Annotated in this window: 107 protein-coding genes and 1 tRNA gene (2 of these 108 only partly in view); 52 read left to right on the top strand and 56 right to left on the bottom strand. The window is 62.9% G+C overall.

What is annotated here, in order from left to right:
* The 3 genes from K9B37_RS04235 to K9B37_RS25050 form a co-directional block, all read left to right on the top strand.
* Positions 1 to 1,725 carry the 3' portion of a YfhO family protein gene (locus K9B37_RS04235; protein ID WP_224311535.1) on the top strand. 729 nt of this gene lie to the left of the window's left edge, so 1,725 of the gene's 2,454 nt are visible here — the last part of the coding sequence; the start codon falls outside the window, past its left edge; its stop codon occupies positions 1,723 to 1,725.
* 66 nt (positions 1,726 to 1,791) lie between these two features.
* Positions 1,792 to 2,622 (top strand): RgsD C-terminal domain-containing protein, encoded by an 831-nt coding sequence (locus K9B37_RS04230; protein WP_224311600.1) that lies wholly within the window; start codon positions 1,792 to 1,794, stop codon positions 2,620 to 2,622.
* A gap of 111 nt (positions 2,623 to 2,733) precedes the next feature.
* Positions 2,734 to 4,074: a CBS domain-containing protein gene (locus tag K9B37_RS25050; protein ID WP_439651678.1), complete on the top strand. Its 1,341-nt coding sequence runs from the start codon at positions 2,734 to 2,736 to the stop codon at positions 4,072 to 4,074.
* Positions 4,075 to 4,242: 168 nt separating this feature from the next.
* Here the strand turns inward: K9B37_RS25050 and thrS are convergent, their stop codons facing one another.
* Positions 4,243 to 6,270: a threonine--tRNA ligase gene (gene thrS / locus K9B37_RS04215; RefSeq protein ID WP_224311534.1), complete on the bottom strand. Its 2,028-nt coding sequence runs from the start codon at positions 6,268 to 6,270 to the stop codon at positions 4,243 to 4,245.
* A 72-nt stretch (positions 6,271 to 6,342) separates the two neighbouring features.
* Complete coding sequence (gene yidD / locus K9B37_RS04210) at positions 6,343 to 6,672, bottom strand: membrane protein insertion efficiency factor YidD (RefSeq protein ID WP_500796456.1); 330 nt, start codon at positions 6,670 to 6,672, stop codon at positions 6,343 to 6,345.
* Positions 6,673 to 6,928: 256 nt separating this feature from the next.
* Here yidD and K9B37_RS04205 point away from each other — a divergent pair, with 256 nt between their 5' ends.
* Complete coding sequence (locus K9B37_RS04205; protein WP_224311533.1) at positions 6,929 to 7,966, top strand: radical SAM protein; 1,038 nt, start codon at positions 6,929 to 6,931, stop codon at positions 7,964 to 7,966.
* 15 nt (positions 7,967 to 7,981) lie between these two features.
* On the opposite strand, the gene K9B37_RS04200 is transcribed toward K9B37_RS04205, so the two are convergent.
* Positions 7,982 to 8,428: an iron-sulfur cluster assembly scaffold protein gene (locus K9B37_RS04200; RefSeq protein WP_224311597.1), complete on the bottom strand. Its 447-nt coding sequence runs from the start codon at positions 8,426 to 8,428 to the stop codon at positions 7,982 to 7,984.
* 149 nt (positions 8,429 to 8,577) lie between these two features.
* Here K9B37_RS04200 and folE point away from each other — a divergent pair, with 149 nt between their 5' ends.
* The 4 genes from folE (at position 8,578) to K9B37_RS04180 (ending at position 12,058) form a co-directional block, all read left to right on the top strand.
* On the top strand, positions 8,578 to 9,213 hold the full coding sequence (gene folE, locus K9B37_RS04195) for a GTP cyclohydrolase I FolE (protein WP_224311532.1): 636 nt from the start codon (positions 8,578 to 8,580) through the stop codon (positions 9,211 to 9,213).
* A gap of 72 nt (positions 9,214 to 9,285) precedes the next feature.
* On the top strand, positions 9,286 to 9,696 hold the full coding sequence (gene hisI, locus K9B37_RS04190; protein WP_224311531.1) for a phosphoribosyl-AMP cyclohydrolase: 411 nt from the start codon (positions 9,286 to 9,288) through the stop codon (positions 9,694 to 9,696).
* Positions 9,697 to 9,805: 109 nt separating this feature from the next.
* Positions 9,806 to 10,948 carry an MFS transporter gene (locus K9B37_RS04185; RefSeq protein ID WP_224311530.1) on the top strand — a complete coding sequence of 381 codons (1,143 nt, stop codon included), beginning with the start codon at positions 9,806 to 9,808 and terminating at the stop codon, positions 10,946 to 10,948.
* Between the two features lie 96 nt (positions 10,949 to 11,044).
* Positions 11,045 to 12,058, top strand: coding sequence for a patatin-like phospholipase family protein (locus tag K9B37_RS04180; RefSeq protein WP_224311529.1), 1,014 nt, complete (start codon positions 11,045 to 11,047; stop codon positions 12,056 to 12,058).
* An 8-nt stretch (positions 12,059 to 12,066) separates the two neighbouring features.
* Here the strand turns inward: K9B37_RS04180 and K9B37_RS04175 are convergent, their stop codons facing one another.
* A complete protein-coding gene (locus K9B37_RS04175) occupies positions 12,067 to 12,498 on the bottom strand; it encodes a CBS domain-containing protein (RefSeq protein WP_224311528.1) in 432 nt (143 codons plus the stop codon).
* 130 nt (positions 12,499 to 12,628) lie between these two features.
* Positions 12,629 to 13,438 carry a rhomboid family intramembrane serine protease gene (locus K9B37_RS04170; RefSeq protein ID WP_224311527.1) on the bottom strand — a complete coding sequence of 270 codons (810 nt, stop codon included), beginning with the start codon at positions 13,436 to 13,438 and terminating at the stop codon, positions 12,629 to 12,631.
* Positions 13,439 to 13,748: 310 nt separating this feature from the next.
* Here K9B37_RS04170 and K9B37_RS04165 point away from each other — a divergent pair, with 310 nt between their 5' ends.
* On the top strand, positions 13,749 to 14,426 hold the full coding sequence (locus K9B37_RS04165) for a transglutaminase-like cysteine peptidase (RefSeq protein ID WP_224311526.1): 678 nt from the start codon (positions 13,749 to 13,751) through the stop codon (positions 14,424 to 14,426).
* Between the two features lie 15 nt (positions 14,427 to 14,441).
* Here the strand turns inward: K9B37_RS04165 and K9B37_RS04160 are convergent, their stop codons facing one another.
* The 3 genes from K9B37_RS04160 to cysE all read right to left on the bottom strand — a co-directional run bounded on the left by K9B37_RS04160 (position 14,442) and on the right by cysE (position 16,200).
* The gene (locus K9B37_RS04160; RefSeq protein ID WP_224311525.1) at positions 14,442 to 14,972 is read right to left on the bottom strand and encodes a gamma carbonic anhydrase family protein; all 531 of its coding nucleotides are present in this window, start codon (positions 14,970 to 14,972) and stop codon (positions 14,442 to 14,444) included.
* An 85-nt stretch (positions 14,973 to 15,057) separates the two neighbouring features.
* The gene (locus K9B37_RS04155; protein ID WP_027315475.1) at positions 15,058 to 15,270 is read right to left on the bottom strand and encodes a DUF3126 family protein; all 213 of its coding nucleotides are present in this window, start codon (positions 15,268 to 15,270) and stop codon (positions 15,058 to 15,060) included.
* 93 nt (positions 15,271 to 15,363) lie between these two features.
* A complete protein-coding gene (cysE, locus tag K9B37_RS04150) occupies positions 15,364 to 16,200 on the bottom strand; it encodes a serine O-acetyltransferase (RefSeq protein ID WP_224311596.1) in 837 nt (278 codons plus the stop codon).
* 76 nt (positions 16,201 to 16,276) lie between these two features.
* Here cysE and K9B37_RS04145 point away from each other — a divergent pair, with 76 nt between their 5' ends.
* The gene (locus K9B37_RS04145) at positions 16,277 to 17,077 is read left to right on the top strand and encodes an enoyl-CoA hydratase (protein WP_224311524.1); all 801 of its coding nucleotides are present in this window, start codon (positions 16,277 to 16,279) and stop codon (positions 17,075 to 17,077) included.
* Here the strand turns inward: K9B37_RS04145 and K9B37_RS04140 are convergent.
* Positions 17,064 to 17,597: a class I SAM-dependent methyltransferase gene (locus K9B37_RS04140; RefSeq protein ID WP_224311523.1), complete on the bottom strand. Its 534-nt coding sequence runs from the start codon at positions 17,595 to 17,597 to the stop codon at positions 17,064 to 17,066. The genes K9B37_RS04145 and K9B37_RS04140 overlap by 14 nt on opposite strands.
* Positions 17,598 to 17,767: 170 nt before the next feature.
* On the bottom strand, positions 17,768 to 18,532 hold the full coding sequence (locus tag K9B37_RS04135; protein WP_224311594.1) for an alpha/beta fold hydrolase: 765 nt from the start codon (positions 18,530 to 18,532) through the stop codon (positions 17,768 to 17,770).
* 262 nt (positions 18,533 to 18,794) lie between these two features.
* Between K9B37_RS04135 and K9B37_RS04130 the strand changes: the two genes are divergently transcribed.
* The 5 genes from K9B37_RS04130 to K9B37_RS04110 all read left to right on the top strand — a co-directional run bounded on the left by K9B37_RS04130 (position 18,795) and on the right by K9B37_RS04110 (position 21,571).
* Positions 18,795 to 19,070, top strand: coding sequence for a zinc-finger domain-containing protein (locus K9B37_RS04130; RefSeq protein WP_224311522.1), 276 nt, complete (start codon positions 18,795 to 18,797; stop codon positions 19,068 to 19,070).
* The gene (locus K9B37_RS04125) at positions 19,067 to 20,248 is read left to right on the top strand and encodes an FAD-dependent monooxygenase (protein WP_224311521.1); all 1,182 of its coding nucleotides are present in this window, start codon (positions 19,067 to 19,069) and stop codon (positions 20,246 to 20,248) included. The genes K9B37_RS04130 and K9B37_RS04125 overlap by 4 nt, the downstream gene beginning before the upstream one ends.
* Before the next feature lie 114 nt (positions 20,249 to 20,362).
* A tRNA-Leu gene (locus tag K9B37_RS04120) sits at positions 20,363 to 20,448 on the top strand.
* 321 nt (positions 20,449 to 20,769) lie between these two features.
* Entirely contained in the window at positions 20,770 to 21,216 is a 447-nt protein-coding gene (locus K9B37_RS04115; RefSeq protein ID WP_224311520.1) for a GNAT family N-acetyltransferase, read from the top strand.
* A 106-nt stretch (positions 21,217 to 21,322) separates the two neighbouring features.
* Positions 21,323 to 21,571, top strand: a complete 249-nt coding sequence (locus K9B37_RS04110) for a hypothetical protein (RefSeq protein WP_224311519.1) — start codon at positions 21,323 to 21,325, stop codon at positions 21,569 to 21,571.
* 115 nt (positions 21,572 to 21,686) lie between these two features.
* On the opposite strand, the gene K9B37_RS04105 is transcribed toward K9B37_RS04110, so the two are convergent.
* The 5 genes from K9B37_RS04105 to K9B37_RS04085 form a co-directional block, all read right to left on the bottom strand.
* Positions 21,687 to 23,024: a porin gene (locus K9B37_RS04105; RefSeq protein WP_224311518.1), complete on the bottom strand. Its 1,338-nt coding sequence runs from the start codon at positions 23,022 to 23,024 to the stop codon at positions 21,687 to 21,689.
* A 293-nt stretch (positions 23,025 to 23,317) separates the two neighbouring features.
* Entirely contained in the window at positions 23,318 to 23,614 is a 297-nt protein-coding gene (locus K9B37_RS04100; protein WP_224311517.1) for a hypothetical protein, read from the bottom strand.
* A gap of 110 nt (positions 23,615 to 23,724) precedes the next feature.
* Positions 23,725 to 25,284, bottom strand: coding sequence for an AMP-binding protein (locus tag K9B37_RS04095; protein ID WP_224311516.1), 1,560 nt, complete (start codon positions 25,282 to 25,284; stop codon positions 23,725 to 23,727).
* Between the two features lie 24 nt (positions 25,285 to 25,308).
* On the bottom strand, positions 25,309 to 25,815 hold the full coding sequence (gpt, locus tag K9B37_RS04090; protein WP_224311515.1) for a xanthine phosphoribosyltransferase: 507 nt from the start codon (positions 25,813 to 25,815) through the stop codon (positions 25,309 to 25,311).
* 37 nt (positions 25,816 to 25,852) lie between these two features.
* Positions 25,853 to 26,599, bottom strand: coding sequence for a competence/damage-inducible protein A (locus K9B37_RS04085; RefSeq protein WP_224311514.1), 747 nt, complete (start codon positions 26,597 to 26,599; stop codon positions 25,853 to 25,855).
* 119 nt (positions 26,600 to 26,718) lie between these two features.
* Between K9B37_RS04085 and sfsA the strand changes: the two genes are divergently transcribed.
* Entirely contained in the window at positions 26,719 to 27,438 is a 720-nt protein-coding gene (gene sfsA, locus K9B37_RS04080) for a DNA/RNA nuclease SfsA (protein ID WP_224311513.1), read from the top strand.
* 99 nt (positions 27,439 to 27,537) lie between these two features.
* Here the strand turns inward: sfsA and K9B37_RS04075 are convergent, their stop codons facing one another.
* Positions 27,538 to 28,362 carry an FkbM family methyltransferase gene (locus tag K9B37_RS04075; RefSeq protein WP_224311512.1) on the bottom strand — a complete coding sequence of 275 codons (825 nt, stop codon included), beginning with the start codon at positions 28,360 to 28,362 and terminating at the stop codon, positions 27,538 to 27,540.
* Positions 28,363 to 28,510: 148 nt separating this feature from the next.
* Here K9B37_RS04075 and map point away from each other — a divergent pair, with 148 nt between their 5' ends.
* Positions 28,511 to 29,332 carry a type I methionyl aminopeptidase gene (gene map / locus K9B37_RS04070; protein ID WP_224311511.1) on the top strand — a complete coding sequence of 274 codons (822 nt, stop codon included), beginning with the start codon at positions 28,511 to 28,513 and terminating at the stop codon, positions 29,330 to 29,332.
* A gap of 27 nt (positions 29,333 to 29,359) precedes the next feature.
* Here map and K9B37_RS04065 read toward each other — a convergent pair whose 3' ends face one another.
* Positions 29,360 to 29,632: a hypothetical protein gene (locus K9B37_RS04065; protein ID WP_224311510.1), complete on the bottom strand. Its 273-nt coding sequence runs from the start codon at positions 29,630 to 29,632 to the stop codon at positions 29,360 to 29,362.
* Between the two features lie 143 nt (positions 29,633 to 29,775).
* Here K9B37_RS04065 and radC point away from each other — a divergent pair, with 143 nt between their 5' ends.
* Together radC and K9B37_RS04055 are read left to right on the top strand one after the other, a co-directional pair.
* Positions 29,776 to 30,465, top strand: coding sequence for a RadC family protein (radC, locus tag K9B37_RS04060; RefSeq protein ID WP_224311509.1), 690 nt, complete (start codon positions 29,776 to 29,778; stop codon positions 30,463 to 30,465).
* Positions 30,466 to 30,687: 222 nt separating this feature from the next.
* On the top strand, positions 30,688 to 31,029 hold the full coding sequence (locus K9B37_RS04055; RefSeq protein ID WP_224311508.1) for a hypothetical protein: 342 nt from the start codon (positions 30,688 to 30,690) through the stop codon (positions 31,027 to 31,029).
* Here the strand turns inward: K9B37_RS04055 and K9B37_RS04050 are convergent.
* On the bottom strand, positions 31,006 to 31,602 hold the full coding sequence (locus K9B37_RS04050) for an exopolysaccharide biosynthesis protein (protein ID WP_224311507.1): 597 nt from the start codon (positions 31,600 to 31,602) through the stop codon (positions 31,006 to 31,008). The genes K9B37_RS04055 and K9B37_RS04050 overlap by 24 nt on opposite strands.
* 134 nt (positions 31,603 to 31,736) lie before the next feature.
* On the bottom strand, positions 31,737 to 32,006 hold the full coding sequence (locus K9B37_RS04045; RefSeq protein ID WP_224311506.1) for an usg protein: 270 nt from the start codon (positions 32,004 to 32,006) through the stop codon (positions 31,737 to 31,739).
* Positions 32,007 to 32,259: 253 nt separating this feature from the next.
* Between K9B37_RS04045 and K9B37_RS04040 the strand changes: the two genes are divergently transcribed.
* The gene (locus K9B37_RS04040; RefSeq protein WP_224311505.1) at positions 32,260 to 33,714 is read left to right on the top strand and encodes a patatin-like phospholipase family protein; all 1,455 of its coding nucleotides are present in this window, start codon (positions 32,260 to 32,262) and stop codon (positions 33,712 to 33,714) included.
* A gap of 206 nt (positions 33,715 to 33,920) precedes the next feature.
* Positions 33,921 to 34,772, top strand: a complete 852-nt coding sequence (locus K9B37_RS04035) for a methionyl-tRNA formyltransferase (RefSeq protein WP_224311504.1) — start codon at positions 33,921 to 33,923, stop codon at positions 34,770 to 34,772.
* Between the two features lie 4 nt (positions 34,773 to 34,776).
* Here the strand turns inward: K9B37_RS04035 and K9B37_RS04030 are convergent, their stop codons facing one another.
* The gene (locus K9B37_RS04030) at positions 34,777 to 35,304 is read right to left on the bottom strand and encodes a flavin reductase (protein ID WP_224311503.1); all 528 of its coding nucleotides are present in this window, start codon (positions 35,302 to 35,304) and stop codon (positions 34,777 to 34,779) included.
* A 291-nt stretch (positions 35,305 to 35,595) separates the two neighbouring features.
* On the opposite strand from K9B37_RS04030, the gene K9B37_RS04025 reads away from it, so the two are divergent.
* The 9 genes from K9B37_RS04025 to K9B37_RS03985 all read left to right on the top strand — a co-directional run bounded on the left by K9B37_RS04025 (position 35,596) and on the right by K9B37_RS03985 (position 42,866).
* On the top strand, positions 35,596 to 36,516 hold the full coding sequence (locus K9B37_RS04025; protein ID WP_224311502.1) for a branched-chain amino acid ABC transporter permease: 921 nt from the start codon (positions 35,596 to 35,598) through the stop codon (positions 36,514 to 36,516).
* A 12-nt stretch (positions 36,517 to 36,528) separates the two neighbouring features.
* A complete protein-coding gene (gene livM / locus K9B37_RS04020) occupies positions 36,529 to 37,944 on the top strand; it encodes a high-affinity branched-chain amino acid ABC transporter permease LivM (protein WP_224311501.1) in 1,416 nt (471 codons plus the stop codon).
* Positions 37,944 to 38,786, top strand: coding sequence for an ABC transporter ATP-binding protein (locus K9B37_RS04015; protein ID WP_224311500.1), 843 nt, complete (start codon positions 37,944 to 37,946; stop codon positions 38,784 to 38,786). Before livM ends, K9B37_RS04015 begins: the two co-directional genes overlap by 1 nt.
* A complete protein-coding gene (locus K9B37_RS04010; RefSeq protein ID WP_224311499.1) occupies positions 38,783 to 39,556 on the top strand; it encodes an ABC transporter ATP-binding protein in 774 nt (257 codons plus the stop codon). Before K9B37_RS04015 ends, K9B37_RS04010 begins: the two co-directional genes overlap by 4 nt.
* Positions 39,556 to 39,918, top strand: a complete 363-nt coding sequence (locus tag K9B37_RS04005) for a DUF6867 family protein (protein ID WP_224311498.1) — start codon at positions 39,556 to 39,558, stop codon at positions 39,916 to 39,918. Before K9B37_RS04010 ends, K9B37_RS04005 begins: the two co-directional genes overlap by 1 nt.
* Positions 39,919 to 40,043: 125 nt before the next feature.
* Complete coding sequence (locus K9B37_RS04000; RefSeq protein WP_224311497.1) at positions 40,044 to 41,171, top strand: branched-chain amino acid ABC transporter substrate-binding protein; 1,128 nt, start codon at positions 40,044 to 40,046, stop codon at positions 41,169 to 41,171.
* A 77-nt stretch (positions 41,172 to 41,248) separates the two neighbouring features.
* Entirely contained in the window at positions 41,249 to 41,662 is a 414-nt protein-coding gene (locus tag K9B37_RS03995) for an ACT domain-containing protein (protein ID WP_224311496.1), read from the top strand.
* Positions 41,663 to 41,733: 71 nt separating this feature from the next.
* Positions 41,734 to 42,342, top strand: a complete 609-nt coding sequence (locus K9B37_RS03990; RefSeq protein ID WP_224311495.1) for a helix-turn-helix domain-containing protein — start codon at positions 41,734 to 41,736, stop codon at positions 42,340 to 42,342.
* A complete protein-coding gene (locus tag K9B37_RS03985) occupies positions 42,339 to 42,866 on the top strand; it encodes a GNAT family N-acetyltransferase (RefSeq protein WP_224311494.1) in 528 nt (175 codons plus the stop codon). The genes K9B37_RS03990 and K9B37_RS03985 overlap by 4 nt, the downstream gene beginning before the upstream one ends.
* Positions 42,867 to 42,873: 7 nt before the next feature.
* On the opposite strand, the gene K9B37_RS03980 is transcribed toward K9B37_RS03985, so the two are convergent.
* The gene (locus tag K9B37_RS03980) at positions 42,874 to 43,599 is read right to left on the bottom strand and encodes a cytochrome c biogenesis CcdA family protein (RefSeq protein ID WP_224311493.1); all 726 of its coding nucleotides are present in this window, start codon (positions 43,597 to 43,599) and stop codon (positions 42,874 to 42,876) included.
* Between the two features lie 186 nt (positions 43,600 to 43,785).
* On the opposite strand from K9B37_RS03980, the gene K9B37_RS03975 reads away from it, so the two are divergent.
* Positions 43,786 to 44,793, top strand: coding sequence for a P1 family peptidase (locus tag K9B37_RS03975; protein WP_224311592.1), 1,008 nt, complete (start codon positions 43,786 to 43,788; stop codon positions 44,791 to 44,793).
* 30 nt (positions 44,794 to 44,823) lie between these two features.
* On the opposite strand, the gene K9B37_RS03970 is transcribed toward K9B37_RS03975, so the two are convergent.
* Complete coding sequence (locus K9B37_RS03970; protein ID WP_224311492.1) at positions 44,824 to 45,453, bottom strand: glutathione S-transferase family protein; 630 nt, start codon at positions 45,451 to 45,453, stop codon at positions 44,824 to 44,826.
* 151 nt (positions 45,454 to 45,604) lie between these two features.
* Entirely contained in the window at positions 45,605 to 46,846 is a 1,242-nt protein-coding gene (locus K9B37_RS03965) for an NAD(P)/FAD-dependent oxidoreductase (RefSeq protein WP_224311491.1), read from the bottom strand.
* A 211-nt stretch (positions 46,847 to 47,057) separates the two neighbouring features.
* On the opposite strand from K9B37_RS03965, the gene rpe reads away from it, so the two are divergent.
* Positions 47,058 to 47,729 carry a ribulose-phosphate 3-epimerase gene (rpe, locus tag K9B37_RS03960; RefSeq protein ID WP_224311490.1) on the top strand — a complete coding sequence of 224 codons (672 nt, stop codon included), beginning with the start codon at positions 47,058 to 47,060 and terminating at the stop codon, positions 47,727 to 47,729.
* Here the strand turns inward: rpe and K9B37_RS03955 are convergent.
* Both K9B37_RS03955 and K9B37_RS03950 read right to left on the bottom strand, forming a co-directional pair.
* Complete coding sequence (locus tag K9B37_RS03955) at positions 47,726 to 48,373, bottom strand: TetR/AcrR family transcriptional regulator (RefSeq protein ID WP_224311489.1); 648 nt, start codon at positions 48,371 to 48,373, stop codon at positions 47,726 to 47,728. The genes rpe and K9B37_RS03955 overlap by 4 nt on opposite strands.
* Positions 48,370 to 48,987: a hypothetical protein gene (locus tag K9B37_RS03950; protein WP_224311488.1), complete on the bottom strand. Its 618-nt coding sequence runs from the start codon at positions 48,985 to 48,987 to the stop codon at positions 48,370 to 48,372. Before K9B37_RS03950 ends, K9B37_RS03955 begins: the two co-directional genes overlap by 4 nt.
* 299 nt (positions 48,988 to 49,286) lie before the next feature.
* Between K9B37_RS03950 and purB the strand changes: the two genes are divergently transcribed.
* From purB to K9B37_RS03925, 5 genes are all read left to right on the top strand, one after another.
* Entirely contained in the window at positions 49,287 to 50,600 is a 1,314-nt protein-coding gene (gene purB / locus K9B37_RS03945) for an adenylosuccinate lyase (protein ID WP_224311487.1), read from the top strand.
* A gap of 71 nt (positions 50,601 to 50,671) precedes the next feature.
* Complete coding sequence (locus tag K9B37_RS03940; protein ID WP_224311486.1) at positions 50,672 to 51,922, top strand: cyclopropane fatty acid synthase; 1,251 nt, start codon at positions 50,672 to 50,674, stop codon at positions 51,920 to 51,922.
* Between the two features lie 66 nt (positions 51,923 to 51,988).
* Entirely contained in the window at positions 51,989 to 52,648 is a 660-nt protein-coding gene (locus K9B37_RS03935) for a methyltransferase family protein (RefSeq protein ID WP_224311485.1), read from the top strand.
* Positions 52,649 to 52,703: 55 nt separating this feature from the next.
* Positions 52,704 to 53,255, top strand: coding sequence for an RBBP9/YdeN family alpha/beta hydrolase (locus K9B37_RS03930; protein ID WP_224311484.1), 552 nt, complete (start codon positions 52,704 to 52,706; stop codon positions 53,253 to 53,255).
* A 114-nt stretch (positions 53,256 to 53,369) separates the two neighbouring features.
* The gene (locus K9B37_RS03925; RefSeq protein ID WP_224311483.1) at positions 53,370 to 53,948 is read left to right on the top strand and encodes a Spy/CpxP family protein refolding chaperone; all 579 of its coding nucleotides are present in this window, start codon (positions 53,370 to 53,372) and stop codon (positions 53,946 to 53,948) included.
* A 151-nt stretch (positions 53,949 to 54,099) separates the two neighbouring features.
* On the opposite strand, the gene rpsD is transcribed toward K9B37_RS03925, so the two are convergent.
* The 3 genes from rpsD to K9B37_RS03910 form a co-directional block, all read right to left on the bottom strand.
* Positions 54,100 to 54,717, bottom strand: a complete 618-nt coding sequence (gene rpsD / locus K9B37_RS03920; protein ID WP_224311482.1) for a 30S ribosomal protein S4 — start codon at positions 54,715 to 54,717, stop codon at positions 54,100 to 54,102.
* Between the two features lie 200 nt (positions 54,718 to 54,917).
* Positions 54,918 to 55,304, bottom strand: a complete 387-nt coding sequence (locus tag K9B37_RS03915; RefSeq protein ID WP_224311481.1) for a DUF488 domain-containing protein — start codon at positions 55,302 to 55,304, stop codon at positions 54,918 to 54,920.
* Entirely contained in the window at positions 55,301 to 55,975 is a 675-nt protein-coding gene (locus tag K9B37_RS03910) for a winged helix-turn-helix transcriptional regulator (RefSeq protein WP_224311480.1), read from the bottom strand. The genes K9B37_RS03915 and K9B37_RS03910 overlap by 4 nt, the downstream gene beginning before the upstream one ends.
* Positions 55,976 to 56,129: 154 nt before the next feature.
* On the opposite strand from K9B37_RS03910, the gene K9B37_RS03905 reads away from it, so the two are divergent.
* The gene (locus K9B37_RS03905; protein WP_224311479.1) at positions 56,130 to 57,068 is read left to right on the top strand and encodes a PLP-dependent cysteine synthase family protein; all 939 of its coding nucleotides are present in this window, start codon (positions 56,130 to 56,132) and stop codon (positions 57,066 to 57,068) included.
* Between the two features lie 9 nt (positions 57,069 to 57,077).
* On the opposite strand, the gene K9B37_RS03900 is transcribed toward K9B37_RS03905, so the two are convergent.
* From K9B37_RS03900 to K9B37_RS03875, 6 genes are all read right to left on the bottom strand, one after another.
* Entirely contained in the window at positions 57,078 to 60,221 is a 3,144-nt protein-coding gene (locus K9B37_RS03900) for a multidrug efflux RND transporter permease subunit (protein ID WP_224311478.1), read from the bottom strand.
* Between the two features lies 1 nt (position 60,222).
* Complete coding sequence (locus tag K9B37_RS03895) at positions 60,223 to 61,416, bottom strand: efflux RND transporter periplasmic adaptor subunit (RefSeq protein WP_224311477.1); 1,194 nt, start codon at positions 61,414 to 61,416, stop codon at positions 60,223 to 60,225.
* A gap of 139 nt (positions 61,417 to 61,555) precedes the next feature.
* Positions 61,556 to 62,425, bottom strand: a complete 870-nt coding sequence (gene murI / locus K9B37_RS03890) for a glutamate racemase (RefSeq protein ID WP_224311476.1) — start codon at positions 62,423 to 62,425, stop codon at positions 61,556 to 61,558.
* A gap of 12 nt (positions 62,426 to 62,437) precedes the next feature.
* Positions 62,438 to 63,640, bottom strand: a complete 1,203-nt coding sequence (locus K9B37_RS03885; protein ID WP_369414203.1) for a dienelactone hydrolase family protein — start codon at positions 63,638 to 63,640, stop codon at positions 62,438 to 62,440.
* A gap of 59 nt (positions 63,641 to 63,699) precedes the next feature.
* Positions 63,700 to 64,434: an RNA methyltransferase gene (locus K9B37_RS03880; protein ID WP_224311475.1), complete on the bottom strand. Its 735-nt coding sequence runs from the start codon at positions 64,432 to 64,434 to the stop codon at positions 63,700 to 63,702.
* A 196-nt stretch (positions 64,435 to 64,630) separates the two neighbouring features.
* Positions 64,631 to 64,924: a hypothetical protein gene (locus tag K9B37_RS03875; protein WP_224311474.1), complete on the bottom strand. Its 294-nt coding sequence runs from the start codon at positions 64,922 to 64,924 to the stop codon at positions 64,631 to 64,633.
* A 251-nt stretch (positions 64,925 to 65,175) separates the two neighbouring features.
* Between K9B37_RS03875 and K9B37_RS03870 the strand changes: the two genes are divergently transcribed.
* The 3 genes from K9B37_RS03870 to K9B37_RS03860 all read left to right on the top strand — a co-directional run bounded on the left by K9B37_RS03870 (position 65,176) and on the right by K9B37_RS03860 (position 67,811).
* Positions 65,176 to 65,559, top strand: a complete 384-nt coding sequence (locus K9B37_RS03870; RefSeq protein ID WP_224311473.1) for a phospholipase A2 family protein — start codon at positions 65,176 to 65,178, stop codon at positions 65,557 to 65,559.
* A 112-nt stretch (positions 65,560 to 65,671) separates the two neighbouring features.
* On the top strand, positions 65,672 to 66,886 hold the full coding sequence (locus K9B37_RS03865) for an NADP-dependent isocitrate dehydrogenase (protein WP_224311472.1): 1,215 nt from the start codon (positions 65,672 to 65,674) through the stop codon (positions 66,884 to 66,886).
* A gap of 457 nt (positions 66,887 to 67,343) precedes the next feature.
* Positions 67,344 to 67,811, top strand: a complete 468-nt coding sequence (locus K9B37_RS03860; protein WP_224311471.1) for a GFA family protein — start codon at positions 67,344 to 67,346, stop codon at positions 67,809 to 67,811.
* Between the two features lie 18 nt (positions 67,812 to 67,829).
* Here K9B37_RS03860 and K9B37_RS03855 read toward each other — a convergent pair whose 3' ends face one another.
* From K9B37_RS03855 to cckA, 7 genes are all read right to left on the bottom strand, one after another.
* Positions 67,830 to 68,594, bottom strand: a complete 765-nt coding sequence (locus tag K9B37_RS03855; RefSeq protein ID WP_224311470.1) for an SDR family oxidoreductase — start codon at positions 68,592 to 68,594, stop codon at positions 67,830 to 67,832.
* Positions 68,595 to 68,779: 185 nt separating this feature from the next.
* The gene (locus tag K9B37_RS03850) at positions 68,780 to 70,756 is read right to left on the bottom strand and encodes a vWA domain-containing protein (RefSeq protein WP_224311469.1); all 1,977 of its coding nucleotides are present in this window, start codon (positions 70,754 to 70,756) and stop codon (positions 68,780 to 68,782) included.
* A gap of 84 nt (positions 70,757 to 70,840) precedes the next feature.
* Positions 70,841 to 72,007, bottom strand: coding sequence for a cyclic nucleotide-gated ion channel (locus K9B37_RS03845; protein WP_224311468.1), 1,167 nt, complete (start codon positions 72,005 to 72,007; stop codon positions 70,841 to 70,843).
* Between the two features lie 10 nt (positions 72,008 to 72,017).
* Positions 72,018 to 74,669, bottom strand: coding sequence for an alanine--tRNA ligase (alaS, locus tag K9B37_RS03840; protein WP_224311467.1), 2,652 nt, complete (start codon positions 74,667 to 74,669; stop codon positions 72,018 to 72,020).
* A gap of 425 nt (positions 74,670 to 75,094) precedes the next feature.
* A complete protein-coding gene (gene recA / locus K9B37_RS03835) occupies positions 75,095 to 76,186 on the bottom strand; it encodes a recombinase RecA (RefSeq protein WP_224311466.1) in 1,092 nt (363 codons plus the stop codon).
* Positions 76,187 to 76,342: 156 nt separating this feature from the next.
* A complete protein-coding gene (locus K9B37_RS03830) occupies positions 76,343 to 76,795 on the bottom strand; it encodes a hypothetical protein (RefSeq protein WP_224311465.1) in 453 nt (150 codons plus the stop codon).
* A 244-nt stretch (positions 76,796 to 77,039) separates the two neighbouring features.
* Positions 77,040 to 79,580 (bottom strand): cell cycle histidine kinase CckA, encoded by a 2,541-nt coding sequence (cckA, locus tag K9B37_RS03825; protein ID WP_224311464.1) that lies wholly within the window; start codon positions 79,578 to 79,580, stop codon positions 77,040 to 77,042.
* Between the two features lie 384 nt (positions 79,581 to 79,964).
* Between cckA and K9B37_RS03820 the strand changes: the two genes are divergently transcribed.
* Positions 79,965 to 81,230 (top strand): hypothetical protein, encoded by a 1,266-nt coding sequence (locus tag K9B37_RS03820; RefSeq protein ID WP_224311463.1) that lies wholly within the window; start codon positions 79,965 to 79,967, stop codon positions 81,228 to 81,230.
* A 63-nt stretch (positions 81,231 to 81,293) separates the two neighbouring features.
* On the opposite strand, the gene dksA is transcribed toward K9B37_RS03820, so the two are convergent.
* The 3 genes from dksA to K9B37_RS03805 all read right to left on the bottom strand — a co-directional run bounded on the left by dksA (position 81,294) and on the right by K9B37_RS03805 (position 84,270).
* Positions 81,294 to 81,713: an RNA polymerase-binding protein DksA gene (dksA, locus tag K9B37_RS03815; RefSeq protein WP_224311462.1), complete on the bottom strand. Its 420-nt coding sequence runs from the start codon at positions 81,711 to 81,713 to the stop codon at positions 81,294 to 81,296.
* Between the two features lie 171 nt (positions 81,714 to 81,884).
* Positions 81,885 to 82,922, bottom strand: coding sequence for a hypothetical protein (locus K9B37_RS03810; RefSeq protein WP_224311461.1), 1,038 nt, complete (start codon positions 82,920 to 82,922; stop codon positions 81,885 to 81,887).
* Entirely contained in the window at positions 82,897 to 84,270 is a 1,374-nt protein-coding gene (locus K9B37_RS03805; RefSeq protein WP_224311460.1) for an MBOAT family O-acyltransferase, read from the bottom strand. The genes K9B37_RS03810 and K9B37_RS03805 overlap by 26 nt, the downstream gene beginning before the upstream one ends.
* A 312-nt stretch (positions 84,271 to 84,582) precedes the next feature.
* Here K9B37_RS03805 and K9B37_RS03800 point away from each other — a divergent pair, with 312 nt between their 5' ends.
* A complete protein-coding gene (locus K9B37_RS03800) occupies positions 84,583 to 87,384 on the top strand; it encodes an autotransporter outer membrane beta-barrel domain-containing protein (RefSeq protein ID WP_224311459.1) in 2,802 nt (933 codons plus the stop codon).
* A gap of 23 nt (positions 87,385 to 87,407) precedes the next feature.
* On the opposite strand, the gene K9B37_RS03795 is transcribed toward K9B37_RS03800, so the two are convergent.
* The 6 genes from K9B37_RS03795 to K9B37_RS03770 form a co-directional block, all read right to left on the bottom strand.
* The gene (locus K9B37_RS03795; protein ID WP_224311458.1) at positions 87,408 to 88,394 is read right to left on the bottom strand and encodes a YcjF family protein; all 987 of its coding nucleotides are present in this window, start codon (positions 88,392 to 88,394) and stop codon (positions 87,408 to 87,410) included.
* Positions 88,391 to 89,839 (bottom strand): YcjX family GTP-binding protein, encoded by a 1,449-nt coding sequence (locus K9B37_RS03790; RefSeq protein WP_224311457.1) that lies wholly within the window; start codon positions 89,837 to 89,839, stop codon positions 88,391 to 88,393. The genes K9B37_RS03795 and K9B37_RS03790 overlap by 4 nt, the downstream gene beginning before the upstream one ends.
* A 172-nt stretch (positions 89,840 to 90,011) precedes the next feature.
* Complete coding sequence (locus K9B37_RS03785) at positions 90,012 to 93,560, bottom strand: hypothetical protein (RefSeq protein WP_224311456.1); 3,549 nt, start codon at positions 93,558 to 93,560, stop codon at positions 90,012 to 90,014.
* A 135-nt stretch (positions 93,561 to 93,695) separates the two neighbouring features.
* Positions 93,696 to 94,739, bottom strand: coding sequence for a hypothetical protein (locus tag K9B37_RS03780; protein WP_224311455.1), 1,044 nt, complete (start codon positions 94,737 to 94,739; stop codon positions 93,696 to 93,698).
* A 162-nt stretch (positions 94,740 to 94,901) separates the two neighbouring features.
* Entirely contained in the window at positions 94,902 to 95,426 is a 525-nt protein-coding gene (locus tag K9B37_RS03775) for a SixA phosphatase family protein (protein WP_224311454.1), read from the bottom strand.
* A 6-nt stretch (positions 95,427 to 95,432) separates the two neighbouring features.
* The gene (locus tag K9B37_RS03770; protein WP_224311453.1) at positions 95,433 to 96,278 is read right to left on the bottom strand and encodes an AAA family ATPase; all 846 of its coding nucleotides are present in this window, start codon (positions 96,276 to 96,278) and stop codon (positions 95,433 to 95,435) included.
* A gap of 136 nt (positions 96,279 to 96,414) precedes the next feature.
* Here K9B37_RS03770 and K9B37_RS03765 point away from each other — a divergent pair, with 136 nt between their 5' ends.
* From K9B37_RS03765 to K9B37_RS03745, 5 genes are all read left to right on the top strand, one after another.
* Positions 96,415 to 97,200 carry a COG3904 family protein gene (locus K9B37_RS03765; protein WP_224311452.1) on the top strand — a complete coding sequence of 262 codons (786 nt, stop codon included), beginning with the start codon at positions 96,415 to 96,417 and terminating at the stop codon, positions 97,198 to 97,200.
* 74 nt (positions 97,201 to 97,274) lie between these two features.
* The gene (locus K9B37_RS03760) at positions 97,275 to 98,564 is read left to right on the top strand and encodes a cystathionine gamma-synthase family protein (protein ID WP_224311451.1); all 1,290 of its coding nucleotides are present in this window, start codon (positions 97,275 to 97,277) and stop codon (positions 98,562 to 98,564) included.
* A gap of 255 nt (positions 98,565 to 98,819) precedes the next feature.
* Positions 98,820 to 100,679 (top strand): cation:proton antiporter domain-containing protein, encoded by a 1,860-nt coding sequence (locus K9B37_RS03755; protein WP_224311450.1) that lies wholly within the window; start codon positions 98,820 to 98,822, stop codon positions 100,677 to 100,679.
* A 48-nt stretch (positions 100,680 to 100,727) separates the two neighbouring features.
* Positions 100,728 to 101,906, top strand: a complete 1,179-nt coding sequence (locus K9B37_RS03750; RefSeq protein ID WP_224311449.1) for a vWA domain-containing protein — start codon at positions 100,728 to 100,730, stop codon at positions 101,904 to 101,906.
* A 4-nt stretch (positions 101,907 to 101,910) separates the two neighbouring features.
* Positions 101,911 to 102,480, top strand: coding sequence for a hypothetical protein (locus tag K9B37_RS03745; protein ID WP_224311448.1), 570 nt, complete (start codon positions 101,911 to 101,913; stop codon positions 102,478 to 102,480).
* A 5-nt stretch (positions 102,481 to 102,485) separates the two neighbouring features.
* Here K9B37_RS03745 and K9B37_RS03740 read toward each other — a convergent pair whose 3' ends face one another.
* Together K9B37_RS03740 and K9B37_RS03735 are read right to left on the bottom strand one after the other, a co-directional pair.
* Positions 102,486 to 102,911 carry a universal stress protein gene (locus K9B37_RS03740; protein WP_224311447.1) on the bottom strand — a complete coding sequence of 142 codons (426 nt, stop codon included), beginning with the start codon at positions 102,909 to 102,911 and terminating at the stop codon, positions 102,486 to 102,488.
* A gap of 118 nt (positions 102,912 to 103,029) precedes the next feature.
* On the bottom strand, positions 103,030 to 103,350 hold the full coding sequence (locus K9B37_RS03735; RefSeq protein WP_224311446.1) for a 2Fe-2S iron-sulfur cluster-binding protein: 321 nt from the start codon (positions 103,348 to 103,350) through the stop codon (positions 103,030 to 103,032).
* Positions 103,351 to 103,668: 318 nt separating this feature from the next.
* On the opposite strand from K9B37_RS03735, the gene K9B37_RS03730 reads away from it, so the two are divergent.
* The 3 genes from K9B37_RS03730 (at position 103,669) to K9B37_RS03720 (ending at position 109,327) form a co-directional block, all read left to right on the top strand.
* Positions 103,669 to 108,345 (top strand): apolipoprotein A-IV repeat region-like domain-containing protein, encoded by a 4,677-nt coding sequence (locus tag K9B37_RS03730; protein ID WP_224311445.1) that lies wholly within the window; start codon positions 103,669 to 103,671, stop codon positions 108,343 to 108,345.
* A gap of 172 nt (positions 108,346 to 108,517) precedes the next feature.
* Positions 108,518 to 108,892 carry a nuclear transport factor 2 family protein gene (locus K9B37_RS03725; protein WP_224311444.1) on the top strand — a complete coding sequence of 125 codons (375 nt, stop codon included), beginning with the start codon at positions 108,518 to 108,520 and terminating at the stop codon, positions 108,890 to 108,892.
* Positions 108,893 to 108,994: 102 nt separating this feature from the next.
* Complete coding sequence (locus tag K9B37_RS03720; RefSeq protein WP_224311443.1) at positions 108,995 to 109,327, top strand: DUF1330 domain-containing protein; 333 nt, start codon at positions 108,995 to 108,997, stop codon at positions 109,325 to 109,327.
* A 4-nt stretch (positions 109,328 to 109,331) separates the two neighbouring features.
* Here the strand turns inward: K9B37_RS03720 and K9B37_RS03715 are convergent, their stop codons facing one another.
* The 4 genes from K9B37_RS03715 to K9B37_RS03700 all read right to left on the bottom strand — a co-directional run bounded on the left by K9B37_RS03715 (position 109,332) and on the right by K9B37_RS03700 (position 113,415).
* A complete protein-coding gene (locus K9B37_RS03715; protein ID WP_224311442.1) occupies positions 109,332 to 109,982 on the bottom strand; it encodes an ABC-type transport auxiliary lipoprotein family protein in 651 nt (216 codons plus the stop codon).
* 142 nt (positions 109,983 to 110,124) lie between these two features.
* Positions 110,125 to 111,453, bottom strand: coding sequence for an MlaD family protein (locus tag K9B37_RS03710; protein WP_224311441.1), 1,329 nt, complete (start codon positions 111,451 to 111,453; stop codon positions 110,125 to 110,127).
* A gap of 8 nt (positions 111,454 to 111,461) precedes the next feature.
* The gene (locus K9B37_RS03705) at positions 111,462 to 112,262 is read right to left on the bottom strand and encodes an ABC transporter ATP-binding protein (protein ID WP_224311440.1); all 801 of its coding nucleotides are present in this window, start codon (positions 112,260 to 112,262) and stop codon (positions 111,462 to 111,464) included.
* 1 nt (position 112,263) lies between these two features.
* Complete coding sequence (locus K9B37_RS03700) at positions 112,264 to 113,415, bottom strand: MlaE family lipid ABC transporter permease subunit (protein WP_439651676.1); 1,152 nt, start codon at positions 113,413 to 113,415, stop codon at positions 112,264 to 112,266.
* Between the two features lie 78 nt (positions 113,416 to 113,493).
* Between K9B37_RS03700 and dgcA the strand changes: the two genes are divergently transcribed.
* A protein-coding gene (dgcA, locus tag K9B37_RS03695) for an N-acetyl-D-Glu racemase DgcA (protein WP_224311439.1) crosses the window boundary here: on the top strand, positions 113,494 to 113,704 show its start. It continues 773 nt past the right edge of the window; the window shows 211 of its 984 coding nt (coding positions 1-211); the start codon lies at positions 113,494 to 113,496; the stop codon falls past the right edge of the window.

Raw genomic sequence — 113,704 nt, 5'->3', positions numbered from 1 at the left:
GTCATCGGAGGCGCGCTCCTGGCGGTCCCCGTGGTCCTCACGATGCAGTTCCTGGCCACGTCGACCCGGCCCTCCTTCGGGTTCGGCGTCGCTGCCATGGGCTCGCTGCCACCGGAAAGCCTGGCGACGATCCTGTTCGGCAACGTCTTCGGCTCTCTTCGCTGGACCTACGATTACTGGGGCCCGGACTGGCACAGCCTGTCCGAAGGCACGTGGACGGACCGGGCCACCAATTACCTTTTCGTCGGCACGATTCCGGCTCTCTTCCTTCTCTGGCATGGCGTTGCCGGAGGACGGCTGCTGGCGCGGGAGTTTCGTTTCTTCCTGGTGGTCGGCCTGTTGGCCCTGCTCTATGCGCTGGGCCGCTATACGCCAGGCTTCGAAATGATCTTCGATCACATGCCCGGCGTCGACCTCTATCGCCGCCCGGCGGACGCAACCTTCCTCATCAACATCATGCTGGCCTTCGCAGCCGGCTACCTGATCCATCGCTACGTCGTGGACGGGCTCCCTAAATGGACAGCCAAGGCGCTTGGAAAGCTCCATCTCTTCTTGCCGATGCTGGCGCTCGCTCTCGTGATCGCGGCTGTTGCCAGCGCCATGGCGTTCTCCCTGCGCGCCGGACAGGGCGCCTCGGCCATGCGCGAGATCGGACTCGGGCTCGTAGCGGCCGCGCTCCTGATCGCGGCACTGTCGAAGGCAAGCCTCACACCGCGTTGGCGCGAGATTTCCGCGGCGGTGCTCATCGCCTTCACGGGCGGCGAGCTCGTGCTGCGGCATGCCGCCTCGCCGCTCAATGCGGAGCCTGCGGAGCGCTACGCCGTGTTTCGTCAGCTCCCGCCTGAGCAGCTCCAGGGACTCCAGATCCTCAAGCGCGAACTGGCCGACCGTCACGCCGAAGGCGATTACCCCAGGGTCGAGATCCTGGGTCTCGGCGGCCCGTGGCAGAACGCCTCGATGGTCCTGCAGCTCGAAGACATTATCGGCTATAACCCGCTCCGGCTCGCCGACTACGAGCGGGCGGTCGGCCCGGGAGAAAATGCCGAGGATCCCAACCTGCGGACATTTCCAGCGACATTCCGCGGCTACAAATGTCGCCTGGCGGGACTTCTGGGTCTCGAATATCTCGTCCTCGACCGTCCCATCGAGCGGATGCCGCGTCACTTCCCGCGCCTCACGGGAGCCGAGGTCGTCTATGGCACCGGCCGGATGTGGATCTATCGCCTGAATGGCGCGAGCCCGCGTGTCTACGTGGCCCACGAGGTCAGCCCGGTGGATTCAGAAAGCGCCCTCGACCAGGATGAGCTGCCCGAATTCAACCGCCAGAGCGAGGCTCTCATCGACGACGCCAGCATGCCGCTTCTCAAGGAGCGCTACGCATCCTCGGCCGAGGGCGCGAGCCCCAAGGACCTCCAGGACCATGTGAAGATCGTCAACTATCAGCGCAACTCCGTGAGCGTCGACGTCGAGACCGAAGAAGCTGGCGTCCTCGTTCTCCATGATGTCTATTATCCGGGCTGGGAAGTGACGGTGGATGGTGAGCGCAAACCGTTGCTCCGGGCCAATCTGCTGTTCCGGGGCGTTGAGATTCCGGCGGGGCAGCACCGGATCGAGTTCAATTTTCGCCCCATTTCCTATGAAAATCTGGTTGCGGCGGCCACTGACCTCGTAAAGAGCAAGAAGGTGGAGCCGATCCGGACTGCTGAAGTCCCACGCATCCGGTGAATGCGGTTCTCGTGGATGAATTTTGACGTGACATTGCGCCTGCCTCTCATTTTTCTCGTGACGGCCATGCTGGCAGGAACCGCCGAGGCACAGACCACTCCGGCCGTGCCCTCGCTGTCGCAGAAGCCGCCACCGGTCACGCTTGGCCAGGTTCTTCTCGCGCCGACCGCCGTTTTTCCGGACAATCAGCCGATCCGTTCAGGTCTCGTCTGGCGCGTCTACGAAGACAAGGGCGATACGACGCAGCCCACGATCATCGCACGCTCGACGAGCCCGACGCCGAGCTTCACGCTCACCCCTGGCAACTACATCGTCCATGTCGCGTACGGATTTGCCGGGGCTTCGAAGCGGTTCACGATCCAGTCCGGCAGCGTGTCGGACCGCCTTGTCATCAGTGCCGGCGCCCTCAAGCTGAAGGGCGCAGTCGGCGATGCGACGATCCCTGCCGGCAAGCTGACCTTTTCGGTGTACGTGCCGATCGGATCCAACTCGGAAGGCCGCCTCGTCATCGCCAATGCCCGTGCCGACGAGGTCATCCGCCTTCCAGAGGGGACATATCATGTGGTCTCCACCTATGGCGACGCAAACGCGATCATGCGCTCCGATCTGAAGGTCGAGACCGGGAAGGTCACGGAGGCGACGCTCAATCACCGGGCCGCCACCGTCACGCTCAAGCTCGTTGGTGCGGAAGGTGGCGAGGCCTTCGCAGGCACGGCCTTCAGCGTGCTGACGCCCGGCGGCGACGTGATCCGCGAGGCGATCGGCGCCTTCCCTTCCGTAACGCTGGCGGAGGGCGACTACGTGCTCATCGCTCGCCATGACGGCAAGGTTCATACGCGCGACTTCAAGGTCGAGAGCGGCCTCGACCGGGACGTCGAGATCGTCGCCAAGCCATAAGAACAGCTGAACCTTTCGAGCCCCCGCGGCATTGACCGGGCACGAATGCACGGCCGCCGGGGCTTCTTTTCTTTTCAGCCTTCATGGGCGGCCTCAATCGGGAGCAAGCTCATGAAGATTTCAGACGTCATGACCCGTAACGTGCGCGTCATCGCGCCGGACCGGACGATTCGCGACGCCGCTCGCCTGATGGACGAAATGAATGTCGGGTCGCTTCCGGTCTGCGATGGACGCCGGTTGAAGGGCATCATCACCGATCGCGACATCACGGTCCGTGCGACAGCCGCCGGCCTTGCGCCTGAGAATGCCCTCGTACGCGATGTGATGTCCGACAATGTCTGGTGGTGCTTCGATGATGACGATGTGGACCACATCGTCGAACTCATGAGCGATCATCAGATCAGGCGCCTTCCCGTGATCGATCACGCGAAGCATCTCGTCGGGATCGTCGCGCTGGGCGATCTGGCGACCGATGTCGAAGATCAAGCATCCAGGGCATTGCACCGGATCTCGACTCCATCGGAGCCCGACCGCTCCATCGCCGGTGGTCAGGAGCGCCCGCGGCGGGAGCGCTTGACTGACGACGAGCGGAGGGAACTCACCCGCCGCGCACGGAGCGACGACGAGAACGAAGCGCGCCGTCGTCGGCGTCCCGTTTCAGGTTGGCGCGAGCCACAACCTGGACACTTCCACTTCCGCAGGCAGGACGACGAGCGGGCCGCCTTCGGCATCGGAGGACCGCCCTTCGGAACCCGCGAGCGCAATCCGAAGATGCATGGTGGCTTCGGCGGCGAGGGCTATCGCAACTATGGCGAGGAATACGGCGCCTACGATGCCGGCCGTGGCGGAGGCGGCTACCGGCCGCGTCGGTTCGGCACGGCGACGGCGACCGGATGGTGGGAGCATCCCGGCGACGACAGCCGCGACGACGAGCGCCTCATGCAGGACCGGGAGAGGACCTGGAGCCTCGTCACGGAGCGCCGCGATCATAGCAACTACGGCAGCGGCCCCGGCAATACCCGCTTCGAGAACGACGCCACGGCGAGTCGTGGAGAAGTCCGGCGCGGCGAGCACAGAGGCAAGGGTCCCCGCAACTATCAGCGTTCTGACGATCGCATCCGCGAGGATATCCACGAGCGCTTGACGGACGATGCCCGCCTCGACGCATCCGAGATCGAGGTGATCGTGAGCAATCGGGAAGTGACGTTGAACGGCACGGTGCGCGACCGCAACGAGAAGCGGCGGGCAGAGGATCTGGCTGAGTCCGTGTCAGGGGCGGCTCATGTGCAGAACAACCTCCGGATCGGTCAGCACCAGCCCGGTCATGCCACGGGGACGGAAGTCGGCGATTCCGGCGTTGCGACGGGCAATCCCGGCAGCGGGACATCCGGCATTGCTGCGGGCTCGCCCTCCGGCGGCCGCACGACGGGACGCCAGCGGCAGACCGGTTAGCGAGGGCTCACCCCGCCCGAGTGGCGAGGATCTTACTGTCATTCCGGGACGCGCCTTCGGACGCGGACCCCATAGCCGCTGACGCCAGCGGACAAGGGGCAACGGCAATCCGGAATGACGCGGCATTGCGCCCTCGTCCCCAAATGGGGACGAGGGCAGTCGCTCAGATCACGCGATCGTCCGTGCGACCACGTGGTGGCCGTCGAGGGTCAAATGCTCGTCCGGCTCGGCGAGGGCCTTGGCCTCCCGCTTCCGATCCGGCGTGACCGCTTCGTCGGCGAGGGCCTTGAGGGCCTCGTCGAGCGTCATGGACTTCTGGTCGGAACTGCCGAGACGACGGATTGAAACCGTCCGCTCGGCGGCTTCCTTCTTGCCGACCACGAGAAGCACCGGAACCTTGGCGAGCGAATGCTCGCGCACCTTGTAGGTGATCTTCTCGTTGCGCAGGTCGGCCTCGACCCGAAGACCGGCCCTCTCTGCCGCGCGGATGACTTCTCTTGCGTAATCATCGCCGTCGGACGTGATGGTGGCGACTACGACCTGGATGGGCGCGAGCCAGAGCGGAAAATGCCCGGCGAAGTGCTCGATCAGGATGCCGGCGAAGCGCTCCATGGAGCCGCAGATCGCCCGGTGAACCATGACCGGCGTCTTCTTCTGCCCGTCCTGGTCCACAAAGAAGGCTCCGAACCGCTCCGGCAGGTTGAAGTCGACCTGCGTGGTTCCGCATTGCCAGTCGCGGCCGATGGCATCGCGCAGGACATATTCGAACTTCGGCCCGTAGAAGGCGCCCTCGCCCGGGTTGATGCTGGTCTTGATGCGCCCGCCGGACTGCTCCTCGATCTGCTTGAGCACGCGGGTCATGACCTCTTCGGCATGGTCCCACAGCTCGTCCGAGCCGACCCGCTTCTCGGGCCGGGTGGACAGCTTCACGACGATCTCCTCGAAGCCGAAATCGGCATAGGTGGAGAGGATCAGATCGTTGATCTTCAAGCACTCCGCGGCCATCTGGTCCTCGGTGCAGAAGATATGCGCGTCGTCCTGCGTGAAGCCGCGTACGCGCATCAGCCCGTGCAACGCGCCGGAAGGCTCGTAGCGGTGCACGGCGCCAAACTCAGCCAAGCGCAACGGCAGGTCGCGATACGACTTCAAGCCATGCTTGAAGATCTGCACGTGGCCGGGGCAGTTCATGGGCTTGAGAGCGAACAGGCGCTTGTCGTCGGTCTCCTCGCCCGCGGACTGCACGCCGAACATGTTCTCGCGATACCAGCCCCAGTGTCCCGAGGTCTCCCAGAGCGACGAGTCGAGAACCTGCGGTGCATTGACCTCCTGGTAGTCGGCCTTGAGGCGCCGGCGCATGTAGGAGATCAGCTCCTGGAACAGGGTCCAGCCCTTGGAATGCCAGAAGACGACGCCGGGGCCCTCCTCCTGGAAATGGAACAGGTCCATCTCGCGGCCGAGGCGGCGATGATCGCGCTTCTCTGCTTCCTCGAGCTGCTTCAGGTACGAATCGAGATCCTCCTGCGACGCCCAGGCTGTGCCGTAGAGGCGTGTCAGCATGGCGTTGTTGGAATCGCCGCGCCAATAAGCGCCCGCCACCTTCATGAGTTTGAAGGCATTGCCGATCTTGCCTGTCGAAGTCATGTGCGGACCACGGCAGAGATCGAACCAGTCGCCCTGGTAGTAGATCTTCAGGTCCTGCCCTTCGGGGATGGCATCGACAAGCTCGACCTTGTAGCTCTCGCCCTTGTCGGCGAAGACCTTCTTGGCCTTGTCGCGGCTCCAGACCTCCTTGGTGAAGGGTTTGTCCCGAGCAATGATCTCGCGCATCTTCGCTTCGATCGCGGCGAAGTCCTCGGGCGTGAAGGGCTCGTTACGGGCAAAATCGTAATAAAACCCGTTCTCGATCACCGGGCCGATGGTCACCTGCGTACCGGGGAAAAGCTCCTGCACCGCCTCGGCCAGCACGTGCGCGCAATCGTGCCGGATCAGCTCCAGTGCGCGCGGATCCTCGCGATTGAGGAATTCGATCTTGGCACTACGGGTGATCGGATCGGCGAGGTCGACGACGGTGCCGTCGAGAGCCATGGCAACCGTGCGCTTTGCAAGAGATTTGGCAATGCCTTCGACGATTTCGCGCCCGGTCGTTCCGGGTGCGTATTGCCGCTGAGCGCCATCGGGGAAAGTCAATGTAATCATCAGGTTCTCCTTGCTCACTCCTGCCAACGGAGCAGGTAAGCGGGGGCCGACGGATGGATGAGATGAAAAGCATCAGTCGCCGTCAGGTTCGACCGATTCACAGGTGATCGCCGGGGCGTTCACACCTCTCCAGCGACCATAGGACCAGGGCTTATACCACGCTGATCCATCGGGCAATGTTTCAGGAACCAGATCGAGGCCCGACGTGCCGAACGGGCCGCAACGGCAGATGCGGGCAAACCCCATCCATCCCCCAGCCCAGAAGCCGTGCCGCTGGATCGCCTCGTCCGTGTATTCGGAGCAGGATGGCAGATGCCGGCATTGGCGCCCGATCAGGCCGGACAGGGTGAGCTGGTAGCCCCGGATTGCCATGTGAGCGGCTCGGCGGAGGAAGTGCGTCACTGGTGTCTCCCGAGATCTGTCTTGCACGTCCAACCCTCAACTCGATCGTATATTACGTAATGTTGTTTCGATGCGATATCCAAACGACTCTACGGAAGCTCCATAGAAATACAACCTAAAGTGTAATCGTTATATCGTACATACATGGCAAGATTCAACTGTTACTTCGTGGCGTCCCTAGAGCTTATAAACGATACTTCATTTCGTTGATGTTTCCGCTCGCCGAGCCGCGAGGCGATCTTAAGGGGCAAGAACAATGGCCGTAAAAATCAGTAAGTTTATCTGGGATATCACCTATTCCTGTCCACTAAGATGCGGGCATTGCTATTCGGAATCCGGCCGCCGGCCGTCTCGTACGCTGGACCGGGACACGGCCATGCGCGTCATCGACGTGATGCTTGAGGCGCAGGCGACAGGCGTAATGTTCAGCGGCGGCGAGCCCTTATCCATTCGTTGGGCCGTCGAGGCCATGAAGCGTCTCCATGACGCAGGTGTGTCCGTCGCGCTGTTCACGACCGGCTGGTCGATGCAGGAGAGGACAGCCACCGCGCTCGCGGAGGCGGTGTCGAACGTGGCGGTGAGCATCGATGGCGCCGACGCTGCCCTTCACGATGCGATCCGTGGGCGCGCCGGCGCCTTCGAGCGCGGGATGAAGGCGCTCGATATCCTCAACCGGGTCAGGACCGAGCGCCAGGCCGCCGGACAGACATGCTTCACGTTCGGGATCGACTACACCCTGACACGTCCAGGCGCGAAGGAAGCGGACCTGGAGCGGTTCGTCGAAGCAGCTGTCGAACGGTTCCCGGGGCTCGATTTCATTCGCTTCGGCGCGGTCATTCCATCCGGCCTCGCGGCCGAGCGGGAGTTCGAGACCAACGGGCTTCTCACCATCGAGGAAATGCTCGACCTGATGGAAGTCGGTCGGCGCCTGGCCACTCGCCACGAGAATGGACCCCGCATTTCCGTGACCGACGTCCGGTACTTCCTGCCCCAGCCCGGAGCGAGCCTTGTTGATCTTGACCTCATGCAGATCGAGCCGGATGGCGGGCTCCGCGCGTTCCCGATTTACGAGGCGAAGGTCGGAAACGTGCTTGAAGAGCCCCTGGACATCCTGTGGCAGCGGGCGCGGGATTGGCGCTCCGATCCCTTCGTCGCCCAGCAGATGGAATCGGTCAGGACCATGGCCGATTGGGCGAACACGACCAGGATTCTGGACCGTCGCTACGGCTCCCGCGACGATCGGGAGCGGATTGAGCGGCGCGGGCAGTCGGCGCTGGTTCCTGTCCCGGCCTAGGCGGCAGAGGCGCATTCAATCCTCGCAGGCGGCCTTACGCGCGGCGATCTGGTCCAGAGCGTCGACGACCGCGTCGAAGGTGAGCAGGATCGAGGCATGCCGCGCCTTATAGTCCCGAACGGGCTCAAGGAGGGCCAGATCCCCCCACTTGCCGGTCGGCGGCTCGCCGCCCTCCTTGAGCATCCGGCGTGCAATCTCTCGGAGCGACCGCAGTTCATCCGCCGTCGAGCCGATCACGTGGCGGCCCATGATTGATGACGAGGCCTGGCCGAGGGCGCAGGCCTTCACGTCGTGGGCGAAGTCAGTGACCACATCTCCCTCGATCTTGAGATCGATCGTCACGGTCGAACCGCAAAGCTTGGAGTGAGCCGTCGCGCTGGCATCGGGCGCAGGCAGCCGCCCGAGATGCGGGATCGCGGCGGCGAGTTCGAGAATGCGGCGGCTGTAGATCTCGTTCAGCATCGGCTCATGAGTGGCGAGATAGGCGTTAACGCCCAATATATGTCTTGTCATCACAATCCGCGACTGGCCGCCTCAGAGCGGCGAGGTCGCATGTCAGGAATGGCGGACCCCGAAGGGGCCGACCATCCGTAACAAATACGAGGCTCCACATGGATGATGTGGTTAAGTCCCTGTCGAAGCGGATGAAACCTTTTGCGGAAATCCCCAGTAATCGGCCAACGCGGGAGGAGGCGGAAGACGCTGTCCGCACTCTGATCCGATGGGCCGGCGACGATCCGCATCGAGAAGGGCTGGTCGACACGCCGAAGCGGGTTACGAAGGCTTTCAAGGAACTCTATGCGGGCTACAAGGACGACCCGCACGAAGTCCTCAACAAGATCTTCGCGGAAGTCGAGGGCTACGACGACATCGTGCTCGTGCGCGATATCCCCTTCTATTCCCACTGCGAGCACCACATGGTGCCGTTCTTCGGCATTGCCCATATCGGCTACTACCCCTCCAAGGGCGTCGTCGGCCTCTCGAAGCTCGCCCGTCTCGTCGAGGTCTACGCTCGGCGGCTCCAGACGCAGGAGACCATGACGGCGCAGATCGCCCAGGCTCTCCAGGATTCGCTCGAACCGCGGGGCATTGCGGTGATGATCGAGGCCGAGCACATGTGCATGTCCATGCGCGGCGTCCAAAAGGCGGGGGCCATGACCCTGACAACCCAGTTCCTCGGTGTGTTCAAGGACGATCCGGCGGAGCAGGTCCGCTTCCTCACCTTGCTCCGCCAGGGTAAGGCTTGAGCCATTCCTCTTCTGACAGGAGTCGCAGCTGAGCGGCTCGCCACCAGCAAGGCTCCTCCAAAGGCTTTTTTCATGTGCGCGTCTCACACTTTTCCCTCCCCCGGCTCCAAGGCGGAGTTGGAGGAAGGTACCGCCCTCACGCCGCGTTTCGGCGCCGACGGGCTCGTCACCTGCGTTACGACCGATGCGGCGACGGGCGAGTTGCTGATGGTGGCGCATATGAACGCCGAGGCTGTCGCGAAAACCCTCGAGACCGGCGAAGCCTGGTATTGGTCTCGGTCCCGAAACGAGCTCTGGCATAAGGGCGCGACCAGCGGTCAGATCCAGACTGTGGTCGAGATGCGGATCGACTGCGATCAGGACGCTCTCTGGATCAAGGTCAATGTCGCGGGCGACGGAGGCTGCTGCCACACCGGGCGTCACTCCTGCTTCTATCGGACAGTCGCGGTAAAGGATGACAAAGCTGCGCTCGTTTTGGCCTGATCGCGGCGTGCTTCCCTTGTCGTCCTCCTCGCCTCCCCAAAATCGAAAGGCTGCCATCCGCCGGTGCGGGGGTGAAATGCATCCTGGCGCGCATTAGAAGCGTTCGGTCATGAGAAACGATCTCCGCCTAGCACGCGCGGCCACCAGCGCCCTGTTCTTCGGCAACGGCTTCCTCATCGGGACCTGGGCTGCCCAGTTGCCCCGCTTCAAAGCGGCGCTCCGTCTGACCGACGGGGAGCTGAGCTTCGCGCTACTGGCCTTCGGGCTCGGAGCCGTTCTCCTCATGCCGTTCATCGGCTGGGTCACTGCCGCTCTCGGGAGTGGGCGTGTGGCGGTAGTCTCCGCCTTCGCATTCGCCGGAACGCTTCTCCTGCCGGGATTTGCCCCGACGCTTGCCGCTCTGGTCCTCGCCTCCTTCGTGGCAGGCGCCTGCAACGGCACCATGGACGTGTCCATGAACACCAACGCGACTCTGGTCGAGCGTGGCTGGGGACAAGCGATCATGTCATCCTTCCATGCCTTCTTCAGCCTCGGCGGCCTTCTGGGAGCCGCGGCGTCCGGAGCGCTGATCGCCTGGGGACTGGACATCGTCCCCACACTGCTCCTCTCCTGCGGCCTCACGGCGTTGCTGTTTCTGGCGGCGTCCTTTTTCGCCATCAGCGAAACGACCCGCGTCGCGGGAAGCCACGGCTTCGCCTTGCCCCGCCGCGGCATCCTCGCGCTCGCCGGGCTGACGCTCCTGTGCTTTCTCGTCGAGGGCGCCATGGTCGATTGGTCGGCGATCTATCTCCAGACCGTAGCTGGCGCTTCCCTCGAAAAGGCCGTAAGCGGCTTTGCCGCCTTTTCCCTGACCATGACGATCTGCCGCTTCATGGGCGATTTCGCCGTGCGTGCGCTCGGACGAACCAGAACCCTGATGGTTGGCGGATGTCTCGCGGCGCTGGGGATCGGCTTGTCCATCGTCGTACCGCAGCCCGTTGCCGTGACCATCGGATTTGCCCTGATCGGCCTTGGCCTCGCGAACGTGGTGCCGGTTCTCTTCAGCACGGCCGGGGAAACTCCGGGCGTCGCACCGAGCATGGGCGTCGCCATGGTGGCGACATTGGGCTATGCCGGGCTCCTGCTCGGCCCGCCCCTCATCGGGTTCGGTGCCGACCTGCTGGGTCTTCGGCCGATGTTTTGTCTCCTGATGCTTTGTGCGCTGGTGATCGTGCTGGTCGCCAGGCAGGTTCTACGGCCTAGTATGGTTTAGTTTGCCGCACGATCGACCTGATAAGCTTGTCGTGCGTTATTCATAAGACTTTCACGACATGCGTCGCATAAAGTCACACAGCTCTGGAGTTCGGCCATGTTGTGGGACAACATCGCCCGGCGCAGTGCCGGGTCAGGGGGTGGCGGGGGCGTTGCGGATATGCATGCACCGACCGAACACGATCCCCGTTCCAAGATCAGGATCGGCCTTGCGCTCGGCGGTGGCGCCGCGCGCGGCTGGTCCCATATCGGCGTCCTGCGCGCCCTGACCGCAGCCGGCATCGTGCCGGACGTGATTGCCGGGTGCTCCATCGGCGCCGTGGTCGGCGGCTGCTACGCGGCCGGCAAGCTCGACCAGATCGAGGCTTTCGCCCTCTCCCTGACCAAGCGTCGGGTCATGGGCCTTCTCGATTTTCACATCAGTGGCTCGGGCCTGATCGCCGGGACGCGCCTGCAGCGCCTGCTCGATCAGGATCTGACGGACCAACGCGTCGAGAGCCTGCCAGTCCGGTTTTGCACCATTGCGACCGAGCTGACGAGTGGCCACGAGATTTGGCTCACCCGTGGTCCCCTCGTCCAGGCCATGCGCGCGTCTTATGCCCTCCCCGGCGTTTTCGACCCGGTCCTCGTCGGCGGGCGCTGGCTGATGGACGGCGCTCTCGTGAACCCGATTCCCATCACGGCCGCCCGGGCCCTGGGGGCGGACCTCGTGATCTGCGTCAACCTCAACGGCGAAATCCGCATCCGGGGAACGGTGATCCAGTCTTACGATGCGGTGGAGGAGTCGGGCGACGAGCGCGAAATCGAGGAAGCCATCGTCGAGCCGAAGCGCTGGGGGATTTTTCCGGCCTCGCGGGCCGGCAAGCCGCGCAAGCCCAATGCTCCGGGGATCGCGACCGTCATGGTCGATGCCTTCAATATCACGCAGGACCGCATCGCCCGCTCGCGGCTCGCGGGCGACCCGCCCGATATCATGATTTCACCGAAGCTGGCGAAGATGGGCCTCTTCGAATTTCATCGGGCCGATGAATGCATTGCCCTCGGACGGCAGGCGACGGAGCGCGCCCTGCCGGACATCCTCGAACTCATTGCGGATTCCCAGGCGGCTTAAGCGTTTGCTCAGGCAGTGGCGATGTAGTCCTTGATGGCCTGCGCCTCCGCCTCGATTTCCGCGAGCCGGTGCTTCACCACGTCGCCAATGGAGATGATGCCGACGAGCCTGCCATCCTCCACGACGGGAATGTGGCGGAACTTGCCGTTCGTCATGGTTTCCATCAGTTCGTTGACGTCGGCGCGGCTCGTGCAGGTGACGACCCTCTCGGTCATGAAGCGTGAAACCGGCTCGTCCAAGGCTTGCGCCCCGTTGGCGGAGACCGCCCGGACGACGTCCCGCTCCGAGATAATCCCTGAAACCGGGCGGCTTCCATTGGTCACCAGGAGCGCACCGATCCGGCGCTCGGCCAGGATGCGGACGGCCTCGCTCAGTGTTCTATGGGGCTCGATGGTCAGGACCTGATGCCCCTTGGCCGAAAGAATGTGATGCACGGACATGCTCGCCTCCGTTGTGCGGCTGCGAGGATGGCCTCGACGGCCGCGCCACCAACGTCAGGCCCCCTGTCGCTCCGGACATACCCTAGCCTGCCGTTAGGAAATTTGATGATCCGGCGAAATAGCCGCCTTTTCAAGCCGTGAAGCGGGATTGACGCGCCGGAAGTGGGTCAAGAACGGGGAAAAGTCCTAAACCGACGAGAAAACCGCCGATATGGGCCTCCCAGGCGACACTCGCATCCGTGACACCCAGCGGCTGAACAAAGCCGAACACATAGTTAGCCGCGAACCATACGGCGAGAAAGATCAGGACCTGCCGGTTGCGGACGATGTCGATCAGCCTTTCCCGGGGGCGTTCATGTGGCTGGGTCGGCCGTCCTTCCGGATGCCAGTCGGCCGGAGCGAACATGAACCAGGAGGCGGCCGCCATCATGCCCGAGACGGCGGCGGAAGCGCCGATCATGGGCATGATCTGGAGCGCATTCATGTAGGCGTAGAGCACCGCGCCGCCGATGGCCGACAACACGGCAAGGGCAAAAAAGCGCGCTGCGCCGCAACGGCGCGCGATTGGCGTTCCGAAGGCGGCAAGCCAAATGCTGTTGATCAGCACGTGGCTCCAGGAACCATGCAACAGTGCATAGGTCACCGCCGTCCAAGGCCGACCGTCCTCGTTCTGCAGAACGTATTGTCCGAGGGCCACGAACGGCGACGCCTCGCCCGACGGCGACGCATGACGCAGAGCGGACAGAACCTCCTGCGCCTCCACGCCCCCATAGGCGACCGACCAGCGGGCCGGGATCACGGCCCAGTCGATCAGGATCCGAAAATCCGTGTCTTCCGGAAGAAACGTCCTCAGCAGGTGAATGGCTATCAACCCGCCGATGCTCCACGCGACGACGGCTGGAAGGTTAAGGATCGGTTCACGGGAGCGATTTGAGAACATGGAGAGGAGCTTTGCACGGAGAGATGCGAACCACCAACGGAGGGGACGTCACACCCGTCGGGAGGAGAAAAAGAGCGGACTTTTTGACACAGGAAATAAAGGAAGGGGTTCCCGCAGCGGCAGCTGTATGTAAGATCCTGCGCCAATCATTCCAAAGGCTTAGCTTCTCTCGCTGAAACAGGGAAATTTTTCGTTAACCATAAGGGAACCGATCAGCCCGCGACGCGTTAACTCACCTTTTACTTTCCGCTTGAGCCCTGAATCCCACCGTGTCAGTTTGGTTAAAAGAACATTAACCGACTGGTGGGGCATGCGGCAGTCCTTTTTCAAGAACTTCTTCGGTCAGGCGACAAGAACTTTTGTTTCGTCGAGGATCGTTCGTACAGCTTTTATCGCTGTCTCGCTTCTTGCTCCCGTCACTCTGGCCCAGGCCCAAACAGTCGCCTCGCTGCCGCCGGCGGGCCAAAGCATTCATGAGATGGGCAGCGCCAAGCCGATCATGGGCTGGGTGAAATTCTGCGAGAAGTATCCGTCCGAGTGCGCCGTCAACACGGCCGAGCCTCAGACCATCGAGCTGACGCCCCAGGTCTGGAAGCTCATCACGTCTGTCAACCAGCGTGTGAACTCCACCGTCAAGGCCGTGACGGACATGGACCATTGGGGCGTGGTCGACATCTGGAGCTTCCCGGATGACGGCAAGGGCGACTGCGAGGACTTCCAGCTGCTGAAGCGCCGGATCCTGGCCGAGAACGGCCTCCCCCGCCGCGCCATGCGCATGACCGTGGTCATCGACGAGCTGGGTGAAGGTCACGCTGTGTTGCTGGTTCGGACGAACCAGGGCGACTACGTGCTCGACAACAAGACTTCGTCCGTTCTCCCATGGGAGCGGACCGGCTACGTCTACATCAAGCGCGAAAGCCAAGCTGCGACGGGCTGGGTCTCCCTCGGCGGCATCACCACTTCCCCCACCACGACCGCGAACAGGTAATCCTGGAGAGGCGGATCAGTCGATCCGCTTCAATCCGCCGACGAACCGCTTCCAATTCGCCACATATCCGCGAGCTGCTGCCTTGAGACGCTCGATGGCGATCTCGTCGAGCGCACGGACGACACGGGCGGGCGAGCCTACGATCAGCGCATTATCCGGAAACTCCTTGCCCTCCGTCACGAGGGCATTGGCTCCCACGATGGAATTGGCTCCGATCCGTGCCCGATTGAGGATCGTCGCTCCCATGCCGATCAAAGAGTTGTCACCAATCGAACAGCCGTGAAGGATGGCATGGTGACCGATCGTGCAGCCCGCGCCGACGCTCAGTGGCGCCCCTGGATCGGTATGGAGGAGCGCCCCCTCCTGGATGTTCGTCTCTGCCCCGATATCGATAAGCTCGTTGTCGCCGCGCAGAACCGCGCCGAACCAGATTCCGACATCCAGGCCGAGGCGGACGCTGCCGATCACATGCGCATCGGGAGCCACCCAGTATCGGCCCGGCTCCGGCAATTCCGGCACGCGCTCGTCGAGACTGTAGATCGGCATGTTCTCCCCCGCTCTTAATCCGATATGAAAAGGGCCGGCACAGTGGCCGGCCCGTCAAGGCAATTCCGGTGCGATCCGCACGAGATCAGTCTTCGAGATCCGTGTCGAGGATGGCCATGGTGAAGTTGAACGAGCGATCGCCGTCTTCGTCATCCACGAAGAGAACGCCGACGAATTCTTCGCCGATATACACTTCCGCCGAATCGGTCTTCTTGGGCCGACCGACCACGCGGATCGAGTGGTTTGCGAAGGTCTGGCGCAGATACCGCTCGACTTTCGCCATCTCCGTTTTGTCCACGGCGAGTCCTTTCTTCATTTACATGGATGCAGCACTTGCCATGCCGGGCCAACGCGGGCAAGCCACGTTAGGGCCCCGACGAGAAAAAGCGGCTCAGATCCCTTCCATTTCGGACAGGAAATGGTCCATGGACCGTGCCGGCTCGGCGCAGCCGGCGCTGCCGATGACCTTGGCTGGAACGCCCGCCACCGTGGCATTGTGGGGCACGGGCTTGAGCACCACCGAGCCTGCAGCCACGCGGGCGCAGTGACCGACCTCGATATTGCCGAGGATCTTGGCGCCGGCCCCGATCAGCACGCCGTGCCGGATCTTGGGATGGCGGTCTCCCCGCTCCTTCCCGGTTCCACCGAGGGTGACGTTCTGCAGCAACGACACGTCATCCTCGATGACGGCGGTCGACCCCACCACGAGGCCGGTAGCATGGTCGAGGAAAATGCCGCGACCGATACGGGCGGCCGGATGGATGTCCGTCTGGAAAACCTCCGACGAGCGGCTCTGAAGGTAGAGAGCGAAGTCCTGCCGGTCGTGGCTCCAGAGCCAATGAGCCAGGCGATGCGTCTGGATGGCGTGAAAGCCCTTGAAGTATAGAACCGGCTCGATCACCCGCGTCGTCGCCGGATCGCGATCCAGAACGGCCCGGATGTCGGCCCGGAATGCATCGGCAAGCCCCGGCTCTGCGGCCAGGACCTCATGATAGGTCTGCTCGATGATGTCGGCGCCCATAGATGGATGTCCGAGACGGGTCGCGACCCGATGAACGACGGCCGCCTCGAGGCTCGTCTGCTGGAGGATCGTTCCGAGAGCGATGGCTCCCATGGCCGGCTCGGCGTGGACGAGCGCCTCGGCCTCTTCGCGCAGCCGGTCCCAGAGAGGGTCGACCGTGCCGGCGACTCGATCAGGGCCTCCTGATTTCATCCATGCCTGTGTCATCATGTTCTCCGGGCCTGGTTCGATAAAGTAGCTTACATAAGCCCGCCCCTTCCGTTCCCCTAGATCCGAATCGGTCATGCCTGCCGCTTTTTTGTCGCCCCTCGCCAAGTTCGCCCTTTCCCTCGAGGGCGCCGTTGCCACGATTGCCATCGACAACCCGTCGAAGCGCAATGCCATCGATCTGCAGATGTGGAAGGCCCTGCCGTCTATCATGGCCGCCCTGGATGGGGACGAGCGCGTCCGTGTCATCCTGATGCGTGGTGCCGGGAATGGGGCCTTCACGTCGGGGGCCGACATTTCGGAGTTCGAGACCGTGCGCGCCGATGCGGCAGGCGGCAGGCTCTATGAGGCCGCCAACGAGGCGGCCTTCTGGGCCGTCGCCCACTGCTCGAAACCCGTCATCGCCATGATCCGCGGCTTCTGCCTCGGCGGCGGCTTCGGCCTTGCTCTCGCCTGCGACCTCCGCGTGGCAGCGGAGAACGCCGTGTTCGGCATTCCGGCAGCGAGGCTCGGAGTCGGCTATCCGCCGGGCGCCATGCGCCTCGTCACCGCCGCAGTCGGTGGCCCGGCGGCCCGCGACCTGTTCTACACGGCGCGACGGATCGGCGCGGCGGAAGCACAGCGCCTCGGCGTCGTGCAGCGGGTCGTTCCGGACGAGGAGTTGGAAACGGCGGCGGTGGGTCTGGCGACCGAGATTGCCGCCAACGCTCCGCTCACCATCAGAGCGGCCAAGGCTGCCATCGACGACGCACTCGGCATCGGCCATCCCAATACCGACCCGGTGAGGCTTGCGGATTCATGCTTCGACAGCGCGGACGCGGTCGAAGGCCGTCAGGCCTTTCTCGAGAAACGCCGACCGGTCTTCACCGGGCGCTAGTGCGCTGCTCGGCAGCCGAGTACGCGCTTTCCGGCTGGCGGCGGTAGACGTAATAGCGCCCCTCTGCGACTCCGGTCTCGCGGGTGACGTCCTCGCAGTGTGGCAGGGCGAAGGAGCGGTCGGCCAGAAGCAGCCCCCCAGGCTGGAGAAGTTCGTCGAGGAGAGGTGACATGCGTAAAGCCACCTCCCTGTTGAGGCGCTCGTCCCCCGATCCGATATCGGCATGGATCAGCGCCGCACGGCGCCGCCCGACTGCTTCGATGAAGGGTGGAAGCGTATCGAAAATATCCCCGACCATCAGATATTTCGGCTCGGGGAGGCAAGCCGGATGAGCGGCTGGTGACCGCTCGAACACATAAATCTCCCGCCCAGGCAGGCGCGTTCTCAGATGGTCATAGGTGCGTCCGTTGCCGAGACCGAGTTCCAGCACCAGTCCCGTCGGGGAGATGATGCGGCTCGCCCAGTCGAGCAAATCACGCTGGGCGGTGAGTCTTCGAATGACGCTGTCGAGGCGGGTCATCGATCCTCCTGCTTCTCTGCGGAGACGACGGGACCGCTGTCAAATCAACGATTTGGCAGACGCTCCTGAATCATGGCGTGAAATGAGCCTGGGCCAGCACCGCCATGAGACGCAGCCGCAACAACCGGCTTCAACAACTTAAACCACCTTGGCTTTTCCGCAAAATGGCGTCACGGCCGCTGCGCGAGAAATTCCAGGACGCCCTGCTTGTGCACCCGGTCGCCCACCGCAAGATTATGATCCCGGTTGGGAATGTCGAGCGCCACCGCATTCGGGATCAGCGCCGCCAGCTCAGGCCCGGAACCGGCTACGTCGTCCTTCGTCCCGACGGCCACGATGGTCGGAAGCGTGATGGAAGCGACCTCGTCCCGCGTCAGCACCTGGCGCGAGCCGCGGATGCACGCGGCCAGCGCCCTCAAATCGCTCTTCGTCTGCTCGGCAAAAGCCCGGAACATCCGCTGCATTGGGTCGGTGAGATCATCCAGCGAGGGAACCTCCATGGCATCGGCGATCCCGAGCGGCAGCCCGACGCCCTCGACAAGATGGATGCCGAGGCCACCGAGGATCATCGAACGCATCCGCTCCGGTGAAGAAAGCGCCAGATGAGCCGTGATCCGAGCGCCCATGGAATAGCCCATGACGTCCGCCCGCTCGATCTCGAGATGATCGAGGAGCCGGCGCGCATCCGCGGCCATTTTATAGGAATCATAATCTTCCGGCCGGTAGAGCTTCTCGCTCTGTCCATGGCCGCGATTGTCCAAGGCGATGACGCGATAGCCGGCACGGCTCAGGCTCTTGACCCAAAGCGTATTGACCCAGTTGACCGCATGATTGGACGCAAAGCCGTGGATCAGAAGAATGGGCTCGCCCGCCCCACCTTCGGGGGCGATATCGACATAGGCGATGATGACGCCGTCGGAGTTGAAGAAGCGCATGATTCCGGCAGGTAAGAGGAAACAGTCGCGCACCCTAGCGCATCGTGCGGAAAAGTGGACCCGGTTTTCGGATCACCCGGTCCTAGCGCCACGCATGACGTGTGTTGAGCGGAATTCCCTAACAACACAGCTCGTTTCCGCCCCGATCTCCCATGCGGGACCTCTGCGACGGGCGCGACTGCGCATCCTGCAAAAGCCTCTATGCGCCCGGACGATCCGCCATTATGGTGCGCGCCAATTCGATAGGTTCAGAGCAACGGCGATGGCTGAGAACAAAGGCACCCCTCATTTCCACAACGAACCGGGCGTTCCGGTGATTCATGTGGGCTCGAAGGAGTTCATGTGCATTGGCGCGAAGCCGCCCTTCGATCACCCCCATATTTTCCTGGATATGGGCCGGGATTCGGAGATCGTCTGCTCCTATTGCTCGACCCTGTACAAGTACGATCCCTCCTTGAAGGCCTTCGAAGCCCGTCCGGCGGAATGCCGCTGGGATGAGCCGGAAGTCGCTGCCGACGTTCCCCATCCCGGCCGGTGACCGGACGATCGATCGCGGTCGTCGGCGCCGGAATCGGAGGGCTGACCGCAGCTCTGGTGCTAGCCCGCCAAGGCCATGCGATTACGCTCGTGGAGCGGCGGACCGGCTTCACCGAAGTCGGTGCCGGACTGCAGCTCTCTCCTAACGCCAGCCGCATTCTTCTGGAGCTGGGTCTCGGTCCGGCCCTGCGACGCGTCGCGTCCGAGCCCGACCGGGTCGTGATCAGAAGGATCCGCTCCGGACGCGAGATCGGGCAGATCGCGCTCGGCGGTTTCATGCGTGAACGCTTCGACGCCCCCTACTGGGTCGTGCATCGGGCAGACCTGCAGACCGCCCTTCTCGATGCCGTGCGTTCGCTCCCGAATATCCGGATCGTCATGGGCCGGACAGTCGAGGCCGTCGCGGACGAGGGCGAGAGAGCCGTCATCACCGTCGCTTCCGCGAACGGCAATCACGACACCTTGGCAGCCGAAGCCGTCATCGCGGCCGACGGCGTCTGGTCGAAGATTCGCAAGACGCTCGGCGATACGGCGGCACCGATCTTCCGCAATGCCATCGCTTGGCGAACGACCATCGACTGGCGCGCCGCCCCGGCGGAGCTCGCTGGCAACGAGACCGGTCTCTGGCTCGGATCACACGGCCACATCGTTCATTATCCGATCGCCGGCGGCACCCGCGTCAACATCGTGGCGATCGAGAAGAACCCGACACCCGTGGAAGGCTGGGCCGCGCCGGGGCGGCGGGAAGACCTCCTCGCCCATTATCGCTCCGCCGCCCCTGTCCTGCGCGCTCTGCTCGGCGAAGCGAAGGAATGGCTTCGCTGGTCGCTGTTCGATCATCCGGCAGGACGTCTTGCCCAGGGACGCATTGCGCTTCTCGGAGATGCGGCTCATCCGGTCCTGCCGTTCCTGGCGCAGGGAGCCGCGCTCGCCATCGAAGATGCAGCAACCCTCGGAGCCCTGTTGGGGGAACAGCAGATCGATGTCGGACAAAGCTTCAAGGCCTATAACGCGCTGCGCCGCGACCGCGCGCGAAAGGTTCAGGAGCATGCCCGCCGCAACGGTCGGATCTATCACGCGGGTGGCCTGGTGGCATTTGGCCGTGACCGTTTCATCCGCCATCTAGGCCCAACCGGAATGACGGAGCGCTACGCCTGGCTTTACGGCTATCGCGGCTGAGCCATTCTACCTTGAATGCTTCGCTCTGAGCATCCTGCGCAAGGAAACTCTGTGGTCTTGTCGTCAGGACGGACTTGCGCTCCTCCGCGCGGCCCGATAACCCTCAAGCCGCATGCGGACGTGGCGAAACCGGTAGACGCAAGGGACTTAAAATCCCTCGGGCTATGCCCGTGCGGGTTCGACCCCCGCCGTCCGCACCAGCAAAGCTTTCCGCCGTGAGCGCCCTTTCGCACCTTCGCCAAGTTTACACGAAGACGTGATGTCGCATGTTCTTGCCGGGATTCAGCGCAGCTACCATCTCCTGATTGCGGACCTTCAATTGCCCCCCGCACACCCCTTGTGCCAGGTCCGTAAACTGCAGGACCTAGGTCATCCTCCAAGCCCGCCTCTTTAGAGCGGGCTTTCTTTTGAGTTCTCGCACAACCTTTCGCGCTTCATGTTGCCGCTGGTAACGATATCCACACCGTTGATCTCGACAGAGCCGCGGGTGTCTGAAAAATTGCGTCGAGGGGGACTTCACAATGGATGCCGGAACGGCACTGTCAGAACCGGTTTTTCTGGAAACGGCTGCGCCGTCCGCTGGAGCATACAAAGCCCTGCTCTCGGAATTGCGGCGCTTCACGACGGAGGCCGTCGGAAAGCCTGACAACAGCGACTTTGCCGTTCTCATTCTTGATCCGGACACGAAAGAGCCGAAGGGCGGACTCTGGGCGCAATCGCGCTGGGGCGGCTTTTATATCGACATGCTCATGGTGCCGGAAAGCATGCGCGGCAAGGGTGCCGGAACGCGCTTGATGCAGAGTGCGGAGGCGGAAGCGCGCCGCCGGAACTGTCGCCACATCTGGCTCGACACTTACGCGTTTCAGGCAAAACCTTTCTATGAAAAACTCGGCTTTTCCATCTTCGGCCAGATCGATGGTCCGGCGCCGATCTATCCGCGCTTTTTCATGAAGAAAGAACTTTCCTGAGGCAATTTCCGAAGTGTCGGAGAATCGCAACCTCGGCGACATGACGGAACTACTGCATAGGCGGTGACGTTCGTTCGGCATCAACTGTCCGCACGGAGTTCACGAGATGAAGAAGCTTATGTTTGTGCTGGTTGCGGGTGCGTTCAGCACGACCGCTTTTGCTCAGGATACGACCACCACGATCAAGAAAGAGGATGGCCTCCTCGGCAGCAAGACCACCATCGAGCGCAAGACCGAGCCGAGCGATACCTCCACCTCGGTGACCACCACCGGCAGTGTCGGCTGCAACACGGAAGTCAAGCAGAAGACGAACGAGTTCGGCGATACGAAAACGACCAAGAAGACGGAGTGCTGATCGCCACTGCAGCATCAATTCCGATATCGGTCGAACGGCCGAGCCTGCGTTGCGAAAACCTCAATTAAAAAGCCCCGGCTTTCGGCCGGGGCTTTTTGTCGGAATGAGGATATTATCAGAAGTCGCGCTGAATGCGCAGGCGACCTTCCCATCCGCTGTCGGAACCCAATGCCTGACCCGTCGGAAGAAGGACCCGGTTGCGGGGGTCGACGCGCGCATACATCACCTCGACGCCGAGATCCAAGCCGCTGACCGGGCTCCAGATCACGTTCGAACCGAGACGCCACTCGTTGAAGTCGGTGAGGCCTGTGACGAAACCGTCTGTCGTCACCGTCGAGGCGCCGGCGCCGTAAGCGACGCGCATATACGAACCGAAGATCGACTGACGAACAGTCGGCGTCCAGTAGTGACGCAGGCCGCCGGCGATCGACCAGCCGTGGCCGCGCTCGATGTTGCCGCTCAACGGATTGATATAGGCATCGACGAGTCCGACGCCGCCATTGACCGTGATGGCATTGAACGGTGACGAGTTAAGACCCGCGTTACCGCCGTCCATGTAGGCGAGCGCGCCGTTCGTATAGGTCGCGGCCAGCCACAGGGCATCGCCGGGCGCGAGCTGCGGCAGGTTCACGCCGAGATAGGCCGCAGCAGCAAACCCGTATTCCGTATCGGGGTAATTTGCCGCCGTTCCGAACGGAGTCGCGAGGGTGACCAAGTTGTTGCTGCGGATCTGATGCACCGCACCGGAGAGCTGCGCTGTGCCCCAGGTGCCGTCATACTTGAGGTTACCGACGAGATCCGGAGCGCGCTGTCCGCCATAGAGCAGCTCACTGGAGGCCAGACCACCAGGGATGAAGTCGTTCCGGCGCCGATCGAGGCCGTCTTCCAGCGAGATCGAGGCGGAGAAGCCGCCGCCGAACGTGAAGGTGTAGGCCAGCAGATTGACATCCGGTGCGTCATCGAAGCGCAGAGTGCCGAAATGCTCGGTGGCCAGATCGCCGTTTGAGAAGAACGACACGACGCGACCGGCGGTCAGGCCGCCGAACTGCACGAAGGCCTCAGCCACATTCGGCGAGGTGGTGATGGTTCCAGGGACGCCGTTGAATGGGGTGCCCGACGTCCGCGTGATCTCGAAACGGACCACGGAGCGGAGCAGGCCGTACGCGGTTGCCGTGCGCGCATCGAGCTGGATACGGCCGCGAGCATAGAACCCGAAGGCATCATCGCGGCGGGCGATCGGCTCGGCATACATATATTCGGCGCGGACACGGCCGCCGACACGCAAACAGGTCTCGGTGCCGGGAATATAGAAGAAGCCTTCACCATAGGTCGTGCAGACGCGGACATACTCGACGGGGGCCGCCTTCTTGGCCGGCAGATCTGCCGCCTGGGCGCCCGCAGCGAATGCCAATCCCGTCAACGATCCAAACAGAAGGCTCTGAGCGAGCTTCATGAAAATCTCCACTCTCGTGAACTCCTCGAGGACGATCGGCCCCCAGGCTTGAAAGCAACACTATTCAGGCCAAGCTTGTTAAGGCAATCGCTGCTCGGAGGCAGGCATGTTCAAGTTGGGGGCTTTTTGCCCAAAAATTGGCCATTCTAGGGTCGGGAATCGATTGTTTGGACGCATGTTGCAAAACGGCCACAAAGTGCCGCAACGGCACATTTGCCACCGTCACCCCGAGTAATTTCGGGAGCCAGATAGATCAAAATGAGCGATTCGCAGGCTTGGCCGACAAGGCCTGATTACCAGTCGAAGAAGTCCGGAGGACCGCTCTTGCACCGGTACCCGACCGGGCATTGAGGCGTATCGCGGGCCGGCACCCAGGCGGGCTCGAGATATTCGTCGATCTGGCAGAAATTTCGATCGCGCACGAACCGGTCGTAGGTATGGGTGCCGGTACCCAAAACCGCCGCGCCATGGGAGCCGACGATCTGCTGCACCTGCCGGCACGGCAGAGACGGCGTGAAGGGCCGCTGCTGCGCCTCCGCAACTGTCATGGCAAGCATCGAGAAGGCGAGAATCCAGAGAAGCTTTTTCATCCTACTCGTCCGAACGAGATGCACCGCTTCACACCAAACTAGAGAGAAGCCGACATCGGCCTATCGGACAACACCGACTTGTGAGCAGAAGATCCGTCCGATGCCGGATCTCAGAGCATCGGCTGGAGGCGCCGGGCCATCTCGACGGCACCTGCGTAATCGGTCTTGCCCGAGCCCAGGACCGGAATGGCGGATACCAAAATCGCCTTCGGCACCCACAACTCAGGAAAGCCCTGGTCGCGGGCGTGCCGCAGAAGCTCATCGCGGTCCGCATCCGGCTTATCCGTGATCAGGATCACCTGCTCGCCCTTGCGCGGATCCGGCAGGGCCACGACCACGTGATTGAAGGTGGGCCACAGGCTCTGCGCCACGGTTTCGATGGCGGCGAGCGAAACCATCTCGCCTCCGATCTTCGCGAAGCGTTTCGCGCGACCAAGGATGCTCACGAGGCCGGCAGCATCGATCGAGACGATATCCCCCGTATCGTGCCAACCATCTGCAGGCGGCAGGATCGCGCCGGGACGGTCCGGATCCAGATAGCCCTTCATCACGTTGGGGCCGCGCACGAAGAACCGCCCGCCCTCATGGACGCCCTCGACGGGATCGAGGCGCGGCTCGATGCCGGGAAGCAGCGGGCCAACCGTTCCCGGTCGGTTGCGGTCGGGCAGGCTGACGGCGATGACCGGCGAGCATTCCGTCGCCCCGTAGCCTTCGAGGATCACCGTGCCGTGGCGGCTCCAGAGAGCGCGTGTTTCCTCCTTCACGCGCTCCGCCCCGGCGATCACGTAGCGCACGCTCGAAAGGTCGTTCTCTCCGGCGGCCCGGGCATAGCCTTGCAGGAACGTGTCCGTCGCCAGCATGATCGTCGCCCGCGTCCCCGCGACGAGCTTCGGGATCTGGCGATAATGCAGCGGGCTCGGATAGAGCACCGACTTCATTCCGTTGAGAACGGGCGTCAGCAACCCCGCCGTAAGGCCGAAGGAGTGGAAGACCGGCAGAGGATTGAAGAAAACATCGTCGTCCTTCAGGACGCCGCCGGCATGCGCCTTCACCTGATAGGCGTTGGCGACGAGGTTGGCATTCGACAGCACGACGCCCTTCGGCTTGCCCTCCGACCCCGATGTGAACAGCACCACCGCCGCGTCGTCGGGCCCTATTCCCGCTCTCCGATGAATCCGTCGCGCCCACCAGCTCTCGAAAAGGGCCCGAACCTTGTCGAAGCTGGTAATCCCGGCCCGTGCATCTTCGAGATAGAGGATCTCCCGGCCTTCGCTCAAATCTGCCAGCACATCGTCGAGCTTGCTCTGCTCGATGAAGCGGCGGGATGTCACGATGGTCCGGATCTGCCCGATTTCGCAGGCCGCCTTGAGGTTCTTGATACCGGCCGTGAAGTTCAGGAAGGCCGGTACGCGACCGAAGGCATTGAGCCCGAATAGGGTGACGGCAATCGCCTGGACGTTCGGCAACAGCACCCCGACGATCTCACCCGGCGCGATCCGATTCGCGAGTTTTCGCCCCAAAAGCAGCGAACCGAGGACGAGGCGGCCGAAGGTGATGGGCTGACGTTCCAGGTCTTCCAGGGCGACCTTGTCGCCGCCGAAGCGGTCCCGCGCATCGAGAAGGGCGGAAAACAGGCTCTTGCGCGTGGACGCGACGTCGAATTCGGCCAAACCGCCCTCCTCTTGCCGTAGGAACTAGCCCGCAGAACCCTCGCGGATCGGGGCCTGATAGGCCAGCCCCATGTCCCAGGGGAAGTAGATCCAGGTATCCTGGCTCACTTCCGTGACGAATGTATCAACCACCGGGCGGCCTGCCGGCTTGGCGTAGACGGTCGCGAAATGGGCGTTCGGCAGCATGTCCCGCACCATTTTGGCGGTCTTGCCGGTATCGGTCAGATCGTCGACCACCAGAACACCCTTGCCCGAGCCGTCGCCGAGCGCCTTGATCGAGGGGGCGATGTCCTTGAGGACCATGAGCTCGCCCTGGCTCTTGTAGTCATGATAGCTCGCGATGCAGACGCTCTCGATCAGGCGGACATCGAGCTCGCGGGCCACGATGGCGGCCGGGACGAGGCCGCCGCGGGTGATGCAGACGATGGCTTCGAAGGGACCAGCCGCCGCCAGACGCCACGCCAGGGCGCGGGCGTCGCGGTGGAACTGATCCCAGGAGACGGGGAAGGCTTTGGGAGAGGTGGGAGACATCGGGCTTGCTCGCAGGGCTGGATGGATGGTGGCAAATTCAAAGAGGGCTACGGTCGCCCCTCAGGCGGCCGAGCAATGCACGGACGGCGGCGGATGCTTCCTCGACCGCCGCGGCGTCCTTTCCACGCACGACGATCTGGTTGCGAAATCCGCTGGCCGAAAACGAGGGGTAGGACCCGATGGACACGCGGGGCTCGCCCGCCGCGATGGCTGCAAGGCCCTCGGCATAATGGCCTTCCGGTATCCCCTCCGCCTCGATCATCGTCGAGATCATCTTGGCGCCGGTCTCGAGCGTTGGGGCGATGCTGTCGAGCATGACCTGCATGATCGCCGGCACGCCGGCCATGACGAAGACGTTCTCGATCCGGAAACCGGGCGCCTTGGAAATCGGGTTCTCGATGAGATCGGCACAGTCGGGAATGCGCGCCATGCGCATCCGCGCCTCGTTCAGCTCGTTTTCGGGATAGCGCTCTCGCAGCATGGCAACCGCGCGGGGATCGTAACCGATCCCTACCCCGAGCGCCTTGGCGACGCTGTCGGCCGTGATGTCGTCGTGGGTCGGGCCGATGCCGCCGGTGGTGAACAGATAGGTATAGCGCTGGCGCAGGGCATTGACGGCCGCGACGATCTCCTCCTCCACGTCAGGGACGATCCGAACTTCGCGCAGGTCGATGCCGATGCCCATCAGGTACTCGGCGATATAGCCAATGTTCTTGTCTTTGGTCCGGCCGGTGAGGATCTCATCGCCGATGATGAGCAGGGCGGCAGTGACGGAAACGGCCATGGGCAAGGGTCCTTTTGAGGGCGTTTAGCGCTCAATGCGCCATTTCTCAAGCAAGGCTGCGGTTGAAGGGCGGGCTTCTCCCCTGCTAGGGAGGCTCTTTCATCAAGACATGGATCGTCATGCGTTTTCACGAGCCCCTGATCGGTGGGCGTCTCATCGAGCGTTACAAGCGCTTCCTGGCGGATGTGGTTCTCGACACGGGAGAGAAGATCACCGCCCATTGCGCCAATCCGGGCGCGATGCTGGGCTTGAAGGAGCCGGGATCGAGGGTTCTGCTCTCCCGCGCCTCGAACCCGAAGCGGAAGCTCGGCTATAACTGGGAATTCGTCGAGGTTGCGGCCGGAGGCGGGCCGCTTCAGCTCGTCGGCATCAACACTTCCCGCCCGAACCTGCTGGTCGCGGAGGCCCTGCGCGAGGACCGGCTTGCGCCTTTCGCGGGGTATGATCGCGTGCGGCCGGAGGTCAAGTACGGCCGCAACAGCCGGATCGACTTCCTGTTGGAGAAGGAAGGCGCCCCGCCCTGCTATCTGGAGGTGAAGAACTGCCACCTCATGCGCGAGGACGGCTTCGCCGAGTTTCCCGATTGCGTCGCGGCGAGAAGCGCCAAGCACCTCTACGAGCTGGCGGACATGGTCGCGTCCGGCGCGCGCGCGGCCCTGGTCTATGTCATCCAGATGCGGGCCGGCCGCTTCGACGTCGCCCGCGATATCGACCCTGCCTACGACAAGGCCTTCCGCCACGCTCTGGCGGTGGGGGTCGAGTCCTATGCCTATATCTGCCGCATCTCGCCTGACGAGGTCACGATCGACCATCCGATCGAGATCGTGACGCCGCGCTAGAGCTGTTTCCACTAACGTGGAATCATCTCTTTTCTTTGATGTGCCGCATTTTTTGACGGCGAACCGGACCCACTTCGCCGAAAAATGCTCTAGCGACCATCACTCCCGCTCGAACACCAGGTTCATCCGCGTCTGAAGGATGACCCGGTAGCCCTTCGCGCGGAGAAGCTCCGGCAGGTCGATCTGCCACTTGTCCCGCCCATCCTCGATGATGAACAGCTTCGGGTAGAGCGAGGCGGGCGCATCGCGGAAGAACGGGTCGAGAATCAGGTCCTCTGCCCCCTCCACGTCGAGCTTGACCGCGTCGATGCGAGTGAAGCCTTCCCGGTTGAGCAGATCCAGCAACGTAACGGCAGGAACCCGGATCGCATCCGTCTGACTCGAGCTGACGATCTTCACGCTCGACTCGCCCCGGTTGTTCGGATCGAGGAAGAGGGTCAGCTCCCCGGTCTTGTCAGCGACGGCGCAGGCAACGGCCTTCACCGTGCCGAACGGGTTCTGGCGGATATTGTAGGTCAGTCGGTCGAAGACTTCCGGTTGCGGCTCGATGGCCAGGATCTTCGCCTTCGCGCCGGCGCGGGCTGCGACGAAAAGCGCGTACCAGCCCACGTTCGAGCCCACATCCACGAAGGTGAAGCCCTCCTCGATGCGGGAAGCGAGAAGGTCAAGCTCCGCCGGGTCGAAATATTGCGGCGTGAAGAGAATGCGCTTCTCGCACACGTTGTTGTAAGGGTGCAGCCGCATGCGCACGCCGAACGTCTCGACGTCGATCGGGGCGCCTTTGAGGGAATATAGCACCAGATGGCGCAGCATGAGTGCGATGCGGCGGGTGGCCCAGCGCTGCGGCAGGCGGCGCGTGCCGGCAATGGCGAAATTCGCCAGGCCGGAGGGCGCATAGGCGCCGTAGGGGCGTGGATCGTTCATATCGTCTTCTAAACCGTCGGGCCGGCGAACCAGCGAAAAGTTGCGGCAGGTCATGACACCCCCGCGCTCCAATCGCAAGCCGGAGGCTCTCTTTGCTTGCTTCGGACGCGCCAATCCTTACATTCGGAAGACCACCCAAGGACCGAGAATGACCGAGACCGAAACCATCGAACGCAGGCGTGCCGCCGAGATCCCGCTCCACGGCCCGGAGGCCTTCGAGGCCATGCGCCGTGCCGGCCGCCTGGCTGCCGAGGCGCTGGACATGCTCGTCGAAAAGGTCAAGCCCGGCGTGACGACCGACGCCCTCGACCGGCTGTCCTTCGAGTTCATCCGCGATCACGGCGCCTATCCGGCCTGCCTTCACTACCGCGGCTACACCAAGACCATCTGCACCTCGATCAACCATGTGGTCTGCCACGGGATTCCCAACGACAAGCCGCTGCGGGACGGCGACATCGTCAATATCGACATGACCGTGATCCTCGACGGCTGGCACGGCGATTCGAGCCGGATGTTCTATGTCGGCGACGTGCCTCGCCGGGCCCAGCGCCTGTGCGAGATCACCTACGAAGCCATGATGCGCGGCATCGCCACGGTTCGTCCCGGCGCCACCACCAACGACATCGGCGCGGCGATCCAGACTTATGCGGAATCCGAACGCTGCTCGGTGGTGCGGGACTTCTGCGGCCACGGCCTCGGCCGGGTTTTCCACGATTCGCCGACCATCCTGCACTATGTGGAGCCGGCCTATAACGTCGAGCTGAAGCCCGGCATGCTGTTCACCATCGAGCCGATGATCAATATCGGCCGTCCCCAGGTGAAGGTCCTGTCCGACGGCTGGACAGCTGTTACTCGCGACCGGTCGCTCTCGGCCCAGTTCGAGCACACCGTCGGCGTCACCGAGACCGGCGTCGAAATCTTCACCCTTTCGCCGAAGGGCTACGACAAGCCGCCTTACGCGGCGGGTTGATCAGATATGCGGCATTATGGTGCGCCACTACCAGAAGTAGCGCACCATCAGTTTGTAAGATGTTAGAAACGATTTTAGGAAAACCCAGGCGAGAAATACGACGAGCATCACTCCGCCCATCCAGCTCCTGAATATCCAAGTCACTGGATCGAAATTCATGAATGAGATGCAGACGAGGGCGAAGAAAGAAAAAGCGACTGCCGCGGCCAAACATGCTGACGCGATCACGGTGGCCCCGGCGATCATGATCCAGAACTTGTAGGTTCTCACCGCTCCCCCATCGATATCGGTGCTTGACACGAGCCTATCTCATCCTCTCTACGTTATCTAGTTTCATAACGGTGTCTCCTTCGGATCATTCCCAGCGAGATGCCATATGTCATTCGGTTGGTTTGCGCGTGTCAGAAAGGCAAAGTGCGGGCCATCTACGACGGCGGGCCGATATGACGGAGTCATCAACCCTCCCCCATTATTACGGCCATCGGGACAGGCTGCGCGCGCGCTTTTCCGAGGTCGGCGGCGACGGACTGCCGGATTATGAGCTCCTGGAGCTCGTCCTCTTCCGATCCATCCCGCGTCGGGACGTGAAGCCGATCGCCAAGGAACTCATGAAGCGTTTCGGCACCTTCGCCGAGGTGCTCGCCGCCTCGCCTGCCCGGCTGATGGAGGTCGAGGGGATCGGCGAGAGCGTCGTGACGGACTTGAAGATCGTAGAGGCCTCAGCCCGCCGCCTCGCGAAAGGAGAGGTCGCGAAAAGGCCGGTGCTGTCGTCCTGGGCCTCCGTCATCGACTATTGCCGCACGGCCATGGCCTTCATGGACAAGGAGCAGTTTCGCCTCCTGTTCCTCGACAAGCGCAACGCCCTCATCGCTGACGAGGTGCAGCAATCGGGCACGATCGATCACACGCCGGTCTATCCGCGCGAGGTCGTGAAGCGCGCTCTGGAACTCTCAGCCTCGGCCCTGATCTTGGTTCACAATCATCCCAGTGGAGATCCGACCCCCTCCTCCGCCGATATCAAGATGACGCGAGAGATCATCGATGCCGCGACCCCGTTGGGGATCATCGTCCACGACCACATCATCGTCGGGCGCGAAGGTCATGCGAGCTTGAAGGGGATGAAGCTCATCTAACCCCGTCATTCCGGGACGCCAAAGGCGGACCCGGAACCCATAAACACCAGCATTGAAGAACGGATTGCTACGGTACCGTTGCTTCCTAATCTATCTTTGTCAGCGGTTATAGGTTCCGGGCTCCGCTACCCGGCCCCGGAATGACGGGGATAATGCTTAAGCGGGAGCTCTCGCGAACAAGCCTTAATTGAAACGATACAACGAACTAATTATTCTTCGAGCATGATGTTGAAAGCCTACTTTGGAGCGATTGCTGTCGGCGCAGCTCTGGCTCTCGTATCGGTCGGATCAGCGGCGGAGCTTCCAGCCAAGCGATATCATCCTTGGCCGGACGAACTCATGTTCGGCCAGTCCTGCACCAGCATGGATAACATCGTCAGCTGTAAAAACGACTATCCCCTCAGGCGCTCGATTCTGTTCATACCCGAGGAATACCAAGTACTGCTCAAAACCCTGGCGTACTGGGAGCGGCGGCCAACTACCATGTGCCTATGCGATGCAGATCCGCTTGAAGACATCATGTTGATGCGCCGCTTATTCCTAAAACAGCGTCTCGAGCCCTGAAAAAATCGCGTAGATGAAGCCGAGGCTCAGCGTCAGGCCGAAGGCGCCGATGATAAGGCCACTGACCACCACGACGCCGTCGCGCTCCACGAGGCCGAGGCCGACGAGGCAGACGGCGAGCCCCATGGGAATCTGCCCCACGAAGGGCGGCGCGAAGAGAAGTCCGAAAGCCATGACGAGAATGACGATGCCCATCAGGCGCATGACGATGGGCGTGTCGAGGAAGGTCATCCGCGGCTTCGAGAAACGCTCCAGCCGCCGGAAGACCGGAAGCGCCCGGGTCACCGCACGCTCGACGTCGACGGTCGCGATGGAACGGTCGAGAAGTGCGCGCGGCAGCCATGGAGATGGGCGCCCGAAGATGATCTGGACTGCGACGAGCGCCAGAAGAAGACCGCAGACGAGTGGGATCGGTGGCGGCATGGGCAGGCAGTTCGGCAGCGCAAGCAGCACGATCAGCAGCGCGAAGGCACGATCCTGCAATACGCCCATGATGTCACGGACGGTGAGCCGCTCGCCCGGCTGAGCGGCCAGGGCGGCGAGGATCTGTGAGGTACGCGCGTTGGAAAACAAGAAGCCTCGGCAAGTTCGAGGATGCTTAAGAGACGCCTCTCTACCTGAGATGGCCCCGGCGGCCAAGGGGCGCAATCCGATGATGGGGCAAAGTGCCCGAGTAGATGCCAGATGGCCCGCCCCAGCGTCCCTATTCAGTGCAGATTGATTTCTCCGTCCACGGCCCGAAATTCCGCCGGCCGGATCAGCCGGGCATGGCTCACGGTCACCGAATGCAAGGGCCCCGCCAACTCCTTCTGCCAGAAATCCAGGAATGCGAGCAGGACCGGGAAACGGGGAGCCAGATCGTATTCCTGCCAGACATAGGTCTGCAGGAGGTGGGGATGGTCGGGCATGCGATAGAGGATGCTGGCTGTGGTGAGGCCATAACCTTCGAGCTGACGGATGAAATCCTTCGAGACCATGGGAACTCCTTACAAGGCCATCCCACGATCGGCTCACTGTACAACCCACGCAGCAACGGCCTGACGATCTAAAGCACAGGCGAGCTTGGGAGTTCCGTCGATCTTGCAGCAACAAAGGCGCGGACGCGAATTGACCATAAGTCAACATTGTTCACAGGCCCGGGCCGGCTTTGTGCCCAGGACAGAGCGTCGCTATTGAGACTTCTTGCCTGTCATCGTATTCCGTTGCGCAAGCGGCTGCGGGGGCAAGACGATGAACCGGAGATTGTGGCGGCGCTGGCTCACAGCGGGCGCTCTGGCGATGGCAGTGTCCGCCTGCGCCGGGGGCGTTCTCAACACGCCGATCAACGGCCCGATCGCCAATGTGGCGGATCAGGAAGGATGGCCGCTCGGACCGGATCAGTTCGGATCGACGGTCGTCGGCGTCGCATTTTCCGGCGGCGGCATGCGCGCCTCCGCCTTCTCCTATGGCGTCCTCAACGAACTCGACCGCTATCAGGTGACGACCGACCGCGGCCCGGAACGGATGACCGACATGGTCGATCTGGTCTCGGGCGTGTCCGGCGGCTCCGTGACCGCGGCCTATTTCGGCCTCCGCGGACGGGACGGCCTCCCGACCTTCCGATCCCGCTTCCTGGAGCAGGATGCCGAGCAGGGCTTCGACACGGACGTCTCCCTCGGCAATGTGTTGAAGATCGTCAGCGACGGCGGCGTCAACGATCGCTCCAAATTCCCGAAGTGGCTCGACGACAATCTGTTCGACGGAGCCACTTACGCGGATCTCTTTGCCCGCAAGCGTCCGCTCGTCTGGATTGCAGCTTCCGACATCTATAGCCGCGTGCCCTTCGTCTTCGAGCCGATTACCTTCAGCTCGCTCTGCAGCGACCTGAGCAAGGTCCGCCTGTCCGAGGCGGTTTCCTCCTCGGCAGCTGTGCCCGGCCTATTCGTCCCACTCAATGTCGAGAATTTCGGCTCGTCCTGCGGCGGTCACGTTCCGCAATTCTATCAGCGCGGCGCGACGGATCCGACGGCGCCGGCGACCCTGAAGGCCAGCGCGGCGGCTCTCGTGCGTTATCGCAAGGATCCCGAGAAATTCCGCTATGTGAAGCTCCTCGACGGCGGCCTCACGGACAATTTCGGCATCCACTCCCTAGCTATCGCCCGGACCAACCGAGACCGTCCCTACATGCCCATGACGGCCGAGCAGGCCGTGCGGGTGAAACGCTTCCTGTTCCTGGTGATCGATGCGGGCCGTGGGCCGGCCGGCAACTGGCCGGAGCATCTGGCCTCGCCGTCCGGCATGGAGCTCGCCGGCATCGTGACCGACGTCGCGATCGATTCCGGCGTCTACAAGGGATACGACTACTTCACGACGATCATGAACGGTTGGCAGAACGATCTCCGCCGCTGGCGGTGCTCACTCTCCAGTGATGAGGTCCTGAAGCTCCGCGGCACACTCGATGGCTGGCGATGCGGCGATGTGGTCTTCACCGTCGGCCGCGTCTCCTCGGAGGATGCCGGGCCGGAGCTGCGCAAGACCATGGATGCCGTGCCCACCCGCTTCAAGCTGGATCGCCCCACCCTGGAAACCGTCATCGAGACAGGGGAAATCGCATTGCGCAACAACGCGACCTTCCGAAAGTTCATCAAAGGCGGGCCCCGTCGCCTGCTGACCGCCGCGGCCGATGGCGATGCGCCCACACCTTAACCGAGGGATCGGTTCCGGATCATCGCAACGGCGGTTTCGAAGACAAGGCCGCCCGGCCGCATTCTCTTCCGAACCTGGCGTCGAATTTTCGCTCTGGTTGGAACGGTCGTTCTTGACGCGGGTCAACCTGATCGGGCAGCGTTCAATCCAGCTTTCCGCAGCACGTCCTCTCCTGCTTTCCGTCCCCTTGAGAGTTTGAGCAGAATATGCGTTTCGCCTTCGCCGGCATCGATTTCCTAGGCGACGTTTTCGAAACCTTCCTGAACAAGGGTTGGGAGCCGCTCAAGCTCTTCAGCCGCCCCTGCGACGGCATCTACGACTTCAATGACATGACGGTAGCGCGGGCCCGCTCGCTCAAGGTGCCGGTGCAGTTCTCGCGACTCGTTCCGGCAGATTTCGCGCAGCTGAAGGCGCTACGGTGCGATGCCCTGATCGTGGCCGGGTATCCCTGGCTCATCAGGGGCTGGGAAACACACCTCCCCTACGCCGTGAACTTCCATCCGTCGCCGCTTCCCGAGGGGCGCGGTCCCTATCCGTTGTTCCAAGCCATTCTCGATGGGGTGCCTGAATGGGGCGTCACGGCTCATGCCCTGAGGCCCTCCTTCGACACAGGACCCATCGTCGCGCAAGACCTGTTCCGCCTCGATCCGGACGAGAACCATGATCGCCTCTTGGCCAAGTGCCAAATGTCCGCCAAGCGCCTCGCCTACCGCCTTGCGGGCGACCTGCCGCAGCTCTGGAAGGAGGCACAGCCGCAGGGACCGGGGAGCTACTGGCCGCGCATGTCCCAGATCCAGCGGACCCTCGACTGGAATCGTTCTGTGGACGAGATCCTGCGCACGATGCGTGCCTTCGGATCGATCGAAACCTTCGCTCAGATCAATTCCCGCTTCATCTATGTGTGGGAAGGCAGCGGCTGGCGGGAGGCCCACGGCCATAAGCCGGGAACACTCGTCCATCGGCACCGACAACATCTGGTGATTGCCGCCCGGGACGGGTTCATTCAGTTGACCGGCTGGAGTTCCTACGCGCCGCAAGGGCCGCGCCATCGGGACTGAGACGTCAGATCTCGTGATAGAGCCTGTCCTTGTAGACCAGAGCCGGCTTTGCCTCGCCAAGCCGGACGGCAATGATCCGACCGATGATCACGTAATGCGTTGCGACAAGACGGGCATCGGAGAGGCGACAGTCGAAAGCCGCGAGGCTTGAAGCGAGAAGCGGCGCTCCGGTCTCGAGCACATCCCATTGGCCGACCGTGAACCGGTCTAGCCCCTGAAGATTCGCCCGCCCCGCGAAGGCGTCAGCTATCGCTACGTCATCTGCCTTCAAGGTGTTGACGCAGAAGACCCCGTTCGCGATCAGCGACTGTGCCGTACGGCCGGCGGCGTTGACGCAGACCAGCAGCGAAGCGGGATCGTCCGTGACCGGCGTGACGGCGGTCGCCGTAAAGCCGGCGCGCCCCGCGGGTCCGTCGGTCGTCACCACGTGAACCGCAGCCACGACCCGACTCATGCCCTCCCGGAAGAGGATGGGGTCGATGGCGTTCTCGCCGGGATGCATGGGATCGGGGTTGGAGTGAGTCTTCAACATCTGATTTCGGAGAAGCCTCTTCCACCCTTTTGCGCCAAGCACAAGCCCATAAACGGCATATGGTTGCGATCCAAAGCTTTTGGAAGCGGCCATTTCCGAATGACGCACCTTTAAGCCGGTAGTACATTCTTTCATCAAGGTGACTGATAGGAAATGTAACAGAATGTTGTCGAAGGTGATGCGGTTTGCTAGAGACCCCTCCACCTTATGTCCCGCTTGGCCCCGCTCCGGCGTCGTGCTTTGCTGGGACAGCTCTAAGAACGACCCCATCCAGAGGGGCAAGGGTAGGACATGGAAATATTTGTGCAGCAGCTCATCAATGGGCTGACGCTGGGGTCTATCTACGGCCTCATCGCCATCGGATATACGATGGTCTTCGGCATCATCGGCATGGTGAACTTCGCCCACGGCGACGTCTTCATGCTCTCCGCATTCATTGCGCTCATCTTCTTTTTGATCCTTACGACCTGGCTCGGGATCTCCTCCATCGCTCTGGCGCTGCTGATCGTGCTGGTGATCGCGATGGCGCTGACATCCCTGTGGGGATGGGCGATCGAGCGTATCGCTTACAGGCCGCTCCGGGGATCCTTCCGCCTGGCGCCCCTGATCTCGGCCATTGGCGTGTCGATCTTCCTGTCGAACTTCGTCCAGGTCAGCCAGGGCGCCCGCAACAAGCCGACCCCGCCCATGGTGGGCGACGTGATCGTGCTGTTCCAGGGGGCAAGCGGCTACAACGTGGCCCTCTCCTACAAGCAGATCATCATCATGGTCACGACGGCCGTGCTGCTGACGATCTTCTGGTACATTGTCCAGAAAACCTCGCTGGGTCGCGCCCAGCGGGCCTGCGAGCAGGATCGCAAGATGGCGGCCCTCCTCGGGATCAACGTGGACCAGACGATCTCCCTCACCTTCGTGATCGGCGCAGCGCTCGCGGCGGTCGCCGGGACGATGTACCTGCTGTACTATGGCGTGGTGAGCTTCAACGACGGCTTCGTTCCCGGGGTGAAAGCCTTCACGGCCGCGGTTCTGGGAGGCATCGGATCGCTTCCCGGCGCCGTTCTCGGCGGCCTGATCATCGGCCTGATCGAGACATTCTGGTCGGCCTATTTCACCATCGAGTACAAGGACGTGGCCGCGTTCTCGATCCTCGCCATCGTCTTGATCTTCATGCCCTCCGGCATTCTCGGACGGCCTGAGGTCGAGAAGGTTTAAGGAGCCTCGCCTATGAACGCTCCTCCCATCGCATCCACCTCGGCCGAACAATCGGCGGTTCCCAGCCGCTTCGACCTCAGGGCAGCTCTGAAGGATTCCTTCATCGCGGCCCTCATCATGCTCGGCCTCTCGATCCCGATCCTGGCCTACAAGACGGACCAGAACGGGGCTCAGCTCTTCCTGACCCCACGCTGGGGCCTGGTCGCCATCATGTGTGCGATCATCTTCGGCCTACGCCTGCTCCAGCACGCCTTCATGGCGACCCGGGCAGCCCGGCAGGCGCTTCCTGATCCCCATCAGGCGACGGAGCCCGTACACGCGGAGCCCAGCGCCTACCAGAGAGTGTCGCGCTTCGCGATCCCCTTCTTCCTCGGCATCGCTCTCGCCTTTCCGTTGCTGGTCTACGTGGTCCAGGGCGGTCTCAACGAGTCGCGCTACTGGGTCGATCTCGGGATCCTCATCCTCACCTACGTCATGCTGGGATGGGGCCTGAACATCGTGGTGGGCCTCGCCGGCCTGCTCGATTTGGGATACGTCGCCTTCTACGCGGTCGGCGCCTATTCCTACGCCCTGCTCTCGACCACCTTCGGCCTGTCCTTCTGGATCTGCCTCCCACTCGCCGGCATCCTTGCCGCCTTCTGGGGCATGATCCTCGGCTTTCCGGTCCTACGCCTGCGCGGCGACTATCTCGCCATCGTGACCCTGGCCTTCGGCGAGATCGTCCGCATGGTTCTGATCAACTGGACCGATCTGACCAACGGCGGCGCCGGCATCTCGTCGATTCCCCGCGCCACTTTCTTCGGCCTGCCGTTCACGGCGGACGAAGGCGGGTTCGCAAACACCTTCGGGCTCGAGTTCAACGGTATGCACAGGATGATCTTCCTGTACTATCTCATCCTCGCCCTGGCGCTGCTCACCAATTTCGTGACCATGCGTCTGCGCCGGCTGCCCATCGGCCGCGCCTGGGAAGCCCTGCGCGAGGACGAGATCGCCTGCCGGTCGCTCGGCATCAACACGACGAACACCAAGCTGACGGCCTTCGCCATCGGCGCCATGTTCGGCGGCTTCGCGGGATCGTTCTTCGCGGTCCGCCAGGGCTTCGTCTCTCCGGAAAGCTTCAACTTCCTGGAATCGGCGATCATCCTGGCGATCGTGGTGATGGGCGGCATGGGCTCTCAGATCGGTGTTGCCATCGCGGCCGTCGTTCTCGTCGGCGGCCCCGAGATGCTGCGCAACCTCGATTTCCTGAAAGCCGTCTTCGGCGAAAGCTTCGATCCCAACGAATACCGTCTGCTGATCTTCGGCATGGGTATGGTCGCCATGATGGTCTGGCGCCCGCGCGGTCTGATTTCGGAACGCGAACCTTCAGTCGTCCTGAAGGAGCGCAAAGCGATCTCGGGCTCTTTCGTGAAGGAAGGACACGGCTAATGCGCTGGCTTCAGGATCCTCTTCTCAACGTCCAGCATCTGACGATGCGCTTCGGCGGCCTGGTGGCGATCAACGATCTGTCGTTCCAGGCCGGCCGCGGGGACATCACGGCACTGATCGGCCCGAACGGCGCTGGCAAGACCACCGTGTTCAACTGCATCACCGGCTTCTACAAGCCGACCGAGGGCATGGTCGCCCTGCGCAAGCCTGACGGCAGCGAACTGCTCCTCGAGCGCCTGCCGGGCCACAACATCAACTGGAAAGGCAGGGTCGCCCGCACGTTCCAGAACATCCGCCTGTTTTCCGGCATGACCGTGCTCGAAAACCTGCTGGTGGCGCAGCACAACCCCCTCATGATCTCCTCCGGCTTTACCTTCCTCGGCGTGCTGGGCATCGGCGGCTACCGGAAGGCGGAGAAGGAGGCGATCGAGCGCGCCCGCGCGTGGCTCGAGAAAACCCGCCTCATTCATCGGGCAGACGATCCAGCCGGCGATCTTCCGTATGGTGACCAACGCCGTCTCGAGATCGCCCGTGCCATGTGTACGGATCCCCTCCTGCTCTGCCTCGATGAGCCGGCAGCAGGCCTGAATCCGCGCGAATCCCTCGAGCTCAACGAACTCCTCCTGTCGATCCGCAAGGATCACGGCACGTCGATCCTGCTGATCGAGCACGACATGTCGGTCGTCATGGAGATCTCGGACCATGTGGTGGTGCTCGACTATGGCACCAAGATCGCGGACGGGACTCCGGCCGAGGTCAAGAACGATCCCCGCGTCATCGCCGCCTATCTGGGCGTCGCCGACGAGGAAGTCGAGAAAGTCGAAGCGGAGATCGGCGCATGAGCACCTCTGCCCTCAATCCGTCGACGACGCTTCAGGGCGGCGCGACGCGCCAACCGCTTTTGAGCGTGCGTGGCGTCAAGACCTATTACGGCAACATCATCGCCCTCAAGGGCGTGGACATGGATGTCCATGAAGGGGAAATCGTGACGCTGATCGGTGCCAACGGTGCCGGCAAGTCGACCCTGATGATGACGATCTTCGGAAACCCGCGGGCGCGGGAAGGAACGATCACCTTCGCGGGCCGGGACATCACCAAGATGCCGACCCACGAGATCGCCCGCCTGTCGATCGCCCAATCCCCCGAGGGCCGGCGCATCTTTCCGCGCATGACGGTGTTCGAGAACCTCCAGATGGGCGCGTCCATGAATGGGCTTGCTCATTTCGACCAGGATCTGGAGCGGGTCTGTGTCCTGTTCCCTCGGCTCAAGGAGCGCCTGACCCAGCGTGGTGGCACCCTTTCCGGCGGCGAGCAGCAAATGCTGGCCATCGCGCGGGCCCTCATGAGCCGGCCGAAGCTCCTGCTTCTAGACGAGCCGTCGCTGGGTCTCGCACCGCTGATCGTCAAGCAGATCTTCGCGATCATCAAGGAGCTCAACGAGCGTGATGGCATGACCGTCTTCCTCGTGGAGCAGAATGCCTACCACGCCCTTCGCCTGGCCCACCGGGGTTACGTGATGGTCACCGGCAACATCACCATGAGCGGCACTGGCAAGGAACTGTTGGAGAATCCCCAGGTCAAGGCCGCCTATCTCGAGGGAGGGCATCACTGATGCAGGGCATCCTTTACGAAGAATCCTCCATCTGGCTCTTCCTTTTCGTGACCGTGGTCCTGGGAGGCTCAGCCGCCTGGATGACCGGCCGGGCGATTGCCGTCACGTGGCGGCCGTTCTGGCAGCTCCTGGTTTATCTCCTGATCTTGGCTGCAGCGGTACGCTTCATCCACTTCGCCCTGTTCGGCGGGACCCTGCTGTCGATTCACTATTATGCGATCGACGCCATCGTGGTCTTGATCATCGGAGCACTCGGTTTCCAATATAATCGGGCTCGTCAGATGACGACCCAGTACCGCTGGCTCTACGAGCGGACGGGACCCTTCGGCTGGAGGCCAAAAGCGTCTCATACCAACGGCTAAGCGTCAGAAATTCCAGCGTGACTTCCGCTCAAAAAGAGTCATGATGTCACGCGGACGGCGGGTGCCAAGCCTGCTGAACCGGCCCCAGGAAGGGGGCCTACAAAACCACCCAGAGGAGTGACCTCATGAAGAAATTGCTGTTGACCGGCGTTGCGCTCGGTCTTGGCCTCGCCTTCTCCGGCGCTGCCAACGCGCAGATCAAGATCGGCGTTGCCGGTCCCATCACGGGCCCGAACGCTGCTTTCGGCGCGCAGCTCAAGAACGGCGTCGAACAGGCGGTCGAAGACATCAACGCAGCCGGCGGCATCAATGGCCAGAAGCTGCAGCTCGTCGTCGGCGACGACGTGTCCGACCCGAAGCAAGGCGTGTCCGTGGCGAACAAGTTCGCGGCCGAAGGTGTGAAGTGGGTTGTCGGTCACTTCAACTCCGGCGTGTCGATTCCGGCCTCGCAGGTCTATGAGGAAGCCGGCATCGTCCAGGTCTCGCCCGCCTCGACCAACCCGCAATATACCGAGCGCGGCATGTGGAACACGTTCCGCACCTGCGGTCGCGACGATCAGCAGGGCCTCGTCGCGGGCAGCTACTTGGCCGACAAGTTCAAGGGCAAGAAGGTCGCCGTCGTCCACGACAAGACTCCTTACGGCAAAGGCCTGGCCGACGAGACCCAGAAGGCCATGAACGCCAAGGGCCTCAAGGAAGTGATCTACGAAGGCATCAACCCGGGCGAAAAGGACTATTCCGCGCTCGTGTCGAAGCTGAAGCAGGCTGGTGTCGACGTGGTCTATTTCGGCGGTCTCCACACGGAAGCCGGCCTGATCATTCGCCAGATGCGCGATCAGGGCCTCAATGCCCCGCTCATGTCGGGTGACGGCATCGTGTCGGCCGAGTTCACCTCGATCGCCGGCCCCGGCGCCGAAGGCACTCTGATGACCTTCTCGCCCGACCCGCGCAAGAACCCGAACGCCAAGGACGTGGTAGCCAAGTTCAAGGCCAAGAACTTCGACCCCGAGGCCTACACCCTCTACTCCTACGCCGCGACCCAGGTCCTGGCTGAGGCAGCGAAGCAGGCTGGCAGCGCCGACGGCAAGAAGGTCGCGGACGCTCTGCATTCCGGCAAGCCGTTCAAGACCGTGATCGGCGATCTCACCTTCACCAAGAAGGGCGACATCACCCGTCCGGACTACGTCATGTATGTCTGGAAGAAGGGCGCCGACGGCAAGATCGACTATTCCGGCAATGAAATCGGCATGTAATCGCCTCGGCCCACAAGGCTGAAGGCAGGAGCCCGCCCCGGCAACGGGGCGGGCTTTTCCATGAAAGGAGGGATTCCATGCCGAACCTGACCCTGTCGCTTCTCGAAGATGACTATGCCGTCTGCCGGCTGCCCCCGGGTGCCGTTGCCAAGGTCGACACCTCCCCGGCATTCGCTCTTGTCGTCCGGGCGCCGGAGGAAACGACGGTGGTTTGCAGGCCTCACGACGCTCCGGAAGGAGCAGAGATCGATCCGGGATGGCGCTGTCTGCGCATCGAGCAGACCTTCGATTTCAGCGTCCCCGGGATCCTGGCCTCTGTGCTCTCGCCGCTTGCGGCAGCCGGGATAGGCATCTTCGCAACATCCACCTTCAGCACCGACTACGTTCTGGTGAAAGCGAATAATCTTGCCCCAGCCATCGCGGCTTTGGCCAAGGCCGGCCATCATGTCATCGGTCAGTCCAAGGCGAGGCTGGAGCCGCGTGATGGTTGAGCCCGTCGAACGGCCGTCCACTCGCACTATCTCGCGTTGACTCCACTATATTGGATTTCTATTCTGATTTAATGGAATCAGAAGCAGACATCCACGTTCACCTTGCATCCCGGCTACGCAACCTGCGCTCGGCACACGGCATGACGCTGGAAACGCTCGCAGAGCGAACGGGTGTCAGCAGGTCGATGATCTCGCTGATCGAACGGGGAAAGAGCAGCCCGACGGCAGCGATTCTCAACCGGCTCGCAGGGGGCCTTGGCGTGAGCCTCGCCTCGCTCTTCGCCGTCGAGCAAAGTCCCGAAGCTTCACCGCTTGCATGCCGGAATGATCAACGGACGTGGCAAGATCCCGACAGCGGATATCGTCGCCGCAGATTGTCGCCGCCAGGATTTCCCTCACCTCTCGAACTGGCGGAGGTCATCCTCCCGCCGGCAGCACGGGTGGCCTACGATTCCAATCCACGCACGGCCGGAATCGGACAGCAGATCTGGATCATCGAGGGCGAGATCGTCGTGACGACGGGCCCTGACACCTATCGGCTCGGAACCGGCGACTGTCTGGCCATGCGGATCGATCAACCCAACGTCTTTCACAATCCCACGGATCGGCCGGCGCGCTACCTCGTGGCGCTCGCGGCCGATCCCTCCCATGCGGGATCCCTTTCGAGGAAGCTGCCATGAGTGATCCCATCGTTCTGCAAGTCCTGTCGCCTCAAGAGGCCCAGGCGCAGGTCGAAGCCCTGTCGGCGGTCCTGACCGACTGCGTCGAAGGCGGCGCCTCCGTCAGCTTCATGGCCCCTCTCACGGTCGAGCGGGCTCATGCTTTCTGGAAGGATGTGGCGGACGGCGTGGCGGCGAGCGAGCGCATCCTCCTCGTGGCCAAGGATCAGGACGATGACATCGTAGGAACCGTGCAGGTCATCCTCAAGCAGCCGGAGAACCAGCCGCATCGGGCCGACATCGCCAAGATGCTCGTCTGCCGCGACGCGCGCAAACGGGGCGTCGGCGCGGCGCTCATGCATGCTGCCGAAGAGGCTGCGCGCGCCGCAGGCAAGACCGTGCTCGTGCTCGATACCGTGACGGGAGGCGACGCGGAACGCCTCTACACGCGCCTCGGCTGGCAACGCGTCGGCGTGATTCCCAACTACGCCCTCTGGCCGGAAGGTGGGTTCTGCGATACGACCGTGTTCCATAAGCAGATCTGAACCACCATCACCCCAACCGGCCGAGCACCGGAAATGTCTCCAGCAGCCAGAAGGACATGTTGCCGATCCAGCCGGTGAGGAAGGCGATGCCGGTGAGGACGAGGAGGACGCCCATGACCTTCTCGACGGTCGCGAAATGCGACCGCATGCGCTTGATGAGAGCCACGAAAGGCTTCATGGCGAAGGCGGCGAGGAGGAATGGAATGCCCAATCCTGCCGAGTAGGCCGCCAGCAGCAGAGCCCCGCGGGAGACGCTCGTCTCCGACCCGGCGACCGCGAGGATCGCCGCCAGAACCGGGCCGATGCAGGGGGTCCAGCCGAAGGCGAAGGCGAGCCCCATCACATAGGCGCCCCAAAGACCCACCGGACGGTTCACCGAGAACCGGGCCTCGCGGTAGAAAAGGGCAACCCTGAAGAGCCCGAGAAAGTGTAGGCCCATCACGATGATCGCGATGCCGGCGAGCGTGCTCAGGACATCGAGATATTGCCGGACGGTCTGTCCCAGGGCCGAGGCGGTCGCCCCCAGCAGCACGAACACGGTCGAAAAGCCGGCAACGAACAGTAGCGCCGCCAGCATGGCACGGCGCCGCACGGCGCCCTCGCCCGCGTTCAACTGGTCGAAGGTGGTTCCGGCCAGGAAGGACAGATAGGGCGGCACCAGCGGCAGGACGCAGGGGCTCAGGAAGCTGATGAGGCCCCCAAGGGCGGCAGCCGGAAGGGAAATGTTGAGCATGACGCTTTCCAGAGCATTTTTCGGCGAAGTGGGTCCGGTTCGCCGTCAAAAAATGCGGCACACCAAAGAAAAGAGGTGATTCCACGTTAGTGGAAACAGCTCTACCCGTTCATCTGCCCACAAGAAAGCCTGGCGGGAAGGGATCGCCAGCTTGTGAAGCGTGAGGTTTTGGGCTTGCCTTACGGCATGACAAGCCGCCGCAATCTTATTACCGACGTCGCCGGCGTGACGGTCGGCAATGCCGAGGACGCTGCCCTCGCCTCGGGTGTCACTGTCGCCCTTTTCGACAGCCCGGCCGTCGCCTCCTGCGCCGTGATGGGTGGTGCGCCCGGGACAAGGGAAACCGACCTCCTCGAGCCCGACAAGATGGTGCCCGGCATCCATGGCATCGTCCTCGCCGGCGGCTCCGCCTTCGGGCTCGATGCCGCCAGCGGCGTCCAGGCCTATCTGCGCGAGCGCCATATCGGTTTTCAGATTGGAACGGTCTGCATCCCGATCGTTTCGCAGGCTGTCGTCTTCGACATGCTGAACGGCGGCAACAAGGATTGGGGACGCTATCCGCCCTATCGGGAGCTCGGCTACGCAGCTGCGGAGAAGGCCGGATCAGACTTCGCGCTCGGCACGGCGGGCGGCGGGTTCGGAGCGACCACCGTGAACCTGAAGGGCGGGCTCGGCTCCGCGAGCGCCGTCACGCCTTCCGGCCACACTGTCGGCGCCCTGGTAATCGTGAACAGCATCGCCTCCGCTGTGATCGGCGCGGGTCCGCATTTCTGGGCGGGCGGCCTGGAAGAAGGCGCGGAATTCGGCGGAAAGGGACACCCGACGCACGTCGCACCGGAGGAGCGCAAGCCGGTCTGGAAGGGTGGCCCGCAACCGGCGACCACGATCGCGCTCGTGGCGACCGACGCCGTCCTCACCAAGGCCCAGGCGAAGCGGCTCGCCCTCTCATCCCATGCGGGTTTCGCGAGGGCCCTGCGCTTCTCCCACGGCCTCTTCGACGGTGACACGCTCTTCACGGCCGCGACCGGCCGCAAGGCCCTCGGCGACGAGGCGACGGACTTCACATACCTGACGGTCGCTGCCGCGGATTGCGTCGCCCGCGCGATCGCCCGCGGCGTCTACGAGGCCAAAGCCCTGCCCTTCGAAGGGGCGCTTCCGGCGTGGCGCGACAAGTGGGGAGGCGGCCCGGCTTGATGCAAGGGCAGCTTCCCCTGCCCTTCGATTCTAGGCCTGTGGGCGAGTCGCCATCATCGAAGGCCGGGCGGCAAACCACTCATACCATTGGGATGCAGCAGGCCTTCCTGAACGCCAGCTCAGATCCCCGAAGCGGAAATCCAGATAACCTATTGCACAGGCAATCGTGATAGTGCCGATCGTCACTGCCTCGCCAAAGGTTTTCGCCAGCCTTTCCACTTCGTCGAGGCCAGCCGTGACCTTCGTCATTTGCGTGGCACTCCACATGTCCCAGCGCAACTCGGCCGGACGCACATTCTGCTCATATCGTGCGAGCAGTGCTGCATCGGTAATACCATCGCCAAGGGCCTGCTGAACCAAGGCCCTCCAGCGAGCAGAAGAAGCGACCGGAAATACCTTCAAGGCCGTTGATTGCGCATCGAGGTATTCGCAGATCACGCGACTGCCGTAGATCACCTCACCGTCATCGGCAATCGCGGTCGGAGCCTGTCCGAGAGGATTGTGCCGAGCAATGTCTTCGTCCCGATAGATGGGATGAGGTGCACTATTTACGCGCTCGATCAAGTGGTCCTGCTGCGTCTCGTGAGCTGTCACGAGAACTTTCCGCACGAAGGGTGAGAGCGGTGCAAAGAAGAGTTTCAAAAGCCACCCACCGAGCATGAAAGCCGAACAACAAAGTCCGCCTCAATAGATATGATATTTCATACCATATCAAGGTCCGATCCTTGCTGTGCAAGCTATTCTCATGCGCCGGCGACCAAGTGAGAAAGGCGCACAATTGGCCCCGCAGCGCAGGCGCTGGCCCCGACTGCTAGAACCGCTCCGCCCGGTAAGGCTTCGGGTCGATCACGGGGGCTTCGCCCGTCACCATCTCGGCGACGATGCGGCCGGTGATGGGTCCGAGGGTCATGCCGTGATGGGCGTGGCCGAAGCTGAACCAGAGGTCCTTGTGGCGCGGAGCCCGGCCGATGATCGGCATCATGTCGGGCGTGCAGGGCCGCATGCCCATCCAGGGCTCCGGATCGACCCGCTCACCGAGGGGGAAGAATGCCTTGGCGATCGGTTCGGCACGCTGGAGCTGCACCGGCGTCTTCGGCGCGTCACGGTCGGCGAATTCGGCGCCTGTGGTGAGGCGGATGCCCCGCGCCATCGGCGCTAGAAAGTATCCGCGCTCGAAATCGAGGGTCGGACGGTTGAGCACCGCATTTCCCTCGGCCTTGTAATGCATGTGATAACCGCGCTTCACGGCGAGCGGGAAATGATAGCCGAGCTTGCGCGTGACCACATCGGCCCACGGCCCGAGAGCCACGACGACGGCACCAGCCTCGACAGGTCCCTTCTCCGTCTGGATGAGCCAGCCATTTGTCGTCTGCTCGAGGGTCTTCGCGTCGCCCTCTGCCAGTTCGCCACCCAGACGGGTGAACAGATCCACATAGGACATGACGAGCGCGTGCGGGTCGTAGATCGCCGCCGGATCGGTCCAGTGGATGCCGCCCTTGAGCGGGACCTTGAGATGAGGCTCGCGCTCCGCCACGGCCGCGCCATTGAGAGCGTCGAAGTTGACGCCGAAGTCGCGCTTGACCTGCTCCGCGTCGCGGACCTGCGTCTCCATGGCCTGCTCGGAGCGAAAAACCTTCATCCAACCGGTCGGCCGGATGAGCTCGGTCGAGCCTGCCTCCTCCGCCAGCGCCATATGCTCGATGACACTATGCTCGATCAACGGCGCGTAAAGGCGCGCGATCGCCTTGTGCTGGGCGGGACGCGAATGCATCCAATACTGGAACAGGAAGGGAGCGATCTTCGGCAGCGCCGCCAGATGATAATGCGCGTCGATGGTGTTGTTCAGCGCATAACGCAGGAGCGCGCCGAAATCGTGCGGGAAGCCGTAAGGATAGACGCCTTCACGCTGGATCAGGCCAGCATTTCCGAAGGACGTTTCGAGGCCCGGTTGTCGCCTGTCCACGAGAAGTACGGAACGACCCCGCTTCTGCAAGTGCACGGCGACGGATACGCCGACGATGCCGGCACCCAGAACCACAACATCCTTACGCATCAAAACCCTGCCTTATCCTGTTCCTCTCAGGATCGAGAGATGAAGAGGGAAAGCGCTCCTCACGCGACCGTTTCTTTACTCCCGTTCTCTCCGAGGCGTCCACGGCTTTCCTGTGGCAAAAGGCCCTCTCCCCAGGTGTCTGCTCCCAAACGCATGGCTTGGGACGGCAGACCCGTTGCCGTAAGGCCGTGCGCATGCTACCGGCGCGCCCATGAAACGCCCCCTTCTGATCGCCCCCTCCATCCTAGCCTCCGACTTCTCCAAGCTCGGCGAGGAAATTCGCGCCGTCGACAAGGCCGGCGCCGACTGGATCCATATCGACGTGATGGATGGCCACTTCGTGCCCAACATCACTCTGGGTCCAGACATCGTGAAGGCGATCCGCCCGCACACGAGCAAGGCCTTCGACGTCCACCTGATGATCGCGCCGGTGGATCCGTATCTCGAATCCTTCGCGAAGGCCGGCGCCGACATCATCAGCATTCATGCCGAGGCAGGCCCGCATCTTCACCGCAGCCTTCAGACTATCCGGGCGCTGGGCAAGAAGGCCGGCATCGTCCTCAATCCGGGCTCGCACGAAGGCGCGATCGAGCCCGTCCTGGACATGGTGGACCTGATCCTGCTCATGACCGTCAATCCGGGCTTTGGCGGCCAGGCCTTCATCGGATCGGTCTGCGACAAGGTTCGCAGGATCAGCGACATGGTCGGTGACCGGCCGATCGATATTGAAATCGACGGCGGCATCACGCCGGAGACGGCGCCCCTCGTCGTCGAGGCCGGCGCCAACGTGCTCGTGGCGGGATCCGCGACCTTCAAGGGTGGGCCCGAGGCTTATGCCCGCAATATCGCCGCGATCCGCGAAGCCGCCGAGAAGGCGCGCTAGCGGCAGATCTCGCCTCGAGCACGTCCCGTCCCGGATAGACCGACCGTCAGCAGCTCGGCGAGGAGATTTGCCAACCGGTCCACAAAGGCGTCGTCGAGCTTGAAATTGAGCGGCGCCCGCGAGAGGTGCTCAGAGCCGCGGACGAAGATGAAGCCCTGATGCATCAGCCATAGGGTCGTGACGGCGACAGCCTCGCGATCCGCCGCCTCTCCCAGGAACCGCCGGACGAGCCCCTCTGCTGCCGAGATGGCCGATATGTTCTGCGACACCACAAGTTCCTGGAAAACCTCCGTCCGCTGGAGGATCTCCCAGTTCAGGATCCTGGTGAACCGCGCGAGCTGGCCGCGTCTGCAGAGAGGCAGCAATTGCTGCCGCAGGAAAAGTCTTAAGGCTTCCTTCGGTGGCAGTGCATCGAGCTTTTCCGCATCGAGAAGGTTCGACTCCTTGAAAGCCCGGAACGTGGCGAGCAGGACCTCCCGGTAAAGGCCCTCCTTGCCACCGAAGTGATAGGTGATTGCAGCCTGATTGGCATGCGCCTCGCGTGTAATCTCCCGAACGGAGGCGCCCTCGTAACCCTTCTCGGAGAAGACGGCGATTGCGGCGTCGAGGAGAGCCTGCCGAGTTCGGTCCGCGGCCCGGATCATTTCAGGACGAGATCGGTGATCGAGCCGCCGAGCGACGTCATGGCCTCGATGATCCGCTCACCCGACGGCACGAACCGGGGAAGCGGCATACCCAGGAGAGACAGTCGCCCTCGTTCCTCAGGCTCGGGGGCAGTCGCCATTGGCTGAGCGACTTGGACGGTGCTCACAGCCGCAGGCCGCAGCGGTGGAAGGATCGCATGTGAGCTGAACGTCTCGCAGGTATCTGCACAGGCGGACACGACAGGCGGGCGGACCCGGACCGGCACCGGCTTCGTCTCCGGACGCGCTTCCACTGCCGGCCAATCGGTTCCCGTGGCGAGAACCACAGACCGCTCGGTGGAACCGAACGCGGCAGCGAACTCGGCAGGGCTCGCCACCTTGGAGCGGAACGCGTTCGTCGTGAAATTGGCATCCAGGAGGCTCGCTGCCGCTAGCGGCGCGAGGTTTTCAGTCGCGTCGGTGAAGACCACCTCGACAGCTGCATCCCTCCCGAGGCGTACGTTCGAAATCGCCGCGATACAGGCAATGACGGCGACTGTGATGATGACTAGCAGAACGATGTTTTCGCCTAGATTGTCGATCTTCCTTGCAAACCGATTCAGGGGACGTTGCATAGGTGACCTCTCGAAGTTTGAAATTCAAACGTGCGTTTGAATTTCAAACAGGCGTTTGAGGCAAAATCATGTCTAGGTCAAGGGCGATTTCGGTCGCGACATCCGAAGAACCCTCCCGGACGAATGTTTGGGGCGAGCCGGAACGGCGAACGCGCTTGTGTTCCGGGTCGTCATCCAATAGCGATCACGTCCATGTTCACCTCCAAGCCGATGGGCCGAACCCGCGACGTCAGCACAATGGCGGCGACGCGCACAGGCTCCGGGCCTGGAAGTAGTCTCGCGCATGCAGGAGAAAGCCCGTGATCCCCCGCTACAGCCGCCCCGAGATGGTGGCCATCTGGTCCCCTGAAACCAAGTTCCGGATCTGGTTCGAGATCGAGGCCCATGCGACGACGGCCCTGGCCGACCTGGGTGTCGTACCGAAGGATGCAGCGGACAAGGTCTGGGAAAAGGGCTCTGCCGCGACGTTCGACGTCGAGCGCATCGACGCCATCGAGCGCGAGGTGAAGCACGACGTCATCGCCTTCCTGACCCATCTTGCCGAGATTGTCGGACCCGAGGCGCGCTTCGTCCACCAGGGCATGACGTCGTCCGATGTGCTCGATACCACGTTCAACGTCCAGCTGGTCCGCGCCTCCGACCTGCTTCTCAAGGACATCGACGATCTGCTCGCGGCCCTGAAGCGGCGGGCCTTCGAGCACAAGCTGACCCCGACCATCGGCCGCTCACACGGCATCCATGCGGAGCCGACCACTTTCGGTCTGAAGCTCGCCCAGGCCTATGCGGAATTCGAGCGCTGCAAGCTGCGGCTCATCGAGGCCCAACGCGAGGTCGCGACCTGCGCGATCTCAGGAGCGGTCGGCACCTTTGCCAATATCGATCCCCGCGTCGAGGAATACGTGGCGGAGAAGATGGGGCTTTCCGTCGAGCCGGTCTCGACCCAGGTGATCCCCCGCGACCGGCATGCCATGTATTTCGCCACGCTCGCGGTCATCGCCTCCTCCATCGAGCGTCTGGCGACTGAAATCCGCCACCTGCAGCGCAGTGAAGTCCTGGAAGCGGAGGAGTATTTTTCCGCGGGCCAGAAAGGCTCCTCGGCGATGCCGCACAAGCGCAACCCTGTGCTCACCGAAAACCTCACAGGCCTTGCGCGCATGGTCCGTGCCTATGCCATGCCTGCCATGGAGAATGTCGCCCTCTGGCACGAGCGGGACATCTCGCATTCTTCCGTCGAGCGCATGATCGGGCCGGATTCCACCGTGACTCTCGACTTCGCCCTCGCCCGGCTGACCAGCGTCGTCGACAAGCTCGTCGTTTATCCCGAGAACATGCAGAAGAACCTCGACCGCCTCGGCGGCCTGGTGCATTCGCAGCGTGTCCTCCTGGCGCTCACACAGCGGGGCGCTTCTCGAGAAGATGCCTATCGTCTCGTCCAGCGTAACGCGATGCCGGTCTGGCGCGGCGAAGGTGATTTCCTGACTCTACTAAAGAATGATGCCGACGTGACGAAGTATCTGTCCCCGGCCGAAATCGAAGCCTGCTTTGATCTTGGCTATCATTACAAGCACGTGGATACGATCTTTACGCGGGTCTTCGGCGCAACCAAAGCATAGCTTGAGGGCTGGAAATCTTTTCTCGATGCGCGACAATCCCCGTCCGGAGATAAACTACGACGGGGATCCCAATGCTGTCGGAGAGACTTCTCAAGACGGCCCTGACCCGGGCTGTCAAACACGGCACCCTGAGCATGACCACCGCCGGAGGGGAAACCTTCACCTTCGGTGATGGAACTGAACCAAAAGTCGCGATCCGCTTCACCGATCCGGCCGCCCAGCTCGCCCTCTGCCTTCATCCTGAACTGAAGCTGGGCGAACTGTTCATGGACGGTCGTCTCATCATCGAGAGCGGCACGATCTTCGACCTGCTGCAAGTGCTCCTGCAGGACACCCACGGCGAACTCGACGAACTTCCACTGCATCGCCTGCGCAAGATCAGGACATGGATGCAACTGCGCAGCGAGAACGATGCGGCCAGCTCGAAGCGAAACGTCGCCCATCACTATGATCTCGACGGGCGGCTCTACAATCTCTTCCTTGACAGCGACAAGCAGTATTCCTGCGCCTATTTCGACCATCCGGACGCGACCCTCGAAGAAGCCCAGATGGCGAAGAAGCGGCACATCGCTGCGAAGCTCCTACTCGATCCGGGCCAGAGCGTGCTGGATATCGGCTCGGGCTGGGGCGGTCTCGGCCTCTACATGGCCCAGGTGGGCGGAGCCGGCTCCGTCAAAGGCGTGACTCTGTCGGAGGAGCAGCTAGAGGTCTCGCGCAAACGCGCGGCGACGGCAGGCCTTCCCGAGCGGGTTCGCTTCGAACTGGAGGATTACCGGTCCACGCGAGGCAGCTTCGATCGCATCGTCTCGGTCGGCATGTTCGAGCACGTGGGCGTCCCGTCCTACGACACCTATTTCCAGACCGCGCACCGTCTCCTGAAGAACGACGGCGTGATGCTGCTCCACACCATCGGCCGGACCGGTACGCCCTACCCGACCAATCCCTGGATCTCCCGCTACATCTTCCCGGGCGGCCACCTGCCGACGCTCTCCGAAGTCATGCCCGCCATCGAGAAGGCCGGACTGATCGTCACGGACGTCGAAATCCTGCGGCTGCACTATGCCTTCACGCTCCAGAAGTGGCGCGAGCGGTTCATGGCTCAGCGGGAGGAGGTGCTGCGCCTCTACGATGAGCGTTTCTGCCGGATGTGGGAATGCTATCTCGCCATGTCGGAATCGGCCTTCCGCTTCCAGGATGCAGTGGTGTTCCAGATCCAGCTCGCCAAGCGCAACGACACTGTGCCCCTGACCCGCGATTACATCGCAGAGCGGGAGGCTGCCCTCAAGATCGCGGAGACGACGGAGCTGAAGAAAAGCGCCTAGAGCATCGCTCAAAGCACGAACCGGGGCCGATTTTCCGCTGGATACGCTCGGTGAAGCGAGGCTGCGATGACTGTTACGTTGAGGCTAGCACTTGTTACGCTCATTGCGACCCTGGCCTATCTTGGGCTCGCCATATGGGGTGCAGGCGGCTTTGCCGCCTTCTTCTCCCATCCCGCGCGGGTCGCCCTGACGATCATCCTCTTCGCCCTGTCCGGCGCAGCGCTCTTCAGCAGTGGCAATCTGAGCCCTGGCATCCGGGAGGATCGCGACAACCGCTGGGTGATCGCGGCTTTTGCACTGCTTGGCATCCTGGCGGGCTATTTGCCTGCCTATACGGAGCGCAAAGGGTTCTGGGTTCTTGACGGAGACGCCGTCCGCTGGCTGGGCGTCGTCCTCTTCGCCGTTGGCGGAGCCTTGCGGCTCTGGCCGGTCTTCGTGCTCGGCCGCCGCTTCAGCGGCCTCGTGGCCATTCAACCGGGACATACGCTGGTGACGGGCGGCATCTATGGCGTCATTCGCCATCCCAGCTATCTGGGCCTTCTCATTTCCTCGCTCGGATGGGCGCTTGCCTTTCGTTCCGGCGTCGGTGTGCTGCTTGCGGCGCTTCTCATCCCGCCGCTTCTCGCACGCATCCATGCGGAGGAGCGGTTGCTTCGGTCGCAATTCGGCGCGGAATACGATGCCTATTTCCATCGCACGTGGCGGCTGATCCCCGGGCTCTATTGACCGGTCCCCATTTGCCCATCTTGAACCCGGCCATAGGGACGTTTACCTGCCCATCATGAAAACCTCCGATTGCGATATCCTCATCGTCCCTGGTTACCAGGATTCCGGCGTCGACCACTGGCAGAGCCGCTGGGAGCGACAACTTTCGACGGCGCGACGCGTCAAGCAGGAGAATTGGGATTCTCCCAACAAGGACGAATGGGTTCGCAAAATCATCGAGGACGTTGCCGCAGCGAAGCTGCCCGTCGTCCTTGTCGGGCACAGCCTCGGCGTGCTGGCGATCGCTCACGCGGCGCCGCTGCTCCCTCGGGACAAGGTCCAGGGCGCCTTCCTGGTCGGCCTGCCGGATGTCGACCGGCCGGATTTCATGCCGGAGATCGGCCGTGCCTTTGCGCCGATCCCTCGGGATCCTCTGCCCTTCCCTTCGGTCCTGATCGCGAGCCGTACGGACCTCCATTGCGACTACGAGAAGGCAGAGGATATCGCCTATGCCTGGGGCTCCGCCATCGTTGATGCGGGTGATGCCGGGCATATCGATACCGAAAGCGGCCACGGCCCATGGCCCGAAGGGCTGATGCGGTTTGCGGGTTTCCTGAAGCGTCTCTGAGCCCATTTCTCCACCCGTTGTCCACATGACGAAAAGTTCATGTGCCAGTCACGTGCGGGACAGCAGAATGGTCCGATCCTGATGCTGCTCTCAACGTGTAGAGGAGGAGTTTCAATGAAGTCTCTCGCCATCCTTTCCGCCGCTTCCGCTCTGGCGTTGGCCGGCACGGTGGCCTACGCACAACCCGCTCCTCCGCCTGCTGGCGGCCCTGGCGGCCAGGGCCAGCGCCCGCAGATGAGCCGTGAGGATTTCGAGTCCCTGACGGATGCGCGCATTGCATCCATTCAGGCCGGTCTCAAGCTCACCCCGGACCAGCAGAAGCTCTGGGGCCCGGTTGAGCAGGCCCTGCGCGCTCAGGCGGCGACCCGCACCCAGATGATCGAGGAGTTTCGCCAGCGCAGGTCCCGCAACGAGCGGCCCGATGTGATGCAGCGCCTCGAACAGGGTGCGGCAATGGCCACGAAGCGTGCGGAGAACCTCAACGCTCTCTCGACGGCGATGAAGCCCCTCTGGGCCTCTCTCGACGACCGGCAGAAGCGCCTGCTGCCGATCCTGATGCGAGAGGGCCGTCCCGGCCGCGGTGCATGGCGCGGACACCATGGACAGCGCGGTCAAATGGGCATGATGCAACGCGGTCCCGGCGCGATGCAGCCCGGCGGTGGGCAGCCGGCTCAACCGCCGAAGCAGCCCTGATGATATGAAGGCCGCCGAACAGGCGGCCTTTTTCTTCGACCGCTGTTGTTCCGGAACGGTCCGGAGGACCGGGTCGTAGATTGTTGGACCAGGAAAAAGAAAAAGGCCGCCCGAAGGCGGCCTTTCCGTATCTGCAATCCACTCGCGGCGATTAGCGCGAATAGAATTCGATCACGAGGTTCGGCTCCATCTGGACCGCATAAGGCACCTCGGACAGGGTCGGGATGCGGGTCACGCGGGCCGTCATCTTGGAATGATCGACCTCGATGTAGTCCGGCACGTCGCGCTCGGCGAGCTGGGTCGCCACGAGAACGACTTCGAGCTGCTTCGACTTTTCCTTCACCTCGATCACGTCACCCGGCTTCACGAGATAGCTCGGAACGTTCACGCGGCGGCCGTTGACCTTCACGTGGCCGTGGTTGACGAACTGGCGCGCGGCGAACGGGGTCGCGACGAACTTCGAGCGGTACACGACCGCATCGAGACGGCGCTCCAGGAGGCCGATCAGGTTCTCGCCCGAGTCGCCACGCTGGCGGATCGCCTCGGCGTAGTAACGGCGGAACTGCTTCTCGGTGATGTTGGCGTAGTAGCCCTTGAGCTTCTGCTTGGCGCGCAGCTGCGTGCCGAAGTCGGACATCTTGCCCTTGCGGCGCTGGCCGTGCTGGCCGGGGCCGTATTCGCGGCGGTTGACGGGGCTCTTCGGGCGGCCCCAAATGTTCTGGCCCATGCGGCGGTCAAGCTTGTGCTTGGCCTGAATGCGCTTCGACATCGCGATTCCTCTTGAATGGTCGAATGGTTTCGAGGAACGCGCCCTCCTCTTCCCTTCCGGGACGACAGGCCGACCGAAGCCGGGCCACGGGAGCGTAAAAAGTTTGCGCGGCCGTTGCCGGACCGCGCGAACCGGGATGCCCTAGTGGAAAATGCCAGGGGTGTCAAGGAACGACCGCCTCTGGCCCGCCGCGCCTGGCCTCAGGCGATGGCAGCGTCACGCTCGGCGAGGAGGCTGCGCAGGACCGACCGATGGCACCGGGATTCGTCCTCGCAATAGCAGCCGATCGAGAAATGGCCGTGGTGCGACAAAGCCGCCAGGAGATCGAGAGCTCTCCGGGGCGAGGGCTCGTTCATCTCCGCCTTGAAGGCCCGGGTGAAGGCGTTCCATTCCTTCTCCGTCTTCGCTTCCTTGGCCTTCGAGACCAGCTCCGCGCTCGGCGACAGCTCCGGATACCAGACATCGAACCAGTCGTCGGCCGAAAAACGCTCCTTGCGGACGCCGCGGGGTGGATGCCGGACAGTGCCGATCCGCGTCCCCTCGCCTGTATGCCGGGGTGTTCCGAGGCGGACGATCCGAAGGGTCATGAGGCGCTCCTGAGTGTAGGAAGGGTTTCGCCGGCGGCGGCTGGGGCGACGGCGGCAAAAAGATAACGATCGAACCAGGTCGGAAACGCGCCGACGAGGGGCCGTGGCCCTTCGATGGTCAGACCCATCCGTTGCGCTTGCCTGAAGTCCACATCACCGCGCCACCACCCGACCAGGGTGGACAGACGGGTCCGAACGGTCAGCACCTCCGGAAAACCCGGATTCTGCGTACACCAGGACACCTCGGTCTTTCTGAGCAGCAGGAAGTGCGGCTGGCGCTGTCCCTCGATCTCGAAGCGGACGACGATCGGCTCGCTGGGCAAGATGTCCGTACGGACCCGGCGCTGCATGTCGACCAGCAGAGGTTCCAGGTCGAGATCCTCGGTCTCCGCTTGCCTTGGCAGCCACCGCTGACCCCACGTGCCGAGGGCACTGACTAAGGATGCCAACTCCCGGCCGGCCTCCGTGAGCTCGTATTCGGGCCCATGTTCGCCCTCGACGCGGATGATTGCGCCGGCATGGGTCAGCTCCTGGAGGCGCTCCGAGAGCATGGTGCGCGAAATGCGCGGAATACCGCGCCGGATGTCGTTGAAGCGCCGACTGCCGCAGAGAAGCTCACGCACGATGAGAAGCGTCCATCGACCGCCGAGCGCCTCGTGCGCACGCGCCATGGAGCAAAACTGACCATACTCTGCCATGGCTCTAGCGCTAGCACGGCTCGGCAGGACCCGGAAGTCCGGAATCCGGACCTGACACAGCCGTGAACCGGGTCTAATCCCATTGCACCCACTTCACTGAAACCGACCTGACCAGGAGGCGCCGGACATGATGACATCCCAGCCGACCATTCTCGACGCCATCGGTAACACGCGCCTCCTGGCGCTGCGAAACGTCGTCCCCGCAAAGGGCGCCCGCATCCTCGTGAAGCTCGAAAGCGAGAATCCCACCGGCAGCATGAAGGACCGGATGGCGCTGGCGATGATCGAGGCAGCGGAGACGGACGGACGTCTCGTGCCGGGCGGGTCGGTGGTGGAATATACCGGCGGCAGCACCGGCGTCTCCCTGTCCCTGGTCTGCGCGGTGAAGGGTTACCCGCTTCATATCGTGACATCCGATGCCTTTTCGCGGGAAAAGCTCGATCACATGAAAATTCTCGGTGCGCGGCTCCAGGTCCTACCAAGCGACGGCGGCCGCATGACGGAAAAGCTGACCCGCGACATGATCGAGGCGGCGCGCGTGATAGCGCAGGAGACCGGATCGTTCTGGACCGACCAGATGAACAACCGCGACCAGCTTGCTGCCTATCACCGGCTTGCGGATGAGATCTGGACGCAGACTGGCGGCCGGATCGATGCTTTCGTGCAGAGCGTCGGCACGGCCGCATCGCTTCGCGGTACGGCGGAGAGATTGCGCCACCACCACGACAGGATCGCGATCGTCGCAGTCGAGCCGTCGGAGTCAGCGGTGCTTTCGGGAGGTCCTTCGGGAGCGCACAAGATCGACGGGATCGGCGCCGGTTACGTCGTCCCTCTCTGGAAAGACGACGTCGCAGACAGCATCGAAGGCGTCTCGACCGATGAGGCCACCGCCATGGCCCTGCGCCTCGCCCGCGACGAGGGCCTGTTCGCCGGCACATCCACGGGAGCCAATGTGATCGCTGCCCTTCGCGTTGCCGAGCGGTTGGGTCCCGATGCCACTATCGTCACGCTGATGTGCGATACCGGCATGAAATATCTCAAAACCTACGGAGCCAAAATCGTGTAACGGGCGCCATCACTCCGCGGCTTGCGCGACCACGTCTTTTTCCACCTCAGGCTTTCGTTCGCCCGACCACCAGGACCTGACCTTGAGCGACAGCGTGTCGAGGTAGAGGTAGATCACCGGTGTCGTGAAGAGCGTGAGCGCCTGGCTGACGATCAGGCCGCCAACCATGGCGTAGCCGAGAGGCTGGCGGATCTCGGATCCCGTCCCGTGGCCGAGCATGAGCGGCACGCCGCCGAGCAGAGCCGCCATGGTGGTCATCATGATCGGCCTGAAGCGCAGTAGCGCCGCCTGTCGAATGGCCTTGGCGGGCGAGAGCTTTCCTTCGCGCTCGGCAGTGATAGCGAAGTCCACCATCATGATGCCGTTCTTCTTCACGATGCCGATCAGCAGGATGACGCCGATGAACGCGATGAGGCTGAAATCGATACCGAACAGCATCAGCGTCGCCAGCGCTCCTGCACCTGCTGAGGGTAACGTCGAGAGGATAGTGATCGGGTGAATGTAACTCTCGTAGAGGATGCCGAGGATCAGGTAGACGACCACGAGCGCTGCGAGGATGAGGAGCGGAACCGTCGCCAGGGATGCTTGGAACGCCTGGGCATTGCCCTGGAACGTGCCCGCCAACGAGCCGGGCGGATTCATTTCGGTCACCGCCCTTGTCACGGCCTGCGTCGCGTCACCCAGGGACGAGCCCGGTGCCAGGTTGAAGCTGATGGTGATCGCGGGAAACTGGCCCTGGTGGTTGATGCTGAGCGGCGCAATCTTACGCGTGGTCCATCGGGCGAAGGTCGAAAGCGGCACCTGCTCGCCCGTGATCGGGGACTTGAGATAGATCTTGCTCAGGCTCGTCGTATCTCCCTGGAGTTCCGGCAGGATCTCCATGACCACGTTGTAGCTGTTGAGCTGCGTGAAATATTGGGTGACTTGGCGCTGACCGAAGGCGTCGTAGAGCGTATCGTCAATCAGCTGCGGCGTGAATCCGAACCGCGAAGCCTGATCCCGGTTGATCGTCAGCGTCAGAGTCGTGCCGCTGACCTGCTGATCGGTCGCAACGTCGCGCAGCTCAGGCAATGTCTTGAGCTTTTCGAGGATCTTCGGAGCCCACTCGTTCAGCTCGTCGAGATTGGCGTCCTGAAGCGTGTACTGGTACTGCGTTCGCGCCTGCCGCCCGCCCACGTTGATGTCCTGGGAGGCCTGCAGGAACAGCCGCATGCCCTCCACCTTGTCGATTTCAGGCCGCAAGCGCGCGATCACCTGCGATGCCGAGGCCGTTCGCTCGGATCGCGGCTTGAGCGTAATGTATATGCGGCCCGTATTAAGCGTCGAAGCTCCGCCACTTGAGCCGATGGACATCGCATAGGTCGCAACAGCCGGGTCACGTCCGACGATCTCGCCGACCAGTTCCTGACGTCGGTACATGTCCTGGAAGGAAATATCCTGCGCCGCCTCGGTCGTGCCGACGATGAAGCCCGTGTCCTGCTGCGGAAAGAAGCCTTTTGGGATCACGATGAAGAGCCACGCCGTCACTCCGAGTGTCGCGAAGAATACGAGCAGCGTGATGAACCGGTGCCGCAGGACGACGTCGAGCCCCCGCTCATAGGACCGCTCCATGCCATTAAAGAAACGCTCGAGCATGAGGTAGATCCGGCCCGGTCGAGCATGCTCGCTTTGTGCTTTGAGCAAGCGTGAAGCCATCATCGGCGTCAACGTCAAGGAGACGATGGCGGAGACGGCGATCGTCATGGCCACCACGACCGAGAATTCCCTGAACAGGCGCCCGACGATTCCGCCCATCAGCAATAACGGGATAAACACGGCCACGAGGGAAATGCTGATCGACAGGATCGTGAACCCGATCTCGCTAGCCCCCTTATAGGCCGCGTCCATCGGTTGTTCGCCCTCCTCCACATGTCGGACGATGTTCTCCAGCATGACGATGGCATCGTCGACGACGAAACCGACGGAGATCGTCAGCGCCATGAGAGACAGATTGTCGAGGCTGTAACCTGCGAGATACATTAGCCCGCATGTGCCCAGCAGGGCGAGCGGAACGGTAATGCTCGGGATGATCGTCGCCCAGATCCGGCGAAGGAAAAGGAAGATCACGAGTACAACGAGAGCGATGGAAATCAGCAGCGTGAACTGCACATCCGTCACCGATGCGCGAATGGTCTGGGTCCGATCGCTCAGGATGTCGATCTTGATGGCCGGTGGAAGCGCCGCCTGAAGCCGCGGCAATGCGGCTTTCACCCGGTTGACCGTATCGATGACGTTAGCGCCGGGCTGCTTGAAGATGATGAGAAACACGCCCCGCTTACCATTCGCCCATGCAGCGAGCTTCGTGTTCTCCGGGCCGGAGATCGCCTGACCGATATCGCGAATTCGAACGGGAGCGCCATTCTGGTAGGCGACGATGACGTCGTTCCATTCCTCGGCCCTGGCGAGCTGATCGTTGGCATAGATGGTGAAGCTTCGGGTGTCGCCATCGACAGTCCCTTTCGGGCTGTCCACCGTCGAAATAGCCAGCACCGACCGGATATCCTCAAGGGAGAGTTTCTTATTGACCAGCTTCGTCGGGTCGAGTTGGACTCGGATCGCCGGTTTCTGCTCCCCTCCGATGACGACCTGAGATACGCCGGAGATCTGGCTGACCTGCTGTGCCAGCTTCGTATCCGCATTGTCGTCCACGGCTATCAGCGGCAGGCTATCCGAGGTTACGGAAATGATCATGATTGGCGTGTCGGCAGGATTGACCTTCCGATAAGTCGGGGGCCGGGGCAGATTCTTCGGCAGCTGTCCGCCTGCCGCGTTGATGGCCGATTGCACATCCTGTGCGGCAGCGTCGATGTTGCGATCGAGATCAAACTGGATTGTGACCGAGGTCGATCCGAGCGCGCTCGTGGACGACATCTGCGTCACGCCCGGGATCTGACCGAATTGCCGCTCCAAGGGTTGCGCCACGGAAGAGGCCATGGTTTCCGGGCTAGCACCCGGCAGGACCGCGGAAACCTGAATCGTCGGAAAATCGATCTGCGGCAGAGGCGCTACCGGCAGCAGCGGATAGGCTGCAAGACCTGCCAGAAAGATGCCGATCATCAGCAGAGTGGTGGCGATCGGATACCGGATGAAGGGCGCGGATATGCCGCCTTTCATATTACTTCTCCCCGGTCGCGACACGCTGGGTACTGTCGCCGGCCACCTGAACCTTCGCTCCGGGCTGCAGTCGATAATGTCCCGCGATCACGACGCTCTCACCCACCGTCAGACCCTTATCGACAACAGCTTTGTCCTTGGTGATGACGCCGACCTCGACGGGCCGCATCTCCACCGTCTGGTCCGGCCTGACCACATAAACGTAAAGCCCCTGCGGCCCGCGCTGCACGGCGGTATTCGGAACGGCAGCAACGCCCTGGAGAGTCCGTAGCAGAAGACGAGTATCCACCGACATGCCGGGCCAAAGGACGAGATTCTTGTTGTCGAATTGGGCCTTGAGCCGAATGGTTCCCGTCGCAGCATCGACTTGGTTGTTCACCAAGGTCAGCGCGCCTTCAGCGAGGGTATTCTTGGCATTCGATGACATCGCCCAGACCTTCAAGGGAGCCTCGGTCTGCTCCTTGTTGATCGACGCCAAGTCCGCCTCGGGCGCTGTGAAGACGACCGTGATCGGCGAGATCTGAACGATCTGCACGATTCCGTTCGTGTCCGCGGCATGCACGATATTGCCCTGGTCGACCTGCCGGAATCCGGTCCGCCCGGCGATCGGCGCGCGAATGGTTGTATAATCGAGCTGCGTCTTGGCGTTGTCGATGGCCGCCTGGTCAGCCTGAATCTGCGCCACCAAGGCATTGACGGTCGCCTGCTGCGCATCGAATTGCTGCCTGGAGGCGAAGTCCCGGGTCAGGAGCTGCTGCGTTCGCACCAGATCGGCCTTGGCGCTGACAAGCTGAGCCTCGTCCTGGGCTTTCTTGGCGACCGCTTGGTCCAGCGCCGCTTGAAACGGCCGCGGGTCGATCTGCAGGAGCAGATCCCCTTCCTTGACCATCTGCCCTTCCTGAAAAGCGATCTTATCGATCTGGCCGTCCACGCGGCTGCGAACAGTCACGGTGTTGAGGGCCTGAACCGATCCGAGGCTGTTCAGATAGATCGGAACGTTGCTTGCTTCGACGGGCGCGGCCTGGATCGGAACCGGTGCCGCTGCCTGCTGCTGCCGGCTCGCAGCCGCAGCCTCCTGTGCCGCCTCGCTCCGCCATCTCCAGATCGCCCAGGCGCTGCCCATCGCGATGAGAACGATGATCGCGACGAGCAGAAACTGATGACCTCGCTTGGCCTTCGGCACTTCGTGGACCATGGCAGCTCCCACATTCCTTCGTCATGAAGTTAGGGTGACGCCGTCAGCCGCAACAGGTTCTCCGCATACACGCTTTCGTGCACGGCTACAGAGATAGATAGGTCGTGGCGAGGTGATTGGGAGCTAAGACGTCACGCCTTCACAGGCTGAGTGGTATGGCCTCGATGGCGGTCCGTAGCAGACCGCGGGCCAGGAGAGCCCTCCGAAGCGGCGCGCCGATGCCCGTTCCTGCCGTGAAAACCGCGATGGCCTCGTCCTCTCCCTCTTCATGCCCCGGCACGGGACCACCGATAAGGTGCACGACCCGCTTGGCGATGGCCGGTGCCGGATCGATCCAGGTGACGGGCCATGGCGCGAGGGTTCGCAGGCGAGGAAGAAGCAGCGGATAATGTGTGCAGGCGAGAACGACCACATCCGTGCGCCCTTCGCCCTCCTCCACAAAACAAGGTCGAAGCTCCGCCGCCAAGTCTGCGTCCGGTACGGGACGACCTTCGAGCTCGGCTTCGGCATATTTTGCGAGCATCGTCGAGCCGACGAGATTGACACGACACCCAGCGGCATAGGCCTGAACCAAGTCACGAGTATAGTCTCTCGCTACCGTGCCGGGTGTCGCCAGCACCGTCACGAGACCGCTCTGCGTGTTCTGCGCGGCGGGCTTGATGGCGGGAACAGTGCCGACGAAAGGAATGGGGAAGCGTTCGCGCAAATGCGGCAGCACCAGCGTCGAGGCGGTATTGCAGGCGATCACGACGAGATCGGGATCGTAAAGATCGACGAGCCGCTCCATGACAGCGAGCACGCGGGCGACCAGGGATTCCTCGGACAGTCGGCCATAGGGAAACGCCGCATCATCCGCCGCGTAGAGATAGCGTGCATCGGGGCGCGCTTTGAGGACTTCGGAAAAGACCGTCAGCCCTCCGAGGCCTGAATCGAACACCAGAATGGTTGGGACGGGAGCCGGCATGGCGGCGGGGTTATAGGCCGTTCCGGCGAGAAGATCGACCAGCATCGCAGCCTGCCCCTATGACTTGCCGCCCAGAAAATCGGACAGGCTCTGGCGCGTGTCGGATGGACCGAGATTGAGCTTGCGGCGCGGCCCTTTCTCCGGCTTTTCCTCGTCCGCCTGGCTCTTCGGCAGCTGAGCGGACAGACGACGCACCGGCCACCCATCGCTCCAGGTGCCCATGTCTATGAACTTGGGATCCCGTGCCAATACGACCGCATCGCGCCCGGCGAAGGCAGCATCCGCCGCCATGTCGAAGGTCTTCCAGAACGCCAGATAATCCAGGGTGTCGGTCGGATTGTTCCCGAGTTGGGCGGTCAGGATCGTCTGCTCGCCGGTCAGCGCCATATCGGCGCTCCAGCGCCACGTATTCTTCTGCTTCGGATCCCGCGGCGGATCCGGCGGGATCTTGATCGTGGCGGCATCGTACTCGGCGTTGGGAGATCCCGGCGAGGCAAGGGTCGCCGTCAGCGCCGGATACCCATGATCGTCCGAGGTGGCACGCATGAACAGCTTGCGGCCGGCCGGAACGGTTTCGGTCTCCTTCAAAAGCCGGCGTGCGGCCCGGTCGGTCGGAAGATAATCCCGATCTCCACTCAACGTGATGATGACGGTCGACGGATCGAGGCTCGAGAGATCGGACAGGAGGATCCCACGCGCCTTGGCGTCGGAGGCGATGCCACCGGGCATGACGCCGAAGATCAGCTTTGGCACGGGCAAACCTTCATCCTTGCCGGCTGCCGCGAGATTGAACGCGATCGGCACTCCGGCCAGGTGGCCGATATAGGCGACCTTGTTCAGGTCCGGTCGCGCGGCCGGATCGGAGGCGAGCGCCTCCAACGTCGCCTTGACCAGATTTCCCGCCTGCCCCGAGGCGTCGGCGGGCCGGGTACGGTTTACGTCCTGGAAACGGGGATAGAGAACCAGATATCCCTTTCGCGCGAGATGATCGAGCCAGCCACCATAGGCGCCGGGATTCGTAGCGCCCCAGGAATGGAGGAAGACCACGACGGGACGCGGCGCCGCCGCCGGTTCCGATCCATGAAACACGAAAGTAGCGGCACTCGCCGTCCCGACGACGCGCTTCGCCACCTGCGATACGGGATAGTCCGTCCCGCCCGGTCCCTGCTCCGGCTGTTTCGGCGGAGATGCGGCGATTGCAGCAGGAGCGATAAGGCAAGAGCAGGCGAGAAGGAAGGCGGCAAGGGAGCGGCGCATCATGCGTCTCTGGGATGATCCGTGGGCGAGAACTTCGCTGGTCCCATCAAAACATAGGAACTTTAACGGTTTCTCAAGCGGCGACCTTCCGCAATCGCTCGAATCGCTCCACGCAGGGTGCGAACGTCCTGCTCCGACAGTTGGAGGCGATGGAAGATGTCGCGCATATTGCGCGCCATGATCGGTTTCTTGTCTTCGGGATAAAAATTCACCGCATCGAGTTCGCTCTCGATGTAGTCGAAGAATGACACCAGCATTTCTCTTGGCGCAGGCGGGGTCGATTGCTCGCTGCCGAATGGCAATGCACCTCCCGTGGCGCGCCGCTGCCATTCATAGGACATGAGGAGCACCGCCTGCGCCAGATTGAGCGAGGAGAATTTCGGATCGACCGGAAAGGTCACGATGGCGTCGGCAAGGGAGATCTCGTCGTTCTCGAGCCCCGTCCGTTCACGTCCGAACAGGATTCCGACCCCCTGCCCGCTCGCGATCCGCGCATGCGCCTCGGCCATCGCGGGCTCCGGCCCGAAGACCCGCTTCATCTGTCCGCGTTCGCGGGCCGTGGTCGCGAAGACGTAGTTGAGATCCGCGATTGCTTCGCGCGCGGTGTCGTAGAGCTTCGCCCCTTCCAGGACATGTGTCGCGCCAGACGCTGCGGAATGGGCCCCCTTCTTCGGCCAGCCGTTGCGTGGGGACACGAGCCGCAAGTCGGAGAGGCCGAAATTCGCCATGGCGCGGGCCACCATACCGATATTCTCGGCGAGCTGCGGTTCCACGAGGATGATGATGGGATGGAGCATGGCGGCTTGAATAGTGCAAAAGGGCCGACGGGCGATCTGCTTGCCAAAACCGCGATGCAGGCGCCGCGCCAAGCCGGTGACGATTGTCCCGGTTTACACGGCAGAGCGCCAAAATAAAAACCTCCCCGAGAGCATGGCCCTGGAGAGGTCGAAACGAGGACCCGCCGAGACGGGCCCCGATCTCGGAACGTGCCGCTTACCAGCAGCCCCAGCCACAATAGTAGTGTGGACGGGCAGCAGCCGCGCCGACGGCAGCGCCGCCGATGACGCCGACCGCGGTACCGACAGCGACCTGCTGAGCGGCCTGGTTCGACTGGGCGACATTGTTGCGGAAATTGGCGTTGGTGCAGCGCTCATAGGCGCGCGTACCAGGCTTCAGGCCCGATTCGACGCAGACGTTCTGAGCATTGGCCATGGACTGCTCCGTGGACTGGCAGGCTCCCAGAAGCAGCGCGGTGGCGCCCATGGCGGTGATGATGGCAAGACGCATTGTCAGCTCCCCATTGTGAAGTTCAGTTACAGCCGAGATGTTTCAAAATAAAATATCATCTCAGAAGTCAAGCGATATTACGTTAGGTCACGCCTCGGGCTGTGCACAAATTCATAACAGCCGAGGTTCGGCGGCGGTGCGACAGCGCACGGGCCGCGACATTTCGGGCATCCTCAGGAACTTTCGCCCATCTTGGCCATTTCTCGGTCGCCTCGGCTCATTCCATGAATTTCTCAACGGAGACCCTCTTCATGCGCCGGCTCCTGTGCCTCTCGGCGGCTCTCAGCTCCCTACTCTGTGCCGGAACGGTCTCCGCAGCCCCGGCCCGGAGCGTTGCGCCTGAAGCTCCTCCCCCGCTCTTTCATGGCCATTGGTGCGGTTTGGGCGACGAGAACCGGGAGAGTCCCGTCGATGCCCTGGACGCGGCATGCCGGGCGCATGACCTCTGCTACGAGCACCGCGGGCGCAATGCCTGCTCCTGCGACAAGGCCTTCCTGAAGGCGACGGGCGCCCTCATCCGGAACCCGCGAACCGATGACGCCCTGCGCAACAAGGCGGCGACGGCCAACTCACTATTCAGTGCGACACCCTGCGTGGAACCTCAGAAATCGCGCGCACGTGCAGCCCGGCCCTGACGACCGGCCGAAAGTCGACCCTTCCCCCTGGAGCCCAGTCGCGCTATAGCCCGCGCCACGAAGCCTGCCGTCCGGCAGGCGATCCTCAAAGCTTTCAGCGCAAGGTGAGATCATGGCGAAGATCAAGGTTGCCAATCCAGTCGTCGAACTCGACGGCGACGAGATGACCCGTATCATTTGGCACTTCATCAAAGACAAGCTGATCCACCCCTATCTCGACATCGACCTCAAATACTACGACCTGGGCATCGAGCATCGCGACGCGACCAACGACAAGGTCACCGTGGAAGCCGCCGAGGCGATCAAGAAGTATGGCGTCGGCGTCAAGTGCGCCACGATCACGCCGGACGAAGCCCGCGTGAAGGAATTCAACCTCAAGGACATGTGGAAGTCGCCGAACGGCACGATCCGCAACATCCTCGGCGGCGTGATCTTCCGCGAGCCGATCATCTGCAAGAACGTTCCGCGCCTGGTTCCCGGCTGGACCCAGCCGATCATCGTCGGCCGTCACGCCTTCGGCGACCAGTACAAGGCAACCGACTTCAAGGTGCCCGGCAAGGGCCGCCTGACGATCAAGTTCGAAGGCGAGGACGGCACGGTCATCGAGAAGGAAGTGTTCAAGTTCCCGGATGCCGGCGTCGCCATGGCGATGTACAACCTCGACGACTCGATCCGCGACTTCGCCCGCGCTTCGATGAACTATGGCCTGAACCGGAAGTACCCGGTCTATCTCTCCACGAAGAACACCATCCTCAAGGCCTATGACGGCCGGTTCAAGGACATCTTCCAGGAAGTATACGACAACGAGTTCAAGGCGAAGTTCGACGCTGCCGGCATCACCTACGAGCATCGTCTCATCGACGACATGGTGGCCTCGGCCCTCAAGTGGTCGGGCGGCTATGTCTGGGCCTGTAAGAACTATGACGGAGACGTGCAGTCCGACACCGTGGCGCAGGGCTTCGGCTCGCTGGGTCTCATGACCTCCGTGCTGATGACGCCGGACGGCAAGACCGTCGAGGCCGAGGCCGCTCACGGCACGGTGACCCGTCACTATCGCGAGCATCAGAAGGGCAAGGAGACCTCGACGAACTCCATCGCCTCGATCTTCGCCTGGACCCGCGGCCTCGCTCATCGCGCGAAGCTCGACAACAATGCGGAACTCGCCAAGTTCGCGACGACCCTCGAGAAGGTCTGCGTCGATACGGTCGAAGCGGGCTACATGACCAAGGATCTGGCTCTCCTGGTCGGCGCCGAGCAGAAGTGGCTCTCCACCACCGGCTTCCTCGACAAGATCGACGAGAACCTGAAGAAGGCCATGGCTGCGTAAGACAAACGCCCTGCCTCTTCACAGCGGATCCTGTGAGGAGACGCGACAGGACAACTCCTGAAAAGCCCGGCCCCGCGCCGGGCTTTTTGCTGCGCCGACCTCTGGCCCGCTCAACTCGGTGAGCGCTCTCCGGCTGCCTTTCTCCGCGTCCAATCAAGCACGCACCGGATACCGGCACAGCGCTCCAGGCCGGACACGCAGTCGGGTGGCCTGTGTTGCGTCATCTGAAATGACGCGTCCTTAGAGGATCGCGGCACATTAAGCGAGGAAGCGTGACATTGGCGACCATCTGCCTATTCAGGGAAGCACAGCCTAGTCACCCCGCAGGATTACGTGGCAGCCCAGCAACTCCTCGCCACGACAAGGAGCTTGACCGCGGAGGGACTTCAGGCTGCGATGCGCCATCATGGATGAGCGGGACGGCCCCGTCCGTTCCCGGACCGTCAAGGAGATACGAGTGACCGAGCCTCAACATCCTTCCGTCATGACCGGTGGCTGTCAGTGCGGGGCAGTACGCTATGCGCTGCGCTCCGAGCCGACCCATGCCAGCATCTGCCATTGCCGCATGTGCCAGAAGGCTTTCGGCAATTACTTCGCCGCGCTCACGGGGCTTCCGATGCAGGATCTCGTGTGGACGAAAGGCGAGCCCGGCATGTTCCGCAGTTCGGCCGCAGCCGAGCGCGGCTTCTGCCGGGATTGCGGAACGCCGCTCACCTATCGCTATCTGCGCGGCCAGCGCGTCAACGTATCCATCGGCAGCCTTGACGATCCGGCACGGATCAAGCCCGAGGTCCAATATGGCATCGAGAGCAAGCTGCCTGCCTTCGCGTCTCTTCACACCCTGCCGGGAGAACGCACGGAGGATGGGGCGACGCCGGAGGAGCTGGCGGCCATGACCTCATACCAGCACCCCGATCACGATTGACGCCGCGCCAACCGTCCCTCAAGTCCGGTTGATCGACACGCCCCCATCGGCGAGGAGCGCCGTGCCGGTCGTGAAGCTCGATGCATCCGATGCGAGATAGAGCGCCGACCGGGCGATTTCCTCCGGCCGCGCCCGGCGCTTGAGGGCATGGAGCCCATCCACGAACGCCTTCGCCTCCGGCGTCGGAACCCAGGCTTCGGCCATGGGCGTATCAGTCCCGCCCGGAAGCAAGGCGTTCACCCGAATGCGCTGCGGCCCGAACTCCACCGCGAGCGCTTGGGTCAGGCCGATCAGCCCCGCCTTGCTCGCCGCATAGGCCGCAACACCCGGCATTCCGGCCGTATGGCCCACGAAGGTCGAGGTGAAGATCACGGAGCCGCTGCCGCGCTCCAGCATGGCCGGGATCTGATGCTTGGCGCCGAGGAACGCCGCCGTGAGATTGACCGCAAGTGCCTCGTTCCATCCGTCCAGCGAGAGGCCGGTCGTCGGGCCCATTTCGCCGTTCGTGCCGGCATTGTTGAAGGCAATGTCGAGACCGCCGAAACGATCGACAGCGGTTTCGACGAGCCTTTTCGCCAACGCGTCGTCGCGCACATCACCCGGCACCGCAACGGCTTGTCCCCCGGCAGTCTCGATCTCGTCGACCAGCCGATCGAGTTCATCGACACGGCGTGCAGTCACGACGACCTTGGCGCCTTCCCGCGCGAAAAGCCGCGCGGTCGCCCGGCCAATCCCGGAACTCGCTCCCGTTACGATGGCTGTCTTGTTCATGAGTGTCGACATGGAGAGAACCCTTTCTTCGAGCACAATGCTCGGAAGTGGGTTCCGAAATTTCATCGCCGCACGCGACCCGATATCGACGCACGATTCCTGTGATGAAGCGGTTCCATTCAAGGAATGTCGCGCGACGAAGATCGGCGGGCCTAAACATCCGAGGCTCCGCCGATCCTTCACTCGCGATGGATCGATCAATCGACCTTCAATGGCTTACGTGCAATCACGCGATAGCCATCATCACCCGGTGCGACCATGACATAGCGGACCTCGTAGGCGCCCGCCTGATCGGGTGCTTCCAGAGTGACAGATGAGGTATCGGACCTGACCGTGTCATAGACGTCCGAGGCATCGAAGGGCGCATCGGGACGTTCGATGGCGATGTAGTCACCTTCACCCTTGGGGCCGGTAAACGAGATCTGTATTCGCGCCCCACGCTTCGCCCGATCCGGCGCATTCAGGGTCGCAAGCGCGGGCTCTACGTTGAGCGGTGCCGAGGCGAGAACCTTGTACTCGCCATTTGCTTCCAGCACGAAGCGCACCTCATAGGCGCCCGGTGCGCCCGGCACGCGCAAGTTCACCTGATCGCCTTGTGGGGACTCGTAAGATCCCGTGATCCAGGCGGCCTCCGGCGCGCCTTTCTTCACGATTCCGACGAAGGTGTCTCCGCTGCCCGAACCCTGGAAACCGACCTTGATCGTGGTGCCGGCCATCGCCTGAGCAGGGGCCGTCAGTGCGGCGCTGGCTTGCGTCACTTCGACCTTCTTCATCGCCAGGACCTTGGGATCGAGGCCGGACACATAGCGCACTTCATAAGTCCCCGGCTCCGCCGGCAAGACCAGCTTCATCGGCGAGCCGTGATCGGCATAGGCCCAGGCGCCGGATACATAGGCAGTGGCATCGGTTCCGGGCTTCGCTAGGCCGACCCAATCCTCCGGCGCGTTGGGGCCCTTGAACGTCACGCCGATTTCGGCACCCGCCATTCCTGTCGCCGGCGCATCGAGGGTCGCCGTCACCGGGGTGACCGTGACCTTGGCGCGGGCCAGGATCGCGCTCGTCGAATCTGAAACATAACGAAGCTCGTAATCGCCCGCCTCGCCGGGAACCCGCAGCTTCAGAGGATTGCCGTCTCGCGTATAGCTATAGTGGCGTGTTTCGAGAGCATCGCCGTTGGGGTGGGCGAAGACGATGTAGTCATCCTTGGCGTCAGGCCCCGTCCATTTCACCTCGAGCGTTCCGGTGGCGGGCACGCTGTTCGTTGCCGGCTGCAAGCTGGCCTTCGGCAAATTCGCCGAAAGCGCCACCGTGATCTTGGCCGGGGCATCCTTCGTGACCTCGACCTCCACTTGCCCGGACTTGAGCACCGTGACGGCGGAGACGCGATAGCGGCCCGGCGGCAGGGAGATCGGACCCGAAATTCCTTCGGCAATGGCTCCTGCCTCCCCGCTCTGCGTGATGGTGAATGTGGCATCCGAAACGGGTCGTCCGCCGTCAGTGGCTTCGAGCGGAATGGCACGGGTGACGACAGCGTTCTTCGGCTTCGCCTGTGCGGTGGTCTTCAGAGCGTCTCCGAGTTCACCGGCATTTGAGGCGGCCAGGAACGTGCCGCCGGTTCTCTCCGCGATGCAGGAGAGCTTCGGCCGCTCCAGAGCGGACACATCAAAGCCGACCACATGCGCGACAAAGCCCGCGTTCTTGCGCTTGAGTTCTTCGGCCAGCGCGCAAGGATCGCCTTTGCACGTTTCGATTCCGTCCGTGACGATGATGACGTTGCCGGGCTTGCCGGCTCCGAGCAGGCCAGCAGCCTCCTTCAGCGAGGCGGTAATCGGCGTCTTTCCGCGCGGCGTCAGCTTGCTTGCGACCGCCTGCACCTTCGTCTTGTCCACAGCGCCGATCGGCATGACCGTTTCGATATCGTTGCAATCCGCCGCGCGGCGATGGCCGTAGGCGACGATGCCGAGCCGGGAACCTTTCGGCAAGGCATCGACCAGCGAGGAAACGGCATCCCGGGCGATATCCATCTTCGCCTTGCCGTCGATGCGCCCCCACATGCTGTTCGAGGCATCGATCACCAGGACTGTCTGTGGAGAACCTTTCTCTTGGGCACTCCCCTGCGTCAGGCTCAAGATGAAACCGAGAATAATGGCAGAAGCGGCGAAGAGCAGTCTCATTGTAACGTTCCCAATGCTGCGCGATGCATCGGCGATAACGTAACGTTCGTCAAGTCATGTTCACAGCAGAGCAAGACGGAATCTTCAAATTGCGCGACGGCTTTCGCGAGCCCGGACGACCTCGTCCACATGCTCCGCCATCGACGGATTCGCCGCGACCAATTGATGAAAGTCATCCGCATCAAGAACGAGAAGTCTGCAATGCGTCACCGCGCGCACGGTCACGGCGCGACGCACGTGACGTATCACTGAGAGCTCGCCGAAGAAATCTCCGACGCCGAGGCGAATGGCACCATCCGGGAACAGAGCCTCCACTTCGCCAGCGGCGATCAGATACATCGAATGTGCCCTCTCGCCCTTACGAACGACCATCTCACCTGGACCGAAGCTTTGGGACTGCAGACTGTGCATCACCGTTCCCACCTCGTCGGGGGACAGATCCGCGAACAGCGGAACGCGCGTCACCATGCTCCAGGTGATGACGAAATCGTGCCGGTGGATTTCACGGGAAAAGGCGCTGGCGACGATGCCGACCGGAAGTGCGAGCATCACGAGCCCGGCAACGGCCGTCAGCCCCGCGATGAAGCGGCCCAGCGGCGTTATCGGTACGACATCGCCGTAGCCCACCGTGGTCAGGGTGACGATGGCCCAATACATCGCGTCGGGAATGGTGCCGAACTTGTCGGGTTGTGCCGTGCGCTCGGCGAGGTTCATGGCCGAGGCCGCCAGCAGCACGGTGCCGAGCAGAATGACGCCGCATGCAATCAAGGCGCGGCGCTCAGAGTAAATTGCCTCCATCAGGCTCGTCAGGCCAGGCGAGTAGCGCGCCAGCTTGAAGAACCTGAAGAGCCGCAGGAGCAGAAAGGCCTGCAGGCCCTCCGCTCCGAGATAGGCGAAATAGAACGGCAGAATGGACAGGACATCGATGATGGATTGCGCCTGGAGCGCCCACTTGAGCCGAGCGCGCCACGGCTTCAGATGTCTGAGAGGCGGATGCTCGGGCGCGCACCACAGCCGGATCGCATATTCCACCGTAAAGATAGTGGCGCTGAAAATTTCGATGCCGATGAAAAGCGCCCAGAAATTCTGCCGTTGTGACGGGACGCTTTCCCACACCACCGCAATCACGTTCACGATGATGAGGAGAACGAGAAAAACGTGAACAGCGCGGATGATCGGCTCATCCGCGCTGCTCCGTTCCAAGATTTCGTAGATGCGGTGCCGTGCCGGGTGCGCGCGCTCCCTTGGCACGGTTGCCTCCTTACGCTGCGGCGGAGAGCGCCGCTTCCACCGCCGCGAGGGCGGCTTCCGCCTGCGCTCCGTCGGGACCGCCGGCCTGGGCCATATCGCGACGGCCACCACCGCCTTTCCCACCGAGCTTCTCGGCACCTGCGCGAACGAGGCTCACTGCATCGACCTTTCCGGTCAGATCTTCGGTCACACCGACGACGATGCCGGCCTTACCATCCTCCGCGACGCCGACGATGGCCACGACACCGGAACCGAGGCGCTTCTTGCCCTCATCGGCGAGGCTCTTGAGATCCTTCATCTCGACGCCCGAGACGGCACGGGCCATCAGCTTGATGCCACCGACATCGCGCACGGGATCGCCTTCAGTGCTACCACCGCCCATGGCGAGCTTGCGGCGTGCCTCGGTCAAGTCGCGCTCGAGGCGACGCTTGTCCTCCAGCAGCGCGGTGAGCCTGTCGGAAGCCTCGTCCACCGGCGTCTTGAGAAGCCCTGCGATCTCGCGCAGCTTGCGGCTTTCCTCTCCACGATGGAGACGCGCGGCATCGCCTGTCATGGCTTCGAGACGTCGCACACCGGCTGCGACCGCGCTCTCCGCCACGATGGTGACGAAGCCGATATCGCCGGTGCGGTTCACATGGGTGCCGCCGCATAATTCCACCGAGAATGCCTTGTTGCCGTCGCCCTTGCCCATGGAGACGACACGCACTTCCTCGCCGTACTTTTCGCCGAACAGCGCGCGCGCGCCGGATTCGATCGCCTCTTCGACGCCCATGAGCTTGGTGACGACGGGCTCATTCTGCAACAGCACCCGATTGGCGATGCTCTCGACCTGCGCCAGCTCATCTTCGCCGATCGGCTTCGGATGGCTGAAATCGAAGCGCAGGCGGTCGGGCGCCACAAGGGAGCCCTTCTGAGCCACGTGATCGCCAAGCACCTGCCGCAGCGCCTCGTGCAGGAGGTGCGTCGCGGAATGGTTCGCCCGGATGGCCGAGCGCCGTGCGTGATCGACGACAAGTTCCAGCGACTGGCTGAGCTTGAGGGGACCATGCTCGACCAGAACGTGGTGCACAAACAGGTCGCCGAGCTTCTTTTCGGTGCCGGTGACGCGCACCCGCGCGCCCTCGCCCTGCATGACACCGGTATCGCCGACCTGACCGCCGGATTCGCCATAGAACGGCGTCTGGTTGAGGACCACGAGGCCGGTCTCGCCGGCCTTGAGTTCGGCGACTTCCTTACCGTCCTTCAGCAGCGCGAGAACAAGGCCCTCGGCTGTCTCCGTATCGTAGCCGAGGAATTCGGTCGCTCCGACGCGCTCCTTGACCCCGAACCAGACGGTCTCCGTTGCCGCCTCGCCCGAGCCGGACCAGGCCGCGCGCGCCTTCTCGCGCTGCTGCTCCATGGCGGCATTGAACGCGCCGGTATCGACGCTGATCCCGCGCGGCTTGAGCGCGTCCTGCGTCAGATCGAGCGGGAAGCCATAGGTGTCGTAGAGCGTGAACGCGGTCTCGCCCGACAGGCTTTCGCCCTTCGTCAGGTTGCGGCTTTCCTCGTCGAGGATCGAGAGGCCGCGCTCCAAAGTCTTGCGGAAGCGGGTCTCCTCGAGCTTCAGCGTCTCGGTGATGAGCGCTTCGGCGCGCACCAGCTCCGGATAGGCCTGCCCCATCTCGCGCACCAGGGTCGGTACGAGGCGATACATGAGCGGATCCCGGGCGCCGAGGAGCTGCGCATGGCGCATCGCGCGACGCATGATTCGGCGGAGCACGTAGCCACGGCCCTCATTGGACGGGAGCACGCCGTCGGCCACCAGGAAGGAGGATGCGCGCAGGTGATCGGCGATGACCCGGTGCGAAGCCTTGTGGCTCCCTTCCGGCGCGACGCCCGTCGCGTGGGCTACCGCATCGATGAGGGCACGGAACAGGTCCGTGTCGTAGTTCGAGTGAACACCCTGGAGAATGGCCGAGATGCGCTCGAGGCCCATGCCCGTGTCGATCGACGGCTTCGGCAGTGCGATGCGGTTGCCGGGCTCGATCTGCTCGTATTGCATGAACACGAGGTTCCAGAACTCCAGGAACCGGTCGCCATCCTCCTCCGGGCTGCCGGGCGGACCGCCCCACAAGGTCTCGCCCTGGTCGATGAAGATTTCCGAGCACGGGCCGCAGGGGCCGGTATCGCCCATCTGCCAGAAATTATCCGAGGTCGGGATGCGGATGATCTTGGAGTCGGAGAAGCCCGCGATCCTCTTCCACAGGTCCGCCGCCTCGTCATCGTCGTGATAGACGGTGACGAGCAGCTTGTCCTTGGGCAGATCGAACTCCTTGGTGATCAGGTTCCAGGCAAGCTCGATCGCCCGCTCCTTGAAGTAATCGCCAAAGGAGAAGTTGCCGAGCATCTCGAAGAAGGTGTGATGGCGGGCCGTATAGCCGACATTATCGAGATCGTTATGCTTGCCGCCCGCTCGCACGCATTTCTGCGCCGAGGCCGCGCGGCTATAGGGACGCTTCTCCGCTCCGGTGAAGACGTTCTTGAACTGCACCATGCCCGCATTGGTGAACATGAGTGTCGGGTCGTTCCGAGGCACGAGCGGGCTCGAAGCTACGGCCTCGTGGCCGTTCTTGGCGAAGTAATCGAGGAAGGTCGACCGGATTTCGTTGACGCCGCTCATGGAATTCAAAGCTCGGTAGGGGCAAGGCCCGAAAACAAATATAGGGTGGCCGGTTTTAGACGCAGGCCGTGGCGCTGTCGAGGCGGGGTTTCGTTGAATCAGAACGACTGCGACCGCCGCCTGCGACGCCGAGGAAACGGCCGACCTGCCCTTCGAGCTGCCTCACAGGCAGTCAGGCCCTCTCCGACACTGGCGCGCAGGTCCTGCCGGTCATAATCACCGCGCCTTCAGAACAGCTATGCTGCAACGGCACCGACCACCGCGGCGAGCCCGTGGGTGAGGAGCAGGACCGTCGTTCCGGCAATCGGCATCCTCTCCTCCATTCCTCGAATCTCATGAGCAAAGGCAGCGCAGCTAACCCAACGAAAAGACCGCCGCGATCTCTCGCGACGGCCTGCCTTTGCCCTTGAAGGAGAGCAAAACTCTTATTCGGTGCCCTCGTCGAGGTCTTCCGCCGTCGGGGTAGCCTGCTCCAGGATGCGGTCGGCGAGCAGGCCTGCATTCTGCCGGATGAGGGCTTCGATCTTGCCGGCGACTTCCGGATTGTCGCGCAGGAACTGCTTCGAATTCTCGCGGCCCTGGCCCAGGCGCTGGCTATCATAGGAGAACCAGGCGCCGGACTTCTCGACGATGCCGGCCTTGACGCCGAGATCGATGAGCTCGCCCACCTTGGATACGCCTTCGCCGAACATGATGTCGAACTCGACCTGCTTGAAGGGCGGCGCGACCTTGTTCTTCACGACCTTCACACGCACCGAGTTGCCGATCGGATCATCCCGGTCCTTGAGGGTCGAGACGCGGCGGATATCGAGGCGCACCGAAGCATAGAACTTGAGCGCGTTACCACCCGTGGTCGTCTCAGGGCTTCCGTACATGACGCCGATCTTCATACGGATCTGGTTGATGAAGATCACCATCGTGTTCGAGCGCGAGATCGAACCGGTGAGCTTGCGCAGGGCCTGGCTCATGAGACGGGCCTGAAGACCTGGCTGGACCTCGCCCATCTCGCCGTCGAGCTCTGCCTTCGGGGTCAGGGCCGCCACCGAGTCGATGACCAGCACGTCGACCGCGCCGGAGCGCACGAGGGTATCGGCAATCTCGAGGGCCTGCTCGCCCGTGTCGGGCTGAGAGATCAGGAGATCGTCCAGGTTGACCCCGAGCTTGCGGGCATAGACCGGGTCGAGGGCGTGCTCCGCGTCCACGAAGGCGCAGACGCCACCCTTCTTCTGGGCTTCCGCGATGGTGTGCAGGGCAAGGGTCGTCTTACCCGACGATTCCGGCCCGTAGATCTCGATGATGCGCCCCCGCGGCAGGCCGCCGACGCCGAGCGCGATGTCCAGACCGAGGGACCCGGTCGAGATCGTCTCGATCTCCACCGGCTGCTGGCCCTTGCCGAGCCGCATGATCGAACCCTTGCCGAAGGCGCGTTCGATCTGAGAGAGCGCCGCGTCGAGAGCTTTCGACTTGTCTTTATCCATTGATGAACTTTCCACCAGTCTCAAAGAAGACTGCGACATGACCAGGCATCCTTATGGCACGGAGGGAGGCTGAATCTCAACGCGGTGTTGAGACTCATGTGTACCCTTTTTGTTCTCGGATGCAAGTTCATTTTTTGTTCTGGTCGAGCTGTAGCGGGACATGAGCTGTTGAAAAGTCCCGAGGGCTTGAAACTGTTACTCCGACTTGTCGATGCGGGCTTTGAGATTCTTCACTACTTCGTCGACGAAAGGATGGATATGCATATAAACCTTGGGTTCTCGCCCGATGATCCCCATAAGGCAGCCGACGAAATAGACCTCCTTATCGCCAAAGCTCCAAATCTGAAGTGAAACAGGATAATTTTCTACGCTGATGTCCGGCAGTGTCCGCTCCAGACGCGGCGTTTTTCCCTTGAAGAAACCTTCGAACGCACCCGCCATCCGAGCCATTCCATCTCGGAGTTTCTCGACATCGGAAGGATTTGGATTGATCGCAGCGATCATCGCGTCCGGATCACCCTTCATCACACCTTCGACGACCCCTCGGCAGGCGTGGCTATCAATGAAAGGTCTCGCGTTGGCAGCTGGGGCGGCTGAACCGATGCCTAAGAGGGCGATCAACGCGAACTGGACTAGAGAGAGCTTCATGACGGGCTGCTCAACATTCGAGATACATGGACAGACGAGCGATCGCTCCCTGGCGCAAGACGCGTAGTCTTCTTCACGGTCTCGATATTGTCCAGCTTCGCGTCCCGATCGTCGGCTTCCACTATCAAGTATTGCCTACCGGGCTGCCAGCTCCATAGGTTGAGGATCTTTCGTTACAGGAGCATCGGCCAAGGCCAATCGTTCCTATTCAGGCACCATCCTGAAATCTGACTTCGGAGCGTCCCTACCGCCCCATCACTTGCTTCACCGTCTCCACGAACTGCCGCAGGCTGAAGGGCTTGGGCAGGAAGTTGAATTCCTCGCCCTCAGGCAGGTTCTTGCGGAAGGCATCCTCGGCGTAGCCTGAGACGAAGATCACCTTGAGGTCGGGGTAGAGCCGGCGCAGCTCGCCGAGCAAGGTCGGCCCGTCCATTTCCGGCATCACCACGTCGGACACCACGAGATCGACAGGCTCGCCCCGCTCCTCCATGACCTGCAACGCCTCGACGCCGGAGGCTGCCTCCAGCACCGTGTAGCCCCGTGCCGAGAGGGCACGAGCGTTGACGGCGCGCACGGGATCCTCGTCTTCGACGAGCAGGATGGTGCCCTGCCCTGTCATGTCGGCCGCCGGCTTCTTTGCCGTGTCCTCCTTGGTGCTCTCCGGCACCTCCTGCACCTCGGGAATATGCCGCGGCAGGTAGATACGAAACACCGTGCCGCCACCGATCTTGGAATCCACGTCGATGAAGCCGTTGGATTGCTTGACGATGCCGAAGACGGTCGACAGGCCGAGACCCGTGCCTTTGCCCACCTCCTTCGTGGTGAAGAACGGCTCGAAGATCTTCTCGAGAATCTCGGACGCCATGCCGGTGCCGGTATCCGTCACCTCCACGAGAACGTATTCGGCCGGCGGCATGCCGCTGACATGGAGGCGCGCCGCTTCCGGTTCCGTGACGTTCGCGGTCCGGATCGAGAGCTTGCCGCCGTCCGGCATGGCATCGCGGGCGTTCACCGCGAGATTCATGACGACCTGCTCGAACTGGTTCAGGTCGGCCTTGACGAACCACAGGTCGCGGCCATGGCTGAGATCGAGCTCCACCCGCTCGCCGAGCAGGCGCTTGAGGAGCATGGAAAGATCATAAAGGCGGTCGTTGAGATTGAGCACTTCGGGCCGCAGAGTCTGCCGGCGCGAGAAGGCAAGCAGCTGCCGCACGAGGCTCGCGGCCCGGTTCGCATTCTGCTTGATCTGCATGATGTCCTGGAACGACGGATCCGTCGGCCGGTGGTTGGCGAGCAAGAGATCGCTGTAGCCGATGATGGCCTGAAGCACGTTGTTGAAGTCGTGCGCCACTCCGCCGGCGAGCTGGCCGACCGCGTTCATCTTTTGCGATTGGGCAAGCTGTTCCTCGACCTTGCGGAAATCCGTCGTGTCGAGGGCGTAGAGAATGGCGCTCTCGCCATCGTTGCCGCTCACGTCGACCGAACTCACCCAGACGCGAACCGAGCTGCCGCTGATCCCGGCGGTATGCAGTTCGAGAGGCGCGATATCGCTCCGGTTCTCTGCCGCGGCCCTCAGAGCCGCCTCGACCTGGACGCCCTCGCCCTCTCGGAAAGCGCCTGCAATGGAGGGTCCATCGCCGCCTGCTTCGCCGGTACGCGGCAGCGTGCCGAACAGTTTCGTGAAAGGCGCGTTGGCCTGCACGATCCGGCCGGCGCGGTTCACCGTCGCGATGGCGATCGGCGTATTGTTGAAGAACCGTGCGAAGCGGACCTCGGCGGCGCGCTGCCCCTCATCCACGTCGAGGCCCGGCGACCGGTTGAGGACGAGGGTGCGCGAGGCTCCCATGCGCCCATTCTGTCCGAACGCGATGCGATGATAAAGCCGCACGGGCAGGAACTGACCGTTACGGCGGCGGAGGTCGAGATCGAACGTTTCCGTGCGCACGCTGCCCGACTCGCCGGAGAACGACGTCATCATCGCCACCACGTTGCGCGGCACGATATCGGCGAGGCTCAGGCCGCCCGAGCCGACCTGAGCCAGATCATAGTCGAGCCAGGATGCGAGGGTGGCATTGAGATAGATGATCTGGCCATCGGGATCGATCGACAGGAAGCCGGCCGGCGCGTGATCGAGATAGTCGATCGCGTGCTGCAGCTCCTGGAAGACGTTTTCCTGACGCTCACGCTCGTGCGTGATATCGGCGATGAGCCAAAGCGCCGCCTGTCTGCCGCTCGGCCTTGGCAGAGCGCGCACACGCACCCGGTACCAGCCAAATTCCTGCGATCCGTCGAGAGACGGTGAAAGGCGGATCTCCTCCGTTCCGGTCCGGTGCTCTCGCGCCGCTTGAGCAAGGCGATAGATCGCTTCGGACACCTCGGGTGCGCCGGTGAAAAGTCGCTCGACCGGCCGCACATCGCCGCCTGCGGAAGATCCGGACAGCGCGAGATACGCCTCATTGGCATAGATGGCACGGCCATCATCCTCGACGACGAGAATGCCATCGAAGGATGTGTCGGACATCGACTTGGTAATGTCATTACGAACCACATGACCGGAAAACCGGATCACGCCGATGGCTGCTGCGAAGAGGAAGAACACGCCGGCCATCGCGAAGAAGGCCAGGAGTCCCAGGATCAGGAGCTGCGACTGACTCGCCTCGAGGAAACGAAGGCCTAGGATAGCCCCAACAAGAATAGCGGCCAAAAGCAGCACCAGCCCGATATGGCCAGGACGCTCGGACCGGTCGATGGTTGCGCTCTTCGGCATTTCGCTCTGCTGAGCCATGGACTTTCGGTATCTCCAAGGAACGGCTGACGACCGCGGCCCATCACGTAATGAGGACAATCGGCCACGCCTTCTTTCGGCCACGGTATCCGGAAATCGTTGACTGACCTCTAAGGTGGCGACCCGAGCGGCAGCAAGGAACGAGCCTGCAATGTGGATGCAGACTTGAGCTTTGCACGCACGGAACCACATCTGCCTTTACAAAGAAGGCCTTGGCAAGAGTTTCTGAGGACGAGGAGCAATTTCACCTCCTATGCCCCACACTTGAGGCTGGCCTTGTTAACCATCTGTTAACCTTGCCGCTCGCTTTGATGCCCGATGTGGTACAAACAGCGTCGAGAACAGGGCCTGACTCTAGGTCTCCACATCGCTTGAGAGTTCATCGTGTCATCTCTTTTAGGTATCGAAGCGTCCCGGGCCGCCCAGTATGTCATCGCATTCGCGATCATTCTCGTGCTGGTGGCGCTCTTCGGACTTGTTCTTCGCAAACTGACGGGCGGACGCCTCATGCTCCCCGGCCATGACCGGGGCCGCAGCCGCCAGCCTCGCCTCGGCGTCGTCGACATCTACGACCTCGATCGGCAGCGACAGCTCGTCCTGCTCCGGCGGGACAATGTGGAACATCTGCTGCTCATCGGCGGCCTCAACGACGTAGTGATCGAAACCAATATCGTGCGCGTCGCCGGCGCCCGGATTCCGGCACCATCCGCCGATACGGGACCCGAGCGTTTCGAGCCGTCGCTCGAACAGCCTTCGCGTCCGCAGGTCGAGGCGGGCCGCCCTACCATCGAGACCCAGCTCGCCGCCCAGCTCGGCGCGTTCATCCGACGCCCATCGGAGGAATCCGATATCGATCAGGAGCTTGCCCCCGTCGCCTCCGTCACTGCGTCAGCTCCTGCGCGGCCCGAGCCCATGCTCAAGCCCGACCATGTGACCGTGACAGCAACTCCGGTCGTAGAGTCCCTCAAGCCTCAAGCACAGCCACTGCAGCCGCAGGGACCGAGCTTCCTCCGGGCTCCGGCGACGCCGCAGCCTCCGGCGCCCACCGTCATCCCGGAACTGCGCCCGGAGCCGCGACCGGCTCCGCCGCCGATGCCGTTCCAGTCTCGTCCGACCCCCACCCCGCCTGCTCCGCCCACGGCAGCGCCGGTCCTTCCTCCCGAGGTTGTTCGGCCGCCTCAGGATGCCGCGACGGACACCAGGACACCCGACGCCGCCATTCTCTCGGATATGGCGAAGCAGCTGGAAGAGGCCTTGAAGCGGCCCGCCCAACCGGTTCCCCCGCCTCAGCCCGTACCAGCGACGCCGCCGGCACCGATCGTCACCGCCGAGGTGGATGAGGAAGAGGAAGCTTCTGAGGCCGATCATCGGCCAGAGGTCGATCTGGACGAGGATGAGCTTCTGGTCCCGACGCCCTCCAACGATCGTGGCGAGCCAACACCGGCATTCGAAAAGCCGCAGCAGCCCCCCGAGCCCGCGCGACCTGCGGCCGCTGCTCCTCAGCCGACCTCGCCGCCCCCTGCACCGGCAGCCGCGGCCCCTGCACCTGCGCAGCCGCAGAAGGCCAGCGATCCCTTCTCCGTCGAAGAGATCGAGGCCGAGTTCGCCCGCCTCTTGGGACGCCCGCGAGACCCTGGCAATAAGGGCTGATGGCGCCGAAAAGCAGCAACACAAACAAGAAGGGCTCCGTCACCGGAGCCCTTTTTCGTGGGATCAATCGTCCCGATAAACCCGCTCGTTGCGCTCGTGGCGCTCCTGCGCCTCCAGCGACAGGGTCGCGATAGGTCGGGCTTCCAGGCGCTTGAGCGAGATCGGATCACCGGTCTCCTCACAAAAGCCGTAGGTCCCGTCGTCGATCCGAGAGAGAGCGGCATCGATCTTGGAAATCAGCTTCCTCTGCCGATCCCGGGCCCGCAGCTCGATGGCCCGGTCCGTCTCGGAGGAGGCACGATCCGCGAGATCCGGGTGGTTCTCGTTTTCACTCTGGAGAGCGGCCAGGGTTTCCTGCGCCTCCTTGAGGATCTCTCCCTTCCACCGAATAAGCTTACGTCTGAAATATTCCCGCTGTCGTTCATTCATAAAGGGCTCGTCCTCAGTCGGACGATAACCCTCATCGATTACGATGTTTGTCATTGTGGGCCTTGTATCCCCGATGAACTGTGGCGCCCCTATATCGTCAAGCGAGGCCCGCGACAACGCGCAAGAACGTCATCGATTTGTCTAAGACGCCGCAGGTGAGGATCGAATACCGAGGCAACGGAAGGGAAAGTGCCGGAAAAGCTTCGTCCGAGCACCCCTTCTGCATCAGCGCATGCCCTGAAGAGCCTTGGCAATATCCGCCTCGACCGCCATGGCGAGGGGCTGCCGGTAATGGCTCAGGTCGAAAAAGTAATCCGGATTGCGGTTTTCAGGCCGGTCGATTCGCCAATCGACCACGGCGCTCCGGGGATGCCCGGCGAGTGCGGCCTTCATGGCCGCCTTGCAGGCTTGGTCCTGATACCCCTCCTCGGTGCCTACAGGCGGAAGGTAATTCTTGTAGCGGGGGGGATGAACGACGACCAGAGCCGTCTCCTGCGGCAGGGAATCCGCAAACTCCTTCAGCTTGCCGGCCACGGGAAACGTGCGCTGATCAGCCTTCGGATCGCTAGGGAAGGTCGGCTCGCTGGCGTAATAGGGTTTCTCGAGCCGCGCACGAACTTCCGGCCGGGTGTCATAGCCGAGGTTGAGATAGTTCGGCTCATAGTCCCAATAGCCGTCCGGTCGGGCGCGCTCCGGCTTCTTGCCGAACACGTAGCCGAGACGACGCGGCATTTCCTCCAGGATGTCGTAGCGCATCAACCCCTTGGCGTATTCCAGGGGATTCGCCGCATAGAGCCAGAACGGGAACGGCCGGAAGTTCGGCATGGCTGGGTCGGAGATGCACCAGGTCTCGTCGGAATCGACCACCAGAGCCTTCACCGGTCCTGCGCGATGCTTCAGGAACCAGTCCATCAGGACGAAGTGTTCTTTCGGGCCGGTGGCCGGAACGGCCAGCTGCAGGAAATTGAACCCGGTCCGCTGATTGAGCCGCTCCGGCGACAGGAGCTGGATCTGGGAATTTCCGAAGATGGCGGCATCGAAAGACGGATCGCGTCCGCGGCTGGCATTCGCGGTGCGCGGCCCCTGAGGCCGCACCCCGTCGCGGGCGAAGAGCCGCGAGCGTCCCGTATCGTACGGATCGATCACATAGGCGGCCGCAATGATCCCGACCACGGTCAGGATCGTCATGGCGACGAGGAAGACCGCAAAGCGCCGCCAGGCTGCTTCGGACGAAGCTTCAGAACTGGAAGTAGATGAATTCATAGTTCACGTCGTCGCCGATCTTGAACAATACGATCACGAAGAGGAGCGCGAAGGCGAGCGCGATCCAGCGCCGGGGCGGCAGCTTGTGGACCAGCGTCCAGGCCGTCGGGCCGATGAAGGCGAAGGCGGCGCCGAACACGATCGCCCGCCATTTCATAGGAGCATCGCCACTCCCAAGGCCGAGCATCGCCTCATAGATCCGCCAGGTCGCTTCGAAGCTCTGCGCCCGGAACACGATGATGCTCAGGACGAAGAAGCTGAACATGAAGAACCAGCCGAGGAGCTTCGGCATGGAATATCCCGCCTTACGCCAGAGCGTGTTGGCTCCGAGGCCCACCCCATGGAGAAGGCCCCAAACGAGATAGGTCCAGCCGGCGCCGTGCCAGAGGCCGCCGAGGGTCATAGTGGCGGTGAGCGCGCCGATCTGCACGGCCAGTCCTTTGCGGCTGCCGCCCATGGCGATGTAGAGATAATCGCGCAGGAAACGCGACAGGGTCATGTGCCAGCGCCGCCAGAAATCCTGCAGCGACACCGCCCGATAGGGCGAATCGAAGTTCTGCGGCAGCACGATGCCGAACAGAAGCGCCAGACCCAGCGCCATGTCGGTATAGCCGGAGAAGTCGAAATAGACCTGGAAGGTGAAGCCGAGCGCCGCCTGCCAGGCCTCGCCCATGCTGATCGCGTGGCCGGCGGTCGCGGCCTGATAAACAGGGTTGGCGTATTCAGCGAGCTGGTCGCCGAAGAAGACTTTCTTGGCGAGGCCGATGACCAGCAGCATCAGGCCGCGGGCAAAGCGCTCCGCTGCATCCGGGCGCGCATAGGGGCGCTCCTCGAACTGGTGCATGATCTCGCTCCACCGCACCAGCGGCCCGGCCAGCACCTGCGGAAAGAACGCGATGTAGAGGCCATAGCGCACCAGATCGAAGCGCGGCGCTTTGCCGGCCTTCAGATCGGTCAGGTACATGATGTGGTGGAAGGTGAAGAACGAGATGCCGAGCGGCAGCGCGATGTCGTAATGCGGCGGCGTCACCCCCGGGATCAGGGCGGCGACATCGGCGAAGAAGTTGAAATACTTGAAGATCGCCAGGACGATCAGGTTGGCGGCGATGGCAAGCGGGATCAGGACGTCGCGGCCGGAGCGGATGAAGGCGCGGGCGATCAGCCAGTTGACCAGGATTGAGCCGATCAGCAGCGGCGCGAAGCGCCAGTCCCAGTAGCCGTAGAAGAACAGCGACAGCAGCAGCAGCGCGGGCAGCCGCCAGTCCGGCCGGAAGCGCTCGACGAGCCAATGCGTCAGCAGCGCGACCGGCAGGAAGGCAAAGAGAAAGACGAACGAATTAAAGAGCATCGCGATATGAATGGGTCAGACGGCGCGCCCCGCTCCTTGTGCGCCAGAAGGCGCGCCCTTGTGCGGGAATGTGCGCCTCACGTCAACTTGCGGAGGGGATGTCGCATCCGCGCACCTCGACGGCCGCAGATCCACTCCCAAAGTATCGGGACGTATTTCCAGACCAATAAAGGCCGAGTGACGCTGATTTGAACTCCGCGCCTGTGTATGGTCACCGCAATTTAAAATACTTACCTTGCGGAAAACAGTCCTTCTCTGCGAAATCCAACCCCACGATTCGAATCTGCAAGTTTCTGAATGATCGGAGGGGCAATGAAACGTTACGTCAGAGCAATGAAGCTTCATGGATACTCGTTGACGTTTCTTGCGCTATCCGGCGCATCTCTTCTTGCGCTGACCGCTCCAAGCCTTGCAGTCAACCTCAACGATCCTGACGCTTCGGCAGCGGGAGGCATTCTCAATTATTGGGATCGCGGGAACACCTTGCCCAATGTCGTTTCCGTCTACAGCCCGACCCTCGGGAACTGGTGTACGGGAACCCTGATCAACAGCCGCACGGTCCTCACGGCCTCACACTGTCTCATCGACGAAGACACGGCGCAGGTCTTCACAACTCCCGCGGTCTCACAATTCCAAGTCCGATTCGGCAGCGACGCCTCTGTCCACACCGGCAACGACAGATTGCTGAGCGGTGTCTACGCGCACCGTGAGTATCCTGCCGATGGTTACGGCAGCAACGACATCGCCCTTCTGTCGCTCAGCGCTCCCGTGACGGGCGTCACGCCTGTCACCCTTATCAAGCCGGGCGACCCACTCCCGGCGATCGGATCGCTTGTCCTCATTTCAGGGTACGGCGCCTCTGGCACCGGTACGGCGCCGGATACCAACGGCGACGGCAAGCGACGCATTGCCTATACGAATATCGGAGGGTACGAGCCCACGGAGCCAGGCAATCCGCGGTCCATTGCTGCGCAATTCAGGATCGCTGCCTCCCCCGATTCTCCCGATCAATTCAATCTGGATGCGCAGGGCGTTCCGGTCCCCGCTCTTCAGGGCCAGCCCGGCCCCGGCGACAGCGGCGGCCCGCTCTTTCTCGTCACCGAGAACGGTCTCGTCCAGATCGGCACCGTCATTGGCGGCGGAAGCGGCTACGGCGCAGTCGACAACTGGACCCCGGTGCAGGATTACTATGCCTGGATCATGCAGAATAATCCGCTCCGGTGGACGGCTGCAAAGGCCGGAACGTTCAACTGGAGCAATCCGAACGCATGGTCGGATACGCTGGGCCGCAGTGAAACCCCGAACAACCAGGACGGCTCCTTTGCCGGATATGGCGAAGTCGGGCGCTACTACGACGTCTCGCTGAGCGCAGCCTCGGCTATCACCGTGGACATGAATCCGACGGTCGACAGCCTGAGCGTCGAGAACGCGAAGGCCAGCCTCAACATCCCGAGCCAGCACGTTCTCACGACGATCCTCGACACGTCGGTCTTCAGCGGCACCTTGCAGGTCGACGGCCGTCTCAATGCGCAAAACGTTTTTGTCCAGGGCGGCGTCCTCGCCGGCTCCGGAACAATCGGAACGGACTGGGTGGTGAACAGCGCCGGCACGGTCGCGCCCGGTCAGACCTCTGGTCTCGGGACCCTGACGATTGCCGGCAATTATCAGCAACTGGCTGGCGGAACGCTTGCGATCCGGGTCTTCGGCAACGCCTCGGACCGCCTCGCTGTCCAGGGAGCGACCTATCTCGACGGAACGCTGGCCCTCAATGGCAGCGCGACCAGCGTGGATCTGACGAGCAGCTACACGGTGCTCACATCCGATTACGGCATCAGCGGGCGCTTTGCGCACGTCACGTCGAACTTCCTGTTCCTCGATCCGAACCTCGCCTATCAGTCGGACCTGATCAACGTCACCTTCGTGCGCAACAACCGTCCCCTCGACGGCGTTGCAGGCGACGCGACGGATGATGCGGTCGCAGATGCCATCGCTGCGCTCGGCCCATCCAATCCGATCTACAAAGCGCTCGTGACCAGCACGAGCGTGCAGGATGCCCGCCAAGCCTTCGATGCCCTCTCCGGTGAAGCCCATGCCTCGGCGGTCACCACCGGCTATGCCCAGGCGCAGCTGATCCAGAATGCTCTGCTCAACCGGCTGCGCCAGCCTCTGCTCGGCGCGTCCCTGCCGCTCTTGGCCCAAGGCGCCTATGCCGCGGCATTTGCCGCCGATCGCCCCGGTCAGGCCGTAGCCCCGGTCGCCGTCGCACCGGTGCCCGTTGCACCGCGCTATGCCTTATGGGGTGAAGGTTTTGGATCGTGGAGCCAGACCCGCACCAACGGCAATGCCGCAGCGCTTGATGCGACCACCGGCGGCTTTGTTCTCGGTGCCGATGCCTTAGTCGCCGATGGTATTCGGCTTGGCCTGGCCGGTGGTTATCTCTCGACCTCCTTCGATGTCGATGCCAGGCTGTCGTCGGGCTCGACGGACAGCATCTTCGGCGCACTCTACGGCTCCGGCCGCTGGGGCGCGCTGACCCTGCGCCTGGGTGCAGTGTATACCCGCCATGACTTTGATGTTAGCCGCACGATCAGCTTCCCGGCTTATGCGGATGCCACCCGCACCTCCTATGACGGCAGCACCCTGCAGGGCTTCGGCGAGGTCGGCTATCGCTTGGGACTGGGCCAGATCGCACTGGAGCCGTTTGCCGGAGCCTCCGTGCTGCGGCTGTCCACCGAGCGGTTCCAGGAACAGGGCGGGGCTGCTGCCCTGACTGGCTATGGCCGCACGTACGATCTCGGCACCACGACACTGGGCCTCAGAGCCGAGGCGCGGCTGTCGGCAGAGGTGCCGCTGATGCTGAAAGGGCTTGTCGGCTGGCGGCATGCCTATGGCGATGTCGAACCGCAAGCGCTGCTGGCGTTTGCCGGCGGGGCGCTGCCGTTTGCGGTCTCCGGGGTACCGGTCGACCGCGATGCGCTCATTGCCGAGGCGGGCTTGGCCTGGCAGGCGTCCGAGGCGATCAGCTTGGGGGTGAACTACGCCGGCCAGATTGGTCAGCGGGCGCAGGAGCACAGCCTCAAAGGCAACTTCACCTGGACATTCGAAACGCGGTGAAGAATCAGCGTCGCCGGCGGTGCTTAGGACGCCGCCGCCTCCGTGCGGCTTACCAGCTCGCCGGCGACGTCACCGATCTTCGGCGCCTCCTCCTTGATGAAGGGCAGCGGGCGGCAGACGGAGAGGGCCGCCAGACCGAAGCGTGCGGTCATAAGGCCGTTCAGCACGCCCTCCCCGAGCTTTGCAGAGATCCGGGCCGCGAGCCCGAGCCCGAGGACCTGCTGCAGGACGCTGTCGCCCACGGCCATACCGCCGGTGACGGCGAGGTGATTGAAGGCCGCCTTAGCGAGTCGCAGAAACCCGAAGAATCCAGGCCGTCCGCCATAGATCCGTGCCAGCGTCCGTAGCAGACGGACCGCCGCGAAGATCACGAAAGCTACGTCAACGATGGCGCGCGGGCTCACCGCCGTCACCAGGGAGACCTGCTTCGCGGCGCCTGCGATGGCACGCTTGGCCTGGGCGTCGAGTGGCGCGAGAAGCTCGCGCTCCGCCATGGCGAGACGGTCGTCGGCATCGATGATCTCTTCCATTGCGTTCATGAGCCGCGCGCTGCCAGGGACGGCGCTCGCCCGGGAGCCGTAGAGGTTGAGAAGTTCCGACACGATGGCCTTGGCGCCCTTGTGGTCCTTCACCGCCAGGGCATCGACGGCAGCCGCACGCAGGCGTTCAATGGCTTGCTCGCGCCAGATCCCCCTCACCTCCCGGCCGATCAGCGCCAGGAAGGCAAGGACCGCCAGGGCGGTCAATGCCAAGGCGACCCAGCCAAGCCAGGGCGCCACGGCATATAGATCGACGATCAGCTTCTCGACAGCGAGGCCGAGGCCGAGCACCAGCAATCCGGACAGGGCCGAGATCAGGACGCCGAGCCACGGGGCGCGCCGCTTCTCGGCCATGGGAACGACAATGGCATCCGCCGCCTCGATGGCATCGAAAGGCTCATCCGTCACCACGACGGAACCGCTGGCCACATTAGGATCGTCGAGACGGAAGGCGCGAGGCTGGCGGCTCATGCGAAGCGGTCTCCCAGCAGGAATTCGAGGGCACGGTCCAGGCGGATGTGAGGCATCTTCCCCATCCGTCCGGCCGCATCGATCGGCACTTTCGGCGGCCGGAATCGGGGAAAGCGCAAGGAACCAGGAGGCACCGCTCCCTGGAAGACGGCTTCAGGCGTCTCCGGCAGTTCTCCCGGGAAAATGGCAGCCTCGGTCTCCCCGTCGAAGATCTCGTTGCCGACCCGCTCGCCCGCTTCCGGTACGCCCGCAACGGCGCGCAGGGTATCACGCCCTTCCCGAACAGTCGTCTCGCGTGTGGCCCTGACCGAGGCCAGAGCGACTGTTCCGACCCGTGCGCCCGCTGCCTCCGTGCGCCGCGCGGCGCGGTTGACGAGAAGGCGCAGGATCGCATCGAGCCTGTCATGGTCCGTATGATGGATATGATCCGCCTTCGTCGCTGCAAAGAGCACCCGGTCGGCCCGCGGTGAGAACAGGCGGGACAGCAGGGTGTTGCGGCCGACCCGAAAGGCCATCAGCACCTGATCGAGAGCGTCCTCGAGTTCCGCCAGCGCCACCGGACCGGCATCGATAGCCGCGAGCACGTCGACGAGGACGATCTGGCGGTCGATGCGCTGGAAATGGTCGCGGAAGAAGGGCTTCACCACATGAGATTTGTAGGCTTCGAAGCGGCGCTCCATCAAAGCCGCGAAGCTTCCCGGTGCGATCACCTGCCCGGGCTTCAGATCGAGAGGCGCGAAGGTCAGCGCGGGCGATCCCGCAAGATCGCCCGGCATCAGGAAGCGGCCCGGTGGCGTCGTGGCGACAGCCTCCTCGCTTGAACGCAGCGCCAGAAGATAAGCCTTGAAGGCGTCGCTGGCCCTGGCAGCCAGCATCTCGTCCGCCTTATCGTCCGGACCGAACTCCGCGAGCGCCGCGTGCCATGGCGCTGCAATGGCGGAACGATCACGGCGGCGGCTCGCCTCCACGGTCTGGCGCGACCATTGTGCATAATCGGCATCGAGAAGCGCGAGGTCGAGCAGCCATTCGCCGGGATAGTCGACGATGTCGAGGGTCAGCGACGCAGGCCCCGAGCGCCAGCCGGACTTGCGTTCGTACTCCACATCGACGCGCAACTCGCTGATACGGTTGGTCGATTGCGGCCAGCGGCGCTCATCAGTCAGCGCCGCCATGTGATCCTCGAAAGGAAAACGTGGAATCGTATCGTCAGGCTGATGGGCCAGATGCGCTCGCCGGATGCGGCCCTCGGCGGAGGCCCTGAAGGCGGGAAGGCTCGTTCCACGGGTGAGATGATGCACCAGCGCGGTGGTGAAGACCGTCTTGCCCGACCGGGCAAGCCCCGTGACGCCGAGGCGCAGGGACGGCTGTACGAGCTGCCCCGAGGCCTCCCAGAGCGACTGCGCCGCGGATCCGGCCCGGGAAGCGATGTTGGTAAGCACTGACACGAGGGTCCCGACCTTTGCTTTGGACCCTCATCACATGGGCCCGCCATACCGGTTTGCAAAGCATCGAGGGATCTTTTCCGGTGCAATCGCGATCACGGAAATGGGTATCCCACCCCGGCCGCGCCCCTACCCGCACCTCCTGTTAGGAGAAATGTGGGCGCGTCCCCCTTCCTCAGATGATGAAGAGGTCGTGATAGGTGAGCTTGAGGTTCTTGCTCAAGGTGGCGATGGCAATCGCCGCCTTCTCCCCCGATCCGTCCGGATCATACGACAGCACCCCGGTCTTCTTGTTGTAGATCAGGTAATCGTTGCTGTCCTTGGCCGCATCCGCCACCTTGAAGAAGGCACTCTTGAGCGCCAAAGGCTTGGCTTCCGTGCCCTTCTTGATCGCCGCATAAAAGCTCTTGTTGGCCTTAAACAGGGCATTGTCGAGCCAGAGCGTATCGTCCTTGACCGAAAAGTCGGCGATCTTGTCGAGGTTGGTCTTCTTGTTGAGGCTTGTGTTGAAGACGAAGGTGTCCTGGCCGGCGCCACCGTAAAGCACATCCTTGCCGGCGCCGCCATAAAGCCGGTCGTTGCCGCCATTGCCGCGCAACACATCGTTCCCGGCAAGGCCGTAGATTTTATCGTCCCCATCGAGACCGCTCAGACGGTCGGCGCGGGACGTGCCGCGGAGGGTCAGCGGCGCGGAAGCATCAACGGACGGAGCAAGCGCGGTCAGATCGACCGTTCCATCGTCGAAACGAGCCACGGCGACGCTCAGCAGCACGTCCGTGCCGTCCGGCCCCGAGACCGTCACGCTGCCATTGGTGTTCTTGACTACCGTATAGGACGCCTTTGACCCGGCGAACATCGCAGTGTCGATGCCTCCGCCGCCGGAGAGGATGTCGTCGCCTGCACCGCCGACCAGGATGTTGTTGTACTGATCTCCTGCCAGCGTATCGGCACCTGACCCGCCGGAGAGAGTGTCCATCAGGGCAGTGTCGCGAGCTGCAGTGCCGGCCGCCATATCCAGCTTGTAGGGCACGGCCCAGACCTGGCTGCCTTCATGAACGCTCACGACCGCAGCCTTCTGGCCTGTCGCGGCGTAGATATGGCGAGCATGGACCTGGCCGTCCCCCGGAATCAGAGTTTCACTCGCACCATCTCCCCAGGCGATGCTGACGGAGGAAGCCGCTCCGACACCGAACCGCAGGTCGGCAAAACGTCCCTCAATCACAGCCTGCCTGTCAGCAATGGCAGAATCCATAAGGAAAATGTCGTACGCACCGTTCGTATCGCCGGTTACGAGATTGTTGGCATTGCTTTCGAAAACCGTAGCGCTTCCGTCGATCGACATCCAGGCATTGCCGCTGGGCCGGTTCCCCTGCTCGTTTCCTTGCGCATTCGTATTGGTCTCGGTCAGGCGCACGAGCTCGCCGGTGACGAGGTCTTTCCGGAAAAGATCGGTCGCGTTGTTCGTGTCGCCGGGCACCAGATTGGTGGCATCGCTTTCGAAGATCACATAGCGGCCGTCGGCGCTGATCTCCACATTCCCGCTAAAGCCATTTGCCTGAGTGCCGTCACTGGCGGTCGAGACTCGAAGCAACTCGCCGGTGGCAAGGTCCTTTCGGAAGATATCCGCGATGCCGTTCGTATCACCTGCCACCAGATTGTTCGCATTGCTCCAAAACACCACATAGCGACCATCGGCGCTGATCTGGCAGCCGCCGCTATTGGCATTCGCCTGTACGCCTGTCGTTGACGTGGAGGCGCGAACGACGGTGCCGTCCGTGAGGTCCTTTACGAAGATGTCGTTTGCACCGTTGGTATCCCCTGACACGTAATTCGTCGCGAAACTCTGAAAGACGAGATGCTTGCCGTCGGCCGCAAGATGAACACCGCTGCTGGATCCATTGGCCTCCAGTCCGCTTCCGGTCATAGAGAGCCGTGTCAACGCTCCGGTCGCCATGTTCTTCGCGAAGATGTCTGTTTGTCCGTTGGTATCGTTCGGCACGAGATTGTTGGCCGAACTCGTAAATATCACAGTCTGCCCATCCTGGCTGATATCCGCCGTCAAGCTTGCGTCATTTCCTTCGACACCGCTGTTCGACACCGAAACGCGTTGGAGCTCCCCGGTCTGCAAGTCCTTCCAGAACACATCCGACTTCTGATTGGTGTCACCGGCGACCAGATTGTTGGCAAGGCTTTGGAAGACCACGTAGCGTCCATCGGCACTCGCATAGGCGGCATCGCTATGGCCGTTGGCCTGGGATCCGTCTGCAGCCTCCGAGACACGGATAATGGCACCTGTCGTGAGATCCTTGCGGAAAATATCGCCTGCATTATTGGTATCGCCAGCCACGAGGTTTTCAGCACCACTCGCGAAGATGGCGAAGTGCCCATCGGTGCTGATGCCGCCCGCTGCAGACGGGAGATTTCCTACCACGCCATTCTCGTCAGACGAAATCTCGACGAAGGCTCCGCTTTCCAGATCTTTCACGAAGACTTGCGTGAATGAGTGGCCATCTCCCGGAACGAGATTGTCCGCCTCGCTCTGAAACATAAGATATCGACCGTCCGCGCTTAAAGCAGGCGATAGGCTGCTCGCATTGGCCTGTTCGTGCCCTTGCGCCGGATGCGCCGTGGTGGAGAGGCGAATGATTTCTCCCGTCACGAGATCCTTGCGGAAGACGTCACCGACCCCATTAGTGTCGCTCGCGACGAGATTATCGGCGTTGCTTGAAAACGTCACATAGCGGCCGTCGGCGCTGATCGACGCGCCATAACTGCTGGCTTTTGCCTGCGCTCCGTCCGCGGCGGTGGAAACGCGGACGATATCGCCCGTCAAGAGGTCCTTGCGGAAGATATCCGTGACGCCGTTCGTATCTCCCGCCACCAGATTGGTAGCGTAGCTTTCGAAGACCACATAGCGACCGTTGGCGCTCAATTGCGCACTGGCGCTCCACTTATCGCCGACTGCACCATCGGATGCGGTCGAGACGGCGGTCAGCGAGCCCGTCGCCATATCCTTCACGTAGACTTGGTAGATCCCGTTCGCCTCCGCGCTTTCGAACAGGATGAATCGACCATCCGCGCTCACCTGGGCAGTGGAGCTGTCACTGTCCAATTGATCTCCGGCGGCCGAAACCGAAACCCGGACGATCTCACCGGTCACGAGGTCGCGACGGAAGATATCCGTCATATTGTTGGTGTCTCCGGCGACCAGGTTCGACGCGTCGCTTTCGAACACCACGAAGCGGCCATCGGCGCTGATCTGTGCGTACCCGCTGCCGCCGTCACCGACGCTGCCCTGAGCGTTGGCGGAGATGCAAACGATCTGCCCCGTAACCAGATCCTTCCGGAAAACATCCGTGCTGTTGTTCGTGTCGTTCGAAGTGAGATTCGTCGCGTCGCTCATGAACACCACATAGCGGCCGTCGGCGCTGATGCGGGCATTGCTGCTGCTATCGTTGGCCTCCTCGCCGTTTGCGGCTGTCGAGACTCGAACGATTGCCCCGGTGAGGAGATCCTTGCGGAAGACATCGTCGATCCCATTGGTGTCACCCGAGACGAGATTCGACGCACTGCTTTGAAACGCTACGTAGCGGCCATCCCGGCTTAAGGAGGGCGCCGCGCTATCACCGTTCCCGGCCGTTCCATCGGCCGCCGTGGATATGCGGGTGATCAGATCCTGCTCCGTCAAGACGCGGAAGGATTGCAGATTGAGGGTCAGGGGCATGGGAGGATCCAATCGGGCCGGATTGCGGAATAGGTTTAGGAAATCAAGTCAATCTATATATTATAAAGTTACTTATTATTTGTAGCTGAAATCCTTCCCTGTCAAGGTTCGGGCACCGTCCGGCGGATACATCTTCTATGGTGCTGTCTTCGGCAGCTCGGCCCTCTTAGCCGCCAGCTGCTCACCCATGCGGCGGACCGCCGTCTCCACCAGATCCGGACTGGCGCGGAGCATGCCAAGCTCTACCGCCGACATGGCCAGCATGACGGGGCTCAGGTTGGGAGCAGGTGACCCGTCGGCCAGGAAGAGCTTGAGATCGTCCGTGGGTCCGAGACCGAGTTCCGCCACCATGCGTGCAGCATAGTTGCGCAGGCGCTGCTCATCCGGGACGCAGGCCGTGGCGGCGGGTTTCTGTGCAGCGGCCTTCGGTGCCGCGGGTTTCGGAGCATTCGAGGCTGTAACCTTAGACGCGGCTTTCGGCTTGGCCGTCGCGACGAGCGGTGCCGTCGACTTTGGGATCGACTTCTCCCCCATCCCGACGGCAATATCCGGCACATGATATTCCGGTACCCGTGACTTCAGCGGGATGACGATCGAGACCCGTCCGGGCTTGCCGCCCTTGCCCTGTGCCGTCAGCTTCACGCTCCGATGCGAAGCGAGCCACTTCGCCCGCACGGTCCCACCGATGCCCCTCACGGCCAGGACCGCGAGATCGCCGATCCCGGTCGCGACGTTGCATTCCGCCGGCGCCCAGCGTCGGACGATGTCGAGAGCGGATTTCCGGTTGAATTCCAGATAGTAGCGTCTCAGAAGCTGTGCCGCCGCGTCGGCCCCCTGCTCTGCGGAGGCGAAGCCCACATGGCCCTCGGTATCCTTGCCGATCTCGCCATCCCAGCGGGCACTCTTGATGCACCAGTAATTGTTGAGCTTGACGCAGCGGGTGATGATCGGCCGGTCGGCCCGGAACAAGGCTGCCAGAACGGCGATGGGCTTCGGCTCCAGATCGCCGACCGTTTCGGTGCGCCAGTTGGTGACCTCGCGCGCCTCCGCGAGATACTGTGCCGCTGCATCCTGACGGCTGCCGGCGAGCCCGGCCAGGATCTCCCTGCCGAGATCCAGCCTATCCGTCGCAAGCGCGCTGCCGGCGAGGTACAGCGCCACGAGAGTGTGAGGCAACATGGTCCGAGCGGGCCTTTTGCGGGCATTGAATCGACTTGAGCATGCCAGGACACAACGGCACGCGCCACCGAAGGTTCACTTGCGATCATGGCCGTTCGAAGGAGGAGAAGCGTCATCCAATGCGCAGGCGGACCACGGAAAGCGCCTCTCTTCCTTCCGATCTCAGTCGTCCTCGGCGGCTCCGAGGACCTTAGGAGTGATGAAACGCTCAAGACAGCCGCCATGCGCCTTGATCTGCTCCCAGCCTTCGCCCTTGAAATCAATGACGGCCAATCCGGCGGTCGGATATTTGCTGGCCAGCCGGTCACAATGCTCCGGCGTGCCGTCGCCGATCAGCATCTTTGCCAGATCTTCAAGTCCCGGATTGTGCCCGATCACGAGAAGGACCCGCTTGTCCGGGATGACCTCTTGCAGGATGTCGAGAAGACGCTTGGCCGGTGCATCGTAGATCCGGGGCTCATATCGGCACTCCGCGACCCCGAGGGCCGGCTGGACCAGATCCCAGGTCTCCTCCGTCCGTCGCGCCGGCGACACCAGCACGAGATCCGGCAGCAGCCTTTCCTCCTTGAGATAGTCGCCCATGAGAACGGCCGCCTTGCGGCCACGGCGGGACAGCGGGCGCTCGATATCGAGAACTCCGGACGGTCGGGACGATTTCGCATGGCGGAGGAGTAGGAGGCGCCGCATGATCGTTCAGCGTCCTTCGCGCCGGGCGATAAAGGCGAGCTTCTCGAAAAGGCTCACATCCTGTTCGTTCTTCAGGAGCGCGCCATGAAGCGGCGGAATGAGCTTGCGGGTATCGCGCTCCCGCAGCTGCTCCGGGCCGATATCCTCCGAGACGAGGAGCTTGAGCCAATCGAGAAGTTCGGAGGTGGACGGCTTCTTGCGCAGGCCCGGCGTCTCGCGCACATCGAAGAAGATCTTTAGCGCTTCCTCGATCAGACGGCGCTTGATGCCGGGATAATGGACCTCGACGATGCGGGCCATGGTCTCTTCGTCCGGGAACCGGATGTAGTGGAAGAAGCAGCGGCGCAGGAAGGCATCCGGCAGCTCCTTCTCGTTGTTCGACGTGATGATGACGATCGGACGTCGCTGAGCGCGGACCGTCTCGCCGGTCTCATAGACATGGAATTCCATGCGATCGAGTTCGAGCAGAAGATCGTTCGGAAACTCGATGTCGGCCTTGTCGATCTCATCGATCAGCAGCACCGGACGCGCCGCCGCAGTGAACGCGTCCCAGAGCTTGCCGCGCTTGATGTAGTGGCGGATGTCCGACACCCGTGGGTCGCCGAGCTGGCTGTCGCGCAGGCGGGAGACGGCATCGTATTCGTAGAGGCCCTGCTGCGCCTTCGTGGTCGACTTGATGTGCCAGGTCAGGAGCGGCGCGCTCAATGCCTTGGCAACCTCCTCCGCCAGAACGGACTTTCCTGTTCCAGGCTCGCCCTTCACCAGTAGAGGCCGCTCGAGCACGATGGCGGCATTCACCGCGACCGTCAGATCCTCCGTCGCCACATAGGTCTCGGTTCCGGCAAAACGCATGGGCACCCTTCCTGTATCGCCAGAGAAGATGCGAAAAGACCGCCGGACAAACAAGGGGTATCGACTGATACTCTATTTCAATTCCGCCGTATCTGAGGGAGTATAGGTCCTAATCAGACCAAACGCGAAGAGGCCCATGTTCGAGGTCCTGCTCTTTCCCCTGATAGCCGTCGCACTGCTCCCGTCTCTTGGCGACGCCCATGCGGCGGAAGTGACGGACAAAAGACGCGGCACCATGACTTTTACCAGTCGCGACGTCTCCGAGATCTGCAAGGATTGCAGCGTCGTGCAGGCATCCGGCACGTTCGGCACCGGCACGATTGCGGCTTATCACGAGTTCGCCCAGCGTAATTTCTTCAAGAAAAACATTTATTTCGTTCTCGATTCTCCCGGAGGCAGCATGAACGCCGCGCTCCACCTCGGAACGATTCTGCGAGAGCTGAACGCCAACACCATTGTCGGGCAGGCCGTCGTCCGCCGGGGAGAGGTTGAGATCGAGCCGGCCCGCTGCACCTCGGCCTGCGTGTTCGCATTTGCCGGCGGCACGACGCGAAGCACGTCCAGCGGCTCCCGGCTCGGCGTCCACAGCTGGATGCCGGCGGATGCGGTCGACACTGAGAGCAGCGAGGGAAAAGTCCACAAGCCTCGGCTCATGGACCAGAAAGCCGTCGGCGAATTGCAGCGTCAAACGGCCGTCTATCTGAAATATCTGCAGGCGATGGGGATCGATCTGCGCATAGCGGTACCAATGCTGCAGACGCCCTATGAGCGCATGGCCTGGCTGAGCCGTCGCGACCAGAGCCTGTGGAGTTTGATCACCGTCGATTCACGGCTCAGCACGCCGGCCGACAGAACATGGCCCATCCTGTTCCTGCCACAGACCGCCTCGGCCAGGAACAAGGCACTCACGAAATCGCCATAGCGGCATCGATGAGAAGGGTATTGCACTCCGACGACGAATGCGTTCGAAGGTAAATCGCCACCAGGAGGTCTTCCATGCCCTATAACCGCTACCACAAGGATCGCATCGGCAACCATAAGCTGAAGCCGGAGACCCTGATGCTGGGTTACGGCTACGATCCGAGCCTGTCCGAGGGCGCCGTCAAGCCGCCGGTCTTCCTGACCTCCACCTTCGTGTTCACCAGCGCGGAGCACGGCAAGGAATTCTTCGACTACGTGGCCGGCCGCCGCGAGCCGCCGAAGGGCGAGACCGCCGGCCTCGTCTATTCGCGGTTCAATCATCCGAACGCTGAGATCGTCGAGGATCGCCTCGCGATCTTCGAGGAGACGGAGGCCGGACTGCTCTTTTCCTCCGGCATGTCGGCGATCTCCACCGCCATACTCGCCTTCGCGCGGCCCGGCGACGTGATTCTCCACTCGCAACCGCTCTATGGCGGCACCGAGACCCTGATCGCCAAAACCCTCGCGAATTTCGGCATCCAATCCACAGGCTTCGGGGATGGGACCGACGAGGCCGGCATTCGGGCCGCGGCCAAGGATGCGCAGGCCAAGGGACGCATTTCGGTCATTCTGATCGAGTCGCCGTCCAATCCTCTCAATACCCTTGTCGATATCGCCCTCATCCGCCGCGTCGCCGACGACATCGCGGCCGCTCAGGACGGCCATCGCCCAGTGATCATGTGCGACAACACCCTCCTCGGCCCGCTCTACCAGAAGCCGATCAAGCACGGTGCGGACATATCCCTCTATTCGCTGACGAAATATGTGGGTGGCCATTCCGACCTGATCGCAGGTGCGGCGCTGGGCTCGAAAGAACTCATGAAACCCGTGCGCCTGTTGCGCTCGGCCATCGGCACGCAGCTCGATCCGCATTCCTGCTGGATGATCGGGCGGTCGCTCGAAACCCTGGCCCTGCGCATGAATGCGGCGAACCGGAACGGCGAGATCGTCGCCAAGTTCCTGAGCGAGCACCCGAAGGTCACGAAGGTCCATCATCTGGCCTATCTTCCGGAAGGCTCGCAGGCGAAGAAAGCCTACGAGGCCCAGTGCACGGCTCCCGGCTCCACATTTTCCTTCGATGTCGTCGGGGGCGAGCCCGAGGCGTTCAAGGTCCTCAACGCCCTCCAGGTCTTCAAGCTGGCGGTGAGCCTCGGCGGCACCGAATCGCTCATCTCGCACCCGGCCTCGACGACCCATTCCGGCGTGCCGAAGGAAACCCGTGATCGCCTGGGCGTGAGCGATGCGACGATCCGCGTCTCGATCGGCATCGAGCATCCGGACGATCTGGTGGCCGATCTCTCACAGGCGCTTGCGACGCTGGGGTAATGCGCCGAGCGCCCCCGTTGTGTGGCACCGCGTGACGGGCCGGGACTTCCTTTGGAGCCCCCTCCCACTGGGTGGAGGGGATCGTCCCGCACCGCAAAACGACCGTGAAAATATTCCGACGCCTGCGGGCCGTTGATCGCGGCACCCTCGGAGCCGACTGCCCGAATTTCGGGCTAAATGCTTCAGGCTGCGCGCATCTTTCCCTTGCGCATCGCCCGCCGTTCCCACCATGATGAGGGGAATCGGACGGAGATAATGGCAGCCGCGATCAACCTGCAATCCTACCAGGAGCCCATTCTTTTTCTCGCAACGGCAGGCATCGTCGTTCCGCTCGTCCACCGGCTGAGGATCAGCCCGGTTCTCGGATACCTGGCGGCTGGCATATTGCTTGGACCGTACGGCGTCGGGCGCCTCGTTCCCAATTATCCGTGGGTCAACTGGATCACCTTCACGAATCCCGAAGGCACGTCGCATATCGCCGAGTTCGGGGTCGTGTTCCTGCTCTTCACCATCGGCATCGAGCTGTCCTGGCAGCGCCTCCGGACTTTGCGACGATTGGTCTTCGGCTTCGGCTCGTTGCAGGTGGCTCTGTGCACGGCGGCGCTTGGCCTGCTCGCTTTTTACCTCGTCGGTTCGATCACCGCCGCGGTCCTCATCGGCCTTGCCTTCGCTCTGTCCTCGACCGCAATCGTCATTCCGGTCATCGCCGAGCAGAAGCGCCTGAACACGCCCGTCGGACGGGCCAGCTTCTCAGCATTGCTGTTTCAGGATCTCGCGGTCGCGCCGATCCTGTTCACCATTGCTGTGCTCGATACCGGTCGGCCTGAGATCACCACGGCATCCTTCGCTTGGGCCTTCCTGCAGACGATCCTGGCGCTTGCGGCCATCATCGGCTTCGGACGCTTGGCACTCCGCCCTCTCTTCCAGCTCGTTTCGGCCACCAAGAGCCCGGAACTTTTCATGGCGGCGAGCCTTCTGGTCGTGCTTGTCACCAGTCTCGTGGCGGCGGCGAGCGGCTTGTCCATGGCCCTTGGCGCCTTTCTGGCCGGCGTCCTTCTCTCCGAGACAGAATACCGTCGCGCCGTCGACGTGACGATTCAGCCTTTCAAGGGATTGCTGCTCGGCGTCTTCTTCGTCTCGGTCGGGATGAGCCTCGATCCGTTGCGTCTCCTCGAAGCCCCTACCCTGATCCTTTTGGCGGCAGGCGGCACCATCGTGGTGAAGAGCCTGATCATCGGCGTATTGGGGCGCCCCTTTGGGCTTAGCGCCTCGGATGCCGCAGAGACGGGCCTCCTGCTCGGGCCTAGCGGCGAATTCGGCCTTGTCATTCTCGGCAGCGCAATGGGAGCGGGCCTGCTTCCGACAGGGATCGGCCAGAATCTGCTCGTAGCGACGACGCTGACCATGGTGGTCATTCCCCTCCTCGCGCGGCTTGGAAGGCGTCTCAGCCGCCAGTTGGAGCGGCACCGCCCGCTGGATCCAGCGACCGCGATCACGCCGCCTCCGGACGAGGTGGCCCGCGTGATCGTGGCCGGCTTCGGTCGTGTCGGACAGCTGGTCGGCGAGATGCTGGAGCGGCACAAGGTGCCCTATCTGGCCATCGACCTGGATCCCGCCCGCGTTGCCGCCCAACGACGGGCCGGCAAGCCGGTCTTTTTCGGTGACGGCTCCTACCCGGAATTCCTCAAGGCCTGCGGCATCGAGCGCGCCCCGGCACTGGTCATCACTCTCGATACGCCGAGCGCCATCGAGGCCGTGGTCACCGCTTCGCGCAAGGAACGGCCCGATATCACCATCGTGTCCCGTGCCCGCGACGCCAAGCATGCGGCGGAACTCTACAAGCGTGGCGTCGACGATGCCGTACCGGAAACGATCGAGGCATCGCTCCAGCTCAGCGAGGCAGTGCTGACCGATATCGGCGTACCCATGGGCCTCGTCATCGCCTCCATCCACGAGCGTCGCGACGAGTTCCGTTCCATTCTGAAGGAAAGCAGCACGCGGCGCGGTCCGGATCGGACTGAATTCCGCGCGAGGCGGACGGTCGGCAAGACGGCGCCGACACCTCCCGCCAGCGAACCTTCACGGCCCGAACCGGTGTCGCAGACCGGATCCTGAGCGCCGATCGGCTCTTGACGTGTGAGGAGCTTGCCGGACACTGGGTTCATGTTCCTCACGTTCTTTACAGAGCTTCGCGCCGCAAAGGTCCCCGTCTCGCTGCGGGAGTATCTTTCGTTACTGGAAGCCCTCGAAGCAGATCTCGCCGACAAGAAGGTCGAGGAATTCTACTATCTGTCCCGGACCTGTCTGGTGAAGGACGAGCGGCATTTCGACCGCTTCGATCAGGTCTTCGGTCAAGTCTTCAAGGGCCTGGAAACCCTGGGCCAAGGGATGGCCGAGGAAGTCGGGATCCCGGAGGAATGGCTGCGCAAGCTCGCGGAGCGCTACCTCTCGGAAGAGGAGAAGCGCCAGATTGAAGCCATGGGCTGGGACAAGCTTTGGGAGACGCTCCAGCAGCGTCTGCGGGAGCAGCAGGAGCGTCACCAGGGCGGCAACAAATGGATCGGCACCGCAGGCACCTCTCCTTTCGGAGCCTATGGCTACAATCCGGAAGGCATCCGCATCGGCCAGAAGGAAAACCGCAGCTTCCGGGCGATGAAGGTGTGGGACAAGCGGGAGTTCAAGGATTTCGACGACAGCATCGAGCTCGGCGTCCGCAACATGCGCTTGGCGCTCCGACGTCTGCGCCGCTTCGCCCGTACAGGAGCGCTAGAGGAGCTCGACCTCGACGAGACCATCCATGAGTCGGCTCACAAAGGATATCTCGACGTGCATCTGCGGCCGGAGCGCCGCAATGCCGTCAAGGTCTTGCTGTTTCTCGACGTCGGCGGATCCATGGACTGGCATGTGGAGAAGGCAGAGGAGCTGTTCTCCGCCGCACGCCTCGAATTCAAGCATTTCGAGCATTTCTACTTCCACAACTGCATCTACGAGAACGTGTGGAAGGAGAACCGTCGACGCTTCGAGGAGAAGATCCCGACCCTCGATATCATCCGGACTTATCCATCCGACTATCGCGTCGTGTTCGTTGGCGACGCCTCCATGAGTCCCTACGAGATCAAGATGGAAGGCGGATCGGTGGAGCACTGGAACGAGGAATCCGGTCAGGTCTGGCTCGGGCGGCTCCTGCACCACTTCTCCCGCGCCATCTGGCTCAACCCCATACGGCGTCAGCAATGGGGCTACACGCAATCGACCGCCCTGATCCGGCAGATCTTTTCCGACCGCATGTATCCTCTGACGATCGAAGGCATCGACCAGGCGATGCGCGAACTGGTACGCTGAACTCATGACCCAGACATACGAGCACTCTCCCCGCCCTGTCGGCGGACCGATCAGCTTCACCCTCAAGGGCAGCCGGCTGGTCGTCGATTCCGGTCGCAAGGTGCGCGAAGTGCAGCTTGGCGCAGTCGAAACCGTGCGAATGACCTATGAACCGGGACGCTTTGCCCAGAAGGTCTACCGCACGCGCATCCGCATGAAGGACGGCAAGACCTTCACGTTCTCGTCGCTGACCTGGCGCAGCCTCGTAGAAGCGAAAGCGCAGCCGGAGGAATATCGCGCCTTCGCACACGCCCTGTTCGCAGCGATCGCGCGCGCCAATCCGAATGCCCGTTTCCTGGCAGGCAAAAGCCAGCTGGTCTGGCTCGCGACGGCAGCCCTCACGGCGATCTCGTTCCTCGCCATGGCCTATCTGATCTGGCGGGCGCTTCAGATGAACGCGACCGGGATCGCGCTTCTGGGCGGGTTGTTCGCCCTCGTGGGGATCTGGCAGATCGAGCCGATGATCCGCCTCAACAGGCCCCGCCCCTTCAATCCTGAAGCGCCGCCGGACGAACTCTTACCAAGAGCGGCGTAGACGCATTAAGCCCTGACCACCAGCACCGAGCACTTGGCGTGACGCACGATGGTGGAGGCATTTGAGCCCAGAAGATAGGTGGCCATGCTCGGCCGATGTGAGCCGATGACGACGAGATCGGCGCCTGTCTTCTCCGCCTCGCTCAGAACCTCGCCGTAAGTCGAGCCAAGACGCACGACAGCCGAGACGCGATCCGACGGCAGCTTGATGGTCGCCGCGATCTTCGCAAGTTTCCGCTCCGCGTCGGTCTGCTGTTCCTCGTCGAAGGTTACCGGCACGAACTCCATGTAGGTGACCGGAACAATGGACCGGACATAGACGAGGCGAACGGTACCGCCTGAAGCGGTCGCCAGCTCAACGGCCTGCGCGATGGCGGGCTTGGCGGCGTCGAGCTCGGCAAGATCGACGGGTACGAGAATTGTCTTGTACATGGATGTCCCCTCTCAAACGCCGGCATGAAGCGGAAATCGCTCCACCTTCATCGCCAAGCGCGACTGTTAGGAATGTTACCGCAGGCCCGCACGGGCCCCAACCGAAACGTGCCAGCGCTCAGCCTTGGCGGATAGGCGTGCGAACCACGAGCCCGTCGAGTTCGGGCGTGACGCGGATCTGGCAGGACAGACGTGAATTCGGACGCACGTCATAGGCGAAGTCGAGCATGTCCTCTTCCATAGGCTGCGGAGAACCGGTGACGGTCTCCCATTCCTCGTCCACATAGACGTGGCAGGTGGCGCAGGAGCAGGCTCCGCCGCACTCCGCCTCGATGCCTGGAATCCCATTTCGGACGGCATTCTCCATCACCGTGGAGCCCTCTTCGGCATCCACTGTGCGGGCTGTGCCTTCCGGATCGACGAACGTGATCTTCACCATTGCAGACCTCTGACTGACGGCGCATACTTAATTCAGCAAGGACGGAAAAACGAGAGACGAGACCGGCCGTCCTGCCGTTTTCTTGCCGCAATTTGCCGGGCACTGCTGGTTACCGAGCCGTTAACGACGTTCGCAAGAGGCGGGGGACATCGGGTTTCCATCCCTTAGTCCGGCAGCTAGACTTACTTGGTAAATGGCAGGTTACCGAACGTAAGACTCAAAAAGAGTTTTACGGCTCGGACGAAGCCCCCGCGTGTGCGTTAACATTGGTGCATTCCGGCGGCTTCAGCGACCATCTGTTGCGTCACGAGGGCGATCATGGCGACCGAAAAGAAGAAGATGAAGGATCCGGCCGAGGCGGCCCTGTCCGCTGTTGAACAGGCATTGAACCTGGACGACGCTCTGTCGACACCATCGTCATCGTCGGGTGCCGTGCGGTTCGAGGACACGGTCGCGCACGAGGAACCTCGCCTCCCGGACATCGACGACCATGATTTCACGAAGGGCCCCTTCGCGAACCTCGACCCCGAGGTGACGACGGATTCTTCTGATACGCGCGATACGCGGTTCGACGAGGCGTCCCGCTCCGGTTTCATCGCCCCCGACCGGAGCGCCGTCGCCAACGACGATCGGCAGAATGTCGGCGTGATGCTCCAGGCGCTCCAGGTTCGCCCCTCGCGCCGGGCCTATGTGGTCGCAACCCTCGCTTCCCTCCTCTGGCTCGGCGGCGCAGGCTTCCTGGTCTACTCTCAGGGGATCACGACGCCGGAGCAGCTCCTCGCCACCTACAGCATGGCGCAGCTGACCGTCGCGGGCATGGTTCTCGCAGCCCCCGTCATTCTCTTCTTCATTGCGGCAATGCTGACCGTCCGCTCCCAGGAGATGAAGCAGGTTGCCCGTGCCGTCGGCGAAGTCGCCGTCCGCTTGGCGCAGCCGGAAAGCTTCTCGACCGATGCCGTTCTGTCGGTATCCCAGGCAGTTCGCCGTGAGGTTGCCGCGGTGGGCGACGGCGTCGAGCGGGCCCTCGCCCGGGCGGGCGAGCTGGAAACACTCGTGCGCAGCGAAATCTCGACCCTCGAGCGCGCCTATTCCGACAATGAGATCCGTATCCGCTCCCTGATCGATGAGCTGGTGACCCAGCGCGAGGCGATCGTCACTAATGCCGAGCGGGTCCGCAGCGCCATCACCGGCTCCCACCAGAACCTGACGCAGGATCTCGACGCCGCCGCCGAGCGCGTCGTCACTTCCGTCAACGGTGCGGGCGAGCGCGTCACGGTCTCCCTCCAGGAGCGGGGCGAGCAGATTACCCAGGCTCTCGGCCGGGCCGGCGAGCGCGTGGTGGACGAAATGGCCACCCGTGGCGTGGAGCTGGTCGAGCGCCTGTCAGGCACCAGCGAGGACATCAAGTCCGGCATTGCCGAAGTCGGCTCTCGCATTACGGGTGCCTTGGAAAATAAGGCACAGGACATTACCGGCGCCTTCGAGCGTACCGGCGACGTGCTGACCCGCCATCTTCAGGACGGCGCCAGTCAGGTCACCCGCACGCTGGCCGAAACCGGTCGCGGTGTGATCGAAGCCCTCGCCCAGCAGGGCAGCGACGTCCGCGAAGCGTTCGAGCAGACCGCTCGCAGCCTTGAGGACAGCTTCGTTCAGCGCGGTTCCGAGATTACAGAAAAGCTTGCCGCCACCGGCGGCGTCATTGCCGACGACATCACGGCTCGCACCGCGGAGATGCGCGACCAGATCGCCTCCGCCGGCACGGCCGTGGGCGAAGAGATCGTCCAGCGCGGCAACAGCGTCCGCGAGGAGCTGTCCTCCACCGGCGCCTCCATCGTCGAGCAGCTGACCAGCAACGGCACCGCTCTGCGGACCGAATTCGCAAGCACGACCTCCGCCTTCCTCGACGACATGGCGGCCCGCGGCAACACGCTGCGCGAGCAGTTGGCCTCCACCGGTACCGAGGTCGTGGATGAGATCGTGGTCCGCGGCAACGAATTCCGCGAGCGACTTGCAACAACGGCCGCCGATGTGACGCGCGAGATTTCGCAGCGTGGCGGCGAGGTCCGCGAGCAACTCGAAACCACCGTGCGCCTCGCCGACGAGACCATCGGCACCCGCGTCGACGATCTGGCGACACGCCTCGAAGCCGCGAGCCAGCGTGTCACCGACACCGTCACCATTCATGGCACGAGCTTGGAGAACACCCTCTCGTCGACCGGTGAGCGCGTCGCAGCGCTCATCGGCGAGCGTGCGGCTTCGTTCCAGTCGGACTTCGAGACCCGCGGCCAGCTCTTCTCCGAAATCATCACGCGCCATGCGGAAGACGCCCAGACGCGCCTCGCCGGCGCTGGCAAGGACATCGTACTCGCGATCGCCACGCAAGGTGCGCGCGTCAACGAAGCACTCAACCGGACGGCGGAGACCCTGTCTCAGACTGTCGATACCCGGAGCCGCGAGATGGAGGAGACCCTGGGCTCCCGTCTCACCGCCTTCGAGGATGTGATGGGCCGCGGCGGCGACGTTGCCGAGCGCATCTCCCGCGACGTGGGCAGCCTGACCGAAACGATCAGCGGCCGCTTCGAAGAGATGGACCGTCTCATCACCGTGCAGGGCCGTACGCTGGCAGAATCCTTCTCGGAGCGCGCCCGCGAAGCGACCGGCGCCATTGAGACCCAGCTCACTGCGCTGGAAGAGCATGCCACGCGCCGCACCTCTGAGATCAGCGCCAATTTCGACACCATCGTCGAGCGCGTCGATCAGGCGCTTAGCTCCCGCTCGTCCGCCCTCAACGAGACGCTCGTGGTCCGCACCGGCGAGATGGCCCGCGTCATGGCCGAGGGTGGCCGCGATGTGGCCAACGCCCTGCAGACGCGCATGGACGAACTCGGCCAGGCGATCGCCGCACGCAGCACCGCCATCGCCGAGACTCTCACCGGCAAGGCCGATCAGATCAACGAGACCCTCGGCACCCGCGCCGCGGAAATCGCCACGACCCTCGACGAGCGCGTCTCCGTGTTCGAAGAGCGGGTCGTCAATCGCCTCTCCGGCGTCGCGGAGGCCATCGAGGACAAGGGCGAGGCCGTTCTCGGCTCGCTTGGAAACCGCATCGGCGAGATCCGCGAGATCTTCGATACGCAGGGCTCATCGCTCGTCGACACCCTTGGCCAGCACGGCAGCACGATCGGAAGCGAAATCGCCGCGATCAGCCAGAGCGCCCTGCGCGATCTGGAAGAGCGCAGCAACGTGGTCATCGACAGCCTGCAGGATCGCAGCTCCTCGATGCTGGCGGCCTTCCAGGAGCGCAGCATGGAGCTGACCTCCTCCTACACGCAATCGACGGAGGCCATGCGCGTCGCCATCGACGAAGGAACCGAGCGCGCCGTCGCGACCCTCGTCGACACCAACGAGCGCCTGCGTGGCGAACTCTCGGAAGTGCTGGGCAAATTGCAGGACACCAACCGCCTGGTCCAACAGGTGGCGGCGAGCGCCAGCGGCAATCTCGGAGCTGTCGAGGACGGACTTTCGGGTCGCGTCCAGCAGATCGAGGGCCTTCTGGCCGAGATCGCGACCCAGACCGGCCGCGCGTCGGCACAGGTGGGCGATCAGGTCGAGGCCCTGCGTTCGGTTTCCTCCGGCGCGATCCAGCAGGCGACGGACCTTGCCCATGCCCTGGAGGAGCGCGGACGCGCTCTCACGGACGGCGTTCGTACGCAGCTTCAAACCGTCCAGGATGCCGCCTCGGCCCTGGAACGTGCGGAGGCGCGGATCAATGCCGCTCTCGCAGGTCGCGAGGACACTCTCAACGACCTGCTCGGGCGCATCAGCGCCCGGTCGGAAGAACTGGAGACGGTCACGCACTCCTTCTCGTCTCTCGTGGAAGGCTCGCTCCAGACCGCGGAGGAGCGTGCGCGTCAGGTCGGCTCGATCCTTGCCGACACGGCCCAGTCGACGACCCGTGTCATCGGCGAGCAGTTCGAGCGCATCCGCTCCTCGTCCGGCGCAGAAGGCGAGCGCACAGCTGCGACCCTGCGCGCAGCCTACGAACAGGCGGCCACTGAGATGGCGGAAGCCCTCAACGCAGCCACCGCGAAGTTCCGCGATACCATGGGCGAACTGCGCGGCATGACCGGTCAGATCCAGCGTGAACTCGAAAACACCCGGGCGGAACTGCGCCGCGGCGTCGTCGAGCTGCCGCAGGAAACGCAGGAGACCACGGCGCAGATGCGCCGCGTCGTCGCCGACCAGATCAAGGCGCTCAACGAGCTCTCCTCCCTGGTCTCGCGCTCCAGCCGGGTCGTCGATGCAGCCCCGGCGGCCCAGCCGCGCCGGGTGAACGAAGCTTCCGTTGCGGCCATGGCGGCAGCAGTCGAGCAGCGTCCGACCCCGGCGCCGGCTCCAACGCCTGCTCCGACAGTGGCTCGACAGGCAGAGCCGAAGCCGGTCCCTGCTGCGCCCCAGACAACGCCCCCGGCCACGCCGGCACCCGCCGCACCTACCCGTCAGGCCACTCCGGCACCGGCTCCCGCCATGCCGCGGGATGCCCTGCGCGAGGCTGGCCGTGGCGGCGGATGGCTCTCGGATCTCCTGAACCGGGCCTCTCGCGACGAGGAAGCCGCGTCCCGCGGTGGTCGTCCCGACCGTTCCCGCGTCAACAGTCTCGAATCCCTCGACTCGATCTCGGTCGATATCGCTCGCATGATCGATCACGAGGCTGCCGTCGAACTCTGGGATCGCTACCGTCGCGGCGAACACAACGTATTCACCCGCAGGCTCTACACGCTCCAGGGCCAGCAGACCTTCGACGAGATCCGTCGCAAGTATCAGCGGGACGCGGAGTTCAAGCAGACGGTCGACCGCTACGTGGAAGAGTTCGAGCGCCTTCTGGCCGAAGTCTCCCGTGATGACCGCGACTCCATGCTGACGAAGACCTATCTCACCTCCGAAACCGGCAAGGTCTACACGATGCTGGCCCATGCCAGCGGCCGGTTCGGTTGATCCGATAGAGTTTCGAGAATTTTCGAGAAACGCGGCCTTCGGGCCGCGTTTTTTATTGGGCGCATGCGATCATCGCTCGTTCCATGACCTCCGAGGTAATCGACCCGGTATCGGCTCTCCCGCATGGTTCCTCTGCCCGATCGATCGGGACCACGAACCAAGGAGACACCTTATGACCAACGCCATCACCATCGCCGACCGCTATATCGCCGTCTGGAACGAAACGGATCAGGACGCGCGCCGTCAGCTTCTGAAGCACGTCTGGACAGAGGACGGCACCTATCGCGACCCTCTCATGGCCGGTCATGGTCACGATCAGATCGATGCTCTGATTTCAGCCGTGCACACGCAGTTTCCGGGCTTCCGGTTCTCTCTTTTGGGTCGCCCGGACGCCTATGGCGACCAGATCCGTTTCTCCTGGGCTCTCGGCCCTGCTGGAACCGACGGGATCGTCAAGGGCACCGATTTCGCAACCCTCGAGGACGGGCGGCTGAAGGCCGTAACCGGCTTCCTCGATCAGGTGCCGGACGCTGCCAGCCTCGGCTGACGATACCATGCTTGTCGGAGCGGCACCCTCGCAGGTGCCCTCCCCGCCCGGCAACTTCCGCACCGGCCATTCCTCAACCATCGGACATAAAGAAGGTTCACCATGACCGCCTATGCCATCGGCCATCTGCACAACGTCACCATGGGGCCAGACATCGTTGCGTATCTCGAGAAGATCGATGCGACGCTGGCTCCGTTCGAAGGCCGCTTCCTCATCCACGGAGGCCGGCCGGAGCGAATCGAAGGGACCTGGACAGGCGATCTCGCCGTGATCGCGTTCCCGGACATGGAACGTGTCCGCGCCTGGTACGCTTCTCCAGCCTATCAGGAGATCCTAAGGCTCCGGACCGACAATTCCGACTCGACCGTCATCTTTCTCGATGGCGCATCCGAGGACCATCGCGCGACCGATGTGCTTGCAGCAGTTGGGGAATAAGCGATCAGGCGGGCGCCCGACCACGATCCGCGCTGGGCTCTTCCCGGCGAGGAAGCGGAGACGCGCTGACCCAGCGCACGATGTCCAGCATCACGGTCGAAAGCGCCTCGTCCAGCGACCGGGCTGCGTTTGCGGCGTCCACGGCAGGCGCTGGGGCATATCCCCGGAAGATGCGACCGTTGACGATGCGACCGTTGGCGTCGTTCACGATCTTGACCGCGATTTCCACGACCGCCTCGTTGTTCGGGGTCGCGATCTCGAAACGCCGGAGCTCGGAAATGAGCTGCACATCGCCGACCGCGCCGCTGCTCGGCCGCGAAACGCCCTTGAGCTGGGAGGCATTCTCGAAAGTATTGATAAGCTTCGTCTGGATCAGCCGCGGCAGGTTGTCGGCCCACTGGCCGCCTCCCAGGAACGTGATCGCGCCGGAGGCATCCTTCACGAGGATCTGCTGCGTCGACAGGGCCTGCAGAGCGGCCGGCTCGTTGACGAGAAGCTGCACGCCTGCGGCTCCGCGGATCCGAGAGGTCGGCGCTGACAGATCATAGGTTGTGGGTGCGGGCCCTGACGAACAGGCGCCGGCCATCATTGCCAGAACCAGCGCCGGCGAAGGGCGCAGGAGGCGTCGGACCCGATCGATGAGAGTGGGGGACACGGAAGACCTACACATACTGGTTCAAAGCTTAGCGCATAACGCGGAAAAGTGGAGCCGGTTTTCCGCGCCGAGCGACGCGCCAACGAACAGGGGAAGCATCGGACAAATCCCAAAAGCGGAGGTCATTTTAGGATCCAATGCTTTAGCGGCGGCCATTGTATTCAGGGAGATTGGGACGGCCACCGAAAATAAACTGCTGTGGATTACGTTCGATGCTGCGGACGGCACGGCTGATGTCATCGAGAGTTTTACGCCCCTCCACCGCCAGCGCCTCGTACTGGCGCAGGCCCGAATCCGTGAAGCGGCCGATTCCCGAGAGAACTCCAGCGGTCCGCTCGTTCAGATTATCCGCGAGAACCCGCACGGAATTGGCGGCCTCCTTGATGGCATCGAACGCGCTCTTACCCTCTTCACCCGAGGCCGAGCCAAGGAACTTCTGAGCCCCCTCGAGAACGGCGTCGATGCGATCGGCCGACTTGTTGAGCTTCTCCGTGATCGAGCGCGCCTCCTGAATAGCCTTGTCGATGTCCGGATTGCGCCGGTTCAGCATCTCCGTGAAGTTCTCGACATTGTCCACGGTCCGACCGACCTTCGCCGGGTCGATGGCCTTCGTGAGCCTGGTGATGTCGTCGAGGGCAGTGTCGACCTTCGGCGCCGAATCGTTGAGGCGCGCCACGAGGCTTGCCGCATCCCGCAGAGCATCGTTGATGTCCTTGCGGCTGTCGCTCAGGCCCTGCGTGAAGTTGTCGACGTTCTCGACGATCCGTGCGACGCGCTGTCGGTCGACGGACTTGACCACCTCATCGAGATTGGTGGCTAATGTTTCCAGCTTCTCGGCCAGTGGTCCGACCTTCTCGGCCGCTTGCCCGACCTGCGCCAGGAAGCGGTCGATCCCGTCCGCGTTCTCACCCAATGCCTGAGAGAACCGCTCGATGTTCTGCACGGTCCGGCTGAGCGGCCCTTCGTTATCGGCGACGACGCGACCGACACGCTCCAGCACATCGTCGGCGCGCCGCGCGATATTGCGGGCGGTCTCGATCAGATCCTGGAAGTCCGACCGGTCAGCGAAAATCGTCGGCAGCGGCTGCCCGGGACCGGCGACAAGCTTCGGAGAATTGGGCTCGCCACCTGACAGGCCGATGTTCGCAACGCCGGTAAGCCCTTGATATTCGAGGCGAGCGCGTGTGTCTGTGCGGATCGGCGTATTGTTGTCGACCTGGGCGATGGCAACGACGCGGCGCGGATCTTCCGGCAGCAGGCTGATATCGGTCACCTCGCCGACCCTGAGACCGTTGAAGGACACGATGGACCCTTTCGACAAGCCCGAGACAGAACCGGAGAACACGATCCGGATGGCCTGGCGCGTCTGCCCACGATCGCCGCCGGAGAACCAGTAGACGAAGCCGAACCCCGCCGCGATCACCGCCAGCGTGAACAACCCGATCAATGCGTAATTCGCGCGCGTTTCCATCACAAACCTTAAGCGTCGCCGGCCATGACCGCGCGAGCCCGTTTCCCGTGAAAATAGGCGCGGAGCCAAGGATGGTCCGATGCAAGCATCGCCTCGATGGGTCCTTCCGCCAGGATCTTGCCATCCCCAAGGGCCGCGATTCGATCGCAGACCGTGTGAAGGCTGTCGAGGTCATGGGTTACCATGAATACGGTGAGCCCCAAAGTCCGCTGTAACGTGGCAATAAGCTCGTCGAACTCCCCGGCCCCGATGGGGTCGAGACCCGAAGTCGGCTCATCGAGGAACACGATGTCGGGATCGAGTGCCAGGGCACGGGCCAGCGCCGCACGTTTGATCATACCGCCCGAGAGCTCGGACGGCAGCTTGTCAGCCGCATCCGGCTTCAAACCCACCATCTCGATCTTGAGCATGGCCAGCTCGTCGAGCAGCCGATCCGACAGGTTCAGGTACTCCCGCATGGGGACCTGGACATTCTGCTTGACCGTCAGGGCCGAGAACAACGCGCCCTGCTGAAAGAGAACGCCCCAGCGCCGCTCCAGGAGCCGCCGCTCGGACGCCGATAATTCGTCGAGATTCTGGCCCAGAACTTCGATAGTGCCGGCGCGCTTCGGGACGAGGCCCAGGATGGTCCGGGTGAGCACCGATTTGCCCTGTCCGGATGCGCCGACGAATCCGAGGATCTCGCCGCGATAGACGTCGAGGTCGAGGCCTTTCAGGATCATCCTCTCACCGAAGCCGACTTCCACGCCTCGGACGCGGATCACGACCTCTCGGTTTTCGGTACTTGGGTGACGGCGTGTATCGGACATGTCAGTACTTGATTGCCGCAAAGAACATGGCGAAGAGGCCGTCGAGCACGATGACCATAAAGATCGCCTTCACCACCGACGATGTCACGTGCCGTCCGAGCGATTCAGCGGATCCTGCGACCGCAACGCCCTCCAGGGTGGCGATGATGCCGATCACCAGCGCCATGAAAGGCGCCTTGATCAGACCGACGAAGAAGGTGTTGAGGGCAAGCGCCGCCTTGAGGCGCGAGAGATAAACGTCCGGGCTGATATCCCCGTAGAGCCAAGCCGTGATTCCGCCGCCCGTGAGGGCGGCAATCGACGAGATGAATGTCAGGAGCGGCAGGCCGATGACCAGCGCCAGGATGCGCGGGACAATCAGAACCTCGATCGGATCGAGGCCCATGACCCGCAGCGCGTCGATTTCCTCGCGCATCTTCATGGAGCCGATTTCCGCCGTGAAGGCCGAGCCGGACCGGCCGGCCACCATGATGGAGGTGAGGAGAACCCCCAACTCGCGCAGGATCAGGATCCCGATCAGGTCCACCACGAAGGGCGTCGCGCCGAAGCGTTGGAGCTGGAAGATGCCCTGCTGCGCGATGATGCAGCCGACCAGAAACGAGATCAGCACGATGATCGGCACGCCGCGATAGGCGATCTGCTCCATCTGGTTGACGACCGCCGTGCCCCGGAAGCGTCGCGGGTTGAGAATGACCCGGATCAGGGCGGAAACCAGCTCGCCCAGGAAGGCGACGCCGTCGAGAAGGTCGCGCCCGGCTCCTTGGACCGTCTTGCCCACATCGACGAGGAAATCGATGATCTTGGAGTGTTTGACGACCTTCTGCTCCTGGAAGCCCCGATAGGCCACCTCGTCGAGAAGAATCTGCTGCTCCGGAGAGGCGTTGGCGAAATCCACCGCCAGGCCCCGTTCGCCCAACTCGTGGCGGGTGCGGTCGAGAACCCATGCTCCCAGGGTGTCGAGGCGCTTTACCCGCGCGAGGTCGATGATCATGCGATGCTGGTTCGCGCCGGCGACGATTTCCGCAGCCAGCGACTCCACCAGTTCGGAGTTCTCGGCGATCCAGTGGCCGGCCAGCTTCGCCGTCACCCTGTCTCCGGCAACCTCGATTTCGACTTGCGGCTCTTGAGCCAAGATGCTCTGCGCCACGATCATCCTTCCGGCATTGATTCCGTTTGGTGATAGCGTGTCGTTAAGGCACAAGTCGAGCCGAAGTTGTTAGAAGAGGCCAGAATGCGTCAGTTGACCGTCACTATCGACAAGTTTCCTATCGCCGGAAAGTTCACGATCGCCCGCGGCTCCCGCACGGAGGCCGTCGTCGTCACTGCGACGATCCGCGAAGACGGGGCAATTGGCCACGGCGAGTGCGTGCCTTACGCCCGATATGGCGAGACCGTCGAAGGCGTGGCAGCGGCCATGGAGGCGATGGGACCTCAGATCGCAG

The organism is Microvirga puerhi (assembly GCF_020089865.1).
Taxonomy (GTDB): Bacteria; Pseudomonadota; Alphaproteobacteria; order Rhizobiales; family Beijerinckiaceae; genus Microvirga; species Microvirga puerhi.
Note: the sequence above shows the minus strand (reverse complement) of the source record. Positions and strands in the feature narration are given on the sequence as shown.

Coding starts and splice junctions, on each gene's coding strand:
- K9B37_RS04160 (WP_224311525.1), bottom strand. CDS start 14,972: ATGCCGATCTACAGTCTCGACGAGCGCGTGCCGGAATTGCCGGAGCCG.
- K9B37_RS03850 (WP_224311469.1), bottom strand. CDS start 70,756: ATGAGACTGCTCTTCGCCGCTTCTGCCATTATTCTCGGTTTCATCTTG.
- thrS (WP_224311534.1), bottom strand. CDS start 6,270: ATGATTACATTGACTTTCCCCGATGGCGCTCAGCGGCAATACGCACCC.
- K9B37_RS03885 (WP_369414203.1), bottom strand. CDS start 63,640: ATGATGCGCCGCTCCCTTGCCGCCTTCCTTCTCGCCTGCTCTTGCCTT.
- K9B37_RS03905 (WP_224311479.1), top strand. CDS start 56,130: ATGATGACATCCCAGCCGACCATTCTCGACGCCATCGGTAACACGCGC.
- K9B37_RS03985 (WP_224311494.1), top strand. CDS start 42,339: ATGAGTGATCCCATCGTTCTGCAAGTCCTGTCGCCTCAAGAGGCCCAG.
- K9B37_RS04110 (WP_224311519.1), top strand. CDS start 21,323: ATGAAGAAGCTTATGTTTGTGCTGGTTGCGGGTGCGTTCAGCACGACC.
- K9B37_RS03915 (WP_224311481.1), bottom strand. CDS start 55,304: ATGACCCTTCGGATCGTCCGCCTCGGAACACCCCGGCATACAGGCGAG.
- K9B37_RS03930 (WP_224311484.1), top strand. CDS start 52,704: ATGAAAACCTCCGATTGCGATATCCTCATCGTCCCTGGTTACCAGGAT.
- K9B37_RS03900 (WP_224311478.1), bottom strand. CDS start 60,221: ATGAAAGGCGGCATATCCGCGCCCTTCATCCGGTATCCGATCGCCACC.
- K9B37_RS03750 (WP_224311449.1), top strand. CDS start 100,728: ATGTTCCTCACGTTCTTTACAGAGCTTCGCGCCGCAAAGGTCCCCGTC.
- K9B37_RS03720 (WP_224311443.1), top strand. CDS start 108,995: ATGACCGCCTATGCCATCGGCCATCTGCACAACGTCACCATGGGGCCA.
- K9B37_RS04185 (WP_224311530.1), top strand. CDS start 9,806: ATGAGAAACGATCTCCGCCTAGCACGCGCGGCCACCAGCGCCCTGTTC.
- K9B37_RS03875 (WP_224311474.1), bottom strand. CDS start 64,924: ATGCGTCTTGCCATCATCACCGCCATGGGCGCCACCGCGCTGCTTCTG.
- K9B37_RS04165 (WP_224311526.1), top strand. CDS start 13,749: ATGCGGCAGTCCTTTTTCAAGAACTTCTTCGGTCAGGCGACAAGAACT.
- K9B37_RS03705 (WP_224311440.1), bottom strand. CDS start 112,262: ATGTCCGATACACGCCGTCACCCAAGTACCGAAAACCGAGAGGTCGTG.
- K9B37_RS03745 (WP_224311448.1), top strand. CDS start 101,911: ATGACCCAGACATACGAGCACTCTCCCCGCCCTGTCGGCGGACCGATC.
- K9B37_RS04075 (WP_224311512.1), bottom strand. CDS start 28,362: ATGAACGATCCACGCCCCTACGGCGCCTATGCGCCCTCCGGCCTGGCG.
- K9B37_RS03755 (WP_224311450.1), top strand. CDS start 98,820: ATGGCAGCCGCGATCAACCTGCAATCCTACCAGGAGCCCATTCTTTTT.
- K9B37_RS04170 (WP_224311527.1), bottom strand. CDS start 13,438: ATGTTCTCAAATCGCTCCCGTGAACCGATCCTTAACCTTCCAGCCGTC.
- K9B37_RS03700 (WP_439651676.1), bottom strand. CDS start 113,415: ATGATCGTGGCGCAGAGCATCTTGGCTCAAGAGCCGCAAGTCGAAATC.
- K9B37_RS04000 (WP_224311497.1), top strand. CDS start 40,044: ATGAAGAAATTGCTGTTGACCGGCGTTGCGCTCGGTCTTGGCCTCGCC.
- K9B37_RS03910 (WP_224311480.1), bottom strand. CDS start 55,975: ATGGCGCGTGCGCACGAGGCGCTCGGCGGTCGATGGACGCTTCTCATC.
- K9B37_RS03795 (WP_224311458.1), bottom strand. CDS start 88,394: ATGAGCCGCCAGCCTCGCGCCTTCCGTCTCGACGATCCTAATGTGGCC.
- K9B37_RS04130 (WP_224311522.1), top strand. CDS start 18,795: ATGGCTGAGAACAAAGGCACCCCTCATTTCCACAACGAACCGGGCGTT.
- map (WP_224311511.1), top strand. CDS start 28,511: ATGACCGAGACCGAAACCATCGAACGCAGGCGTGCCGCCGAGATCCCG.
- dksA (WP_224311462.1), bottom strand. CDS start 81,713: ATGACAAACATCGTAATCGATGAGGGTTATCGTCCGACTGAGGACGAG.
- K9B37_RS03770 (WP_224311453.1), bottom strand. CDS start 96,278: ATGCGTTTTGCCGGAACCGAGACCTATGTGGCGACGGAGGATCTGACG.
- K9B37_RS04030 (WP_224311503.1), bottom strand. CDS start 35,304: ATGTTGAAGACTCACTCCAACCCCGATCCCATGCATCCCGGCGAGAAC.
- K9B37_RS03735 (WP_224311446.1), bottom strand. CDS start 103,350: ATGGTGAAGATCACGTTCGTCGATCCGGAAGGCACAGCCCGCACAGTG.
- alaS (WP_224311467.1), bottom strand. CDS start 74,669: ATGAGCGGCGTCAACGAAATCCGGTCGACCTTCCTCGATTACTTCGCC.
- K9B37_RS04010 (WP_224311499.1), top strand. CDS start 38,783: ATGAGCACCTCTGCCCTCAATCCGTCGACGACGCTTCAGGGCGGCGCG.
- K9B37_RS04200 (WP_224311597.1), bottom strand. CDS start 8,428: ATGCTGAACGAGATCTACAGCCGCCGCATTCTCGAACTCGCCGCCGCG.
- K9B37_RS03800 (WP_224311459.1), top strand. CDS start 84,583: ATGAAACGTTACGTCAGAGCAATGAAGCTTCATGGATACTCGTTGACG.
- cckA (WP_224311464.1), bottom strand. CDS start 79,580: ATGGCTCAGCAGAGCGAAATGCCGAAGAGCGCAACCATCGACCGGTCC.
- K9B37_RS04005 (WP_224311498.1), top strand. CDS start 39,556: ATGCAGGGCATCCTTTACGAAGAATCCTCCATCTGGCTCTTCCTTTTC.
- K9B37_RS04145 (WP_224311524.1), top strand. CDS start 16,277: ATGCCTGCCGCTTTTTTGTCGCCCCTCGCCAAGTTCGCCCTTTCCCTC.
- K9B37_RS03940 (WP_224311486.1), top strand. CDS start 50,672: ATGCTGTCGGAGAGACTTCTCAAGACGGCCCTGACCCGGGCTGTCAAA.
- K9B37_RS03785 (WP_224311456.1), bottom strand. CDS start 93,560: ATGCCCCTGACCCTCAATCTGCAATCCTTCCGCGTCTTGACGGAGCAG.
- K9B37_RS03810 (WP_224311461.1), bottom strand. CDS start 82,922: ATGAATTCATCTACTTCCAGTTCTGAAGCTTCGTCCGAAGCAGCCTGG.
- sfsA (WP_224311513.1), top strand. CDS start 26,719: ATGCGTTTTCACGAGCCCCTGATCGGTGGGCGTCTCATCGAGCGTTAC.
- rpsD (WP_224311482.1), bottom strand. CDS start 54,717: ATGTCGAAGCGCATTCAGGCCAAGCACAAGCTTGACCGCCGCATGGGC.
- K9B37_RS03855 (WP_224311470.1), bottom strand. CDS start 68,594: ATGTCGACACTCATGAACAAGACAGCCATCGTAACGGGAGCGAGTTCC.
- rpe (WP_224311490.1), top strand. CDS start 47,058: ATGAAACGCCCCCTTCTGATCGCCCCCTCCATCCTAGCCTCCGACTTC.
- K9B37_RS03805 (WP_224311460.1), bottom strand. CDS start 84,270: ATGCTCTTTAATTCGTTCGTCTTTCTCTTTGCCTTCCTGCCGGTCGCG.
- K9B37_RS03740 (WP_224311447.1), bottom strand. CDS start 102,911: ATGTACAAGACAATTCTCGTACCCGTCGATCTTGCCGAGCTCGACGCC.
- K9B37_RS04140 (WP_224311523.1), bottom strand. CDS start 17,597: ATGACCCGCCTCGACAGCGTCATTCGAAGACTCACCGCCCAGCGTGAT.
- gpt (WP_224311515.1), bottom strand. CDS start 25,815: ATGTCTCCCACCTCTCCCAAAGCCTTCCCCGTCTCCTGGGATCAGTTC.
- K9B37_RS03730 (WP_224311445.1), top strand. CDS start 103,669: ATGGCGACCGAAAAGAAGAAGATGAAGGATCCGGCCGAGGCGGCCCTG.
- K9B37_RS03955 (WP_224311489.1), bottom strand. CDS start 48,373: ATGATCCGGGCCGCGGACCGAACTCGGCAGGCTCTCCTCGACGCCGCA.
- K9B37_RS03980 (WP_224311493.1), bottom strand. CDS start 43,599: ATGCTCAACATTTCCCTTCCGGCTGCCGCCCTTGGGGGCCTCATCAGC.
- K9B37_RS04085 (WP_224311514.1), bottom strand. CDS start 26,599: ATGGCCGTTTCCGTCACTGCCGCCCTGCTCATCATCGGCGATGAGATC.
- K9B37_RS04230 (WP_224311600.1), top strand. CDS start 1,792: ATGCTGGCAGGAACCGCCGAGGCACAGACCACTCCGGCCGTGCCCTCG.
- folE (WP_224311532.1), top strand. CDS start 8,578: ATGGATGATGTGGTTAAGTCCCTGTCGAAGCGGATGAAACCTTTTGCG.
- K9B37_RS03965 (WP_224311491.1), bottom strand. CDS start 46,846: ATGCGTAAGGATGTTGTGGTTCTGGGTGCCGGCATCGTCGGCGTATCC.
- K9B37_RS03970 (WP_224311492.1), bottom strand. CDS start 45,453: ATGCTCGGTGGGTGGCTTTTGAAACTCTTCTTTGCACCGCTCTCACCC.
- K9B37_RS04015 (WP_224311500.1), top strand. CDS start 37,944: ATGCGCTGGCTTCAGGATCCTCTTCTCAACGTCCAGCATCTGACGATG.
- livM (WP_224311501.1), top strand. CDS start 36,529: ATGAACGCTCCTCCCATCGCATCCACCTCGGCCGAACAATCGGCGGTT.
- K9B37_RS03830 (WP_224311465.1), bottom strand. CDS start 76,795: ATGAAGCTCTCTCTAGTCCAGTTCGCGTTGATCGCCCTCTTAGGCATC.
- K9B37_RS03990 (WP_224311495.1), top strand. CDS start 41,734: ATGGAATCAGAAGCAGACATCCACGTTCACCTTGCATCCCGGCTACGC.
- K9B37_RS03760 (WP_224311451.1), top strand. CDS start 97,275: ATGCCCTATAACCGCTACCACAAGGATCGCATCGGCAACCATAAGCTG.
- K9B37_RS04205 (WP_224311533.1), top strand. CDS start 6,929: ATGGCCGTAAAAATCAGTAAGTTTATCTGGGATATCACCTATTCCTGT.
- K9B37_RS03725 (WP_224311444.1), top strand. CDS start 108,518: ATGACCAACGCCATCACCATCGCCGACCGCTATATCGCCGTCTGGAAC.
- K9B37_RS04115 (WP_224311520.1), top strand. CDS start 20,770: ATGGATGCCGGAACGGCACTGTCAGAACCGGTTTTTCTGGAAACGGCT.
- K9B37_RS03935 (WP_224311485.1), top strand. CDS start 51,989: ATGACTGTTACGTTGAGGCTAGCACTTGTTACGCTCATTGCGACCCTG.
- murI (WP_224311476.1), bottom strand. CDS start 62,425: ATGCTGGTCGATCTTCTCGCCGGAACGGCCTATAACCCCGCCGCCATG.
- hisI (WP_224311531.1), top strand. CDS start 9,286: ATGTGCGCGTCTCACACTTTTCCCTCCCCCGGCTCCAAGGCGGAGTTG.
- K9B37_RS04040 (WP_224311505.1), top strand. CDS start 32,260: ATGAACCGGAGATTGTGGCGGCGCTGGCTCACAGCGGGCGCTCTGGCG.
- K9B37_RS03895 (WP_224311477.1), bottom strand. CDS start 61,416: ATGGTCCACGAAGTGCCGAAGGCCAAGCGAGGTCATCAGTTTCTGCTC.
- K9B37_RS04180 (WP_224311529.1), top strand. CDS start 11,045: ATGTTGTGGGACAACATCGCCCGGCGCAGTGCCGGGTCAGGGGGTGGC.
- K9B37_RS03780 (WP_224311455.1), bottom strand. CDS start 94,739: ATGTTGCCTCACACTCTCGTGGCGCTGTACCTCGCCGGCAGCGCGCTT.
- K9B37_RS03880 (WP_224311475.1), bottom strand. CDS start 64,434: ATGCTCCATCCCATCATCATCCTCGTGGAACCGCAGCTCGCCGAGAAT.
- K9B37_RS03710 (WP_224311441.1), bottom strand. CDS start 111,453: ATGGAAACGCGCGCGAATTACGCATTGATCGGGTTGTTCACGCTGGCG.
- K9B37_RS03865 (WP_224311472.1), top strand. CDS start 65,672: ATGGCGAAGATCAAGGTTGCCAATCCAGTCGTCGAACTCGACGGCGAC.
- K9B37_RS03870 (WP_224311473.1), top strand. CDS start 65,176: ATGCGCCGGCTCCTGTGCCTCTCGGCGGCTCTCAGCTCCCTACTCTGT.
- recA (WP_224311466.1), bottom strand. CDS start 76,186: ATGTCGCAGTCTTCTTTGAGACTGGTGGAAAGTTCATCAATGGATAAA.
- K9B37_RS03765 (WP_224311452.1), top strand. CDS start 96,415: ATGTTCGAGGTCCTGCTCTTTCCCCTGATAGCCGTCGCACTGCTCCCG.
- K9B37_RS25050 (WP_439651678.1), top strand. CDS start 2,734: ATGAAGATTTCAGACGTCATGACCCGTAACGTGCGCGTCATCGCGCCG.
- cysE (WP_224311596.1), bottom strand. CDS start 16,200: ATGACACAGGCATGGATGAAATCAGGAGGCCCTGATCGAGTCGCCGGC.
- K9B37_RS03775 (WP_224311454.1), bottom strand. CDS start 95,426: ATGCGGCGCCTCCTACTCCTCCGCCATGCGAAATCGTCCCGACCGTCC.
- K9B37_RS03950 (WP_224311488.1), bottom strand. CDS start 48,987: ATGCAACGTCCCCTGAATCGGTTTGCAAGGAAGATCGACAATCTAGGC.
- K9B37_RS03995 (WP_224311496.1), top strand. CDS start 41,249: ATGCCGAACCTGACCCTGTCGCTTCTCGAAGATGACTATGCCGTCTGC.
- K9B37_RS03925 (WP_224311483.1), top strand. CDS start 53,370: ATGAAGTCTCTCGCCATCCTTTCCGCCGCTTCCGCTCTGGCGTTGGCC.
- K9B37_RS03975 (WP_224311592.1), top strand. CDS start 43,786: ATGACAAGCCGCCGCAATCTTATTACCGACGTCGCCGGCGTGACGGTC.
- K9B37_RS04025 (WP_224311502.1), top strand. CDS start 35,596: ATGGAAATATTTGTGCAGCAGCTCATCAATGGGCTGACGCTGGGGTCT.
- K9B37_RS04135 (WP_224311594.1), bottom strand. CDS start 18,532: ATGCGCTTCTTCAACTCCGACGGCGTCATCATCGCCTATGTCGATATC.
- K9B37_RS04035 (WP_224311504.1), top strand. CDS start 33,921: ATGCGTTTCGCCTTCGCCGGCATCGATTTCCTAGGCGACGTTTTCGAA.
- K9B37_RS04100 (WP_224311517.1), bottom strand. CDS start 23,614: ATGAAAAAGCTTCTCTGGATTCTCGCCTTCTCGATGCTTGCCATGACA.
- radC (WP_224311509.1), top strand. CDS start 29,776: ATGACGGAGTCATCAACCCTCCCCCATTATTACGGCCATCGGGACAGG.
- K9B37_RS04045 (WP_224311506.1), bottom strand. CDS start 32,006: ATGGTCTCGAAGGATTTCATCCGTCAGCTCGAAGGTTATGGCCTCACC.
- K9B37_RS04105 (WP_224311518.1), bottom strand. CDS start 23,024: ATGAAGCTCGCTCAGAGCCTTCTGTTTGGATCGTTGACGGGATTGGCA.
- K9B37_RS04175 (WP_224311528.1), bottom strand. CDS start 12,498: ATGTCCGTGCATCACATTCTTTCGGCCAAGGGGCATCAGGTCCTGACC.
- K9B37_RS04055 (WP_224311508.1), top strand. CDS start 30,688: ATGATGTTGAAAGCCTACTTTGGAGCGATTGCTGTCGGCGCAGCTCTG.